Source organism: Mitsuaria sp. RG (assembly GCF_028369275.1).
GTDB lineage: Bacteria > Pseudomonadota > Gammaproteobacteria > Pseudomonadales > Pseudomonadaceae > Aquipseudomonas > Aquipseudomonas peradeniyensis.
Genome location: NZ_JAQMYQ010000001.1, coordinates 112,421 through 227,116 on the forward strand (window position 1 = coordinate 112,421; position 114,696 = coordinate 227,116).

Genomic DNA, 114,696 nt, shown 5'->3' on the forward strand with positions numbered 1-114,696 from the left:
TGATGATTTCCGCCGCCCGTTCCACCAACTGGCCGTTGCTGGCCAGCACGCCACGGTCCAGGTACAGGTTGTCTTCCAGCCCTACCCGGACGTTGCCGCCGAGCAGCACGGCCTGGGCGGCCATGGGCATCTGCATGCGGCCGATACCGAAACCGGCCCAGGTGACGTCGGCGGGCAGGTTGTCGACCATCGCCTTCATGGTGGTGGTATCGGCCGGCGCGCCCCAAGGGATGCCCAGGCACAGCTGGAACAGCGGGTCGTCCAGCAGGCCTTCCTTGATCATCTGCTTGGCGAACCACAGGTGGCCGGTGTCGAAGATTTCCAGTTCGGCCTTCACACCCAGCTCGGTAATGCGTTTGGCGCCCGCCCGCAGCTGGGCCGGGGTGGAGACGTAGATGGCGTTACCATCGCCGAAATTGAGGGTGCCGCAGTCGAGGGTGCAGATTTCCGGCAGCAGCGCCTCGACGTGGGCCAGGCGCTCCAATGGGCCGATCAGGTCGGTGCCTGGTCCGAACTCCATGGGCGACTCGCCGGGGCCGATCTCCAGGTCGCCGCCCATGCCGGCGGTGAGGTTGACGATGATGTCGATGTCAGCCTCGCGGATGCGCTCCATCACTTCGCGGTAGAGGTTGACGTCGCGGCTGAAGCGGCCGGTTTGCGGATCTCGAACGTGGCAGTGGACCACGGTGGCGCCGGCCTTGGCGGCTTCCACGGCGGATTCGGCGATCTGTTTCGGGGTGACCGGGACCAGGTGGCTCTTGGCGACCGTGTCGCCGGCGCCGGTGAGGGCGCAGGTGATGATGACGTCGTGGTTCATGGTGGATTCCTGGTAATGATTTGGGCGATAGATTTCTGTAGGAGCGGCCTTGTGCCGCGAAATGGCCGCAAAGCGGCCACAGAAGCTCAGCAGCGCCACATAAATCCTGGGGCTGCCGCGCAGCCCTTTCGCGGCACAAGGCCGCTCCTACAGCGACCGGGTTGACTGGTCAGTTGGTAGTGAGCTTGAGGTTGTCCGCGGCGGGCTTGCCATCGAAGGTCGTTACCCCGTCAAGCCAGCGGGCCTTGTCCTCGGGGTGGTCCTTGAGCCACTGGCGGGCGGACTCCAGCGCGTCCTTGTGATCGAGCAGCGGCTGCATCATCCGGCTCTCGTCCTCGGCGCTGAAACTCAGGTTGGCCAGCAGGCGGTGAGCGTTGGGGCAGCGTTCGGCATAGTCCGGCGCGGTCACCGTCCACACCGTGGCGCGGCCTTCGTCCGGGCCCAGGGCATCCTGGCTGTCGCCGAGATAGACCATGTCGATGTTGACGTTCATCGGGTGCGGCGCCCAGCCGAAGAACACCACCGCCTCCTTGCGCCGTACCGCGCGATCCACCGCGGCAAGCATGCCGGCCTCGCTCGACTCGACCAGCTGGAACTTGCCCAGGTCGAACTGGTTCTTGCTGATCATCGCCTTGATCTGGGTATTGGCGCCGGAGCCTGGCTCGATGCCGTAGATCTTGCCGCCCAGCTCCTTCTGGAACTTGTGGATGTCGGCGAACGTCTTCAGGCCCTTGTCGGCCAGGTATTTCGGCACGGCCAGGGTGGCGCGGGCGTCTTCCAGGCTGGGCTTGTCGAGGACCTTGACCTGCTTGGCCTGGATGAACGGGGTGATGGTCTGGGTCATGATCGGGTTCCAGTACCCGAGGAACATGTCCAGGCGCTTGTCGCGGATGCCAGCGAAGATGATCTGCTGCGAGGCGCTGGTCTGCTTGGTCTGGTAGCCCAGGCCATCGAGCAGCACCTGGGCCATGGCGCTGGTGGCGATCACGTCGGTCCAGTTGACCACGCCCAGGCGCACGTCCTTGCAGACGGCGGGTTCGGCGGCGAACAGGGGAGCGGCTACGGTGGTGCTGAGCGCGAGGGACAACAGGCTGCGGCGGATAAAGCGTTGCATGGTGGCTCTCCATCGGCAGTGCATATTGTTATGGGTCCGGCCTCTGCGGGCCGTGAGAACACGCTACGCTGCCAGCAGGGTGGAAAATCGCACCCTGGCGACTAACACTTGCACGGAGGCGACCACCTTTGCGCGGAGCATGCGATGCCGGAAACCATAGACTTCCTGTTGCTACCCGGCTTTTCCGCCATGGGTTTCATCAGTGCCATCGAGCCGCTGCGCGTGGCCAATCGATTTCGTGGCCCGTTGTACCGCTGGCGTGTACTGAGCCTGGACGGTGGCGCGGTAGAGGCCAGCAACGGCATGTCGGTGAATGCCGACGGCGCGCTGGGGGAGGGTGGGCATGGGCGACTGTTGCTGCTGGTGGCCGGCTTCGAGCCACTGGCGTGCTATGGATCGGCGCTGCAACAGACGCTGCGCCGCCTCGACCATGAAGGCGTGGTGCTCGGGGGCATCGACACGGGCGCGATGGTGCTGGCTGAGGCCGGCCTGCTCGACGGTCACCGGGCGACCCTGCACTGGGAGGCGCTGGAGGCGTTCAAGGAGCGCTATCCACGCCTGCAGGCGACCCAGGAGCTGTTCGAGATCGACCGCAGGCGCATCACCTGTGCCGGCGGCACGGCCTCCATCGACCTGATGCTCGACCTGATCGCCCAGGCCCACGGCAGCGAGCTGGCGGTGCAGGTTTCCGAGCAGTTTGTGCTAGGGCGCATCCGTCCGCGCCAGGACCACCAGCGCATGGAGATCGCCACGCGCTACGGGCTGCGCAACAAGAAGCTGGTGAAGGTGATCGGTGAGATGGAGCGCAATACCGAGCTGCCGCTCAACACCCAGGTGCTGGCCGATGGCGTGCAGGTGACCCGGCGTCAGTTGGAGCGGCTGTTTCGCTTGTACCTGGACGACACGCCCAGTGGTTTCTACCTGCGGCTGCGGCTGGACAAGGCCCGCCAGTTGCTGCGCCAGACCGACATGAGCGTGCTGGAGGTGGCGGTGGCGTGCGGATTCGAGTCGGCGTCGTATTTCACCCGCTGCTATCGGACGCGGTTCGAGCGGTGTCCGCGGGAGGATCGACTGGCCAAGGTAGTTTGAGACCGGGCCCAGGACCTTTGTAGGAGCGGCCTCGTGCCGCGAAAGGGGTGCGAAGCGCCCCCATGAATCGTGCATCAAGCTGATATTGCCAGGGCCGCTTCGCGGCCCTTTCGCGGCACGAGGCCGCTCCTACAGGTTAAAACGGCACAACGCGGTGTTCCTGTTGACCAATGGTCTGCAGATACTCCGACCGCTCATCGCTACGCTGCGCTACACAGGTGTTCCATGCCGCCTCGAACGCCTTGCTGCCTGGCTTTTCGGCATAGGTCTCGACCTTGCAGTCGGCATCGCGCAATTGCGCCCACAGCTTCTCGGCTGCCTCCATACGCCCGGTCAGCGCACCGGCCTTGTCGCTTTCGTCGGCGTACTGGTCGCGGATGCGTTGCATCAAGTCATCGTAGGCAGCCTTCAGCTCGCGCTCGGCGGTCTGCTTGTTGTAGGCCGCGCAGGCATAGCCCTGCTGGTCGCTCTCGACGTTGTCGCAGGGCGTGCTTTCTTCTTCGGCGGCCTGAGCGCCGCACGCGACGGCCAGCAGGACCAGCCATGCCATTGATTTCATCCGTTTTCTCCTGAACAGGCTGACGAATCGCCGGGATTCTCGCTCAGCCTCGGGCGCGGCGATAGCTCCCTGACGAAATGTTCATCAAAGGCTTGCAAAGGCAGTTGTCGAGACTGGCTCTCATCTGCGAGGCGCAGGCCAGAGCGTGCCCTGTCGGGCTTTGACGCTTTCGGCAAACCCCCTGTCGTTTTTGCATCGGGGCGCCTCGGGCGGCAGGCATATGCTGGCCCCAAAGCGCCGGCACAAGGTTCGGCGCATGCAGACTTCAATAAAAGGGGACAGCCTGATGAGCCCAGCCGAACTTCACGCCGACAGCATCGTCATCGACGGCCTGATCATTGCCAAATGGAACCGCGAGCTGTTCGAGGACATGCGCAAGGGCGGGCTGACCGCGGCCAACTGCACGGTCTCGGTGTGGGAGGGCTTCAAGGCCACCGTCGACAATATCGCGTCCAGCCAGAAGCTGATCCGTGACAACAGCGACCTGGTGATGCCGGTGCGCACCACCGCCGACATCCGCAAGGCCAAGGAGCTGGGCAAGACCGGCATCCTCTTCGGCTTCCAGAACGCCCATGCGTTCGAGGACCAGATCGCCTATGTCGACGTGTTCAAGCAACTGGGCGTGGGTATCGTGCAGATGTGCTACAACACCCAGAACCTGGTGGGCACCGGTTGCTACGAGCGTGATGGTGGCCTGTCGGGCTTCGGCCGCGAGATCGTCGCCGAGATGAACCGCGTCGGCATCATGTGCGACCTGTCCCACGTCGGCTCCAAGACCTCCGAAGAAGTCATCCTCGAGTCGAAGAAGCCGGTCTGCTATTCCCACTGCCTGCCATCGGGCCTCAAAGAACACCCACGCAACAAGTCCGACGCAGAGCTTAAGTTCATTGCCGACCACGGCGGCTTCGTCGGCGTGACCATGTTCGCGCCGTTCCTCGCCAAGGGCATCGACTCGACCATCGACGACTACGCCGAGGCCATCGAGTACACCATGAACATCGTAGGCGAGGATGCCATCGGCATTGGCACCGACTTCACCCAGGGCCACGGCCAGGACTTCTTTGAGTACCTGACCCACGACAAGGGCTACGCCCGGCGCCTGACCAACTTCGGCAAGATCATCAACCCGCTGGGTATCCGTACCGTCGGCGAGTTCCCCAACCTGACCGAAACCCTGCTCAAACGCGGCCACTCCGAACGCGTGGTGCGCAAGATCATGGGCGAGAACTGGGTCAGCATCCTCAAGGATGTGTGGGGCGAATAAAGCCGCTCTCCAAGCCTGAAAGCCCCTGCCAGCAACGCCGGGGCATCCAAACAAAAAATTTTATGGAGTTGAGTTTCCATGGCCAAGATCGCCCCGCAATTGCCAATCGAAGTCGACAGCGAGACCGGTGTCTGGACCAGCGATGCCCTGCCGATGCTCTACGTGCCGCGGCATTTCTTCGTCAACAACCACATGGGCATCGAGGAGGTGCTGGGCGCCGACAAGTACGCCGAGATCCTCTACAAGGCCGGCTACAAGTCCGCCTGGCACTGGTGCGAGAAAGAGGCCGAATGCCATGGCCTGGAAGGCGTGGCGGTGTTCGAGCACTACATGAAGCGCCTGTCCCAGCGTGGTTGGGGCCTGTTCCAGATCCAGGACATCGACCTGGAAAAAGGCACCTGCAGCGTCAAGCTCAAGCACTCCGCATTCGTGTACGTCTATGGCAAGTGCGGCCGCAAGGTCGACTACATGTTCACCGGCTGGTTCGCCGGGGCCATGGACCAGATTCTCGCTGCCCGCGGCAGCTCGATCCGTACCGTGGCCGAGCAGGTCTACGGTGGGTCGGAAGAAGGCCACGAAGATGGCCTGTTCGTTACAAAGCCGTTGTAAGCCGGAGATAGCGTCATGGCCTTCGAAGCAATGTTCCAGCCGATCCAGATCGGCAAGCTGACCGTCCGCAACCGTGTGCTCAGCACCGCGCACGCCGAGGTCTACGCCACCGACGGCGGCATGACCACCGACCGCTACGTGAAGTACTACGAAGAGAAGGCCAAGGGCGGCATCGGCCTGGCCATCTGCGGCGGCTCGTCGGTGGTGGCCATCGACAGCCCGCAGGAGTGGTGGTCGTCGGTGAACCTGTCTACCGACCGCATCATCCCGCACTTCCAGAACCTCGCCGACGCCATGCACAAGCATGGCGCCAAGATCATGATCCAGATTACCCACATGGGCCGTCGCTCGCGCTGGGACGGCTTCAACTGGCCGACCCTGATGTCGCCGTCGGGCATTCGCGAACCGGTGCACCGCGCCACCTGCAAGACCATCGAGGTGGAGGAGATCTGGCGGGTGATCGGCAACTACGCGCAAGCGGCGCGTCGTGCCAAGGAGGGCGGCCTGGATGGTGTCGAGCTGTCGGCCGTGCACCAGCACATGATCGACCAGTTCTGGAGCCCACGGGTCAACAAGCGTACCGACGAGTGGGGCGGCACCTTCGAAGGCCGCATGAAATTTGGCCTGGAAGTGCTCAAGGCCGTGCGCAAGGAAGTCGGTGACGACTTCTGCGTGGGCATGCGCATCTGCGGCGACGAGTTCCACCCCGATGGCCTGAGCCACGAGGACATGAAGCAGATCGCCGCCTACTACGACGCCACCGGCATGCTCGATTTCATCGGCGTGGTCGGCTCGGGCTGCGACACCCACAACACCCTGGCCAACGTCATCCCCAACATGAGCTACCCGCCTGAGCCCTTCCTGCACCTGGCGGCCGGCATCAAGGAAGTGGTCAAGGTCCCGGTGCTGCACGCGCAGAACATCAAGGACCCGAACCAGGCAACGCGCATCCTCGAAGGCGGCTACGTCGACATGGTCGGCATGACCCGCGCGCACATCGCCGACCCGCACCTGATCGCCAAGATCAAGATGGGCCAGGTCGACCAGATCAAGCAGTGCGTCGGTGCCAACTACTGCATCGACCGTCAGTACCAGGGCCTGGATGTGCTGTGCATCCAGAACGCCGCGACCTCCCGTGAATACATGGGCGTGCCGCACATCATCGAGAAATCCACCGGGCCGAAGCGCAAGGTGGTGGTGGTTGGCGCAGGCCCGGCCGGCATGGAGGCGGCCCGCGTCGCCGCCGAGCGTGGCCACGACGTCACCGTGTTCGAGAAGAAAGACCAGATCGGCGGGCAGATCACCATCGCCGCCAAGGCGCCGCAGCGCGACCAGATCGCCGGCATCACCCGCTGGTACCAGCTGGAGTTCGCCCGCCTCAAGGTCGACCTGCGCCTGGGGACCGCCGCGGATGTGGACACCATCCAGGACCTGCGCCCGGACATCATCGTGCTGGCGGTGGGCGGCCATTCGTTCCTCGAGCAGAACGAGCACTGGGGTGCCGCCGAAGGGCTGGTGGTGAGCAGCTGGGATGTGCTGGATGGCAAGGTGGCGCCGGGCAAGAACGTGCTGGTGTACGACACCATCTGCGAGTTCACCGGCATGTCGGTGGCCGACTTCATCGCCGACAAGGGCAGCCAGGTCGAGATCGTCACCGACGACATCAAGCCGGGCGTGGCCATGGGCGGCACGAGCTTCCCGACCTACTACCGCAGCATGTACCCCAAGGAAGTGATCATGACCGGCGACATGATGCTGGAAAAGGTCTATCGCGAGGGCGACAAGCTGGTGGCGGTGCTCGAGAACGAGTACACCGGCGCCAAGGAAGAGCGCGTGGTCGATCAGGTGGTGGTGGAGAACGGTGTGCGCCCTGACGAGCAGCTGTACTACGCGCTCAAGGACGGCTCGCGCAACAAGGGCCAGATCGACGTGGAGGCGCTGTTCGCCATCAAGCCGCAGCCGATCCTCAGCCAGCCGGGCGAGGGTTACCTGCTGTATCGCATCGGTGACTGCGTGGCCCAGCGCAACGTGCATGCGGCGATCTATGACGCCTTGCGCTTGTGCAAGGACTTCTGATCGCACCGCCTCTCTAGAGGCGGGATTGGCCCCCTGTAGGAGCGGCCTTGTGTCGCGAAAGGGCTGCGCAGCGGCCCCAGCAATTTGTCAGCGCTGAGAATGCTGGGGCCGCTTCGCGACCCTTTCGCGACACAAGGCCGCTCCTACAGGGGTCGGTGCCGCCCTTGAGAGCGGCGCAGGATTCTAGCTGTTTGTGGGAGCCTCCCATGTTGAACACCCTCTTACCCATCCTGCTGTTCACCGCCCTCGGCCTGGCGGTGCTCGGCGCCCTGCGCCGGGTGCGCATGTGGCGGCGCGGGCGGCCTAGCAAGGTTGACCTGATTGGTGGCCTGCTGGCCATGCCGCGGCGCTACCTGGTGGACCTGCACCATGTGGTCGAGCGCGACAAGTACATGTCCAAGACCCACGTCGCCACCGCAGGCGGCTTCGTGCTGTCGGCCGTGCTGGCGATCCTGGTGCATGGCTTCGGCCTGCACAGCAAGATCCTCGGCTACGCCTTGCTGGTGGCCACGCTGATCATGTTCACGGGCGCGCTCTTCGTCTTCAAACGCCGGCTCAATCCGCCTTCGCGCCTGTCCAAGGGCCCATGGATGCGCCTGCCGAAAAGCCTGCTGATGTTCGCGGCGAGCTTCTTCATCGCCACGCTGCCGGTTGCCGGCATCCTGCCGGAAGGGACCGGTGGCTGGGTGCTGGTCGCCTTGCTGGGCGTTGGCGTGCTGTGGGGCGTGTCCGAGCTGTTCTTCGGCATGACCTGGGGCGGCCCGATGAAGCACGCCTTCGCTGGTGCCCTGCACCTGGCTTGGCACCGCCGCGCCGAGCGCTTCGGCGGTGGCCGCTCCACCGGCCTCAAGCCGCTGGACCTCGAAGACCCCAACGCACCGCTGGGCGTGGAGAAACCGGTCGATTTCACCTGGAACCAACTGCTCGGTTTCGACGCCTGCGTGCAGTGCGGCAAGTGCGAGGCCATGTGCCCGGCGTTCGCCGCCGGCCAGCCGCTGAACCCGAAGAAACTCATCCAGGACATGGTCATCGGCCTGGCCGGTGGCACCGACGCGCAGTTCGCTGGCAGCCCTTACCCCGGCAAGGCGGTCGGCGAGCATGGCGGCCATCCGCACCAGCCGATCGTCAACGGCCTGGTGGATGCCGAGACGCTGTGGTCGTGCACCACCTGCCGCGCCTGCGTCGAGGAATGCCCGATGATGATCGAGCATGTCGATGCCATCGTCGACATGCGCCGCCACCTGACCCTGGAAAAGGGCGCCACGCCGAACAAGGGCGCCGAGGTGCTGGACAATCTGATCGCCACCGACAACCCTGGCGGTTTCGCCCCGGGCGGGCGGATGAACTGGGCGGCCGACCTCAACCTCAAGCTGATGTCCGAGGTGAAGCGCACCGAGGTGCTGTTCTGGGTCGGCGACGGCGCCTTCGACATGCGCAACCAGCGCACCCTGCGGGCCTTCGTCAAAGTGCTCAAGGCTTCGGGCGTGGACTTCGCCGTGCTCGGCCTTGAGGAGCGCGACAGCGGTGACGTGGCCCGGCGCCTGGGCGACGAGGCGACCTTCCAGCAACTGGCCAAGCGCAACATACAGACCCTGGCCAGGTACCAGTTCCAGCGCATCGTCACCTGCGATCCGCACAGCTTCCATGTGCTGAAGAACGAGTACGGCGCCCTCGGCGGCGACTACCAGGTGCAGCACCACAGCACCTACATCGCCGAGCTGATCGCCGCGAACAAGCTCAACCTCGGCCAGCACAAGGGCGGCAGTGTCACCTACCACGACCCGTGCTACCTGGGCCGCTACAACGGCGAATACGAAGCCCCGCGCGAAGTGCTCAAGGCGCTGGGTATCGAAGTGCGCGAGATGCAGCGCTCGGGCTTCCGCTCCCGCTGCTGCGGCGGTGGTGGCGGTGCGCCGATCACTGATATTCCCGGCAAGCAGCGTATTCCCGACATGCGCATGGACGATATCCGCGAAACCGAGGCCGAGCTGGTGGCGGTGGGTTGTCCACAGTGCACGGCGATGCTCGAAGGCGTGGTCGAACCGCGTCCGCAGATCAAGGACCTGGCCGAGTTGGTGGCTGATGTGCTGATCGAAGACCAAACCCCTGCAACCCCGAAGTCGCAGGCCGCCAAACGTGAACCTGCGGAGGTGCACTGATGAGCGACATCATCCGCCGCGACCCACGCGCCGAGTGGATCGCCCGTAACCGCCTGCACCCGCTGCACGCGGCGATGCAGACGCAACAGACGAGCTGGATGGGCCCCCACGGCATTATCCGCAAGAACCCGCACGCGATCGCCGCCGGCTTCATCGGCCCCAGCGGCCTCAAGCGCATCGACCGCAGCGGCGCCCAGCAGGGCACCGGTGTCGGCGGGCGACGCAGTGCGGCCGCCGAAGTGCAGTTGCCGCTGCACACTGTGGTGCAACCGGCCTTCTACATTGCCGTGGTGCCGGACATGGTCGGTGGCCGCCTGGGCAGCCACGACCGCGACCTGCTGGGCCTTGCCCATAGCCTTGCCGGTAGCGATGGCGCGGTGTTGGCCGTCGTGTTCGGCGAGCACAAGGAAAACAACTTTTCCACAGCCGGCGTTGATCGGTTGCTGGTCATCGAGGGCGAGGCCTTCGCAGGTTATGCACCGGAGCAACTGGTCCAGGGCCTGCGGGCTGTGGATAACCAATTCGCGCCGCACCACTGGCTGTTGCCCGACAGCCGTACCGGCGGCGGCGAACTGGGACGCCGCCTGGCCGCCGCGCTAGGCGAACGCCCGGCGACGCGGGTGTGGCAGGTCAAGGATGGCCAATGCATCAGTCGCGCCGGTGCCGGCCAGCAGGATATCCAGCGCAGTGTGCCGCGGTTGATCCTGGCCGCCGCCGAATGTGCCGAGCCGGTCAGCGAAACCCGTCACGAAGCGCTGCCGGTGGAGTTGTCCACAGGCGTGGCGCGCAGCCTGTCGCGTATCGAAGACCTGGGCTCAGTGGCCGTCGACCCGGCCGCCATCGCCATGGCCGAGGCCGAGTTCATCGTCTCCGGTGGCAACGGCGTCAAGGACTGGGACCTGTATCACCGGGCCACCGCGGCCCTCGGCGCCACCGAGGGTGCGTCGCGGGTGGCGGTGGACGACGGCTTCATGCCGCGCAACCGCCAGGTCGGCGCCACCGGTACCTGGGTCACGGCGCGGGTCTACGTGGCCGTGGGTATATCCGGCGCCATCCAGCACCTGCAGGGCATCGGTGCCTGCGACAAGGTGGTGGCGATCAACATGGACCCGGGCTGCGACATGATCAAACGGGCCGACCTGTCGGTGATTGGCGACAGCTCGGCGATTCTCAAGGCGCTGATCGAGGCTGTGGACAACTTCCGCAGCGGCGGCCAGCGCGACGCGGCGTAGGGGCAGCGAGCATGAGTATTAAAGTCATCAGCCTGGTCTCGATCGGCGCCCACCCCAGCTCCGGCCGCGCCCGCCGCGCCGAGCAGGATGCCCGCGCCGTGGAGCTGGGCCTGCAACTGGCTGGGGATAACTTGCAGGTGGTGCATGCCGGCGATCCTCGCGAAGAGGCGCTGCGTGCCTACCTGGGCATGGGGCTGGAGCATCTGGATGTGCTGGAACAGCCTGCCGGCGCCGATGTGCTGGGTGTGCTCGGCGACTATCTGCGTGACGCGGGAGCACAGCTGGTGCTGACTGGCAGCCAGGCGGAAACCGGTGAGGGTTCGGGGATGTTGCCGTTCCTGCTGGCGGAGAAACTGGGCTGGCCACTGGTGGTGGGGCTGGCCGAGGTCGAGTCCATCGACAACGGCACCGCCCAGGTGCTGCAAGCCTTGCCAAGGGGCCAACGGCGTCGCTTGAAGGTGCGCCTGCCGTTGCTGGCAACTGTGGATAACGCCGCGCCCAAGCCTCGGCAATCGGCCTTCGGCCCGGCGCGACGTGGGGTGTTGGCGGCGCGTAACGTGGCGCTGATCAAGGATCCGCTGCTGGCCGAGGATGCCCTGCAACCGGCCAGGCCAAGGCCCAAGCGGCTCAAGGTGATCAAGGCCAAGAGTGGTGCGGACCGCATGAAAGCCGCTACGGCCAAGGCCAGTGGCGGGGGCGGCAAGGTGCTCAAGGATGTGTCGCCACAGGAGGGCGCCGAGGCGATCCTGAAGCTGCTGGTGGAGGAGGGTGTTCTGCGCTGATAGGCGGTAAACACCATCCACAAGCTCATAACGCCCGATGAAGGTGTCCAAAATCATTAGGCCAGATCACATCCCCTGTGGGAGCGGGTTTACCCGCGAATACCAGCGAAGCTGGTGCCAGGCACCGCAGTGCTCGTTTCGCGGGTAAACCCGCTCCCACAGGGGGCCACTGTTTGCGCTCCACCATAGCCGCGCTGATCCCTGTGCATAACTATCCTCGGAATCCAGCACGGCTGACATCGATTCGAACCCGCTCCGTCACTTGCCCACTGAATCTGTTTGCCAGGCTGTGTATAAAATGTTCGTGAATTGCCAGAGCCATTGAAATTAAAGGCCTACAGAGGATAGATCAAAAAATGCTCAGTTCGGTGAGAGGCACAACCCAACTGTAGTGCCAGTTACCAGCGAAGTTGCTCACAATCGCTGTTGGTGGCCCTGTGGACAACATGTTTGGATTTATCTACAGGCATTGAATCCATTGGGTTGGAGGGTGATGGATGTTTTTTGATCAGTCCTTCGTCATCGTGGCTAAAGTCTTGGAACAAAAGCGCTTCATGACGCTATCCACAGGCCTGCAAGATTCCGGGTCTGCCTTATCAACATTCTCTGTTGGTCCATCTGTGGAAAACATGTTCGGTTTTGTCTGAACCCCACGCTTTCAAAGGCTTGTAAGCTGTTGGTTGTTTTTTGACCAATTCAGAAACCCCAATCATTCAAACTATGTCGTCCAGTCTACTGGAATGGCTGTGGATAAAGCCCGCGATCAGGCACTTCCGGTCATGGAGACCTGGCATTTTTGTCAGTTTTCTCAGCACAACGGCAATGCTAGCTTGATTCCAATCAGCCCATAGAGCACAAGCACATGGCCCGGAAATGTTTGCTCGCCGCAGACAGGCTGCAAAGCCCACATACAACGATGACTTCGTCAGGTCGGACACCGGTCGCCTACACACCCTACGGCTTGCGCCCCGCGCCGAAAGGAGCATCGATAACGGGGTTCACTGGCCAACTGCGAGAGTTCGAGTTGGGCTGTTACCTGCTGGGTAATGGTCATCGTGTTTTTAGTCCGTCTTTGATGCGGTTTTTCTCTGCCGATGTGATGAGTCCGTTTGGGGGAGGCGGGGTGAATAGTTATGCCTACTGTCAAGGTGATCCAATTAACAGGAACGATCCAAGCGGAAATATTCCAAATTTTATAGTGACGGCTGCAGGCAATACACCTGGGTTAGTTGTACTGGGCGTGAATGTCGTCAAATCTGTTGTGACGAGACAGCTTCCATCTGCCGTGGACTGGGTTGTTGATACGGCTACTGGTACTGTTGCTGCACTTGGAATGAATGCTGCTCGCATGCAATATAATGCGGCCTCCTCAAGCCCGGACGGTAGCGGACAAGATAGCCTGGCTAACGACATGGCTGATTGGACAACAGTGATCAACGCAGGAATCGCTACCGTTGTTGCAGTTGGTGCTGGATACTGGGTGATCAAGAAGGGCGGAGTCAAAAAGGTAATTCAGATCTTAAGCGATGACATATCCCCGCCGCCTTCGCCGGGTCTAAGTATGGTTACAGGTGGTGAACTAACAGAGGGGCAGAAATTAATAGCAGCGAATAATAAGGCAATCAGTCGCCGACAGAGTAGGATGGAAACGTTTGGAGGACCACCTAGTGGGGGCGGGGTGGGGCAGGCCTTGATGGGTAATAGTGTCCAAGCCAGCGGAGACGAAATTCGAAATGGCAACAAAGCTAAATAAAATACGTGCAACCTACTTGTAGAGCGGTTTCAGTGCCGCAGCTAGGAGTTTTGACGTGCTCTCATCTTCCCTGATCCTTGGATGTGATCAACAACACAGCCGGTTGACGGCTGCTGATGGTCACTCTGAGAGAATAATTTCCTATACACCCTACGGCCATAGCTTATCCCATACAGATCTGGCCTGCATCGGGTACACAGGGCTGCCGCTTGAAAAAACTATGGCTTGTTACATGGCAGGGCACGGCCGTCGAGCACTCAATCCGAACCTGATGCGGTTTAACTCGCCTGATCGACTCAGTCCATTCGGAAAGGGGGGGATAAACTGTTATGTATATTGTGGGGGGGACCCCATAAATTGGCATGATCGCTCAGGTCAAACACAGGGGCGGTTTTCAGGGTCGATGGTAACTTTGACTGATAAGGGGGATTCAAGTTTTTTTGATCGGCTCATATCTCTATTCAAGTTTAGATATAGTGAGTTAAAAAAGGAGTTGGTAAATATGAGAAAATTGATTGATAAGTCGGAGGGCTTCTTGGACAGAAGTAAGGGGGTGGGCAATGAGTTTAGCAAGGAGCGTCTAACTGTTCTTGTTCAGGTGGCCACAATGGAAATTATGAGTTCTGATATCTCCAGTGAGATGGCGAAAGTAGAGAAAAGCATGTCGGAAATTGGTCGATATGCTAAGTCTAAGGCGGTTGGAAGATTCTCTGAGCTTCCCGTCAAAGATGTAGAGGGTGAGGCTATTGCGGCAAGCAATGACGGAGGTGAATATTCTGAGCTTCAGGTTGGCCGCGAGCGGCTAGGTACATGGCCAAGTTCAAAGTTGATCAGGGAGCGGTAGGGTGGCGCGAAAACTAACTTTAGAAGTTTCGAGTTACATATAGCGCTGGTCAGAATTGCTGCTTGTCGATAAATATGGCAAGGGCTGTTGTTGTCTTGAGTGGATTTTTGTGCGGTAAGTTTTTGTTTGAAAGTCCTGTTTTTACCTGTATGGCCAAGTTCTAGGTGCTTGTCGACAGGCATGAATATTCAGTTGGACTGATATTTTTCCCGTTTCTCTTATCGTCCAATCGATTAATAGCACGCAATCTGCACAGCAAAGGTGCACCCAATGGCTACGCCAACGCTAATAGCGAGCGACAGACTGCAGAGTCCTCTCCTGGTTCAGCGCTCCACCAACAGGATCGCCGCAGCCTACACACCTTATGGACAAAGGTCGCCATCCTCGTTCCCCACGGCATTGGGCTTCACCGGTCAGCCTTTCGAGCAAGCCCTGGATGGCTATGTGCTGGGCAGTTATCGCGTCTACAGCACCAGGCTCATGCGCTTTCTCAGTGGGGATTCGTGGAGCCCCTTTGGCGGAGGGGGGCTCAATGCCTATTGCTACTGTAGGGGCAATCCGGTCGACCGGCGTGATCCGACAGGTCATATTGTCGTTGATCCTTACACTGCGGCCAAAGCCGGCTTCTTTATCACCACCAATGCAGTTTCACTTGGCGCGACGCTCACGAGTCCGCCCCCGCAAGACGAGTTGGGTGTCGCGCTGAATAGGGCGGCGATTACCGCTCCGTTCGTGGCATTCGTGGCGCAGGCGGTGAATGCGCTTGGAGTAACTGGCGCAGACTTGATGGTTGTGGCGTCAACTGCTACTGGCGCCATAGCCACCGCTGGGAAGGCAATAGTGAGTTCTCTTGCACCCGGTGCTGAGCCAGCAAAAAATGTACAAGCAAACGTGAGGGCTTACTTCCGTGGAGTCAATGAACCATCGGTGGATGTAGAGTCTGGAGGTGCAGCTTTGATTAACCCTCCACCCTCCACCAGAGAACAAGGGACTCAAACTATTGACCTCGAAAATGGTGTTCGACCGCGAGTCAACACTGGGTCTGGTCTTCGGCGAAGAAGGGTCGGGGTTGTCACGCAACCTGATCTAGGCCATGTGTCTGGAGGAGGCCAGGACAGTGCTTCCCCGCCTAGAAGCCCCCAAAGCAAAAAGCATGAAATACGCGACCTGAGCGATTGATATGAGTGACCAGGTGTAAACCCGCTCCACTCAAAGGGCCGCAATGCGGCCCTTTGAGACAAGTAGTCGACTGTACCCTTCTACTACCTCATTGAGCCTGCACTTCCCTCAGATAAGCCGCCGGCTCCGCCCCCAGATTGTTCAACAGCCGCTGGCTATACCAGTCGATGAAGTTCACCACCCCAAACTCATAGGTTTTCGAGTAAGGCCCCGGCTGGTACGCCGTGGAGTTGATGCCCCGCTGGTTCTCCTCCGCCAACCGCCGATCCTGGTCGTTGGTGGCGTCCCACACCTTGCGCATGTCCTCGGGGTTGTAATCGACGCCCTCCACCGCATCCTTGTGCACCAGCCATTTGGTGGTGACCATGGTCTCCTGGGCGCTGATCGGCCACACGGTGAACACGATCATGTGGTCGCCCATGCAGTGGTTCCACGAATGCGGCAGGTGCAGGATGCGCATCGAGCCCAGGTCCGGGTTCTTGATACGGCCCATCAGCTTCTGGCAGGCCTGCTTGCCGTCCATGGTCATCGACACGGTGCCCTTGAGCAGCGGCATGCGCACGATGCGGTTACGCAGGCCATGGCTCTTGTGCAGGTACGGAATCTTCTCGGCTTCCCAGGCGGCGGCCGAGGCGGCGACGTGATCCTTGAATTCCTGGCTGGCGCGAGGGTCGTTGGTGTCGTCCCACTCCAGCAGGGTCTTCAGTAATTCGGGGTGCGAGCCGCTGCAGTGGTAGCATTCGCGGTTGTTCTCCAACACCAGTTTCCAGTTGGCCTTCTCCATCAAGGTGGTCTGCACCGCCACCTTGGTGTTCTCCATGTCGTAGGGTTCCATGTAGTGGTCGAGGGTGGCGAGGAACTCGTCGATGGCCGGCGGGTTCTCGGCCAGGCTGATGAAGATGTAGCCGCCGGCCACCTTCACGTTCACGGGCTTTAGGCCGTACTGGTTCATGTCGAAGTCGGCGCCCATCTCGGTGCCGGCGAACAGCAGGCGACCATCGAGTTCGTAGGTCCACTGGTGGTAGTGGCAGACCAGCTTGGCCACCTTGCCTTTGTCGCTGACGCACAGGCGCGAGCCGCGGTGGCGGCAGACGTTGTGGAAGGCATGCACCTTACCTTCGGCACCGCGAATCACGATGATCGGGTTCTTGCCGATCTGCAGGGTGATGTAGTTGCCCTTGGTCGGGATCTCGCAAACCATGCCAGCGATCAGCCATTCCTTGTGGAAGATCTCCTGCATGTCGATCTGGAACAGGCGCTCGTCGCAGTAGAACGGCTGCGGCAGCGAGTAGGTGCGCTCGCGGGTCTGCAGCATCTCGGCGGTGGCCTTGCGTGCAGGTTCCAGTGGATCGCCCAGGCTCAGGGTTGCGGTGACGTCCATCGTGTGGTCCTCGGGGCCGCGTGCGGCCGGCTGAAGTGGCTAATCGTTGTTGTAGTGCCGCAAGGCTGTTGTTCGCGATAAACAGCCTGTTGTTTTGCCGAGGAGTGTGCGTCCGGGCTGGGAAAGGACCATATCCACGGGCGACATGGCCGCATCGAATTCCGACGCGCCAACCCTTGTAGCGCGGGGCTGGTCGCGATAAGCACGCCGATGTCGCGGATGGGAATGTACGGCGCGGTGCGCTTGCGCATTATCGGAGCCATAAGAATGGCCGACAGTCGGCTGCTGGAGATGAACATGTCCGATACCTTCCTCAATCCGGTTACCACCCAGACCTGGGCCAATGGCCGCCACATCGTGCGTTGCGTCAAGGTTATCCAGGAAACCTGGGACGTGCGCACCTTCTGCTTCATGGCCGACCAGCCGATCATGTTCTTCTTCAAGCCCGGGCAGTTCGTCACCCTCGAGCTGGAGATCGAAGGCAAGCCGGTTATGCGTTCGTACACCATCTCCAGTTCGCCGTCGGTGCCCTACAGTTTCTCCATCACCGTTAAGCGCGTGCCGGGCGGGCTGGTGTCGAACTTCCTCCACGACACCATGCATGAGGGCGCCGAGCTGCCGGTGCACGGGCCGGTGGGGTTGTTCAACGCCATCGATTTCCCGGCGGGCAAGGTGCTGTACCTCTCGGGCGGCGTCGGCATCACCCCGGTGATGTCCATGGCCCGCTGGTTCTATGACACCAACGCCAACGTCGACATGGTCTTCGTGCACAGCGCCCGTTCGCCGAAGGACATCATCTACCACCGCGAGCTGGAGCAGATGGCCTCGCGCATCCCCAACTTCAGCCTGCACATCATCTGCGAGAAGCACGGGCTGGGCGAGCCGTGGGCCGGTTATCGCGGCTACCTGAACCAGCGGCTGATGGAGCTGATCGCCCCGGATTACCTCGAGCGGACCATCTTCTGCTGCGGCCCGACGCCCTATATGAGCGCGGTCAAGCGCATGCTCGAAGCCGTCGGTTTCGACATGAAGAACTACCACGAGGAATCGTTCGGCGCGACGCCGCCTGAGGCCAAGGCTGACGCGGTGGAGCATGCCGAGGCGGCTGCCGATGCGCCGGAAGTGGATGTGGCCGACCTCAACCTGGTGGAGTTCGTCGGCAGCGACAAGAGTATCCGCGTGGCCCCGGGCGAGACCGTGCATGCGGCGGCGGCCAAGGTCGGGCTGATGATTCCCAAGGCCTGCGGCATGGGTATCTGCGGCACCTGCAAGGTGCTCAAGCTCGGCGGCGAGGTGGAGATGGAGCACAACGGCGGGATTACCGAGGAGGATGAGGCCGAGGGCTACATCCTGTCGTGCTGCAGCGTGCCGAAGGGGGATGTGCGGATCGAGTATTGATCCGGCACTGCAAAGCATCGCGGGGCAAGCCCGCTCCCACGCCAAACCTGAACCTGGCGTGGGAGCGGGCTTGCCCCGCGATGCGTTTGAGGATCAGGTGCGGAACCGCGCCACCAACCCGTTCAGATCCACAGCCAGACGCGACAGCTCCGCGCTCGCCGCGCTGGTCTGATGCGCTCCGGTAGCACTTTGCACCGACAGGTCGTTGATATTCACCAGGTTGCGGTCCACCTCACGGGCGACCTGGGCCTGCTCTTCCGCCGCACTGGCGATCACCAGGTTGCGCTCGTTGATCTGCGCCACCGCGCCGGCGATGGTATCCAGCGCCAGGCCCGCGCCACGGGCGATGTTCAGGGTCGACTCGGCGCGCTCGGTGCTGGTGCGCATCGAGTCCACGGCCTGCTCGGTGCCGCCCTGGATGCTGCCGATCATCCGCTCGATCTCGCTGGTGGACTGCTGGGTGCGATGCGCCAGTGCGCGCACCTCGTCGGCGACCACGGCAAAGCCACGACCAGCCTCGCCGGCGCGGGCGGCCTCGATGGCGGCGTTGAGCGCCAGCAGGTTGGTCTGGTCGGCCAGGCCACGGATCACGTCCAGCACCTTGCCGATATCGCGGGACTGCTCGGCCAGGTGGGTGATCAGCTTGGCGGTGGACTGCACGTCGCCGCTCATGCGCTCGATGGCGCCCACGGTCTCCATCACCAGGTCACGGCCATCGCCGGCCGAACGGCTGGCTTCGCTGGAGGCCTCGGAGGTGCTCACCGCGTTGCGCGCCACTTCCTCGACCGCGCTGGTCATCTCGGTGACGGCGGTGGCGGCCTGCTCGATCTCGTTGTTCTGCTGCTGCAGGCCCCGGGCGCTTTCGTCGGTGACGCTGTTCAGCTCTTCAGCGGCGGAGGCCAGCTGGGTGGCGGAACCGGCGATCAGCTGCAGGGTGTCGCGCAGCTTGTCCTGCATCTTGGCCATGGCCTTGAGCAGGCGCGCGGCCTCGTCGGTGCCCTCGGCATCGATGTGGTGGGTGAGGTCGCCCTCGGCGATCTGCTCGGCGGACTTCAGCGCCTCATCGATGGGCTTGACGATGCTGCGGGTGAGCAGGAAGGCGAACAGCAGGGTCAGCACCGTGGCGGCCACCAGCAGGCTGATCACCAGGCCGAAGGCACCGCTGTACTGCTCGGCGGCCTGGGCGTTGGTGGCGCTGGTCTGGTCGGTGTTGATGCGCACCAGGGTGTCCATGATCTTGTTGATCTGCTCGGAGTTGTCCAGCAGGTCGCGGTTGAGCAGGTCGCGCAGGGCGTCGAGGTCGCCGGCCTGGCTCAGCGTGCGCATGCGTGCCTCGAGCTGGCGGTACTGGTTGAGCAGCAGGCCGTACTGGTCAAAGGCGGCTTTCTCGTCGGCGGCGGTTACCAGCGGCTCGTAGGCGCGGCGGGCCTTGTCTATCTGCGCGTTGCGCTCGTCCAGCAGGCGCAGGGTGTCCTGCTGGGTGGCCGGTTCGCGGTTGAGCAGCAGGCGGTAGGACAGGGTGCGCAGGCGCAGGTTGAGCGCGGTCAGCTCGTCGAGGGTCTTGATGCTGGGCACGCTGATTTCCTCGATGGTCACGCCGGCCTGGCGGATGTTGCCCATCTGGATCAGCGAGAACACGCCGAGGCCCAGCATGAGCAGACCGATCACGGCGAACCCGAGCAGCGCGCGCGGCGCGATATTCATATTGCGTAAGGACATGGAGGCAGTTCCCAAGGCAGAAGAGGTGCCGCGATCCATGCGACGGAAGAAGACCTGCCTGCCTATCGGTCGTGACCGGCCAGTCTTGAGTCCGTCATGCAAAAATTGTGAGGCAGCTAACTATTTTCCTGACCAGCGGTTGATCCAGGTCGGAACAAGGGGGCCGATCCTGGGTCAACCTGAACCTGGCAAACACCTTTTGAATCCGATATTTAATGGCGGGGGCGGCAGTTTTTCCTTATCGTGTGCGCCCTTTGCAACAACCCGAGATAGACGCATGTTGGAAACTTCCCTGAATCAACTCGAGCAACTGGTCAGCGACCTGATGCACAAGAACGCGCAACTGGCCGAGCAGAACGCCAGCCTCGGCCAGGAACTGGCCCAGGCCAAGGAAGAGAACGACAGCCTGCAGTTGTCGCTGATGGAGCAGGAAGAGAAGCACGGCGCCACCGCCGCCCGCATCCAGGCCCTGGTCGAGCGCGCCAGCGCGGGTGTCGTGAACGCATGAGACTGCAAGCGCAGCCGGTCAATGTCGTGTCGATCCTGGGCAACGACTATTCGCTCAAGGCGCCCGAAGGCCAGGAAGAAACCCTCTCCCAGGCCGTGCGCATGCTCAACGTCGCGCTGGCCGAAACCAAGCGCAACTACCCGACCCTGATCGGCGACAAGCTGCTGGTGCTGGCCGCGCTGAACCTGTGCTCCAAGCAGATCGAGCTGCAGCGTGAGCACGACAGCACCCTCGAGCGCACCCAGGCGCAGATCGACGCCACGGTCGATGCTATCAGCCGGACCATCGGCGACCAGTAAAGCGCTCAAGCATCCCCTGTGGGAGCGGGTTTACCCGCGAAGACGTCGGTGAAGCCACCATCGTCTTCGCGGGTAAACCCGCTCCCACAGTTGTTTTGTGCTGTCTCGGATCACTGGAATAACTGGATACTTAAGTGTATACACTTCCCGAAAAACAATAATTATCGGGGAGTGGGGCATGCATATCTGGCGGCGGAGTATCCAGTGGCAACTGATCGCAAGCATGGGCGCGGCCCTGCTGGCGAGCATCCTGGTGGTGGTGGTGATCTACACAATGGCGCTCAACCGTCTCACCGAGCGCTACCTGGTGGACACGGCGTTGCCAGCCAGTGTCGAGGCCATCCGCAACGATATCGAGCGCATGCTCGGCCAGCCGCTGGTGGCGGCGGCGGACATCGCCGGCAACACCCTCCTGCGCGACTGGCTGGCCGCCGGTGAAGCCCCGGCCGAGCTGCCACGCTTCATCGAATACCTGGACGCGGCCAAGCAGCGCAACCACGCCTTCACCACCCTGTTCGCCTCGACCGTCACCGGCCACTACTACAACGAGAAGGGCCTGGACCGCACCCTCAGCCGCGCCAACCCCAAGGACAAGTGGTTCTACGGCTACATCGACAGCGGCGCCGAGCGCCTGATCAACATCGATATCGACGGCTCCACTGGTGAGCTGGCGCTATTTATCGACTATCGGGTCGAGAAGGACGGCCAGCTGGTCGGCGTCGCCGGCATGGGCCTGCGTATGACCGAACTGTCGAAGCTGATCCACGATTTCAGTTTCGGCGAGCACGGCAAAGTGTTCCTGGTGCGCAATGACGGCCTGATCCAGGTCCATCCCGACCAGCAGTTCAGTGGCAAGCGCCAACTTGCCGAGCAGTTGGACGTCGAGGCGGCGAAGGCCGTGCTGGTGGGCGGTGAAGGCCTGCGCAGCAGCCGTTTCCAGCGTGATGGCGAGGATTACCTGGCCCTGGGCCTGCCCCTGCGTGACCTGAACTGGACCCTGGTGGCCGAGGTGCCGGAAGCCGAGATCTACGCCCAGGCCCGCCAGGCCATCTGGCAGACCTGCCTGATCGGCGGCGGTGTGGCGCTGCTTTCGCTGTTGCTGGTGGTGCTGCTGGCGCGCGGGCTGGTGCGGCCCATTCGTCAGGTCACGGCGGCGTTGGTGCAGATCGGCGGTGGCGCGGGTGATCTCAGCCATCGCCTGGACGACTCGCGCCAGGACGAGCTGGGAGACCTGGCCCGCGGCTTCAATCGCTTCCTCGACAGCCAGCGCGGCCTGATCGGTGAAGTGCTGCGCACCACCGAGCGCCTGCACCTGTCGGTGGAGCAGGTGACCCAGGTGGTGGACAACACCGCCGAGCGCTCGGGCCGCCAGCAGGAGATGACCGAGATGGTCGCCACCGCCGTGCACGAGATGGGCCTGACCGTGCAGGACATCGCCCAGAATGCCGGCTCCGCCGCCCATGCCTCGCAGTCGGCGCGCGACGAGGCGTTGCAGGCGCGGGAGGTGGTACGCCGTTCCATCCACAACATCGAAGGCATGTCCGGCGAGATTGGCCGCGCTGCCGAGGCGGTAACGCAGCTGGCGGACGAGGTCGCCTCGATCGACGAAGTGCTGGCGGTGATCCGCAGTATTTCCGAGCAGACCAACCTGCTGGCGCTCAATGCCGCCATCGAAGCGGCGCGGGCCGGCGAGATGGGCCGGGGCTTCGCCGTGGTGGCCGATGAGGTGCGGACCCTGGCGCGGCGGACCCAGGTGTCCACCGACGAGGTGCAGCAGATGATCCACCGTCTCAAGCAGGGTGCGGGCACCGCCGTGGCGTCGATGCAGGCGGGACAGCAGGCTACCGGTAATGGGGTCGAGTCGAGCCAGCGTACAGGGGCTTCGCTGGGGGCGATCACCGATCAGGTCGAGCGCATCAGCGGCATGAACGAGCAGGTGGCCACGGCAACCGAGGAGCAGTCGGCGGTGACCGAGGAGATCAACCGGACGGTGCAGGGGATTTCCGACCTGGCGCGGCAGACGGCCAGCGAAGTGCAGGGGTGTCGCGAGGAGTGCCAGGCGTTGCGTGGGCTGGCTGATGATCTGGCGCGGCAGATGGGTGGGTTCAGGCTTTAGATCGATGTTGGATTCTTCGCGGGTAAACCCGCTCCCACAGGTTGATCACTGCCCTTGAAGACGGTGCCGTACCTGTGGGAGCGGGTTTACCCGCGAATGCGATCTGTCAGGCGCCGAAAATGGCGCGGATATCCGCCGCCAGCTCCCGCACCCGGGCTTCCTGGGTATCCCACGAACACATGAACCGCGCCCCACCGCTACCAATGAAGGTATAGAAGCGCCAGCCTTTGTTGCGCAGCACTTCCAGCGCATGCTCTGGCATCTGCAGGAACACCCCGTTGGCCTCCACCGGGAACATCAGCTCGACTTCCGGCAGATCGCTCACCAGCGACGCCAGCAACTGCGCGCAGTGGTTGGCGTGCTTGCCATGGCGCATCCACGCGCCATCCTCCAGCAGCCCGACCCACGGCGCCGACAAGAAACGCATCTTCGACGCCAGTTGCCCGGCCTGCTTGCAGCGGTAGTCGAAGTCCTCGGCCAGGTCGCGGTTGAAGAACAGGATTGCCTCGCCGACCGCCATGCCGTTCTTGGTGCCGCCAAAGCACAGCACATCAACCCCGGCCTTCCAGGTCAGCTCGGCTGGCGAGCAGCCGAGGAACGCGCAGGCGTTGGTAAAGCGCGCGCCGTCCATGTGCAGGTTCAGGCCCAGCTCCTTGCAGGTGGCGCTGATCGCCTTGAGCTCGTCGGGGCGATACACGGTACCCACTTCGGTGGCCTGGGTGATGGTCACCACGCGAGGTTTGGGGTAGTGGATGTCCTGACGCTTGAGCGCCACTTCGCGGATCGACTGGGGCGTCAGCTTGCCGTTTACGCTGGCGGCGGTCAGCAGCTTGGAGCCGTTGGAGAAGAACTCCGGCGCGCCGCATTCGTCGGTCTCGACGTGGGCGGTCTCGGAGCAGATCACGCTGTGGTAGCTCTGGCACAGCGAGGCCAGGGCCAGGGAGTTGGCGGCGGTGCCGTTGAAGGCGAAGAACACCTCGCAGTCGGTCTCGAACAGCTTGCGGAAGTATTCCGAGGCGCGTTCGGTCCACTGGTCGTCGCCGTAGGCGCGTTGGTGGCCGTGGTTGGCCTTTTCCATCGCGGCCCAGGCTTCGGGGCAGATGCCGGAGTAGTTGTCGCTGGCGAATTGTTGGTTGTTGTCGGTCATGACGCCTGTCCTTTTGTACGACGCAGGATCGCACTCTAAACCATCGATTTGGCGGTTGCCTATGTAGGAGCGGCCTTGTGCCGCGAAAGGGGCGCGAAGCGGCCCCAGGATGTATGGCATGGCACAAATCGTCGGGGCTGCTGCGCAGCCCTTTCGCGGCACAAGGCCGCTCCTACAGGGATTGGTGTTGTCGGTGGATGAATGTCGTAAACGCGCCATTGCAAGGCGCGCGCAGGCATCTGTACCACCGTGCCCGGTCATACCATCGCTGCAAAGGGTGGGAAAACCCTCACCAGACAAGAAACGATCGCTGCCGGGAGATACACGATGTTCAGCAAGCAAGACCAGATCCAGGGTTATGACGACGCACTGCTGGCGGCGATGAATGCCGAGGAACAGCGCCAGGAAGATCACATCGAGCTGATCGCCTCGGAGAACTACACCAGCAAGCGCGTGATGCAGGCCCAGGGCAGCGGCCTGACCAACAAGTACGCCGAGGGTTACCCGGGCAAGCGCTACTACGGCGGCTGCGAGCATGTGGACAAGGTAGAAGCCCTGGCCATCGAGCGCGCCAAGCAGCTATTCGGCGCCGACTACGCCAACGTCCAGCCGCACTCCGGTTCCTCGGCCAACAGCGCCGTGTACCTCGCCCTGCTGCAGGCCGGCGACACCATCCTGGGCATGAGTCTGGCCCACGGCGGCCACCTGACCCACGGTGCCAAGGTGTCGTCCTCGGGCAAGCTGTACAACGCCGTGCAGTACGGTATCGACACCAATACCGGCCTGATCGACTACGACGAAGTCGAGCGCCTGGCCGTCGAGCACAAACCGAAGATGATCGTCGCCGGCTTCTCGGCCTACTCCAAGACCCTGGATTTCCCACGCTTCCGTCAGATCGCCGATAAAGTCGGCGCGCTGCTGTTCGTCGACATGGCCCACGTTGCCGGCCTGGTCGCCGCCGGCCTGTACCCCAACCCGATCCCCTTCGCCGACGTGGTCACCACCACCACCCACAAGACCCTGCGCGGTCCGCGTGGCGGCCTGATCCTGGCCAAGAGCAACGAAGAGATCGAGAAGAAGCTCAACGCCGCCGTGTTCCCCGGCGCCCAGGGTGGCCCGCTGATGCACGTGATCGCCGCCAAGGCGGTGTGCTTCAAGGAAGCGCTGGAGCCTGAGTTCAAGAGCTACCAGAAACAGGTCATCGAAAACGCCCAGGCCATGGCCCAGGTGTTCATCGACCGTGGCTACGACGTGGTCTCCGGCGGCACCGACAACCACCTGTTCCTGGTCAGCCTGATCCGCCAGGGCCTGACCGGCAAGGACGCCGACGCAGCCCTCGGCCGCGCCCATATCACCGTCAACAAGAACGCCGTGCCCAACGACCCGCAGTCGCCGTTCGTCACCTCGGGCCTGCGCATCGGCACCCCGGCCGTCACCACCCGTGGCTTCAAGGTTGCCCAGTGCGTGGCGCTGGCCGGCTGGATCTGCGATGTGCTGGACAACCTGGGCGACGCCGATGTCGAGGCCGATGTGGCCAAGAACGTCGCCGCCCTGTGCGCCGACTTCCCGGTCTACCGCTGAGTGGAGCAGAACACCATGCAACGTTATTCAGGCTTCGGCCTCTTCAAGCACTCCCTCAGCCACCACGAGAACTGGCAGCGCATGTGGCGCACGCCGACCCCTAAAAAGGTCTACGACGTGGTCATCGTCGGCGGTGGCGGCCATGGCCTGGCGACCGCCTACTACCTGGCGAAAGAGCACGGCATCACCAACGTGGCGGTGGTCGAGAAGGGCTACCTGGGCGGCGGCAACACCGCCCGCAACACCACCATCGTGCGTTCCAACTACCTGTGGGACGAGTCGGCGCACCTGTACGAACACGCCATGAAGCTGTGGGAAGGGCTGTCCCAGGACATCAACTACAACGTGATGTTCTCCCAGCGCGGCGTCTACAACCTGTGCCACACCCTGCAGGACATCCGTGACTCCGAGCGCCGGGTCAACGCCAACCGCCTCAATGGCGTGGATGGCGAGCTGATCCGCACCGAGCAGGTCGCGGCCGAGATCCCGTACCTCGACTGCTCGAAGAACACCCGCTACCCGATCCTCGGCGCCACCGTGCAGCGCCGTGGCGGCGTGGCCCGTCACGACGCCGTGGCCTGGGGCTTCGCCCGTGCCGCCGACGCCCTGGGCGTGGACCTGATCCAGCAGACCGAGGTGATCGGCTTCCGTAAAGAGAATGGCGCCGTGATCGGCGTTGAAACCAACAAGGGTTTCATCGGCGCCAAGCGCGTCGGCGTGGTCACCGCGGGTAACTCCGGGCACATGGCCAAGCTGGCGGGCTTCCGCCTGCCGCTCGAATCGCACCCGTTGCAGGCACTGGTATCGGAGCCGATCAAGCCGATCATCGACAGCGTGATCATGTCCAACGCCGTGCACGGCTACATCAGCCAGTCCGACAAGGGCGACCTGGTGATCGGTGCCGGCATCGACGGCTGGGTCGGCTACGGCCAGCGCGGTTCGTACCCGGTCATCGAGCACACCCTGCAGGCGATCGTCGAGATGTTCCCGATCCTCTCCCGCGTGCGCATGAACCGCCAGTGGGGCGGCATCGTCGACACCACCCCCGACGCCTGCCCGATCATCTCCAAGACCCCGGTGAAGAACATGTTCTTCAACTGCGGCTGGGGCACCGGCGGCTTCAAGGCCACCCCGGGCTCGGGCAACGTGTTCGCCGCGAGCCTGGCCAAGGGCGAGATGCACCCGCTGGCCGCGCCATTCTCCATCGACCGTTTCTACAACGGCGCGCTGATCGACGAACACGGCGCCGCTGCCGTCGCCCACTGACCCGGAGACAACCGTCATGTTGCAAATCTTCTGTCCCCACTGCGGCGAGCTGCGCTCCGAGGAAGAATTCCACGCGTCGGGCCAGGCGCACATCGCCCGCCCGCTGGACCCGAACGCCTGCTCCGACGAGGAGTGGGGCACCTACATGTTCTTCCGTGACAACCCGCGCGGCATCCACCACGAACTGTGGGACCACGTCGCCGGTTGCCGCCAGTACTTCAACGTCACCCGCGACACCGTGACCTACGAGATCCTGGAAACCTACAAGATCGGCGAGAAGCCTCAGGTCACCGCCGCCTCGAAACAGAGCACCGCGCCAGCGACCGCCAAGGGCCAAGGGGAAAAAGTATGAGCCAGACCTATCGCCTCGCCAGCGGCGGCCGTATCGACCGCAGCAAGGTGCTGAACTTCAGCTTCAACGGCAAGACCTACCAGGGCTATGCCGGCGACACCCTGGCCGCCGCGCTGCTGGCCAACGGCGTCGACATCGTCGGGCGCAGCTTCAAGTATTCGCGCCCGCGCGGGATCATCGCCGCCGGCACCGAAGAGCCGAATGCGATCCTGCAGATCGGCTCCAGCGAAGCCACCCAGATCCCCAACGTGCGCGCCACCCAGCAGGCCCTGTATGCCGGCCTGGTGGCCACCAGCACCAATGGCTGGCCGAACGTCAACAACGACATGATGGGCATCATCGGCAAGGTCGGCGGCAACATGATGCCGCCCGGGTTCTACTACAAGACCTTCATGTACCCCAAGTCGTTCTGGATGACCTACGAGAAGTACATCCGCAAGGCGGCGGGCCTGGGCCGTGCGCCGCTGCAGAACGACCCGGACAGCTACGACTACATGAACCAGCACTGCGACGTGCTGATCGTCGGCGCCGGCCCTGCCGGTCTGGCCGCCGCGCTGGCTGCTGCCCGTAGCGGTGCCCGGGTGATCCTGGCCGACGAGCAGGAAGAGTTCGGCGGCACCTTGCTCGACAGTCGCGAAACCCTCGATGGCAAACCGGCCGCCGATTGGGTCCATGCCGTGGTGGCCGAGCTGGAAAGCCTGCCGGAAGTCACCCTGCTGCCGCGCAGCACGGTCAACGGCTACCACGACCACAACTTCCTCACCATCCACGAGCGCCTCACCGACCACCTCGGCGACCGTGCGCCGATCGGCCAGGTGCGCCAGCGCGTGCACCGTGTGCGTGCCAACCGCGTGGTGCTGGCCGCTGGCGCCCACGAGCGTCCGCTGGTGTACGGCAACAACGACCTGCCGGGCAACATGCTCGCAGGCGCCGTATCGACCTACGTGCGCCGCTATGGCGTGGCCCCGGGCCGCAAGCTGGTGCTGTCGACCAACAACGACCACGCCTACCGCGCCGCGCTGGACTGGCACGACGCCGGCCTGCAAGTGGTCGCCATCGCTGACGCCCGCCACAATCCACGCGGTTCGCTGGTCGAAGAAGCCCGCGCCAAGGGCATCCGCATCCTTACCTCCAGCGCCGTGATCGAGGCCAAGGGCAGCAAGCACGTCACCGGTGCCCGCGTGGCCGCTATCGATGTGCAGGCGCACAAGGTCACCAGCCCTGGGGAAACTCTCGACTGTGATCTGATCGCCACCTCCGGCGGTTACAGCCCGGTGGTGCACCTGGCCTCGCACCTGGGCGGTCGCCCGGTGTGGCGTGAAGACATCCTCGGCTTCGTGCCGGGCGATGCCCCGCAGAAGCGCGTGTGCGTCGGTGGTGTGAACGGTGTCTACGCCTTGGGCGATGTGATCGCCGACGGCTTCGAGGGCGGCGTGCGCGCCGCCACCGAGGCCGGCTTCAAGGCCAGCGTCGGCACCCTGCCGAAAACCCTGGCGCGCAAGGAAGAGGCCACCGTGGCGCTGTTCCAGGTGCCCCACGACAAAGGCACCGCCCGTGCGCCGAAGCAGTTTGTCGACCAGCAGAACGACGTCACCGCCGCCGCTATCGAGCTGGCCACCCGCGAAGGCTTCGAGTCGGTCGAACACGTCAAGCGCTACACCGCCCTGGGCTTCGGCACCGACCAGGGTAAGCTGGGCAACATCAACGGTCTGGCCATCGCCGCTCGTTCGCTCGGGATAGGCATCCCGGAAATGGGCACCACCATGTTCCGCCCCAACTACACGCCGGTGACCTTCGGCGCGGTGGCGGGCCGGCACTGCGGCCACCTGTTCGAGCCGGTGCGCTTCACCGCCCTGCATGCCTGGCACATCAAGAACGGCGCCGAGTTCGAGGACGTCGGCCAGTGGAAGCGCCCGTGGTACTTCCCCAAGCCCGGCGAAGACATCCACACCGCCGTGGCCCGCGAATGCAAGGCCGTGCGTGACAGCGTCGGCCTGCTGGACGCCTCGACCCTGGGCAAGATCGACATCCAGGGCCCGGATGCCCGCGAGTTCCTCAACCGCATCTACACCAACGCCTGGACCAAGCTCGACGTGGGCAAGGCCCGCTACGGCCTGATGTGCAAGGAAGACGGCATGGTCTTCGACGACGGCGTGACCGCCTGCGTTGGCGACAACCACTTCATCATGACCACCACCACCGGTGGCGCCGCCCGCGTGCTGCAGTGGCTGGAGCTGTACCACCAGACCGAATGGCCGGACATGAAGGTGTACTTCACCTCGGTCACCGACCACTGGGCGACCATGACCCTGTCCGGCCCCAACAGCCGCAAGCTGCTGGCCGAGGTCAGCGACATCGACCTGGACAAGGAAGGCTTCCCGTTCATGAGCTGGAAGGAAGGCCTGGTCGGCGGCGTGCCGGCGCGGGTGTTCCGCATCTCGTTCACCGGCGAGCTGTCGTACGAGATCAACGTCCAGGCCAACTACGCCATGGGCGTGCTGGAACAGATCGTCGAGGCCGGTAAAAAGTACAACCTGACCCCGTACGGCACCGAGACCATGCACGTACTGCGCGCCGAGAAGGGCTTCATCATCGTCGGCCAGGACACTGACGGCTCGATGACCCCGGACGACCTCAACATGAGCTGGTGCGTCGGTCGCAACAAACCGTACTCGTGGATCGGCCTGCGCGGCATGAACCGCGAGGACACCGTGCGCGAGAACCGCAAGCAGCTGGTGGGCCTCAAGCCTGTGGACCCGAACGTGTGGCTGCCGGAAGGCGCCCAGCTGGTGTTCGATCCCAAGCAGCCGATCCCGATGGACATGGTCGGCCACGTCACCTCCAGCTACGCGGCCAACTCCCTGGGCTATTCGTTCGCCATGGGCGTGGTCAAGGGCGGTCTCAAGCGCCTGGGCGAGCGAGTGTATTCGCCCCAGGCCGACGGCAGCGTGATCGAGGCCGAGATCGTGTCTTCGGTGTTCTTCGATCCGAAGGGCGAGCGGCAGAACGTCTAAGGCTTGCGGCTGGTAACGCCGGGCCCTGTGGGAGCGGGTTCACCCGCGAATGCGATGTTGGCTGTACCGCCGCATTCGCGGGTAAACCCGCTCCCACAGGTTCGGTGTCGCTCTGACCCACAGAATTCAAGGCAGGTAAGAAATGAGCGCTATCAACGTCTTCCAGCAAAACCCGGGCTCCGATGCCAAGGCCCAGTCGCCGCTGCACCACGCCGACCTGGCCAGCCTGGTCGGCAAGGGCCGCAAGAACGCAGGCGTGACCCTGCGCGAAAAGAAACTCCTCGGCCACCTGACTATCCGTGGCAACGGCCATGACCAGGCCTTCGCCGGCGGCGTGCACAAGGCCCTGGGCCTGGAGCTGCCGGTGGCCCTGACCGTGGTCGCCAACAACGAGATGTCGCTGCAATGGGTGGGCCCGGACGAGTGGCTGCTGATCGTCCCCGGCGGCCAGGAGTTCGCCGTCGAGCAGAAACTGCGCGACGCCCTCGACGGCCAGCATATCCAGGTGGTTAACGTCAGCGGCGGGCAGACCCTGCTCGAGCTGCGCGGCCCCAACGTGCGCGACGTGCTGATGAAATCCACCAGCTATGATGTACACCCGAACAACTTCCCGGTCGGCAAGGCTGTCGGTACCGTGTTCGCCAAGTCGCAGCTGGTGATCCGTCGCACTGCCGAGGACACCTGGGAGCTGGTGATCCGCCGCAGCTTCTCAGACTACTGGTGGCTGTGGCTGCAGGACGCATCGGCCGAGTACGGCCTGGCTATCGAAGCGTAAGGAGCATTACCCATGAGTCGGGCACCGGACACCTGGATTCTCACTGCCGACTGCCCGAGCATGCTCGGCACGGTCGATGTGGTGACGCGTCATCTCTACGAGCAGCGCTGCTACGTCACCGAGCACCATTCTTTCGATGACCGGCTGTCGGGGCGGTTCTTCATTCGCGTGGAGTTCCGCGTCCCGGACGGTTTCGACGAGGATGCCTTCCGTGCGGGGCTGGCCGAGCGCAGCGAGGCGTTCGGCATGGCCTTCGAGCTGACCGCGCCGAATCACCGCCCCAAGGTGGTGATCATGGTGTCCAAGGCCGACCATTGTCTTAACGACCTGCTGTATCGCCAGCGCATCGGCCAGCTGACGATGGATGTGGTCGCGGTGGTGTCCAACCACCCCGACCTCGAACCCTTGGCGCACTGGCACAAGATCCCCTATTACCACTTCGCCCTCGACCCGAACGACAAGCCGGCGCAGGAGCGCAAGGTGCTGCAGGTGATCGAGGAGAGCGGCGCCGAGCTGGTCATTCTTGCCCGCTATATGCAGGTGCTGTCGCCGGAGCTGTGCCGGCGGCTGGATGGCTGGGCGATCAACATCCATCACTCGCTGCTGCCGGGGTTCAAAGGCGCCAAGCCGTATCACCAGGCCTACAACAAGGGCGTGAAGATGGTTGGCGCCACGGCCCACTACATCAACAACGACCTGGACGAAGGGCCGATCATCGCCCAGGGCGTGGAGGTGGTGGACCATGCCCACTATCCCGAGGACCTGATCGCCAAGGGGCGCGATATCGAGTGCCTGACCCTGGCGCGGGCTGTTGGTTATCACATCGAGCGGCGGGTGTTCCTTAACGCCAATCGCACAGTAGTTCTCTGATCGAGTGCCGGGGCTGCTGCGCAGCCCTTTCGCGGCACAAGGCCGCTCCTACAGGGATCGCATTCCCTCTGTAGGAGCGGCCTTGTGCCGCGAAAGGGGCGCGCAGCGGCCCCAGCTTTTGTCCTGCCGCAAAAAGACATCCCCCTGTCGCATCCAGTCACCGCCCCACCTCCCATCCAGCCCACAATCCCCTGCATTCCAGTAACACAGGCCGCCCACGGAAAGGCGGCGCTTTCCACCACCGCTGCATAAATACAAATCAAGCGAGGTAAGAAGCATGTCTGGTAACCGTGGAGTGGTGTATCTCGGCGCGGGCAAGGTCGAGGTGCAGAAGATCGACTACCCCAAGATGCAGGACCCGCGCGGCAAGAAGATCGAGCACGGCGTCATCCTCAAGGTGGTCTCCACCAACATCTGCGGCTCCGACCAGCACATGGTCCGTGGCCGCACCACCGCCCAGGTCGGCCTGGTCCTGGGCCACGAAATCACTGGTGAAATCGTCGAAATGGGCCGTGATGTCGAACGCCTGAAGATCGGCGATCTGGTGTCGGTGCCGTTCAACGTCGCCTGCGGCCGCTGTCGCTCGTGCAAAGAGATGCACACCGGCGTCTGCCTCACCGTCAACCCGGCCCGCGCCGGTGGCGCCTACGGTTACGTCGACATGGGCGACTGGACCGGCGGCCAGGCCGAGTATGTGCTGGTGCCCTACGCCGACTTCAACCTGCTGAAACTGCCGGACCGCGACAAGGCCATGGAGAAGATCCGCGACCTGACCTGCCTGTCCGACATCCTCCCCACCGGTTACCACGGCGCCGTCACCGCGGGTGTTGGCCCGGGCAGCACCGTGTACGTGGCGGGTGCCGGCCCGGTCGGCCTGGCCGCCGCCGCTTCCGCCCGCCTGCTGGGCGCCGCCTGCGTGATCGTCGGCGACCTCAACCCGGCCCGGCTGGCTCACGCCAAGTCGCAAGGTTTCGAAGTGGTCGACCTGTCCAAGGACACTCCGCTGCACGAACAGATCATCGATATCCTCGGTGAGCCGGAAGTGGACTGCGCCGTCGATGCCGTCGGCTTCGAGGCCCGTGGTCATGGTCATGAAGGCGCCAAGCACGAAGCCCCGGCCACCGTGCTCAACTCGCTGATGCAGGTGACCCGCGTGGCCGGCAAGATCGGTATTCCTGGCCTGTACGTGACCGAAGATCCGGGCGCGGTGGATGCCGCCGCCAAGATTGGTGCCCTGAGCATTCGCTTCGGCCTGGGCTGGGCCAAGTCCCACAGCTTCCACACCGGGCAGACCCCGACCATGAAGTACAACCGCCAGCTGATGCAGGCGATCATGTGGGATCGCATCAATATCGCAGAGGTGGTGGGGGTGCAGGTGATCAGCCTGGATCAGGCGCCGGAGGGGTATGGCGAGTTTGATGCGGGGGTGCCGAAGAAGTTTGTGATTGATCCGCATAGGACGTTTAGTGCGGCGTGAGATTGACATTGGAGCAAGGTCACAAGTCAGCGATCTTGCTCCAATGGTTGAAGCTTAAGCTAATTATTAGATGACCTGTCATCTGCCAACAATTCGAAGTTGGTAGCTCAGCTTTTGGGGCTGTTGCTTGAGGCGGGGAAGCATTGTTGTTGTCCGAGGTTGAAATGTTCGGAGCTTCAGATTCTTGGGCGCAAACGAAAAAGAATCGAATTGGTAGCGACTCAATCTTCAATTCTCAGAATTGCTCCTGCTTTTGTAATGTCGTTTTTTATCGTTTGTTCGATTGTGCGTAGTTCCAACCACTCTTTTACTGTTGGGCGCTGTCGCTCGATGGTTTCCATTTCACTTATAAGGCTAGACGCAGAATCCAAGTCTCTGCGGTAAAGGTCCTTTTCTCCTCTATCGCTGCGCGGATTTGCTTTCATTGCCTTTTGATGTTTCGTGTGCTGGGCTCTTAGTGTGGTGTATTGTTTTACATGTCTGTCGTCATTTAGGCTGTTTAGTTTGTTTAAGAGATCCTCAGATTCTTTGGTTTTGGAGGTTATTGCATTTTTGTAGTCTGGACTGAGAGTCAATTTTTGGCTCGGATCTAGCCTGCGTTCTCCGTCGACGATTACTGATTTGTATATGTGGCCTTGCGAGATGCCAATAGGGTCGAGGAGATAAGCTAGTGGTCTTGTTTTGGTGTGGCCACTTGGGTCAATGTTATTTATGGGGTCAGCGGAACAGTAAATGTAGGCATTTATACCGCCGGCCTCGAAAGGGCTTAGACTGTCTGGTGAGAGAAATCGCATTAACTGCGGACTGAACAAACGATAACCGTTGCCCAGCAGGTAACGGCCAGCGAGGTCACGTAACTGAGAGTTGAAACCTAGCAGGGGAGGCTTGGTGATTTCTGGAGATAAACTCCCGTAAGGTGTATACGACAATCTAAGTGCATCTGGTAACCGGCGGTGGAGCAGAACGGACCCTTGCATGTCTGAAGCCAGCAGTCCGACAGCTGCCTTGAACTCATATTCCTGTGCCATGTGAACATCATCCGAGGGACTTTGGTTAAGTCTGCGATGAGAGTGAGGTAAGTGACAACTGACAAAAATACCAGGTCATCGGAAAGCTCCTACTCGTTCTCAGGCTGTTTCTCACTGTATTCGTAGGGCTGCAGGAAATATCCTTCGCAATCTGTCAATTCACGTCTGATTGTCCGGGGAAATCCTGCCCACTAGGCTTTCTTGGTCGCTGTCGGTTCAGCGATCGGGTGTGGAAACCCGGATATGCATTCTGGACGTGTCGTCATGGCAGCTGTGCGCGGGAGGCTTTGTGCCTACCGGGTTTTCCTGAATGCATCCGGGTTTCCACCCCGTGTACAGCTGCCACCCTTTTGTGTGGAAACGAATGGTGCAGCATCACTGCATTCAGGTGACTGCCATGAAAAAGATCGTCCCCGACCCACCCCACCAATTCGCCTTACCCCCCGACAAATCCCTCGCCCGCGCCATCCACGACGGTGTCGTGCCCATGGAGTATGTACTGGCCAACGTCTCCCACTACCTGATGTTCGCCTTCAGCGACAGCCACCGGGCGCTGGACCGCATCGAGGACGAGGAGACGCGGCAATTGCTCAAGCTTGGGCTAAGAGCCATGCAGATCGCCTGGGGGCAGGCGGATGCGCTGGCCAGTGCGGTGGAAAACAGAGCTGGCCAGTAAATGTCCATCGCGGGGCAAGCCCGCTTCCACGAATGACCCAGCGCCGCGTGGGAGCGGGCTTGCCCCGCGATATGGCCCTTGTAATGAACACCGATGGCCGGCCCGGAACAAACCCCCTGCACTCCAGTCCAACCCCTCGTTTCCCGGCCATTCCGGCCGACGAGGTCCCTCCCGATGAAAGCATTCACCCTGGCAACCCTGATGACCCTGGCCGCAAGCCCGGTGTTCGCCTTCAACCTCAGCGACGCGGCCAACGCCGTCTCGGCCATGCAGAACCAGAATCAACAGGGCCAGGTGCAGGCCCCGGCCGGCCAGGCCAACCTGCTCAATACCTTGGGCAGCGAATTGAAGATCACCCCCGAGCAGGCGATCGGTGGCGCCGGGGCGATGCTGGGGCTGGCGCGCAACAACCTCAGCGGCGACGACTATGGGCAACTGACCAAGGCCGTGCCGGGGCTGGACCTGCTATCGGGCACCAATGCGCTGGGTGGGTTGAGCGGGCTGGGGCAGTTGCTCGGCAATGACCAGAACAGCTCGGCGTTGGGCAACGCGCTGGGCGGAGAGGTGCAGAACCGCAACGACCTGGACACCGCCTTCAAGGCGCTGGGCATGGATACCGGGATGATCGGGCAGTTCGCGCCGTTGATCCTGCAGTATCTGGGGCAGCAGGGGATTGCCGGGTCGTTGTTGCAGAATCTGGGGAGCTTGTGGAACACACCTGCGCCGTTGAGCCAGCCATCGGTTTGAGCGCCAGACGCGGGCAGGGTAGGAGCGGCCTTGTGCCGCGAAAGGGCTGCGTAGCGGCCCCAGGTTCCCAGCGTTTAGGCCAAGAGTGCAGGGGCCGCTGTGCGGCCCTTTCGCGGCACAAGGCCGCTCCTACAAGGGACCGCGAAATGCTGTAGGCGCGGGCTTCAACGCATTTCGGCGCGCAGTTGCTCGATCCGCTGGTCCTTCTCCAGCCACAGCTGGTTCACCCAGGCCTGCACCGTCTGGCGGAAGGCCGGGTCGTTCTCGTAGTCGCCTTCGCTCAGCGCCGGATCCAGCTCGCGCACGCGGATGTCGATGATCACCCGGCTGATGCTGCCGTTGAGCAGGTCCCAGAACCCCGGTGCCTTGTCGCCCGGGTAGACGATGGTCACGTCGAGCAGCGCATCCAGCTGCTCGCCCAGCGCCGCCAGGACGAAGGCCACGCCGCCGGCCTTGGGCTTGAGCAGGTGGCGATAGGGCGACTGCTGCTGTTGGCGCTTGGCCTCGGTGAAGCGGGTGCCTTCGAGGTAGTTGACCACGGTCACCGGCTGGCGCTTGAACAGCTCGCAGGCGGCCTTGGTGATCTCCAGGTCCTTGCCCTTGAGTTCGGGGTGCTTGTCGAGGAAGGCCTTGCTGTAGCGCTTCATGAACGGGTAATCCAGGCCCCACCAGGCCAGGCCCAGCAGCGGCACCCAGATCAGCTCTTTCTTGAGGAAGAACTTGAAGAACGGCACGCGGCGGTTGAGGCTCTCGATCAGCGCCGGGATATCGACCCAGGTCTGGTGGTTGCTCACGCACAGGTACGAGGTGTCCTGGCGCAGGGTATCGACGCCGCGGATGTCCCACTGGGTGGGGATGCACAGGGCGAAGATGGCCTTGTCGACTTCCGACCAGGTCTCGGCGATCCACATCACCGCGGCCGACGCGTAGTCGCGGCCACGGCCGGGCAGTACCAGCTTGAGCAGGGCGAAGACCAGCAACGGGCCGATCATCACCAGGGTGTTGAGCAGCAGCAGGGTAAGGGTGAGGGTGCCGGTCAGCAGGCGACGCATAAGGAGACTCTTGTTGGTGTGAGGTAAACGGTGGCTAATGATAAGCAGGGCAGTGGCCTACGCCAAACGTCGTACGTCCATTAACTGGGACAAATGTTTCACATTGTGTTGTTTAACCTTTGCCAGCGAACCTATCCTGCCTGCGCAGTCTAAGCACTGACCCCTCTCAAGGAAGCCTGCCCCGTGAAACCCCTGCTTGCCCTGCTGTCCCTTCTGGCGCTGCCGGTGATGGCCGCCGAGCCCACCCTGTACGGTCGCTACGAGAACATCGCCCTGCCGGAGATCGGTGAAACCCTCAAGGCCAAGATGGACACCGGCGCCTACACCGCGTCGCTATCGGCCAAGGATATCGAGCTGTTCACCCGCGACGGTGAGGACTGGGTGCGTTTCCGCCTGGCCACCAAGAATGCCAATGGCAAGGTCTACGAACACAAGCTGGCGCGCATCAGCAAGATCAAGAACCGCGCCGACGAGGAAGAAGAAGGCGATGCCCCCGAGCTGTCGCGCCGCCCGGTGGTCGACCTGGAACTGTGCCTGGGCGACGTGAAGCGCACCGTGGAGGTCAACCTGGTCGACCGCAGCAGTTTCAACTACCCGCTGCTGGTGGGCGCCAAGGCCCTGCGCGAGTTCAAGGCGGCGGTGAACCCGGCGAAGAAGTTCACGGCGGGCAAACCGGACTGCTGATTTCGCATTTGGGGGCGCTTTGCGCCCCTTTCGCGGCGCAAGGCCGCTCCTACAGGTATTCGCGTTTCCCTGTAGGAGCGGCCTTGTGCCGCGAAAGGGCCCGTAAAGGCAACAAGGATTGCGTGACCATCGCGGTTTGCCTCAAAGTCCAGCCTTTGCCCCAGCAAGGCCGGACGCCATGCCTCACATCCTCATCGTCGAAGACGAATCCGCCATCGCCGACACCCTGGTCTACGCCCTGCAGGCCGACGGCCACAGCACCGAGTGGGTGACCCTCGGCAGCGCCGCCGTCGAGCAGCAGCGCCTGCGCCCGGCCGACCTGGTGATCCTCGATATCGGCCTGCCCGACATCAGCGGCTTCGAGACCTGCCGCCAGCTGCGCCGCTTCAGCGAGGTGCCGGTGATGTTCCTCAGCGCCCGCGACGCCGAGATCGACCGGGTGCTGGGCCTGGAGATCGGCGCCGACGACTATGTGGTCAAGCCCTTCAGCCCCCGTGAGGTGGCCGCGCGGGTGCGGGCGATCCTCAAACGCATGGCGCCCAGGGTGGAGGTGGCCAGCGAAACCGCGCCGTTCCAGCTCGACACCCTGGCCATGCGCATCAGCTACCGGGGCCAGGCGCTGACGCTGACCCGCCACGAGTTCCGCCTGCTGCAGAGCCTGCTTGCGCAACCTCGCCGGGTATTCAGCCGTGAACAGCTGCTCGACGGCCTTGGCGTGGCCTCGGACGTCGGCTACGAACGCACCATCGACAGTCATATCAAGAGCCTGCGCGCCAAGCTGCGCCAGGTCGCGCCCGACGCCGAGGCGATCCAGACCCACCGCGGCCTGGGCTACAGCTACAGCCCGGAACACGCCTGATGCGCTTGGGGATCCGGATCTTCCTGGTGTACTTCCTGTTCGTCGGCCTGGCGGGCTACTTCCTGCTCAACACGGTGCGCGAGCAGATCCGCCCGGTGGTGCGGCAATCCTCGGAAGAAACCCTGGTGGACACCGCCAACCTGCTGGCCGAGATCCTTCACGACGATGTGAAGAACGGCACCCTGACCCAGAGCCGCCTGTCGCAGGTGCTTGCTTCGTATGGCGAGCGGCGTCCGAGCGCGCAGATCTGGGGACTGGCGAAGAACCAGGTCAGCCACCGTATCTACGTGACCGACGCCAAGGGCATCGTCCTGCTCGACTCCAGCGGCCAGGACCTGGGCAAGGACTACTCGCGTTGGAACGATGTCTACCTGACCCTGCGTGGCCAGTACGGCGCCCGCTCGACCCGCAGCGACCCGGACGACGAAAGCACTTCGGTGATGCATGTGGCGGCGCCGATCCTCGACGGCGGCCGAATCATCGGCGTGGTTACCGTAGCCAAGCCCAACAGCTCGTTGCAGCCGTACATCGACCGCTCCGAGCGGCGGCTGCTGTTCCTCGGCCTGGGGCTGATCGTGCTGGGGCTGTTGGTGGGCGCGGCGCTGTCGTGGTGGCTGACCCGCTCGCTGCGTAGGCTTACCCATTACGCCCAGGCGGTCAGCGAGGGCGAGCGCGCCGCGTTGCCGCACTACAAGGGCGGCGAATTGCTGCAACTGGCCACGGCGGTGGAGCGCATGCGCACCCAGCTGGAGGGCAAGGCCTATGTCGAGCGCTACGTGCACACGCTCACCCATGAGCTCAAGAGCCCGCTGGCGGCGATCCGCGGCGCCTCGGAGCTGCTGCAGGGCGACATGCCGCAGGAGCAGCGGGCGCGCTTTGCCGGCAATATCGAGCGCGAGAGCGAGCGCCTGCAGCAGATGATCGAGCGACTGCTCAACCTGGCGCGGGTCGAACAGATGCAGGCACTGGAAGATGAACAGCAGGTGGCGGTGGCGGCGCTGATCGACGAGCTGCTGCTGGCCCATGGCGCACGGATCGACAGCGCCGGCCTGCAGGTGCGCCAGCGCATTCCGGCGGGCGTCTGGCTGCTGTGCGATCCGTTCCTGATGCGCCAGGCGTTGGCCAACCTGCTGGACAACGCGCTGGACTTCACCCCCGAGCGAGGCGCGCTGGCCTTCGAACTGGAGCGTGACGGCGAGCGGGTGGCCCTGAGCCTGTTCAATCAGGGGCAGGCAATCCCCGAGTACGCTCTGGGGCGGGTCAGCGAGCGGTTCTATTCGCTGCCAAGGCCTGGGACCGGGCGCAAGAGCACCGGGCTGGGGCTGAACTTCGTGGCCGAGGTGATGCAGCTGCACGGCGGGGCGCTGGCGGTAGACAACGTCGAGGGTGGGGTGCGGGTACGACTCTGGCTGCCGGGCCGACGTTATAGCTGACCCTGTAGGAGCGGGCTTGCCCCGCGAAGTGGCCAGCCCAGGCAACATCACTGCCTGATCGGGCCTCATCGCGGGGCAAGCCCGCTCCCACGCAGTGTTGCTGTCCAAGCCATCTCCACACAATCTCCACATTCCCTCCCCAAGGGCTCCACGCGGCGGGCAGACACTGCCCCCATCGCAAACGGAGCCCAACCCCATGAACAAGTCCCTAGGTTTCAAGCTCGGCCTGATCGCCGTGCTGATCCTGCTGCTGCTGATTCCCCTGCTGATGATCGGCGGCTTGATCGACGAACGTCAGCAACTGCGCAACAACGTGCTCGGCGAGATCGCCGCGAGCTCCAGCTTCGACCAGCTGGTCAGCGGCCCGGTGCTGGTGGTGCCCTATCGCAAGTACGAGCGGCGCTGGATCGACAAGGACGGCACGAGCGTCCAGGAGACCACCACGATGCACGGCAATCTTTACTTCCTGCCGGAAACCTTCGCGATGGATGTGGGCGTCGATACCGAGCTGCGCGCCCGCGGCATCTACCAGGCGCGCCTGTTCCATGCCAAGGGTCAGGTCAGCGGTCGCTTCAAGCTGCCTGAGCGCTGGGGGATCGAGAAGGACTACGACGACTACCGCTTCGACAAGCCGTTCCTGATGGTCGGCATCAGCGACATTCGCGGCATCGAGAACAGCCTGGAGCTGACCCTGGATGACCAGCGCCTGCCGTTCGAGGCCGGCAGTGGTGTCGACTGGCTGCCCGGTGGCGTGCATGTGGCCCTGCCGCAGTTGAGCGACCAGAAGGCCCGCGAGTTCGACTACGCCTTCGACCTGGCCCTGCTGGGCACCGGCCAACTGGCGGTGCTGCCGGTCGGCCGCAGCAGCACGGTGGACATGCGCGCCAACTGGCCGCACCCGAGCTTCGTCGGCAGCTACCTGCCGAGCCGCCGCGCCATCGATGAAAAGGGCTTCAGCGCCCACTGGCAGACCTCGTTCTTCGCCACCAACCTGGAAGAGTCCATGCGCCTTTGCGCGACCGTCGGCAAGTGCGGCGATTTCAACGAGCGTTCATTTGGCGTCAGCTTCGTCGACCCGGTGGACCAGTACCTCAAGAGCGAACGGGCGATCAAGTATGCCCTGCTGTTCATCGCCCTGACCTTTGCCGGATTCTTCCTGTTCGAGGTGCTCAAGAACCTCAGCGTGCACCCGGTGCAGTACATCCTGGTGGGCGTGGCCCTGGCGTTCTTCTACCTGCTGTTGCTGTCGCTGTCCGAGCACCTGGGGTTTGGCCTGGCCTATGGGCTGTCGGCGTCGGGCTGTGTGTTGCTGATCGGCTTCTACCTGGTTCATGTGCTGCGCAGCCTGGGGCGTGGGGTTGGCTTTGCGGCGGGGCTGGCGGCGTTGTACGCGATGCTCTATGGGCTGCTCAGCGCCGAGGACTATGCGCTGCTGATGGGCTCGCTGCTGTGCTTTGGCCTGCTGGGCGTGTTCATGGTGCTGACCCGGCGGCTGGACTGGTCGCGGGTGGGGAGGGGGGTATGAGGGAGGATAGAGAGATCGGGCGCTGGTTGGCGCAGAGAATCGGATTGTTGTTTCCTGTGATACCGCGGTAAGTTCTGGGGCTGCTGTGCAGCCCTTTCGCGGCACAAGACCGCTCCTACAGGGTTGAGTGGACTCCTGTAGGAGCGGCCTTGTGCCGCGAAACGAGGGCGCCAGCCCTCGCCAGCGTAGTCTCAGGCTATCGGAGCTGTAGCCACCATCGACGGCCGCTGGCTCACCTCGGCATACCACGCCGCCAGCCCCGGATACAGCCCACGCCAATCGAACTCAGGCTGGCGCAGGTCCAGATACCCCAACGCACAAGCCACGCCAATCGCCGCCAGGTCGAACCCCGAGGCCAGCTCCGCCAGGTGCTCCTGTTCAAGATTGGCCAGGCTGCGGCGGATCTTCTCGCCCTGCGCCTGCACCCAACCGTCCCACTGCTTGTCCGCCGGGCGCAGGAAGGTTTCGTAGCGGGTAGCCACCGCCGCGTCCATGATCGCATCGGCCTGGGAGGCCAGGGTCAGGCGCCGCCAGCGTGCCGAGCCCTCGCGGGGGATCAGCGGCAGGCCGACGTGCTGGCTGTCGAGGTACTCACAGATCACCCGGCTGTCGTGCAGCACGCTGCCGTCGTCCAGGCGCAGGGCCGGGATCTTGCCGATCGGGTTGCCCTGGTTGAGCTGCGCGTCGCTGTTCACCGGGCTGATGTTCACGCCCTGCACGGTGACCCGGTCCAGCTGGCCGGTCTCGTGCAGCACGATCATCACCTTGCGCACGAACGGCGACAGCGGCGAATGGAACAGGATCATGGCTCAGTTGCCCTGCAGGCTGGGTGGCAGGCACACGCCGGTGCCGCCGATACCGCAGTAGCCTTCCGGGTTCTTGGCCAGGTACTGCTGGTGGTAGGCCTCGGCGAAGTACACGGTCGGCGCCTGGGCGATCTCGGTGGTGATCTCGCCGAAGCCGGCCTTGCCCAGCTCGGCCTGGAAGGCGGCCTTGCTCGCGTTGGCTTCATCCAGTTGCTGCGGCGAGGTGCAGTAGATCGCCGAGCGGTACTGGGTGCCGACATCATTGCCCTGGCGCATGCCCTGGGTCGGGTTGTGCAGCTCCCAGAACATCGTCAGCAGCTCGCGGTAGCTGACCCGGTTCTTGTCGAACACCACCAGCACCACCTCGGTGTGGCCGGTCAGGCCCGAGCAGACTTCCTCGTAGGTGGGGTTGGGGGTGAAACCGCCGGCGTAGCCGACCACGGTGCTGACCACGCCTTCGCGCTGCCAGAACCGGCGCTCGGCGCCCCAGAAGCAGCCCAGGCCGAAGATGGCGAAATCGATGTCGCCTTCGAAGAACGGGCCGAGCAGCGGGGTGCCTTCGAACACGTAGTGGAACTCGGGCAGGGTCATCGGGGTTTCGCGGCCAGGCAGGGCCTGTTCCGCGGTGGGCAGGACGTTTTTGTTCACCAGGATTTCCGAACGCAGGGTCATGGCCGTTCCTCTATTTGATATTCAACAACCTGGGGCCGCTTTGCGGCCCTTTCGCGGCACAAGGCCGCTCCTACAGGGGGACGCATGATCCCTGTAGGAGCGGCCTTGTGCCGCGAAAGGGCTGCAAAGCAGCCCCGGCAGGCTAGTGATGTCTATAGTGCCCGAGCTTTACGCCGCTGTCAGTCCACCGGACCACGAGGATAGCGGCGCAGTTTCTCGTTCAGCTCGCGCCCCGGAATCGGCCGGTCGAACAGGTAGCCCTGGCCGACGTCGCAGCGGTGTCGGCGCAGGAACGCCAGCTGCTCGGGGGTCTCGATCCCTTCGGCGACCACCTTGAGCTTGAGGTTGTGGGCCATGGCCACCACCGCCGAGGTGATCTCCATGTCGTCCTGGTTGTCGGGGATCTCGTTGATGAAGCTGCGGTCGATCTTGATGATGTCGATCGGGAACTTCTTCAGGTAGCTCAGCGACGAGTAGCCGGTGCCGAAGTCGTCCATGGCCAGGGTCAGGCCCAGGGCCTTGAGCTCGTCGAGCTGACGGTGGGTGTCCTCGGTGGCTTCCAGCAGCAGGCCTTCGGTCAGTTCCAGTTCCAGCAGGTGCGGCGGCAGGGCTTCCTCCTTGAGGATGCTGCCGATCGAGCTGACCAGCTCGGGGTCGGAAAACTGCTTGGGCGACAGGTTGATGGCCACGTGCAGGTTGCCGAAGCCGGCTTCGCGCAACTGCTGGCTCATGCGGCAGGACTGGCGCACCACCCACTTGCCGATGGGGATGATCAGGCCGGTTTCCTCGGCCACGCTGATGAACTGGTCGGGGCGGATCATGCCGCGCTCGGGGTGGTTCCAGCGCAGCAGCGCCTCCAGGCCAAGCAGGCGGCCGCTGCGCAGGCACAGCTTGGGCTGGTAGAACACTTCCAGTTCGTTCTGGGTCAGGGCGCGGCGCAGGTTGTTCTCGACGAACAGCTTGTAGCTGGCCTCGGCATTGAGTACCTCGGTGAACACCTGGACCTGGTGCTTGCCGTTGGCCTTGGCCTTGTGCAGGGCCAGGCCCGCGTTCTTCATCAGCGTGGCCGGGTCGCTGCCGTGCAGCGGCGCGCAGGCCAGGCCCACGGAGGCGGTGACATTGATCAGCTGGTTGTCGACGAACATCGGTTTGTCGAGGGTGCGCAGCAGCTGGTGGGCGACGCCCTGGCCATCTTCCAGGTTGGTGTCGTCGAGCAGCACGGCGAACTCGTTGCTGGCGAAGCGCGCCAGGCTGCCGCCATTGGCCAGGCTGTTGCGCAGGCGCCGGGCCAGGCTGATCAGCAGCTTGTCGCCGGTCTGGTGGCCGAGGCTGTCGTTGATCCGCTTGAAGTTGTCGATGTCCACCAGCAGCAGGCAGATGGGGCTGGCGCTGTCGCGGGCGAAGCGCTCGTCGAGGTTGCGGATGAACGCCGGGCGGTTGCCCAGGTTGGTCAGGTTGTCGGTGTAGGCCAGGCGCTCGATGCGCTGCTGGGCCAGCTTGGTCTGGGTGACATCCTCGTAGATGCCGATGTAGTGGGTCAGCTCGCGGTTGTCGCCGTATACCTTGGAGATCGACAGCTGGCCCCAGTACGGCTCGAGGTTCTTGCGCCGGCTCTTGAACTCGCCCTGCCAGCTGTTGCCCATGGCCAGGCTCGACGGCGAGTCGAACAGCAGCTCGCTCAGGTTTTCCAGCGCCGGCAGTTCGGCCAGGTGATGGCCCTGGACCTCTTCGGTGCTGTACTGGGTGATCGCGGTGAAGCTGGGGTTGACGTATTCCACCACGCCGTCGCGGTTGACCAGCAGGAAGGCGCTGGCGCTCTGTTCCACGGCGCGCTGGAACAGGTGCAGGGCGCTGGCGGCGGTGCGCCGGTTGTGGTTGTTGATGACCTGGGCGAACTGGTCGGCCAGCTCGCCGGCGAAGGCGATCTCGTCCGACTGCCAGGCCCGTGGCTGGCCGGTCTGCTCCAGGCACAGCACGCCGACCACCTGGCCGTCGATGCGGATACTGGCATCGAGCATGGCGTTGTCGTCGGTGCTGTACAGCGATTCGGCCATCTCGCGGGTGCGCGGGTCGTGGCTGGCGTTGTGGGCGTCGATGGCGCGGCTGGCGTGCAGGGCTTCCAGGTAGTCCGGGAAGCGGCTGGCGTCGATCGCCTCGGGCATGCGGTGCTGTTGGTCGCGGCTGTACCAGGCGCTGATCGGCTCCAGGCGCTGGTCGTTCAGGTACCAGATGCTGGCGCAGTCGACCTTGTAGATCTCGCAGGCGCTGCGGGTGATCAGCTCGGCGGCTTCGAGCAGCGAGTTGCCGATGCTGTAGCGCTGGCGGGCCAGGCGCAGGATCAGGTCCTGCTGGGCGCGCACCCGCTCCAGGTGTTCGAGCTGCTCCTGCTGGGCGCGCTGGTTCAGTTGCAGGGCCAGTTGCAGGCGGTTGTTGCGCGACTCCAGGTCGTTGGCGTCGAGGTCCGGGGTGTCCTGGCGGTGGTCGTCGAACACCGTCAGGTAGCCGCGCAGCAATTGGCGATTGTGCTGCTTGTAGCTCTCCCCGACCTCCAGCAGGCGCAGTGGCGCCGGGCAGGCGTGCAGGGTGTAGCGCACCCGGTAGTAGCCGCGCTGGGCCAGCTGCAGCTGGATCTCGTCGTGCAGCTTGTAGCGTGCTTCCGGCTCCATGAGGCTGGCATAGGGCGAGCCGATCAGGGCGCAGAGCTCGGCGGCGGGCAGGCCGAACTGGCGGTCGCAGGCCGGGTCGAGGTAGAGCATGGCCCAGCTGGCTTCGTTCAGCCGCTCGAAACGCAGCATACCGAGCCGCGAGGGCACGGGAAGCTGCGTCACGACCTCGGCCGCCACACGGCTGGCGGCATCGGGTTGGCTTTTCATCGAAGACTCGCTTGAACTGGGGCGCGGCCTGGAGCACGGCGCATCGGGCAAGGTTGCATCATGTCCCGTGGGCTGGCAAGCGGCCATGGGGGATGCTGTGAACAGGTTGTCGGCTGTTCTTGCAGAATCTGTAGGACCGGCGGGCGGCAGACGATCGCATCCCCCTGTAGGAGCGGCCTTGCGCCGCGAAAAGGAGGCAAAGCCCTCCCAGCAATCCCAGGCAAAAAAAAAGCCCCGCCAATTGGCGGGGTTGAGGTACGAGCGTGGCAGCTCGAAAACGGGGCTGCCCCTCTAGGGAGGGGCAGCGTGCTGCGTTACAGCAGCATGGTGCGGATATCGCCCAGCACGTCGCCCAGGCGCTTGGTGAAGCGCGCGGCGGCGGCGCCGTTGATCACACGGTGATCGTAGGACAGCGACAGTGGCAGCATCAGCTTCGGCTGGAAGGCCTTGCCGTCCCAGACCGGCTGCATGGTCGCCTTGGACACACCGAGGATCGCCACCTCAGGCGCGTTGACGATCGGCGTGAAGCCGGTGCCGCCAATGTGGCCGAGGCTGGAGATGGTGAAGCAGGCGCCCTGCATCTCGTCGGCCGAAAGCTTCTTGGTGCGGGCTTTCTCGGCCAGCGCGGCAGCTTCGGCAGCCAGTTGCAGCAGGCTCTTCTGGTCGACGTTCTTGATCACCGGGACCAGCAGACCGTCCGGGGTGTCCACGGCGAAGCCGATGTGCACGTACTTCTTGCGGATGATCGCCTTGCCGCTTGGCGCCAGCGAGCTGTTGAAGTCCGGCAGTTCCTTGAGCAGGAAGGCGCAGGCCTTGAGCAGCAGTGGCAGCACGGTCAGCTTGACGCCCGCCTTCTCGGCCACGGCCTTCTGCGCGACGCGGAAGGCTTCCAGCTCGGTGATGTCGGCGGAGTCGAACTGGGTCACGTGCGGCACGTTCAGCCAGCTGCGGTGCAGGTTGGCGGCGCCGACCTGCATCAGGCGGGTCAGGGCCACTTCTTCCACTTCACCGAACTTGCTGAAGTCCACGGCAGGGATCGGCGGGATGCCGGCGCCGCCGGTCGCACCGGCAGCCGCCGGAGCTTCCTTGGCCTTCTGCATCATCGCCTTGACGTAGACCTGCACGTCTTCCTTGAGGATGCGGCCGTGCGGACCGGTGGCGGCAACAGCGCCCAGCTCGACACCGAATTCACGGGCCAGCTGACGAACGGCCGGGCCTGCGTGAACCTTGGCGTTGCTGCCGGCGGCCGGTGCGGTGGCAACCGGTGCAGGGGCAGCAGCCGGGGCGGCAGCGGCAGGTGCGGCGGCAGGAGCAGCCTCAGCCTTGGCCGGTGCAGCAGCGGCAGGTGCCGGAGCGGCGGCAGGTGCGGCACCAGCAACTTTCAGCTTGAAGATCAGGTCGCCAGTGCCGACTTCATCTTCCAGCTTGCACAGTACTTCCTCGACCACGCCAGCAGCTGGCGACGGGATCTCCATGGAGGCCTTGTCGGACTCCAGGGTAATCAGCGACTGGTCGGCTTCGACGGTGTCGCCGACCTTGACCAGCACTTCGATGATCTTGGCCTTGCCCGACGAGCCGATGTCCGGCACGTGGATGTCCTGCACGCTGGCGGCAGCCGGGGCTGCGGCAGGAGCAGGGGCAGTTTCGGCAGCCGGTGCCGGGGCAGCAGCTGGAGCCGGGGCGGCGGCGGCCGGAGCCTCAGGCGCCGCAGCGGCGCCCTCGACTTCCAGGACCAGCAGCTCGTCGCCTTCTTTCAGGCGATCGCCCAGCTTGACCTTCAGTTCCTTGACCACACCGGCCTTCGGCGCGGGGATCTCCATGGAGGCCTTGTCGGACTCCAGGGTCAGCAGGCTCTGGTCAGCCTCGATACGGTCACCGACCTTGACGAACAGCTCGATGATTTCACCTTCACCGCTGCCGATGTCAGGTACGCGAATGAGTTCGCTCACTTAAAAATACTCCTCAGCAGTCCAGTGGGTTGCGCTTGTCCGGATCGATGCCGAACTTGACGATGGCGTCAGCCACAACCTTCGGTTCGATCTCGCCACGGTCAGCCAGGGCTTCCAGGGCAGCCAGCACCACGAAGTGGCGGTCGACTTCGAAGAAGTGACGCAGCTTCTTGCGGCTGTCGCTGCGACCGTAACCGTCGGTACCCAGGACCTTGAACTCTTTGCTCGGCACCCACTGGCGAATCTGCTCGGCGAACAGCTTCATGTAGTCGGTGGAGGCGATGACCGGGCCCTTGCGACCGGCCAGGCACTCTTCGACGTAGGTCTGCTGAGGCTTCTGGCCAGGCTTGAGGCGGTTGGCGCGTTCCACGGCTAGGCCGTCGCGACGCAGTTCGTTGAAGCTGGTGACGCTCCACACGTCGGCGCCGACGTTGAACTCTTCACGCAGGATCTTCGCGGCCTCGCGGACTTCGCGCAGGATGGTGCCGGAGCCCATCAGCTGTACGTGGTGCGCGGCTTCGCGGGTGTCTTCTTCCAGCAGGTACATGCCCTTGATGATGCCTTCCTCGACACCGGCCGGCATGGCAGGCTGCTGGTAGGATTCGTTCATCACGGTGATGTAGTAGAAGATGTCCTGTTGCTCTTCGGTCATCTTCTTCATGCCGTCCTGGATGATCACCGCCAGCTCGTAGCCGTAGGTCGGATCGTAGGTGCGGCAGTTCGGGATGGTGCCCGCCATCATGTGGCTGTGACCGTCTTCGTGCTGCAGGCCTTCACCGTTGAGGGTGGTACGGCCGGCGGTACCGCCGATCAGGAAGCCACGGGTGCGGCTGTCGCCGGCGGCCCAAGCCAGGTCGCCAATGCGCTGGAAGCCGAACATCGAGTAGAAGATGTAGAACGGCAGCATCGGCTGGTTGTGGCAGCTGTACGAGGTACCGGCAGCGATGAACGACGACATGGCGCCGGCTTCGTTGATGCCTTCCTCGAGGATCTGGCCCTTCTTGTCCTCGCGGTAGAACATCACCTGGTCTTTATCGACTGGCTCGTAGAGCTGGCCGACCGACGAGTAGATGCCCAGCTGGCGGAACATGCCTTCCATACCGAAGGTACGGGCTTCGTCCGGGATGATCGGGACGATGCGCTGGCCGATGTCCTTGTCCTTGACCAGCTGCGCCAGGATGCGCACGAAGGCCATGGTGGTGGAGATTTCGCGGTCGCCCGAGCCGTCCAGGATCGCTTTCAGCGTTTCCAGTGGCGGGGTTGGCACGCTGAAGCTCTTGGCGCGGCGCTGTGGCACGAAACCGCCCAGGGCGGCACGGCGTTCGGCCAGGTACTTGGCTTCGGCGGAACCTTCTTCCGGCTTGAAGAACGGCAGGTTCTCCAGATCCGCATCCTTGACCGGGATGTCGAAGCGGTCACGGAAGTGACGCAGGCTGTCGACGTCGACCTTCTTGGTGTTGTGCGCGGTGTTCTTGGCTTCGCCGGCACCGGTACCGTAACCCTTGATGGTCTTGGCCAGGATGACGGTCGGCTGCTCTTTGTGGTTCACGGCCTGGTGGTACGCCGCGTAGACCTTGTACGGGTCGTGGCCGCCACGGTTGAGCTTCCAGATCTCGTCGTCGGACAGGTCTTCGACCATGGCCTTGAGCTCTGGGGTGTTGAAGAAGTTTTCACGAACGTACGCGCCATCTTTGGCTTTGTAGTTCTGGTACTCGCCGTCGATGACCTCGTCCATGCGGCGCTGCAGGGCACCGTTGGTGTCCTTGGCCAGCAGTGGGTCCCAGAAACGGCCCCAGACGACTTTGTTGACGTTCCAGCCACCGCCTCGGAACACGCCTTCGAGTTCCTGGATGATCTTGCCGTTGCCGCGAACCGGGCCGTCGAGGCGCTGCAGGTTGCAGTTGATGACGAAGATCAGGTTGTCCAGCTTCTCGCGGCCGGCCAGGGCGATCGCGCCCAGGGATTCCGGCTCGTCGCACTCGCCGTCGCCCATGAAGCACCAGACCTTCTGCTTGCCGGCCGGGATGAAGCCACGGGCTTCCAGGTACTTCATGAAGCGTGCCTGGTAGATCGCCTGGATCGGGCCCAGGCCCATCGATACGGTCGGGAACTGCCAGAAGTCAGGCATCAGCCACGGGTGCGGGTACGAAGACAGGCCTTTGCCGTCCACTTCCTGACGGAAGTTGTTCATCTGCTCTTCGTTGATGCGGCCTTCCATGAAGGCGCGGGCGTAGACGCCTGGCGAAGCGTGGCCCTGGAAGAAGATCAGGTCGCCGCCGTGTTCGTCGGTCGGGGCCTGGAAGAAGTAGTTGAAGCCGATGTCGTACAGGGTGGCGCTGGAGGCGAAGCTGGAGATGTGTCCGCCCAGGTCCGAGTCTTTCAGGTTGGTGCGCATGACCATGGCCAGGGCGTTCCAACGCACCATCGAGCGGATGCGGCGTTCCATGAACAGGTCGCCAGGCATGCGTGCTTCGTGGGTGACAGGGATGGTGTTGCGGTACGGCGTGGTGATGGCATACGGCAGCTGGGAGCCACTACGGGTGGCCAGCTCGCCCATACGGGTCATCAGGTAATGAGCGCGGTCTTCGCCTTCTTTGTCGAGGACCGACTCCAGGGCATCCAGCCATTCCTGGGTTTCGATTGGATCGAGGTCTTGCATGGCTTGCTCCAGGGCGGAAAGGCCACCAGAATCGATGGCCTGAGTTTGCGACTGGCCTTATGGGCAGACGTCGTGAATTCTTGGATTACCGGACAGTCATCCGGCGCGGTGTAGTTTTACTACAAATGCTTTCTCATTTCATGCTTTGGCAGGTCATGAGTAGTAGTAAAACTACACAAATGCGACGTTTGGTCGCATCCCGGGTTGTGGGGAAAAACGTTCATGTTGGTTGGCGGTGTGTCGATGGCAGGTGAATCTTGATGGGTTTTGCCAAATTTTTGATTATTTCAGCTATTTCCAACTTTTGTACGACAGTCCAACCGTGGTCCAACCCCCGTTTGACCTCTGCAACCGCTCTCTTTCACGCCGATCAAGGATAGACCATGCGCCTGCCTTTGCCGCTCGATCTGCCTGCCGCCCTCCAACCGCTGGTCGCTCGCAACCAGCAATTCCTGCGCGATGCCCTGGCAGGTCATCCTGGCCTGGCCCTGGACAGCCTGAGCGCCGAGCACCGCCGTCAGTTCGACCAGGTCGCCGCCGCCAGCGACTTTGTCCTGGCCCAGGCCCAGCGTGATCCGACGATGCTGTTCGAACTGCTGGCCAGCGGCGCGATGGACCAGGCGTTCGCGCCTGGCCAATTGCGCGCGCAGATCAACGCCGTGGCCCAGGCTGCCCAGAACGAGGACGAACTGGCGCGCAACCTGCGCCGCGAGCGCAACCGTCAGCAACTGCGCATCATCTGGCGCGACATTACCCGCCAGGCCGCGTTGCCCGAAACCTGCCGCGACCTGTCCGACCTGGCCGACGCCAGCATCGACGAAGCTTATCAATGGCTGTACCCGCGCCACTGCCAGCAGTTCGGCACGCCCATCGGCAACCGCAGCGGCCAGCCCCAGCACCTGGTGGTGCTGGGCATGGGCAAGCTGGGCGCGGTGGAGCTGAACCTGTCATCCGACATCGACCTGATCTTCGCCTTCCCCGAGGGCGGCGAAACCGAAGGGGTCAAGCGCTCGCTGGACAACCAGGAGTTCTTCACCCGCCTGGGCCAGCGCCTGATCAAGGCGCTCGACCCGGTCACCGTCGACGGCTTCGTGTTCCGCGTCGACATGCGCCTGCGCCCCTATGGCTCGGCCGGCGCGCTGGTGCTCAGCTTCAATGCCCTGGAGCAGTACTACCAGGACCAGGGGCGCGACTGGGAGCGCTACGCCATGATCAAGGCGCGGGTGGTCGCCGGTGATCAGGTAGCCGGCGCGCAGTTGCAGGAGATGCTGCGGCCGTTCGTCTACCGGCGCTACCTGGACTTCTCCGCCATCGAGGCGCTGCGCACCATGAAGCAGCTGATCCAGCAGGAAGTGCGGCGCAAGGGCATGGCCGACAACATCAAGCTCGGTGCCGGCGGCATTCGCGAGGTGGAATTCATCGCCCAGGCGTTCCAGCTGATTCACGGCGGGCGCGACCTGAGCCTGCAGCAGCGGCCGTTGCTCAAGGTGCTGACCACCCTGGAAGGGCAGGGCTACCTGCCGCCGGCCGTGGTCGCCGAGCTGCGCGACGGCTATGAGTTCCTGCGCTACACCGAGCACGCGATCCAGGCCATCGCCGACCGCCAGACCCAGATGCTGCCGGACGATCCGACCGACCGCGAGCGTATCGCCTACATGCTCGGCTTTGCCGACTGGGACAGCTTCCACGGCCAATTGATGCACTGGCGTGGGCGCATCGACTGGCATTTCCGCCAGGTCATCGCCGACCCGGATGAGGACGAAACCGAAGGCGAACTGGTGGTCGGCGGCGAGTGGTCGCCGCTGTGGGAGCAGGCCCAGGATGAAGACGCGGCCTCCCGCCAGCTCGAGGAGGCCGGCTTCCGCCAGCCGGCCGAGGCCCTGCGCCGCCTGACCGCGCTGCGGGCCAGCCCGACCCTGCGCTCGATGCAGCGTATCGGTCGCGAGCGCCTGGACGCCTTCATTCCGCGGCTGCTGGCCCAGGCGGTCGAGCACGACAACCCCGACCTGGTGCTGGAGCGGGTGCTGCCATTGGTCGAGGCCGTGGCGCGGCGCTCGGCCTACCTGGTGCTGCTCACCGAGAACCCCGGCGCCCTGCGCCGCCTGCTGACCCTGTGCGCCGCCAGCCCGTGGATCGCCGAGCAGATGGCCCGCTACCCGCTGCTGCTCGACGAATTGCTCAACGAAGGCCGGTTGTTCAGCCCGCCGCTGGCGCCAGAGCTGGCCGCCGAGCTGCGCGAGCGCCTGACGCGCATTCCCGAGGACGACCTGGAGCAGCAGATGGAGGCCCTGCGCCACTTCAAGCTGGCCCACAACCTGCGCGTGGCCGCCTCGGAGATCAGCGGCAACCTGCCGTTGATGAAGGTCAGCGACTACCTGACCTGGCTGGCCGAGGCGATTCTCGACCAGGTGCTGGCCCTGGCCTGGCGCCAGACCGTGGCGCGCCACGGCCAGCCCAAGCGCAGCGACGGCAGCCTGTGCGACCCGGGCTTCATCATTGTCGGCTACGGCAAGGTCGGCGGCCTGGAGCTGGGCCACGGTTCGGACCTGGACCTGGTGTTCATCCACGATGGCGATCCGAACGCCGAAACCGACGGCGCCAAGCCCATCGACAGCGCACAGTTCTACACCCGCCTGGGCCAGCGCATCATTCACCTGCTGACCACCCAGACCAACTCCGGCCAGCTTTACGACGTGGACATGCGCCTGCGCCCCTCCGGCGCCTCGGGGCTGCTGGTCAGCTCGCTGGGCGCCTTCGAGCGCTACCAGCAGAACGAGGCCTGGACCTGGGAGCACCAGGCCCTGGTGCGGGCCCGCGTATTGGTGGGTTGCAAGCAGGTGGCGACGGCCTTCGAGGCAGTACGGGCGCAGGTCCTCGGCCAGCCTCGCGACCTCGACAAGCTGCGCGTAGAAGTCAGCGAAATGCGCGCCAAGATGCGCGACAACCTGGGCACCAAGGCTACTGCCGCCGGCACCGCGGGCAACGCCTTCGAGGCCGGCCAGTCGTTCGATATCAAGCAGGATGCCGGCGGTATCGTGGATATCGAATTTATGGTGCAATACGCCGCTTTGGCCTGGTCCCACGACCATCCGGCCATACTGCGCTGGACCGACAACATCCGCATCCTCGAAGAGCTGGAACAGGCCGGGCTGATGTCCGCCGCCGACGCCGTGCTGCTGCGCGAGGTGTACAAGGCGTTCCGTTCGGCGTCGCACCGTCAGGCCCTGCAGAAGCAGGCCGGGGTGATCGATGCGGCGCAGTTTGTCGATGAGCGTCGTGAGGTAAGGCGGATCTGGGGTGGACTGGGTCTGACTTGAAATTGTTGGGGCCACTGTGCGGCCCTTTCGCGGCACAAGGCCGCTCCTACAAGGGATTGCGTTCCCTGTAGGAGCGGCCTTGTGCCGCGAAAGGGCTGCAAAGTAGCCCCAAAGGTTCATGCCTCACCACCGGTGGTACACTGTCCGCCACATAGCCTGAATATAAAGAGGGGAGGCCAGGTTGTAGCGCAGCCTGCAGCCTCCCCGAATGTTTCTGGATAAAGCATGAGAATACTGATCATTGGCCCCAGCTGGGTCGGCGACATGGTGATGGCGCAGACCCTGTTCCAGTGCCTCAAACAGCAGCACCCCGACTGCGTGATCGACGTCCTGGCCCCCGAGTGGAGCCGGCCGATCCTCGAGCGCATGCCCGAGGTGCGCCAGGCCCTGAGCTTCCCGCTCGGCCACGGCGCGCTGGAGCTGGCCACGCGCCGGCGCATCGGCAAGTCGCTGGCCGGCCAGTACGACCAGGCGATCCTGCTGCCCAACTCGCTCAAGTCGGCGCTGGTGCCGTATTTCGCCGGTATCCCCAAGCGCACCGGCTGGCGCGGCGAGATGCGCTACCTGCTGCTCAACGACGTGCGCAAGCTGGACAAGGCCCGCTATCCGCTGATGATCGAGCGCTTCATGGCCCTGGCCTACGCACCGGATGCCGAGCTGCCCAAGCCTTACCCGCGTCCGAGCCTGCAAATCGAAGCCGCCAGCCGCGAAGCGGCCCTGGCCAAGTTCGGCCTGGCGCTGGACCGCCCGGTGCTGGCGCTGTGCCCTGGCGCCGAGTTCGGTGAGGCCAAGCGCTGGCCGGCCGAGCACTACGCCGAGGTGGCCGACGCAATGATCCGCCAGGGCTGGCAGGTGTGGCTGTTCGGTTCGAAGAACGACCACCCGGTGGGCGAGCAGATCCGCGACCGGCTTATCCCCGGGCTGCGCGAGGAGTCCTGCAACCTGGCGGGCGAAACCTCGCTGGCCGAGGCCATCGACCTGATGTCCTGCGCCGATGCGGTGGTGTCCAACGACTCTGGCCTGATGCATGTGGCCGCCGCCCTCAACCGCCCGCTGGTGGCGGTGTACGGCTCGACCTCGCCGGGCTTCACCCCGCCGCTGGCCGACCAGGTGGAAGTGGTGCGCACCGGTATCGAGTGCAGCCCCTGCTTCGAGCGCACCTGCCGCTTCGGCCACTACAACTGCCTGCGCCTGCTGGAGCCGGCCAAGGTCATTGCCGCGCTGCAGGGCCTGGGCGGGCCTAACCTGATCGATACCGTGGCCGAGGTCGACTGAGTGCGGGTACTGATCATCAAGACCTCGTCCCTGGGCGATGTCATCCACACCCTGCCGGCGCTCACCGACGCCGCCCACGCCATCCCCGGCATCCGTTTCGACTGGGTGGTGGAAGAAGGCTTCGCCGAGATTCCCAGCTGGCATCCGGCGGTCGACCGGGTGATCCCGGTGGCGATCCGCCGCTGGCGCAAGAATATCTGGCAGACGCTCAAGAGCGGTGAGTGGAAAGCCTTCAAGCAACGCCTGCGCGAGCACAAGTACGACCTGGTAATCGACGCCCAGGGCCTGGTCAAGTCGGCCTGGCTGACGCGTTACGTGAAAGCGCCGGTGGCCGGCCTGGACCGTTACTCGGCCCGTGAGGGCTGGGCCAGCCGCTTCTACAACCGGCGCCTGTCGGTCGCCGTCGGCCAGCATGCCGTGGAACGGGTGCGCCAGCTGTTCGCCCTGGCCCTGGCCTACGACCTGCCGGAAGGGCTGGGCGACTACGGCCTGGACCTCAACCGTTTGCAACTGCCGCCTGCCGCGCCCTACGTGGTGTTCCTGCACGGTACTACCTGGGCCACCAAGCACTGGCCGGAGGCCTACTGGCGCGAGCTGGCCGAGCGCATGGGCCGACGCAAGCTGCAGGTGATGCTGCCCTGGGGCAACCCGGCGGAAAAGGCCCGTGCCGAGCGCATCGCCCAGGGCTTGAACAACTGCCAGGTGCTCCCCAAGTTGAATCTTGTCGGCGTTGCCCGCGTGCTGGCGGCGGCCAAGGCCTGCGTGGCGGTGGACACTGGCCTCGGCCACCTGGCCGCCGCGCTGGACGTGCCGACCATCTCGCTGTTCGGCCCCACCAACCCTGGTCTGACTGGCGCCTACGGACGCGCCCAGATCCACCAGGCGAGCAACTTCCCCTGCGCCCCGTGCTTGCAGAAGAAGTGCACCTACAAACCGAGCGCCGAGGACCTGCGCCGGTTCGATCTCAAACGCGAGTGGCCGCTGTGCTTCACTCGCCTGAATCCCGAGCATGTGGCGGGCCGCTTGAGCGCGCTGCTGCTGGCTGAGGATGTTCGTTGATGCAACTGGCTTTTGTGCTCTACAAGTATTTCCCCTTTGGCGGGCTGCAGCGCGACTTTATGCGCATCGCCCTCGAGTGCCAGAAGCGTGGTCACCAGATCCGCGTGTACACGCTGATCTGGGAAGGTGACATTCCGCCGGGCTTCGAGGTGCTGGTGGCGCCGGTCAAGGCGCTGTTCAACCACCGCCGCAACGAGAAGCTCAGCGCCTGGATGGAAGCCGACCTGGCCAAGCGCCCGGTCGATCGCCTGATCGGCTTCAACAAGATGCCCGGCCTGGACGTCTACTACGCCGCCGACGGCTGTTTCGAGGACAAGGCCCAGACCCTGCGCGGCGGCCTGTACCGCCGCTGGGGTCGCTACCGCCATTTCGCTGAGTACGAGCGGGCGGTGTTCGCGGAGGATGCGCGTACCGAGATCCTGATGATCTCCGAGGTGCAGCAGCCGCTGTTCATCAAGCACTACGGCACCCCCGAGGCGCGCTTCCACCTGCTGCCGCCGGGCATTTCCCAGGACCGCCGCCGTCCGGCCGACGCCGCGGCCATTCGCGCTGATTTCCGCCAGGAGTTCGGCCTGGCCGACGACGAGCTGCTGCTGGTGCAGATCGGCTCGGGCTTCAAGACCAAGGGCGTGGACCGCAGCCTGAAGGCCCTGGCGGCGTTGCCGTCAGCCCTGCGCAAGCGTACCAGGCTGATGGTCATCGGCCAGGACGATCCCAAGCTGTTCCAGGTGCAGAGCACGGCGCTCGGCCTGGGCGAGCAGGTGCAGTTCCTCAAGGGGCGCAGCGATATTCCGCGTTTCCTGCTCGGTGCCGACCTGCTGATCCACCCGGCCTACAACGAGAACACCGGCACCGTGCTGCTTGAGGCGCTGGTCGCCGGCCTGCCGGTGCTGGTGTCGAAGGTTTGCGGCTATGCCCACTACATCGCCGAGGCCGATAGCGGCCTGGTGCTGGACGAGCCGTTCGAGCAGGAGCAGCTGAACCGCTACCTGCAACGCATGCTCGAAGACGCCGGGGCCCGCGCGGCCTGGTCGGACAACGGTGTGGCCTTCGCCGAGACCGCCGACCTGTACAGCATGCCGCAGCATGCCGCCGACGTGATCCTCGGTCAGGAGACCGCATGAAGCTGATACTGGCCGAACCGTTCAAGCGCCTGTGGGCCGGGCGCGATCCCTTCGAGGCCGTCGAGGCCCTGCAGGGCGAGGTGTACCGCGAGCTGGAAGGCCGTCGCACCCTGCGCACCGAGGTCGATGGCGCGGGCTTCTTCGTCAAGATCCACCGCGGCATCGGCTGGGGCGAGATCTTCAAGAACCTGTTCAGCGCCAAGCTGCCGGTGCTCGGCGCCGGCCAGGAATGGCGGGCCATCCAGCGCCTGCATGAAGCCGGTGTGCCGACCATGACCGCAGTGGCCTACGGCGAGCATGGCAGCAACCCGGCCACCCAGCACTCGTTCATCGTTACCGAGGAGCTGGCGCCCACCGTCAGCCTGGAAGACTTCAGCATCGACTGGGTCAAGCAGCCGCCAGCGCCGCGCCTGAAGCGCGCGCTGATCGCCGAAGTGGCGAAGATGACCGGCGGCATGCACCGCGCAGGGGTCAACCACCGCGACTGTTACATCTGCCACTTCCTGCTGCACACCGACCGCCCGGTGACGCCGGAAGACTTCAAACTGTCGGTGATCGACCTGCACCGCGCCCAGACCCGGGCGAAGATCACCCGTCGCTGGCGCGACAAGGACCTGGCCGCCCTGTATTTCTCGGCCCTGGACATCGGCCTGACCCGCCGCGACAAGCTGCGCTTCCTGCGCGGCTACTTCCAGCGCCCGTTGCGCCAGGTGCTCAAGGACGAAGCCGCGCTACTCGCCTGGCTGGAGCGCAAGGCGCAGAAACTCTACGACCGCAAGCAACGTTACGGGGACGCACTCTGATGGCGAGCTGGAACCTGGCGCCCGAGTATGCGCACCTGGCGGCCGATTTCGGCAGTGTCGACGCGGTGTTCGCCATCCAGGGCGAACGCCTGACCCGCGACCCGCTGAGCGAGGTCATCCGCATCGAGCGCGATGGCGTCAACTACTACGTCAAACGCTACACCGGCGCCGGCAAGCACATGCGCCGCTACCTGGGCCGGCCGCGGGTCAAGGCCGAGTGGCAGAACCTCAAGCAGTTCGCCAAGTGGGGCATCCCCACCGCCGATGTGGTCGCCTGGGGGCTCGAGCGCCAGGGCCTGGCCTTTGGCCGCGGGGCAATGATCACCCGCGAACTGCCGCGCACCGAGGACCTCTCGGCGTTGGCCGAACGCAATGATCCGCGTCTGCGCGACAGCGCCTGGGTCGATCACGTCAGCCGCCAGCTGGCACGCCACACCCGGGTGATGCACGATCATCATTTCGCCCACAACGACCTGAAATGGCGCAACCTGCTGGTCGACGACCAGGGCACGCTATTCTTCATCGACTGCCCGACCGGCGACTTCTGGCGCGGCTTCATGCTGCGCCACAGGCTGATCAAGGATCTGGCGTGCCTGGACAAGGTGGCCAAGTACCACCTGTCGGCGACCCAGCGCCTGCGCTTCTACCTGCAATACCGCGGACACGCGCGTCTGAACGCCCGTGACAAGAAGCGCATTCGCCAGGTGCTGGGCTTTTTCGAGGGAAGGGAATGACCGATTACCTGGCCAGTGCCGACCAGGCGCTGCTGCAACGGCACGGGCTGAGCGACTTCGAGGCGCTGTGGGCCCTGCAGCTGGACGCCGTGGACGAACCCAATACCGGCCGTGGCGGCTGGAGCAGCGTGTTCCGCCTGGAGCTCGAGGGCAAGGGTTTCTACCTCAAGCGCCAGAGCGACTACTTCACCCGCAGCCTGCAGCGGCCCTTCGGCGAGCCGACCTTCGCCCGCGAGTTTCGCAACATCAGCCGCTACCAGAAGCTCGACATCCCCGCCCTGCAGGCGGTGTTCTATGGCGAGCGCAAGCAAGCTGGCGAGCACCGGGCGATCCTCATGACCCGGGCGCTGGACGAGTGGACCGACCTCGAGCAACTGCTCGGCCGTTGGGCGCAGATGGACGCGCCGCAGCGCCAGGCGATCCTCCAGGCCTGTGGGCGGCTGGCCCGCACCCTGCACGGCGCCGGGCAGATGCACGGCTGCTTCTACCCCAAGCACATCTTCCTGCGTGAGCGCCGCGAGGGCTGGCAGGCCCAGCTGATCGACCTGGAAAAGACCCGTCCGCTGCTGTTCGGCATGCGCGACCGGGTCAAGGATCTGGAGCCGTTGCTGCGCCGCGCCCGGGCCTGGGACGAAGCGGACGTGCGCGTGCTGCTGGCGGCCTACCTGGAGCAGCCGGCGGACAGCGCCCTGGTATCCACCTGGCTGCAACGCCTGACCCAACGCCGTCGTCACAAAGAGGCCCGCTGATGCGCCTGAGCGAATTGAAGGAGGCCGGGCGCAGCCCTAGCCTGCCGCTGACCGTCACCCTCGCCGACGCCGCGGGCAGCGCCGACCTGCAGCTGCTCAACCTGTTGCGCGTGCTGCCGGGCCAGCGTTATGTCGGCGCGGGTATCTGGCGTGGCACCAAGGTGCTGGCCAAGCTGCTGGTCGGCGGCAATGCCGCCCGGCACTTCCAGCGCGAGCGCGATGGTGCCCTGCTGATGGCCGAACAAGGCCTGACCACCCCACGCCTGCTGGCCGATGGCCTGAAGGAAGGCGAGGGCGGCTGGGTATTGTTCGAATACCTCGACCATGCCGAAAGCCTGGGCGACGCCTGGGCCCGGGTGGAGCAATTGCCGATGCTGGCCGACGAGCAGCACCTGGTGCTGGGCGAGGCCCTCACCGCCGTGGCGCAGATGCACGCCAAGGGCCTGTGGCAGGAGGACCTGCACCTGGACAACCTGCTACGCCAGGACGGCCAGCTGTACCTGATCGACGGCGCCGGCATCAAGGCCGAGACCCCCGGTCAGCAGCTGTCGCGCCAGCGCGTGCTGGAAAACCTCGGGGTGTTCTTCGCCCAGTTGCCCAAACGCCTGGAGCCGTTCATCGAGGAAGCGCTGGTGCACTATGTGCTGGCCAACGCCGAGCACGCGCTGCCGCTGGAAGCGCTGCACAAGCAGGTGGACAAGGTGCGCGCCTGGCGCCTGAAGGATTACCTGGAAAAGGCCGGTCGCGAATGCACCCTGTTCAGCGTCGAGCGCAACCTGTCCGGGCTGCGAGCGATTTGCCGTAACGAAGTAGAGGCGATGCGCCCGGTGCTGGAGCAGGCCGATACGCTGATCGACCAGGGGTATCTGTACAAGACCGGTGGCGCGGCCAGCGTGGCGCGTATCGAGGTGGCCGGGCGCAAGTTGGTGCTAAAGCGCTACAACATCAAGAACACCGCCCACTGGTTCAAGCGCTTCTGGCGCCCGAGCCGGGCCTGGCATTCGTGGATCGAAGGCCACCGCCTGGGGTTTCTCGACATCGCCACGCCTCGCCCCCTGGCGGTGCTGGAGCAGCGGGTGATGGGGCTGCGCAGCACGGCCTACCTGGTAACCGAGTACGCCGACGGGCCGGACCTGATCGAATGCTTCGCGCCCTACGTGGAAAGCGGCGAGGCGCCTGACGAGCAGGTCGAGGCCCTGGCTCGGGTGATGCAGCAACTGATCCGCGAGCGTATCAGCCATGGCGACTTCAAGGGCCACAACCTGTTCTGGCAGGACGGCCAATGGTCGCTGATCGACCTCGACGCCATGTGCCAGCACGCCACCCAGCTCAGCTTCGCCCCGGCCTTCGCCCGGGACCGGGCGCGGCTGCTGCGCAACTGGCCGAGGGACAGCGCGCTGCATCAGCGGCTGGACCAGGTGTTGCCGCGGTTGGCTGATTGAATGATCGGTTGACGCGATCCCTGTAGGAGCGGCCTTGTGCCGCGAAAGGGCTGCGAAGCGGCCCCGGCGATCTTTGCCACAACGCTGAAATCCCGGGGCTGCTTCGCAGCCCTTTCGCGGCACAAGGCCGCTCCTACAGGTCCCTGCTGAATCAATGAGTCATGTGCAGTTCCATGTGAGCTGCCTACCGCCGCCAGAACCCACTCAGGCCCAGGCCGGCCGAAACGCCCAGCCCCACCCAGGCCAGCATATCCCACATCCCATCCCCGAGCAGTGCGGCAAACAGCCCGGCCGCACTGAGCACGGCGATCAGCGCCGGCCAGGCGAAGATCCTGCGGGTGCTTTGCGACTTGTGGCTCATGCCCGCACCTCCCGTGCCTTGCGTTGCTTACCCCACCACAGGTACAGGCCGCTGCCCAGCACGATGATGGTCAGCACATCGAGCACGGCCCAGAGGATCTGCATCGGCCGGCCGCCGTAGTCGCCGAAGTGCAGGGGCTGCGACAGGCCCATGGCGTCCATGTACCACGGGCGTTCGCCCACGGCGGTCACCTCCAGGGTGCGCGCATCGATCAGGATCGGCGTGAACAGGTGCGAGGTCAGGTTCGTGGCGCCATTCATGAACACCGCGTAGTGGTGCTCGCTGGAGAAGCGTGTGCCGGGGAAGGCGATGAAGTCCGGGCGCATGCCAGGCGCGGCCTGTTCGGCGATCTTCAGCAGCTGCGTGGCCGAGGCGCGTTCGGTGAGCGGCGGTGCGTCGCGGTAGGGCGCGACCATGGCCGCCAGGCTGTCGTTGCGCCAGGCGGCGATCACCAGGTCGGACAGGGCGCTGATCACCCCGGTGACGCCGACCACCAGGGCCCAGGTCAGGGTGACCACGCCGATCAGGTTGTGCAGGTCCAGCCAGCGCAGGCGCCGCGACTTGTCGTGGCGGACCGTGGCGAAGCGCAGACGGCGCATGAACGGCGCGTAGAGCACGGTGCCGGAGACGATGGCGACAATGAACAGCACCCCCATGAACGCCAGCAGCAGCTTGCCGGGCAACCCGGCGAACATGTCCACGTGCAGGCGCAGCATCAGCATCATGAAGCCGCCGTTGGCTGCCGGCATGGCCACGGCCTCGCCGGTGCGCGCGTCGAGCATGAAGGTGTGCGAGTCGTCGGGATGGGTGCCGGCGGTGGCGGCCATGATCGTGACCACGCCGTTGGGCTCGTCCTCTTCGTATCCGAAGTACTGCATCACCTCGCCGGGGCGGTGCTGTTCGGCCTTGAGCACCAGCTGCTGCAGGTCCAGGTGCGGGGTGTCGGCGGGCATCTCGCGCAGTTGCGGCGCGTCGCCGAGCAAGTGCTCCAGCTCGTGGTGGAAGATCAGCGGCAGGCCGGTGAGGGCGAGCAGCAACAGGAACAGCGTGCAGACCAGGCTGCTCCAGGTGTGGATCGCTGACCAGCGGCGGATGGTTTGGCTTTTCATCACGGCTCCTTACGCAATCGCGGGTCAAGCCCGCTCCCACGATCTGCAGGAGCGGACCTGACCCGCGATGGCCACTCAGAACTTGTAGGTGGCGCTGGCGACGACACTGCGCTGGTCGCCGTAGTAGCAGTAGTAGCCGTCGCAGGTCGAGAGGTAGTCCTTGTTCAGCAGGTTGCTGGCGTTGATCGCCACCGAGGCGCCCTTGAGGCTGTTGTCCAGGCGGCCCAGGTCGTAGTGCACGGCGGCGTCGAACACCGTGTAGGCCTTGCTCTTGCCGAGCCAGGTGTTGGCTTCGTCACCGTAGCGGTTGCCGGTGTAGCGTGCGCCCAGGCCAATGCCGAAGCCGTCAAGCACACCGGTATGCCAGGTGTAGTCGGTCCACAGGGAGGCCTGCTGGTTGGGCATCTGTTGCAGGCGGTTGCCTTTGTACGGCCCTTTCTGGACTTCGGACTTGGCCAGGGTGTAGGCGGCGATCACTTTCAGGTTGTCGGTGACGTCGGAGACAGCCTCAAGCTCCAGGCCATGGACTTTCACTTCACCGGTCTGGCTGGTGACCGGCGTGCCACCGATGTTGTTGGTGACCTGGACGTTCTTCTGGGTCAGGTCGTACACCGCGGCAGAGAGCAGGGTGTTGGAGCCTGGTGGCTGGTACTTGATGCCCAGCTCCCATTGCTCGCCTTCGGTCGGCTTGAACGTCTTTTCCGGGTCCGCGTCTGCGCTGCTGGCCGGCTGGAAGGATTCGGCATAGGACAGGTAGGGCACCAGGCCGGAGTCGAAGACGTAGCTGATCGCCGCGTTGCCACTGAACTTGCTGTCGCGCTGGGTGTTGGTGGCATCACCCTTGTTGAAGAACTTGGTGCCGGTGTGGACCCAGTCCTGTCGCCCGCCCAGGGTCAGGCGCCAGTTGTCGAGTGCCATCTGGTCCTGGATATAGAGGCCGGTCTGCACCGTCTTCTGGTTGTAATCGTAATAGGCCGAGGAGCGCGCGGGGCGGGTGATCGGCAGGCCATAAGCCGGGTTGTTGACGTCGATCGGCGGCACATCGAAGCCATAGATCGCCAGGTAGTCGTGATTGGTGCGCTGGTGGTCCAGGCCAATCAACACGGTATGGCTGACGGCACCGGTGGCGAAGTCGGCCTGGAAGTTGTTGTCGACCGCGAACTGGCCGATATTCTCCTCGGTGTTGGTGGACATGCGGTTGGCAATGCCGTCATCGGTGACCGGGAGGTAGTCTTTGTTGTAGCTGCTGACCGTAATGGTCTGGAACGAAAGCTCCGACTTGGTGTAACGCAGGTTCTGGCGGAACTGCCAGACATCGTTGAAACGATGTTCGAAGGCATAACCCAGCGCGTAATAGGTGCGGTCGTAGTAGTCGTAATCCGGGTCACCCAGGTTCTTGTGGCGGGAGACCTTGCCGAATGGCATGTCGATCTTGGTGCCTTGGATCGGGTAGAACTGGCTGGTGGCGCCGGTGTCGTCGCGGGTGAACTGGCTGAGGAAGGTCAGCGAGGTGTCTTCGTCGATGTTCCAGGTCAGGCTCGGGGCGATGTTGTAGCGCTTGTTATCGATATGGTCGATCTGCGTGCCGCTGTCGCGTACCACGCCGCTGACGCCATAGAGGAACTGGCCCTGCTCATCGAGCTTGCCGGTGCTGGCGAAGTTGATCTGGCGGTGGTTGTCGCTGCCGTACTGCAGTTGGATCTCGTGGCTGCTCTCGGCCTGGGGGCGGCGGCTGACCATGTCCAGCAGACCGCCGGGCGGGGTCTGGCCATACACCGACGAGGCCGGGCCACGCAGCAGCGCAAGGCGGTCGAGGTTCCAGGTTTCGGCTTTCGGGTTGGCATACACGCCGCGGGGCAGGGGCAGGCCGTCGAGGAACTGGGTCGGCTCGAAGCCGCGCACGCGCATCCAGTCATAGCGGGTGTCGCTGCCGAAACTGGCCGAGACGATACCCGGCATGTACTTCACCGCGTCATCCAGGCTTTGCACGCCGCGGTCGCTCATCTGCTGGCGGGTGGCGACGGAAATGGAGCGTGGGACCTCGACCAGCGCGGTGTCGGTCTTGGTGCCGGCGGCGGTGCGCTTGGCGGTGTAGCCTTCCACCGGGCCCCAGGCGCTCTCAAAGCTGCTGTTGGCGTTGATGTTGGTTTCCGGCAGCGCCAGGGTGCCTTCGCTCACCGCCACCAGACTGTAGCTGCCGGCGCTGCTCTGCTGCAGTTGCAGACCGGTATCGCGCAGGGCGGCCTGCAGGGCGCCGACCGCGTCGTACTGGCCACTGACCGGCGCCGATTTGCGCCCGCTGACCAGTGCCGGATCCAGCGCCAGGGCGATCCCGGCCTGGCTGGCGATCTGGTTCAGGGTGCTGGCCAGCGGTGCGCTGGGCAGGTCGTAGGCACGCAGGGCGGCCTGTTCGGCGGCGAACAGGGTGGTGCTGGCCAACGGTGCGGCCAGGCCGATGGCCAGGGCCATCAGGCTGGGGCGAAGCAAAGCATCAACGGCACGGGACATGCAGCGGCTCCTCGACGAAATAGTGCTGACTGCTTCCTTGCCGAGCGAGATTGGGAAAGTGACAGGGTCTTTTGAAAAAATATCTGACAGGGTTGGCACGAGCGGCGCTCAGCGCTATATCGCCTTGGCTTCTTCGCGGGTAAATCCGCTCCCACAGGTTTGATGCATTCCCTGTGGGAGCAACTGTCTTGCTCAATTTTTAGAATCTGGCGCGATCCCTGTGGGAGCGGGTTTACCCGCGAAGGGCGGCAAGCAGCGCTTATCTGGCGGAGACGGTCACCCACCACGGCGTATGCCGCTCGATCTTCACCGGCAGCGCCGGCTGCAGCGAGGCCAGGGCCAGGTCGGTGTCGGTCAGCGGGAAGCTGCCGCTCACGCGCAGGTCGGCGACCTCGTCGCTGACCCCCAGGTGGCCGCTGCGGTACTGGCCGAGCGCGGCCACCAGGTCGGCCAGGCGCACGTTGTCCACCACCAGCATGCCGCGGGTCCAGGCATCGCTGCCGACCGCCACGGAGCCGACCCGGCCCAGGCCGTCGGCGCTCATCAGCACCTGCTGGCCTTCGCGCAGCACCTGTTCGTCGCCACTGTTCTGCGGCTTGGCGGCCACCGAGGCCTGCAGCACCTCCAGGCGCGTGCCGGACTCCTCGCGCTTGACCAGGAAGCGCGTGCCCAGCGGGCGCAGGCGGCCATCCTCGGTGCGCACCAGCAGCGGACGGCTGTCCTTGTGGCCGGTTTCCACCGAGATTTCGCCACGATGCAGCACGATCAGCCGCTGCTCGCCGCGGAAATCGATGTCCACCGCGCTCTGGCTGTTCAGGCTCAGCAAGGTGCCGTCCTCCAGGCGCAGGGTGCGCAGCTCGCCGGTGCCGGTGCGCTGATCGGCCAGCCAGTAGGTCGGCGACAGGGTCGGCGCTGCGGCCCAGGTGAGCAGCCCGCCGAGCAGCAGCATGCTGGCCAGGCCACCAAGGCGCTGGCGCAGCCCGGCCCGTGATTGCAGCAGGGTGTGGCGCACCGGGCCGGCGGCGGCGTTGACGCGCCGGTCGAGCATGCCCAGTTGCAACCAGGCGCGGGCGTGCTCCTCGTGGGCGGCGTGCCAACGCATGAATTCGTTGCGTTCGTCCGGGGTACCGCTACCTTCGTCCAGGCACAGCTTCCAGGCGATGGCCGCTTCCAGCACCTGGCTGGAAACCGGGGCCTGGTTCATGTCGGCTCTCCATAGAGGGCGACATAGCACTGGCGCAGGCCCTGGGCGAGGTACTGGCGCACGCGGGACACCGACACCCCGAGGCGTTCGGCGATCTCGGCGTGGCCCAGACCGTCCAGGCGGTTGTACAGGAAGGCCGCGCGGGCCTTGCTCGACAGCTTGCCCAGCAGGCGGTCGATGGCCTTGAGGTCCTCGAGGATCAGGAGCTGCTGCTCGGGCGACGGGTGTTCGGCCTCGGGCAGCAGGGCCAGCTCGGCGAGGTAGGCCTGCTCGAGGGCGGCGCGGCGGAAGTGGTCGAACAGCAGGCCCTTGGCCACGGCGACCAGGAAGGCGCGGGGTTCGCGGGGGGCGTCCAGGCGCTCGCGACCGAGCAGGCGCACGAAGGTGTCCTGGCTCAGGTCTTCGGCGCGCTGACGGCAGGCGGTGCTGCGCTGCAACCAGGCCAGCAGCCAGGTGCGATGGTCGCGATACAGCGCTCCGACCAGCTCGGCATGTGGACTGTGCGCAGGCGTCAAGAAGCGATCCCCGGGAAAGAATGCGTTAACTAACGATAATTATTCGCGATTGTGGCAGAGGCGGGGGTGGTGGCGCAATTGACGCTTATCGGATTGCCAGCATGATGATCCGGTTCACACCTCTCACTGTAGGAGCGGCCTTGTGCCGCGAAAGGGCCGCAAAGCGGCCCCGGCGGTTCTAGCGCTCACCGGGAGAGGGGCTGCTGTGCAGCCCATTCGCGGCACGAGGCCGCTCCTACAGGGGGCGATGTATGGGTCAGAGGCCATGACTCTGGACTTTACGCCGTCGCCACTGACGCACCCGCTGCTCCAGCTGCAACGGGCTGTCCAGTTGCTGGCGCCGGGCCTGGCTGAACAGGATCAACGCCAGCTCCGCGGTCACCTGGGCATCGGCGCTGGCATGGTGGCGGGCCTGGACTTCGAGGCCGAAGCGGGCGATCCAGTCGTCCAGACCGGCTTCACGCAGCACGGTGTCGGGGTTGAGCATCGGCGCCAGCTCCGCCACGTCGAGGAACGGATGCTGCAGGCGCAGGCCCAGGCTGTCCTTCAGCGCCCGGGCCAGCATGCGCTGGTCGAACGGGGCGTGGAACGCCAGCACCGGGCTGTCGCCGATGAAGTCCATCAGATCGAGCAGCGCCTCGGCCGGGTCGCAGCCGGCAGCCAGGGCGCTGGGGCCCAGGCCATGGATCAGCACACTGGCGTTGGTCTTCTGCGCGGGCCGGTGCAGGGTGCGCTCGAACGGACGACCCAGGGCGATGGCGCCATCCTCGATGGCCACCGCGCCGATCGACAGCACCTGGTCGCGGTTGAGGTTCAGGCCGCTGGTCTCCAGGTCCAGCACCACCCAGCGCTGTTCACGCAACGAGCGCACGCCCAGTGGCGCCGGCCCTGGCAGCATGGCCAGGCGCCGACGCAGCGGGGCGGCGAGTTCGGGGGCGGCGGGGCGCCACCAGGCGAACAGGTTCACAGCTGGTACCGCAGGGCCAGGCTGCTTTGCAGGCGTTGGGCCTGGCGCAGGGACTCGCGCAGGATGCGCCGGTCCAGGTGGTTGAGGCTGTCCGGGTCGAGCCGGTTGGAGTAGGGCTGGTTCTCGCGGGTCTGGCGCTGGTGCTGCTGCATGCGGGTCTGCTGGATGAAGTGGTAGGCCTCTTCATAGGCGGCGCCGTCGAGCGGGTCGATGATGCCCTTGGCGATCAGCTGGCGCAGGCGTTCCAGGGTGTTGCAGGCGCTGACGCCATGGGCCAGGGCCAGCAGCCTGGCGCCATCGACGAACGGGGTCAGGCCCTGCACCTTGAGGTCGAGGGTGGCGGCCTTGTCGTCCCCCTGGCGGGTCAGCACGAACTCGCGCAGGCGCCCGACCGGTGGTCGTTGGCGCAGGGCATTGTCGGCCATCATGCGCTGGAAGAGGCGGTTGTCGGCGACCTGCTCCAGCAGGCCCTGGCGCAGTTGTTCGCAGCCTTGCTCGTCGCCCCAGACCACGCGCAGGTCGAAGTAGATGCTCGAGCCCAGCAGGTTCTCGGGGCTCGCCTCGCGCACGAAGCCGGCAAAGCGTCGCGCCCATTCGCTGCGTGACAGGCACAGCTCGGGGTTGCCGGCCATCACATTGCCCTTGCACAGGGTGAAGCCGCACTGGGCCAGGTTGTGATTGACCTGCTGGGCCAGCGGCAGCAGCCGGGCGCGTATGGCCTCGGCCTCGACGGCGTCGCGGGCCTCGAAGAGGATGCCGTTGTCCTGGTCGGTGTGCAGCGTCTGCTCGCGGCGGCCTTCACTGCCGAAGCACAGCCAGCTGAACGGCACGCCCGGGTCGCCGCGTTCGGCGATGGCCAGCTCGATCACCCGGCACACGGTATGGTCGTTGAGCAAGGTGATGATCTGGGTGATCTGGGTCGAGGACGCGCCGTGGGCGAGCATGCGCTCGACCAGCTGGCCGATCTCGCCGCGCAACGACACCAGGCTGTCCAGGCGTGGCGCATGGCGGATGGTGCGGGCCAGGTGCACCAGGTCGACACGCTGCAGGGAGAACAGGTCGCGTTCGGAGATCACCCCGCACAGGCGCTGGTTGTCCACCAGGCAGACGTGGGCGATGTGCCGCTCGGTCATCGCCATGGCGGCATCGAAAGCGCTGGCCTGGGGACTCAGGTGGAACGGCCGGGCGGTCATGTAGCGCTCGATCGGCGCGGTCAGCTCGGCACTGGCGTCGGCCACCACCTGGCGCAGGTCGCGCAGGGTGAAGATGCCGAGGGGATGGCGCTGGTCGTCGACGATGACGATGCTGCCGACCTGCTGCTCGTGCATCAACCCCACCGCCTCGCGCAGCGGCGTGTCCGGCGCGCACACCACCGGATGGCGCAGCGCCAGTTCGCCCAGCGGGGTGTTCAGCGAGTACTGGGTACCCAGGGTCTCCACGGCGCGTCGGCGCACCTGCTGGTTGACCTGGTCGAGCAGGCTGCTGACGCCACGCAGGGCGAAGTCGCGGAACACCTCGGACATGGAGAACACACGGATGAACGCGGCCTTGTCCAGTTGCAGGCAGAAGGTGTCCTCGCCGGCCAGGTGCTCGGTGCGGGTGGCCCGCTCGCCGAGCAACGCGGCCAGCGGGAAGCATTCGCCGCTGGCGATCTCGAAGGTGGTCTCGGTGCCCGGCTTGGTGACATGGTGGCGCTCGCCGACCACGCGGCCCTGCTTGACGATATAGAAGTGCTCGACCGGACCGTCGGCAGGCTTGATGATGCTTTCGCCGGCCGCGTGGAAACGCAGCTGGCACTGCTCCACCAGGTAGGCCAGGTGGTTGTGTTCCATCTGGTTGAACGGCGGGAAACGCTGCAGGAACTGCAGGGTACCCTGGATGTTTTGCAGCACTGCTGTTCTGCCCGCCTGGCTGTAGGCGTCCTTTTTGCTCATGGAACCGACCGCGATAAGTATGTCTGCAAATGTAGCGCAGACCTTGTTGTTCTAAGGCTCCATGGTCGGACGACGGCTCTACGGTGCCCATTGGACGTAAGTCTATAAGGCGCGATGGGTGTTTCGCTGCTTGTGTCCGGTGTCAAATAGCCGACGAAAGGCAGTTTGCATGCAGGGGCTTTGCGGTCTGAACTTGAATAACGGGGTTTTTTTGACGAGACGACCATGGCAGAGCATGACGACATCCTGAGCGACGCCGAACGTGAGGCGTTGGCCGTGGTGAGCGCACCCGTCGCGCCCAGGCCCGTGGTACTGGTGGTGGACGACAACCCGGTGAGCAGACAAGCATTGTGCCTGTATCTGCAGAGTCATCAGATTGACTGCATGGAGGCAGACGGAACTGAGGAGGCGCTGTTCAAACTGCATTATCAGTCACGTATCGCACTGATGATTACCGACTTGCGCATGAAACCTCTGGATGGCCAGAAACTTATCGAGGAAGTGCACAAGACGGAACGGGCTGCTCTTCCGATCATCGTCGTCTCTGGTGACACCGATGTGAAGGAAGCGGTGGACGTGATGCATCTGGGGGTGGTGGATTTCCTGCTCAAGCCGGTGGACCTGGACAGGTTGCTGGAGTTGGTGAGGAAGGAGTTGCGAATAGGGCAGGGCTGAAAACGATCGCGGGGCCAGCCCGCTCCCACGCCAATGTGCATGTGGCGTGGGAGCGGGCTGGCCCCGCGATGCGTTGCTGGCTGATTACAGCCCGTTGCGCGCCTTGAACTCGCGACGACGACGATGCAGCACCGGCTCGGTGTAGCCGTTCGGCTGCTTGGCACCCTCTACAACCAACTCGATTGCCGCCTGGAACGCGATGTTGTCATCGAAGTTCGGCGCCATCGGGCGGTACAGGGCGTCACCGGCGTTCTGCTTGTCGACCACCGCGGCCATGCGCTTGAGGCTTTCCAGCACCTGCTCCTGGGTGACCACGCCGTGGCGCAGCCAGTTGGCCAGCAACTGGGCCGAGATGCGCAGGGTGGCGCGGTCTTCCATCAGGCCGACATCGTTGATGTCCGGCACCTTCGAGCAACCCACGCCCTGGTCGATCCAGCGCACCACGTAGCCGAGAATGCCCTGGGCATTGTTGTCCAGCTCGTTGCGGATCTCGTCGGCCGACCAGTTGGTGTCGGCGGCCAGCGGGATGGTCAGGATATCATCGACCGAGGCCGGGGTACGCGAAGCCAGCTCGCGCTGACGGGCCTGCACGTCAACCTTGTGGTAGTGCAGGGCGTGCAGGGTGGCGGCGGTCGGCGAAGGTACCCAGGCGGTGTTGGCGCCGGCCAGCGGGTGAGCGATCTTCTGCTCGAGCATGGCGGCCATCAGGTCGGGCATGGCCCACATGCCCTTGCCGATCTGCGCACGGCCTTGCAGGCCGGTGGCCAGGCCGACATCGACGTTGTTGTTCTCGTAGGCGCCGATCCACTTCTCGTTCTTCATGGCGCCCTTGCGCACCACGGCGCCGGCTTCCATGGAGGTGTGGATCTCGTCACCGGTGCGGTCGAGGAAGCCGGTGTTGATGAACACCACGCGCTCGGCGGCGGCCTTGATGCAGGACTTGAGGTTGACCGTGGTGCGGCGCTCCTCGTCCATGATGCCGACCTTGACGGTGTTGCGCTTCATGCCCAGCAGGTCTTCGACGCGGCTGAAGATCTCGGCGGCGAAGGCCACTTCCTCCGGGCCGTGCATCTTCGGCTTGACGATGTACACGCTGCCGCTGCGGGTGTTCTTGCGGCTGGTGTTGCCGTTGAGGTTGTGCAGGGCGATCAGGTTGGTGAACAGGCCGTCCTGGATACCCTCGGGGATCTCGTTGCCCTGGGCGTCGAGAATTGCCGGGTTGGTCATCAGGTGACCGACGTTGCGCACGAACAGCAGCGAGCGACCGTGCAGGGTGACGCTGCCACCGTTCGGTGCGGCGTACTCGCGGTCCGGGTTCATGGTGCGGGTGAAGGTCTTGCCGCCCTTGCTGACGCTCTCGGCCAGGTCGCCTTTCATCAGGCCCAGCCAGTTGCGGTAGACGATCACCTTGTCGTCGGCGTCGACGGCGGCGACCGAGTCTTCGCAGTCCATGATGGTGGTCAGTGCCGACTCCATCAGGATGTCCTTCACGCCGGCGGCGTCGGTGCTGCCGACCGGGGTGCTGGCATCGACCTGGATCTCGAAGTGCAGGCCGTTGTGCTTGAGCAGCACGGCGGTCGGCGCCTTCGCGTCGCCATGGAAACCGATCAGCTGGGCGTCGTCGCGCAGGCCGCTGTTGCTGCCGCCCTTGAGGGCGACTACCAGCTTGCCGTCTTCGATGCGGTAGCCGGTGGAGTCGACGTGGGAGCCGGCGGCCAGTGGCGCGGCTTCGTCGAGGAAGGCGCGGCCGAAGGCGATGACCTTGTCGCCGCGCAGCTTGTTGTAACCCTGGCCTTTCTCGGCGCCGCCCTCATCGCTGATGACATCGGTGCCGTAGAGGGCGTCGTACAGCGAACCCCAGCGGGCGTTGGCGGCGTTCAGGGCGAAGCGGGCGTTCATCACCGGCACCACCAGCTGCGGGCCGGCCATGTGGGCGATTTCTTCGTCGACGTTCTGCGTGGTGGCCTGGAAGTCGTCGACTTGTGGCAGCAGGTAGCCGATTTCCTCGAGGAATGCCTTGTAGGTCACCGCGTCATGGGCCTGGCCCTGGCGTGCCTGGTGCCAGGCGTCGATCTTGGCTTGCAGCTCGTCGCGCTTGGCGAGCAGGGCTTTGTTCTTTGGAGCGAGGTCTTTAATGATCTCTGCCGCCCCGGCCCAGAACTTGTCGGCTCCGATGCCGGTTCCAGGGATCGCTTCGTCGTTGACGAAGTCGTACAGGGCCTTGGCGACCTGAAGGCCACCGACTTGAACGTATCCAGTCATTGCTTGCCTCACCTCTGCTCAGCTATTTCGCTTTCGCTCTTCTGTATTAAGCCTGTAGCGCTTCTCTAAACACGGCACCAGTGCGTGCCCGCGTGCTCCGGGGCGGCTGGGTGCGGCTCGCCAGACGGGCCGGCGGGCGGTTGGCGTATTTTCACAGGCGCCTTGGCAGACATCGAAACGACGTTTTGTAGTCCGCGTCGGCGCATACTACATGAAGCAGCAGGCAGGTGAACATCAGACTAAAAGCGTCGCTCTGCGACCGGTTGGTCGCATGGGGTCACGCTGGGAGACGCCATGTTCGCAAAAAACAGGTGGATTGTTCCAGATAAATCTTGAAACAGTACACGATTACTTGCCGTGACTGTCCTGCGGCAGGTTGCCGCGCCTTGCCTATACTGATTCGATCCCCGTATTCCGGTCGCCTGGGGCGGCCTTCGCAGACGAATGAAGGAGTGGCCCGTGGACCATCTCGTACTCACCGTGATCGCCCCGGACAAGGCCGGGCAGGTCGAGCGTATCGCCCAGTGCATCGCCGATCACAATGGCAACTGGCTGGAAAGCCGCATGTCGCGCATGGCCGGGCAGTTCGCCGGGATCCTGCGGGTGGCGGTGCCGGCGGAGACCTACGCCGAACTGGTCGAGTCGCTGCAGAAACTGGGAGATCACGGCATTCGCGTACTCATCGCCGAAAGCGGTATCGAGCCCTCCTGCACCTGGAAACCGATCGCCATGGAACTGGTGGGTAACGACCGGCCGGGCATCGTCCGTGATATCACCCGCTTGCTGGCCGAGCAAGGGGTGAACGTGGAGCGCTTGAGTACCGAGGTGCGGCCGGCGCCGATGAGCAGTGAGCCGTTGTTCCATGCCGATGCGTTGCTGGCGTTGCCGTTGACCTTGTCGCTGGACGATCTGCAGGCGCGGCTGGAGAGCCTGGCGGATGATCTGATGGTGGAGTTGTGGCTGCGGCCGGAAGATTGATTCGAGATCGTCGGGGCTGCTTTGCAGCCCTTTTCGCGGCACAAGGCCGCTCCTACAGAGGACTGCATGCCCTTGTAGGAGCGGCCTTGTGCCGCGAACGGGGTGCGCAGCGCCCCCGGCGGTTATCCCTATTTATCGGGGATGCCCCTGTGGATAACCTGGGGGCGCTCCCCGCCAGCCCAGTAGTCACGAGGCCTGGCGAAACTTGAGCAAAAAACGTCCACTAATCAGTGGCTTGTGCACAAACGCCGGGGACGAGGGTGTGGATAACCTTTGGAGCGCTTGCTGCAGGCCACGTCCCCCGTGGCCTTCAGCAATATGATCATTTTTTGATCAGGCGCGCTTGCGCAAACTCAGCCAGGCATCGACGCTGTAGACAGCCAGCCCCGCCCAGATAAAGGCGAACGCCACCAAGGTGCTCGACGACAGGTGTTCGTCGAACAGCAGCACTGCCTGCAGCAGCACCAGGGTCGGTGCCAGGTACTGCAGGAAGCCCAGCGTGGTATAGGGCAGGTGGCGTGCAGCGGCGTTGAAGCACACCAGCGGCACCAGGGTCACTGGGCCGGCGGCGATCAGCCACAGCGCTTCGCTGCTGCTGAAGAACTCAGGGCTGGCGCTGCTGGCCGTCGGGTGCAGCAACAACCAGCCGATGGCAATGGGCACCAGCATCCAGGTCTCGACCACCAGCCCCGGCAGCGCCGCCACCGGTGCCTGCTTGCGGATCAAGCCATAGAAGCCGAACGACAGCGCCAGGGCCAGCGACACCCAGGGCAGGCTGCCGACCTGCCACACCTGCTGCGCCACGCCCAGGGCCGCCAGGACCACCGCCAGCCATTGCAGGCGGCGCAGGCGCTCGCCGAGCAGCAGCATGCCCAGCAGCACGTTGATCAGCGGGTTGATGTAGTAGCCCAGGCTGGCCTCGAGCATGCGCTCGTTGTTCACCGCCCACACGTAGGTCAGCCAGTTGCCGGCGATCAGCGCACCGCTGAGCGCGAGGATCGCCAGGCGCCGCGGGTTGTCGCGCAGTTCGCGCCACCAGCCGGGGTGTTTCCACACCAGCAGCAGGAGCGAGCCGAACAGGGCCGACCAGAGCACGCGGTGGACGATGATTTCCACCGCCGGAACGCTCTGGATCGCTTTGAAGTACAGGGGGAACAGGCCCCAGATGATGTAGGCGCCGAGGCCCAGGAGGTACCCGCGGCGCGGGTTGGCGGCGTGCATGCAGAATCCTTGCTTAGGTAGCTAAATAAAGCGACGCCTATTGTAGACAGACCTCGGCCTGGACCTAGAACAATTTCAACGGTTGTTCATCGAGCGCGGCGATCTGCTCGCGCAGGGCCAGGATCTGATCGCCCCAGTAGCGCGGCTGGCCGAACCAGGGGAAGCTCGGCGGGAACGCCGGATCGTCCCAGCGCCGCGCCAGCCAGGCGCTGTAGTGCAACTGGCGCAGGGCGCGCAGCGGCTCGATCAGGGCCAGCTCACGCGGGTCGAAGTCGTGGAATTCGTTGTAGCCGTCAATCAGTTCGGCCAGCTGGCCGAGACGCTCTTCGCGGCTGCCGGCGAGCATCATCCACAGGTCCTGGACGGCCGGGCCCATGCGGCAGTCGTCGAGGTCGACCACGTGGTAGACGTCGTCGCGGTGCATCAGGTTGCCGGGGTGCAGGTCACCGTGCAGGCGGATCGACTGGTACGAAGTGCGGGCGTAGATATCCTCGACCCGCTTGAGCAGGTCGCGGGCCACCGATTCGTAGGCCGGCAGCAACTCGCGGGGCACGAAGTTGCCGTCGAGCAAGGTCTTGAGCGAGGCGTGGCCAAAGTTGTCCACCGCCAGGGCTTCACGGTGCTCGAAGGGTTTGCTCGCCCCTACCGCGTGCAGGCGCCCGAGCAGTTGCCCGAGGCGATAGAGCTGGTCGAGATTGCCCGGCTCCGGTGCGTGGCCGCCACGGCGCGGGAACAGGGTGAAGCGAAAACCCTGGTGTTCGAACAGGGAGCGACCCTCGTGCAGCAGCGGCGCCACCACCGGCACTTCGCACTCGGCCAGCTCGCGGGTGAAGGCGTGCTCCTCGAGGATCGCCGCGTCGCTCCAGCGCCCTGGGCGATAGAACTTGGCGATCAGCGGCTGCGCGTCCTCGATGCCCACCTGGTAGACGCGGTTCTCGTAGCTGTTGAGCGCCAGCACCCGTGCATCGCTTAGAAAGCCGAGGCTTTCCACGGCGTCCAGCACGAGGTCGGGGGTGAGGGTGTCGAAGGGGTGGGACATGAGAGGCTCCGGTCGCTGGGACTGCGGCCTGCATGTTACCCCAATCCCAAGGCTGACCCGATCACCCAGTCCTTTAGGCTGCGCTGTTGCACAGTGAGCCAAGTTGCATGAATCAACAGCGTGGGAGCGGGCTTGCCCCGCGATCCGGGCGCGCAGCGCACGGCCAGGCTAGACCGGCACCCCGAGCAACACGAACGACGGATGAAACTGCACCCGCAAGGCGCTCCCCGGCCGGACCTGCCGTTGCACCAGCCAGGCTGTCTCGGCAATGGCGCACAAGGTCTGGCCATTGCCCAGCGCCAAGCGCACCTCGCCCGGCCCATCCTCTTCGATGAGCACCTCCTCGACCTTGGCCTTAAGGCAGTTGCTCCCAGGCTCCGGCGTCTCATCCGCGTCCAGCAACCGTACCCAGCCGGCCTTGAGCAGCGCCACCACCGTCCCCCCCAGCGCCAGCTCCAGCCGCTCGGTACTGCCCTGGGTGATCAAGGCCTCGATCTCCAGCCCGCCGCCCAGGTCCAGGCTGATGCGGTCATGCCGGCCTTCGCGGCGCAGCCCGCTGATCCGCCCCTGCAGCTGGTTGCGCGCACTGGTGCGGAGCATCAGGCGCCCGAGCAGATCGAGGTCACTGCTGTCCTCGGCGGACTCGAGAATCTCCGCCTGCAGTGCCTGCAGGCGCTGGTACAGGCGCAGCACTCGCTCGCCTTCGGCGGACAGCCGTGCGCCACCGCCGCCGCGGCCGCCGGTGCTGCGTTCCACCAGGGGCTGCGCCGCCAGGTTGTTGAGTTCGTCGATGGCATCCCAGGCGGCCTTGTAGCTGATGCCGGCGGCCTTGGCGGCGCGGGTGATCGAGCCCTGTTCGGCGACATGCTGCAACAGGGCGATGCGCTGTGGACGGCGGACAATGTGCTGGGTGAGCAGGGCTGGCAGGGACATGGGCGGGCATCGGGTGTGGTGTAGGTCCCGCGACGTTGCCGCCGTCACCGGGGCAAGTCAAGCCTGGCCCGGCCTGGGCGTGCGCGCCAGGCAGTAGATGTCGACCCGCCGGGCGCCGGCCTGGCGCAGCAGCCGGGCGATGGCCTGGGCGGTCGCCCCGGTGGTCAGCACGTCATCGACCAGTGCCAGGTGCAGGCCGTCGAGCTCGCTGCCGGGGGCAAGGGCGAAGGCCTGGCGCAGGTTGCGTTGCCGGGCCCGGGCGCCGAGGGCCTGCTGCGCCGGGGTATCGCGCACACGCAGGAGCAGGCGCTCGTCACAGGGCAGGTGCAGTTGCCCGGCGAGCCAGCGGGCGAGCATCGCCGCCTGGTTGAAGCCGCGCTGGCGCAGTCGACGCCTGGCCAGCGGCACCGGCAACAGGCGGTCCGGCCGTGGCAGGTCTTCGTCGTAGCGGTGCGTCAGGCTGTGGCCGAGCAACTGCGCCAGCAACCGCCCCAGCGGCCACTGACTGTTGTGCTTGAAACGGCTGACCAGGGTGTCGATGGGAAAATCGTAATGCCACGGCGCGATCACTTGGCTGAATGCGGGAGGGCGGCGGCTGCAACCGCCGCAGAGAAGGCCGTCGATGGCCAGGGGCAGCGCGCAACGGCGGCACTGCTCGTCCAGCCAGGGCAGCGCCTGCTCGCAAGCGATGCACAAGGGATAGGGCTGCTCGGCAGGCTCGTCGCAGAGCAAACAGAATTGATCGATATTTGTACAGATGTAAACCAGCTTGTTCTTGATTGGTTGACAGTGCATGAGGCCTTCCGTAACTATGCGAGCTATCCGTGATGCGCTGGAGGGTTTTCCTGTCCCGGCGTCAGTCAGACCATAGATAAGGAAACGCCGATGAGCGCCAGCGCAATTGCAACCACACGTCACGACTGGTCCCTGGCCGAGGTCAAGGCCCTGTTCCAGCAGCCGTTCAACGACTTGCTGTTCCAGGCCCAGACCGTGCACCGCGCGCACTTCGACCCCAATCGCGTGCAGGTTTCCACGCTGTTGTCGATCAAGACCGGCGCCTGTCCGGAAGATTGCAAATATTGTCCACAGTCCGGTCACTACAACACCGGGCTGGAAAAGCAGAAGCTGATGGAAGTGCAGAAAGTGCTGGAGGAGGCCGCCCGGGCCAAGGCCATCGGTTCAACCCGCTTCTGCATGGGCGCGGCGTGGAAGCACCCGTCGGCCAAGGACATGCCCTACGTGCTGGAGATGGTCAAAGGGGTCAAGGCCATGGGCCTGGAAACCTGCATGACCCTCGGCAAACTCGACCAGGAGCAGACCCAGGCCCTGGCCCAGGCCGGCCTTGACTACTACAACCACAACCTCGACACCTCGCCGGAGTTCTACACCAGCATCATCACCACCCGCACCTACAGCGAGCGTCTGCAGACCCTGGCCTACGTGCGCGATGCCGGCATGAAGATCTGCTCCGGCGGTATCCTCGGCATGGGCGAGTCGCTGGACGACCGCGCAGGCCTGCTGATCCAGCTGGCCAACCTGCCCGAGCACCCGGAGTCGGTGCCGATCAACATGCTGGTCAAGGTCGCCGGCACGCCGCTGGCCGATGAAGAGGACGTCGACCCGTTCGACTTCATCCGCATGCTGGCCGTGGCCCGGATCCTCATGCCCAAGTCCCATGTGCGCCTGTCGGCCGGCCGCGAGCAGATGAACGAGCAGATGCAGGCCCTGGCGTTCATGGCCGGCGCCAACTCGATCTTCTACGGCGAGAAACTGCTGACCACCGGCAACCCGCAGGCCGACAAGGACATGCAGCTGTTCGCCCGCCTCGGCATTCAGCCGGAGGCCCGTGAGGAGCACGCCGACGAAGTGCACCAGGCCGCCATCGAACAGGCGCTGGTCGAGCAGCGCAGCAGCGAGTTGTTCTACGACGCAGCCTCGGCCTGAGCATGGCCTTCGATCTCGCCGCGCGCCTGGCCGAACGGCGTGCCGCCGACCTGTACCGCCAGCGACCACTGCTTGAAAGCCCGCAGGGGCCGCAGGTGGTGGTCGATGGCCAGCCGCTGCTGGCCTTCTGCAGCAACGACTACCTGGGCCTGGCCAATCATCCCGAGGTGATCAAGGCCTGGCGCGACGGCGCCGAGCGCTGGGGTGTCGGTGGCGGTGCCTCGCACCTGGTGATCGGCCACAGCACCCCGCACCATGAGGTGGAGGAGGCACTGGCCGAGCTGACGGGCCGGCCGCGCGCGTTGCTGTTCTCCACCGGCTACATGGCCAACCTCGGTGCGATCACCGCGCTGGTCGGGCAGGGCGACACGGTGTTGCAGGACCGCCTCAACCACGCCTCCCTGCTCGACGGCGGCCTGCTCAGCGGCGCCCGCTTCAGCCGCTACCTGCACAACGATCCGGCCAGCCTGGCCAGCCGCCTGGGCAAGGCCACCGGCAATACCCTGGTGGTCACCGACGGCGTGTTCAGCATGGACGGCGACTGCGCCGACCTGCCGGCCCTGGCCAGGGAGGCCCGCGCACGCGGTGCCTGGTTGATGGTCGACGATGCCCATGGCCTGGGGACCTTGGGCGCCAATGGCGGTGGCCTGGTCGAGCATTGCGGCCTGGGTGTCGAGGATGTGCCGGTGCTGATCGGCACGCTGGGCAAGGCCTGCGGTACCTCCGGCGCCTTCGTCGCCGGTAGCGAGGAACTGATCGAGGCGCTGGTGCAGTTCGCCCGGCCCTATATCTACACCACCAGCCAGCCACCGGCGCTGGCCTGCGCCACGCTCAAGGCCCTGGACTTGCTGCGCCGCGAACACTGGCGGCGCGAGCACCTGGCCGCGCTGATCCGGCAGTTCCGCACGGGCGCTGAGCAGATCGGCCTGACCCTGATGGACAGCCATACGGCGATCCAGCCGATCCTGATCGGCGATGCGGCCCGGACGCTGGCGTTGTCCCGCCTGTTGCGCGAGCGCGGGTTGCTGGTCACGGCGATTCGCCCACCCACCGTGCCCGCCGGCAGCGCCCGCTTGCGGGTGACCCTGAGCGCCGCCCACAGTGAGGCGCAGGTCCAGCTATTGTTGAATGCATTGGCCGAGTGTTATCCACAGCTGGAGTCCGCCGATGCGTAACCGACTGATCCTCCTGCCCGGCTGGGGCCTGGGCACCGCTTCACTGGAGCCGCTGGCCGCCAGCCTGCGCGCCCAGGATCCACGCCTGCAGGTCGAGCTGATGCCGCTACCTGAATTGGCCGACAGCGATGTCCAGGCCTGGGTCGAGCATCTGGACCGCAAGCTGCCGACCGACGTGTGGCTGGGCGGCTGGTCGCTCGGCGGCATGCTCGCCAGCGCTCTGGCGCACAAGCGCGGCGACCACTGTTGCGGCTTGCTCACTCTGGCCAGCAATCCCTGCTTCGTGGCCCGGCCGGACTGGCCGCACGGCATGCCCGCCGATACCTTCGGCACCTTCCTGGACGGCTGCCGCAGCCACACCCATGTCACCCTCAAGCGCTTCCGCACCCTGTGCAGCGAGGGCGCGCAGCAACCCCGCACCTTGCTGCGGCAGCTGGGGGTGGGCGTGCCCGACACCGATCCGCTGTACCTGGCCACCGGGCTGGAAGTACTGGCCAGCCTCGATACCCGCACTGCCCTGGAGCAATACGGCGGCCCGCAGCTGCACCTGTTCGCCGGCAGTGACGCGCTGGTGCCGGTGGAAGCGGCCCAGGCCCTGAGCGACCTGCTGCCCGACGTGGAAGTCGGTCTGGTCGAAGACAGTTCCCACGCCTTCCTGCTGGAGTATCCCCAGGAGCTGGCGGCGGGCATCAAGAGTTTCCTGCATGAGAGTGGCGATGACTGACCTTTCCCAGCCCACCCTGCCCGGCGCGTTGCCGGACAAGCGCCAGGTGGCGGCTTCGTTTTCCCGCGCTGCGGCCAGCTACGACAGCGTCGCGGCCTTGCAGCGCGCCGTGGGCATCGCGCTGCTGGAAAAGCTGCCCAGCGGCCTCGCGCCTGAGCGCTGGCTGGACATGGGCAGCGGTACCGGCCACTTCAGCCGGGTGCTGGCCGAGCGCTTCGCGGATGCGGGCGGCGTGGCGGTGGATATCGCCGAAGGGATGCTGCGCCATGCCCGCGAGCAGGGCGGCGCCCGGCATCATGTGGCGGGCGACGCCGAGCGCCTGCCGTTGCGCGATGACAGTATTGATCTGTTGTTCAGCAGCCTGGCGGTGCAGTGGTGCGGCCAGTTCGCCAGCGTGTTGGACGAGGCGCGGCGGGTGCTGCGCCCCGGCGGCGTGCTGGCCTTCAGCAGCCTGTGCGTGGGCACTCTCGATGAATTGCGCGCCAGCTGGCAGGCCGTGGATGGCATGGTGCACGTCAATCGCTTCCGGCGTTTCGAGGATTACCAGCGCCTGTGCGGTGACAGCGGGCTGGAGCTGATCGACCTGGAGCGGCGCCCCCACGTGCTGCATTATCCCGACGTGCGCAGCCTGACCCATGAACTCAAGGCGCTGGGCGCGCACAACCTCAATCCGGGGCGCCCGTCGGGGCTCACCGGGCGGGCACGGATGCAGGGCCTGTTGCAGGCCTACGAACAGTACCGCCAGGCGCAAGGCCTGCCGGCCACCTACCAGGTGGTCTATGGCGTCCTGCGCAAGCCGTTGGGCGGGGAGCAGTGACATGAGCCAGGCCTATTTCATTGCCGGCACCGACACCGATGTCGGCAAGACCACCATCGCCGCGGGTTTGCTGCATGCGGCGCGGCAACTGGGGTTGAGCACCCTGGCGGCCAAGCCGGTGGCGTCCGGGTGCGTGGTGACGGCCAAGGGGCTGCGCAACAGCGACGCCCTGGCGCTGATCGACGAAAGCTCGGTCAAGTTGTCCTATGAAGCAGTCAACCCCTTCGCCTTCGAGCCGGCTATCGCCCCGCATGTGGCGGCCCGCGAGGCCGGGGTGGCGTTGAGCGTGCCGGCGCTGCGCGATGCCATGCAGCAGGTGCTGGCGCAAAATGCCGACTTCACCTTGATCGAAGGCGCCGGTGGCTGGCGCGTGCCGTTGTCCGACCATGCCAACCTGTCGGACCTGGCCATTGCCTTGAAGCTGCCGGTGATCCTGGTGGTGGGCGTACGGCTTGGGTGCATCAACCACGCCTTGCTCAGTGCCGAAGCCATCGCCCGGGACGGCCTGCAACTGGCGGGATGGGTGGCGAACATCGTCGATCCGCGTACATCGCGCCTGGAAGAAAACCTGTCCAGCCTGGCCGAGCGCCTGCCCGCGCCCTGCCTGGGGCGGGTGCCTTGGTTGAAGCAGGCTGGCGCGGAGGCAGTGGCTGCGCATTTGCAACTGGACCTGCTGGATTAGGCCTTTGCCTATTGGCTGGCACTAGGCTATTAGGGATTTAAACGGGCCTTTTTCCCTGTCTGCTGCTTTAATAAGGCCTGTTCATCATCCAGCGTCATGGAGTCCTGACATGGAAATCAATGCGAGCTCCGCCTTCTACGCGGGCCTGGGTGCCATCCAGAATGGCCAGAACCGTGTCGACCAGGCCGCCCAGCAGATTGCCAGCGGCGCTGTCGAGCGAGGCACCAGCGGGCAATCCACTGAATACCAGGCCGAGCGCCTGCGCGGTGTAGACCGCAGCCAGCAGTTGGACCTGGCCACCAGCACCGTGCAACTGGCCCTGGGCAAGCACGAAGTCGAACTCGGCGTCAAAGTCGCCAAGGCTTCCGATGAAATGCTCGGTCGGTTCATCGACACCTACGTCTGACCCGCTGAATCCCATTCGCTTACTTCGCGGGGCAAGCCCGCTTCCATTCGTGGGAGCGGGCTTGCCCCGCGATGCGTTTAAGGGTGCTTGGCGTAAATGTCATATTCGGCGGCATAAACGCCATCGTTCACCCACCTTGACAGCGAGGCCACCTAAACGTAAGTTTCAAACAACTGTTTGACCGAAAGCCGCCAAGAGCTGGTCGGTATCCGCGGTCTCCCCACCGAACTCATCACAGAGGTTCATCGCAATGCCTGATTACAAAGCCCCCTTGCGTGATATCCGCTTCGTCCGCGACGAGCTGCTCGGCTATGAGGCGCACTATCAGAGCCTGCCGGGCTGCCAGGACGCCACGCCCGACATGGTCAACGCGATCCTGGAAGAAGGCGCGAAATTCTGTGAGCAGGTCCTGGCCCCGCTGAACCGTGTCGGCGACCTCGAAGGCTGCACCTGGAGCGAGTCGGGCGTGAAGACACCGACCGGCTTCAAGGAAGCCTATGAGCAGTTCGTTGAGGGTGGCTGGCCGAGCCTGGCCCATGACATCGAGCACGGCGGCCAGGGCCTGCCCGAGTCGCTGGGCCTCACGCTCAGCGAAATGGTTGGCGAATCGAACTGGTCGTGGGGCATGTACCCAGGCCTGTCCCACGGCGCGATGAACACCATCTCCGAGCACGGCACTCCCGAGCAGCAAGAGACTTATCTCACCAAGCTGGTATCCGGCGAGTGGACCGGCACCATGTGCCTGACCGAGCCGCACTGCGGCACCGACCTGGGGATGCTGCGCACCAAGGCCGAACCTCAGGCCGACGGCAGCTACAAGGTTTCCGGCACCAAGATCTTCATCTCGGCCGGTGAACACGACATGGCCGACAACATCGTCCACATCGTCCTGGCCCGCCTGCCCGATGCCCCTGCCGGCACCAAGGGCATCTCGCTGTTCATCGTGCCGAAGTTCCTGCCCAACGCCGAAGGCGGCGCGGGCGAGCGCAACGGCGTGAGCTGCGGCTCCCTTGAGCACAAGATGGGCATCCACGGCAACGCCACCTGCGTGATGAACTTCGACGGCGCCACCGGTTACCTGATCGGCCCGGCCAACAAGGGCCTGAACTGCATGTTCACCTTCATGAACACTGCTCGCCTGGGCACCGCGCTGCAAGGCCTGGCCCACGCCGAAGTGGCGTTCCAGGGTGGCCTGAAGTACGCCCGTGACCGCCTGCAGATGCGCTCGCTGACTGGCCCGAAAGCACCAGAAAAAGCCGCTGACCCGATCATCGTCCACCCGGACGTGCGTCGCATGCTGCTGACCATGAAGGCCTTCGCCGAAGGCAACCGTGCGATGGTGTACTTCACCGCCAAGCAGGTGGACATCGTCAAGTACAGCCAGGACGAGGAAGAGCGCAAGAAGGCCGACGCCCTGCTGGCCTTCCTCACCCCGATCGCCAAGGCGTTCATGACCGAAGTCGGCTTCGAAGCCGCCAACCACGGCGTGCAGATCTACGGCGGCCACGGCTTCATCGCCGAGTGGGGCATGGAGCAGAACGTGCGCGACAGCCGTATCTCCATGCTGTACGAAGGCACCACCGGCATCCAGGCCCTCGACCTGCTCGGCCGTAAAGTGCTGATGACCCAGGGCGAGGCGCTCAAGGGCTTCACCAAGATCGTCCACAAGTTCTGCCAAGGGCAGGAAGGCAACGCCGCCACCAAGGAGTTCGTCGAGCCACTGGCCGCGATCAACAAGGAGTGGGGCGAGCTGACCATGAAGATCGGCATGGCCGCGATGAAGGACCGCGAGGAAGTGGGTGCCGCTTCGGTGGACTACCTGATGTACTCCGGCTACGCGTGCCTGGCCTACTTCTGGGCCGACATCGCCCGCCTGGCCGCCGAGAAACTGGCAGCCGGCACCAGCGAAGAGGCGTTCTACACCGCCAAGCTGCAGACCGCGCGCTTCTACTTCCAGCGCATCCTGCCGCGTACCCGCAGCCACGTCGCGGCGATCCTGTCCGGCGCCGACAACCTGATGGCTATGAAGGAAGAAGACTTCGGTCTTTCTATCTAAGCCGGTTGGTTGTACCAAAAAGCCGCCTGCCCTCACCGGCAGGCGGTTTTTTTTCGCCCGGGTTTTTACACGAACCCCCTGTAGGAGCGGCCTTGTGCCGCGAAAGGGCCGCAAAGCGGCCCCGGCGATCTTTGTTTCAACGCTGAATCCTGGGGCCGCTGCGCAGCCCTTTCGCGGCACAAGGCCGCTCCTACAGGGATCGCGCGAAATCAGGAATGTCGCATCCAGTAACGAGAAAGTCTCAAGCTTGGCCCCTGATCTGCCGTTAAAGCGGGCATCTGTATTCATCTATTCATGTGCACTGCCGATGAAGTAGGGGCACAATGCCATTATTGATCTGCCGGGTCGGAGATTACCCTTGTTTCGTCTATCCGCTGTACGCGCGAGCCACTTCCTGCCTTCGCTGATTCTGTTGCTGGCAGGGCTTGCGGCAGCCTATGTGAGGGACCTCAGCGTCTTCTTCACATCGCTGTTCAACGTTCTACCCACCTTGGTGCTGTTGCTGGGGGGCGCCTACTGCGCCGTGTACCGCCGCCAGCGCGAGCTGTTCCTGATGGTCACGGTGTACGTCGCCTATTTCCTGCTCGATACCCAGACCGACTTCTACCGCGACAATGGCCGGGTCCGCGAGGATGCGGCGGTGATCTTCCACCTGGTGTGCCTGCTGCTGCCGGCATTGTTCGGCCTGTACGGGGCGTGGCAGGAACGCACCCACCTGGCCCAGGACCTGCTGGCGCGCTTCGCCGTGCTGTTCGCCGTGAGCAGCGTTGCGGTGGCGCTGGAGCAGAGTTTTCCCGAGGCGCTGCTGGGCTGGCTGGCCGAGATCCGCTGGCCCGCGCTGCATGGTCAGTGGATGAGCCTGATCCAGCTGGCCTACCCCTTGTTCCTGGCGGTGTTCATCCTGCTGGTGGTGCAGTACCTGCGTGAGCCAAGGCCCTTGCATGCCGCGCAGATCATCGGCCTGATCGGCATCTTCTGGATGCTGCCCAAGACCTTCATCCTGCCGTTCACCCTGAACATCATGTGCAGCCAGGTGATGCTGATGATCGCCGCCGCGGTGTCCCACGAGGCTTACCAGATGGCCTTCCGCGACGAACTCACCGGCCTGCCCGGGCGGCGCGCCCTGAACGAGCGCATGCAGCGCCTGGGGCGCAACTATGTGATCGCCATGACCGACGTCGACCACTTCAAGAAATTCAACGACACCCACGGCCACGATGTCGGCGACCAGGTACTGCGCCTGGTCGCCAGCCGCCTGTCCAAGGTGACCGGCGGCGGGCGCGCCTACCGTTACGGTGGCGAGGAATTCGCCCTGGTGTTCGCCGCCAAGACCGCCGAAGAGTGCCTGCCGCACCTGGAGGCGGTGCGCGAGATGATCGCCAACTACGCCATCCAGTTGCGTGACCAGAACAGCCGTCCGCAGGATGATTCCGCGGGTCGCCAGCGCCGTGTCGGAGGGGCCAATACCACGGTGTCGGTAACCATCAGCATCGGCGTGGCCGAGCGCCAGGCCGAGCACCGCAACCCCGACGAAGTGCTCAAGTCCGCCGACCAGGCGCTGTACAGCGCCAAGGGCGCGGGGCGCAACTGTGTCATGACCTTCGGCCAGCAGTCGCGGCGCGGCGCCGTGCGCATGGCGTGAATTTTCGTGTGACTATGTAAGACTACTCGGTCGCATGATGACCCTATGTCTCGTAAAAGTTGTTCGGTTACACTGCGGTCATCCCAGTGCCGCGGCCCCGACGGGCCGCTCCGACCCCGATAGCGAGAGGTTGTCATGGCTGAATATAAAGCGCCCCTGCGCGATATGCGCTTTGTCCTCAATGAAGTCTTCGACGTGGCCACGCTCTGGTCGCAACTGCCCGCCCTGGCCGAGGCCGTCGATGCGGACACGGCCATGGCCGTGCTGGAAGAGGCCGGCAAGGTCACCGGCAAGACCATCGCGCCGCTGAGCCGCGCCGCCGACGAAGAGGGCTGCCACTGGGACAACGGCTCGGTGCGTACCCCGGCAGGCTTCATCGAGGCCTACCAGACCTACGCCGAAGGGGGCTGGGTCGGCGTTGGCGGTGATCCGCTCTTCGGTGGCATGGGCATGCCCAAGGTCGTCTCGGCCCAGGTCGAGGAGATGGTCAACGCCTCGAGCCTGGCCTTCGGCCTGTACCCGATGCTGACCGCCGGCGCCTGCCTGTCGATCAACGCCCACGCCAGTGAAGCGCTCAAGGAACAGTACCTGCCGAACATGTACGCCGGCGTCTGGGCCGGTTCCATGTGCCTCACCGAACCCCACGCCGGTACCGACCTGGGCATCATCCGCACCAAGGCCGAACCCCAGGCTGACGGCAGCTACAAGGTCAGCGGCACCAAGATCTTCATCACCGGCGGCGAGCACGACCTCACCGAGAACATCATCCACCTGGTGCTGGCCAAGCTGCCGGATGCTCCGGCAGGCCCGAAAGGCATCTCGCTGTTCCTGGTGCCCAAGTTCCTGGTCAACCAGGACGGCAGCCTCGGCGCGCGCAACCCGGCCACTTGCGGCTCGATCGAGCACAAGATGGGCATCCAGGGCTCGGCCACCTGCGTGATGAACTTCGACGAAGCGGTCGGCTACATCGTCGGCGAGCCGAACAAGGGCCTGGCGGCCATGTTCACCATGATGAACTACGAGCGCCTGGGTGTCGGCATCCAGGGCCTGGCTTCGGCCGAGCGTTCCTACCAGAACGCCGTGGAGTACGCCCGCGACCGTCTGCAGAGCCGTGCCCCGACCGGCCCGCAGGCCAAGGACAAGGTGGCCGACCCGATCATCGTCCACCCGGACGTGCGCCGCATGCTGCTGACCATGAAGGCGCTGACCGAAGGCGGTCGCGCGTTCTCCACCTATGTGGCAATGCAGCTCGACAGCGCCAAGTACAGTGAAGACGCCGCGACCCGCAAGCGCAGCGAGGAGCTGGTGGCGCTGCTGACCCCGGTGGCCAAGGCCTTCCTCACCGACCTGGGCCTGGAGTGCACCGTGCATGGCCAGCAGGTCTTCGGTGGCCATGGCTACATCCGCGAATGGGGCCAGGAGCAGCTGGTGCGCGATGTGCGTATCACCCAGATCTACGAAGGCACCAACGGTATCCAGGCGCTGGACCTGGTAGGCCGCAAGGTGGTGGCCAGCGGCGGCGCCTACTACACGCTGTTCGCCGACGAGATCCGCCAGTTCATCGCCACTGCCGGCGGCGAGCTGGGTGAATTCACCCAGCCGCTGGCGGCATCCCTTGACCAGCTCGATGAGCTGACCGCCTGGGTGCTGGACCAGGCCAAGGGCAACCCCAACGAAATCGGCGCGGCCTCGGTCGAGTACCTGCATGCGTTCGGCTATGTCGCTTACGCCTATATGTGGGCACTGATGGCGCGGGCGGCCAAGGCCGGTGAAGGGGATGCCGACTTCTACGGCGCCAAGCTGGGCACGGCACGGTTCTACTTCGCACGTTTGCTGCCACGGGTTCACTCGCTGGTGGCATCGGTGAAGGCGGGGAGCGAGTCGCTGTACCTGCTGGACGCTGCGCAGTTCTGACCATTTTGGGGCTGCGTTGCAGCCCATCCGGCCGGTCCGACGCCTCAGCGAGGCCGCTCCTACAAGGGGGATGCAATCCGTCTGTAGGGGCGGCCTTTTGTTTTGTCAGGGCGGCGTGTTTGTGAATGGGCTGCTTTTGTAAGCTTTGGCTTACACGACGTGGTGACGTTTCGCCTCTTTCCTAAGATTGGATCCACGGTTACTCTTTCTTACATGGACGTAGCGCAGGACGCGCAATGGACAGAGCAGGACGCCTTACACGGAAGTAGCGCAGGAAGCGCGAAAAGCTAGAACAGGGACACGAAGGATTTCCTGCCAGGACGGCGGGATGATAGGGATGTCGAAGGGAAACAGTCTGGAAAACCCCGCTTAGGCGGGGTTTTCTTTGTGCGCGTGTTTTTCAGCCGAGCACGTCCAGAGGCGAGACGCCCAGCTGGCGCGGGTCGGCTTCTTCCTCCAGCAGGGTCCGCAGCAGCTCCACCGAAGCCTGCTGGCGCTGGGCATCGCGGAACACCAGGCCAACCTTCAGCGGCACCCGCGGCTCGCTCAGGGGCTTCCACAGCAGTTCCTGATCGTCCTGTGCTGCATCCTTGGCCCTGCCCGGCAGGATGGTTGCCAGCGCCGTGTGCGCCAGGCTGTCGAGGATCCCCGCCATGTTGTTCATCTCGGCCTGTACCTGGGGCCTGCGACCCTGGCTGGCCAGCTGCGCCTTCCAGATCTGGCGGATCTGGAACTCCTCGCCGAGCATCAGCATCGGCAGCTCCGCCGCCTGGCGGATCGAGACCTTCTTGAAGTCTTTGAGCGGGTGGGTCCTGGGGATCACCAGCTGCAGTTCATCCTCGTACAGCAGCAAACCATGCAGCCCGGGCTGGCGCGGCGGCAGGTAGCTGATGCCGATGTCCAGGCCGCCATTGAGCAGGCGCCGCTCGATCTCCGACCCCGACAGTTCATAGATCTGCACCACCAGATGCGGCTGGGCCTTGCGCACCCGTTCCAGCAACTGCGGTACCAGGCTTGGCCGCACGGTCTGCAGCACGCCGATGGCCAGGGTGCGCAGCGACTGGCCCTTGAAGTTGCCCATGGCTTCATGGGCCCGTTGCAGGCCGTCGAGCAGGGGCACGGCATGGTTGTACAGGGTGTGGGCGGCCAGCGTGGGCAGCAGGCGCTTGTTGCTGCGTTCGAACAGGCTCAGGTCGAGGCTGTGTTCCAGTTGGCGGATCTGCTGCGACAGTGCCGGCTGTGACAGTGACAGACGCTCGGCGGCACGGCCCACATGGCCCTCTTCGTAGACCGCGACGAAGTAACGCAGTTGGCGAAAATCCATAAGTGATACTTATCGAAAAAGCTGGAAAAACGAAATGGCCGGGAACCGACCGCAAGCCTAGTCTATCGCCGTATTCCAAAGGGTTACAGCGGCTATTCAGGCGATTGTTACCCCGGATGAAAAACACTTTTGATAGGCAAGGCAAAATATCCGATTCCGGCGCCAGACCGGAACCTTGACCGCCCACCCGTGATTGGCCGGAGCCCTGATGAACCTGTTCAACCTGCGCCGTTCGGCGCCCGCCGTCGCCGAGCCCAAGCGTGCTCCGGTGATCGAGCCGGCCGGCGTGCAGCTCTCCCGCGAGCGGCTGATGCCGAGCATCGAGCGTGCGCCGCAGGTGTTCGTGCGTGGCCAGGGTTCCTGGCTGTGGGACAGCGAGGGGCACGCCTACCTGGACTTCACCCAGGGCTGCGCGGTCAACAGCCTGGGCCACAGCCCGAGCGTGCTGGTCAAGGCGCTGGGCAACCAGGCCCAGGCGCTGATCAATCCCGGCGCCGGCTATCACAGCCGCGGCCTGCTGAGCCTGGTCGAGCTATTGTGCCAGCGTACCGGCAGCGACCAGGCCTACCTGCTCAACAGCGGTGCCGAAGCCTGCGAGGGCGCGATCAAGCTGGCGCGCAAGTGGGGCCAGCTGCATCGCAACGGCGCCTATCACATCATCACCGCCAGCCAGGGTTGCCATGGCCGCACCCTGGGGGCCTTGTCGGCCTCCGACCCGCTGCCGTGCAACCGCTGCGAGCCCGGCCTGCCGGGCTTCAGCAAGGTGCCGTTCAACGACCTGGCGGCGCTGCACGCGGCGGTCGACTCGCGCACCGTGGCGATCATGCTCGAGCCGATCCAGGGAGAAGCCGGCGTGATTCCGGCCACCCGTGATTACCTCCAGGGTGTCGAGCGCCTGTGCCGTGAGCTGGGCATCCTGCTGATCCTCGATGAAGTACAGACAGGTGTAGGACGCTGCGGCGCCCTATTGGCAGAAGAGTCCTACGGCGTACGGGCCGACATCATCACCCTCGGCAAGGGCCTGGGCGGCGGCGTGCCCCTGGCGGCGCTGCTGGCCCGTGGCCGCGCCTGCTGCGCCGAACCGGGCGAGCTGGAAGGCAGCCACCATGGCAACGCGCTGATGAGCGCCGCCGGGCTGGCCGTGTTGCAGACCGTGCTGGAGGCGGGCTTCTTCGAGCAGGTGCTGGACAGTGGCCGGCACCTGCGCGATGGCCTGAGCCGCCTGGCGGGTCGCTATGGCCAGGGCGAGGTGCGTGGCGAGGGGCTGCTGTGGGGCCTGCAACTGCGTGAAGACAGCGCGGCGCAACTGGTCGAGGCCGCGCTGCAGGAGGGCTTGCTGCTCAATGCGCCGCAGGCCGACGTGGTGCGGTTCTCGCCGGCGCTGACCGTGAGCAAGGGCAATATCGACGAGATGCTGCTGCGCCTGGCCCGGGCCTTCGCCCGCCTGCATGCCCAGCAGCATAACCGCCGCGAAGTGCCGGCCTGACCGGTTGCTCCGGCATACAGAATTTCCACGAACCGTCTGGCGTTCCTGCGCATCGCCCCTGGCCTGAAATACATGGCCCGGGGCGTTTTTTTTGCCCGGTGGAACCTCTGCCAGGCACGGCTAGTCTGTGTTGATACACCCTCAAGGAGCGCAGCACATGGACTTCATCCGCATCATCATCGCCATCATCCTGCCGCCGCTGGGCGTGTTCCTCCAGGTGGGGTTCGGCGGGGCGTTCTGGCTGAATATCCTGCTGACCTTGCTGGGCTATATCCCCGGGATCGTGCACGCGGTGTACATCATCGCCAAGCGCTAGGGGAAGCGCGGCCCCTGTAGGAGCGGCCTTGTGCCGCGAAAGGGCTGCAAAGCAGCCCCAGGTTCTCAGCGGTAAAGCAGATATCGCCGGGGCCGCTTCGCGGCCCTTTCGCGGCACAAGGCCGCTCCTACAGGGATGGCGTTGCCTGGCTTAGCAACCTGCAATAGAACTTCCACTCCTCCTCGAGCGCATGCGCCAGGTTCGCCGCCTGGCGAAAGCCATGCCGCTCGCCCGCGTAGAAATGCCCCTCGGCCTCGATACCCTTGGCCTTGAGCGCTTCAAGCATGCTGCGGGTCTGCTCCGGCACCACCACCGCGTCCAGCTCACCCTGGAAGAAAATCACCGGCACCTTGATCTGCCCGGCGTGCAGCAGGGGCGTGCGCTGGCGATAACGCTCGGCATCGCGCCGGGGGTCGCCGATCAGCCAGTCCAGGTAGTCGCCTTCGAACTTGTGGGTGGCCCGGCCCAGCGCCTCGGGGTCGCTGACACCGTACAGGCTGGCGCCGCCGCGGAAGACGTCCCGGAAGGCCAGGGCGCAAAGGGTGGTGTAGCCGCCGGCGCTGCCGCCACGAATGAAGGCCTGGTCAGGGTCGATCAGGCCCAGGCCGGCAAGATGGGCGACCGCCGCGCAGGCATCTTCCACATCACTCGCTCCCCAGTTCAGGTGCAGTGCCTGGCGGTAGGCGCGACCATAGCCGCTGCTGCCCCGGTAGTTGAGGTCGGCGACGGCAAAGCCGCGCTGGGTCCAGTACTGGATGCGCGGGTCGAGCACCGGGTAGCAGGCCGAAGTCGGGCCGCCGTGAATGAACACCACCAGCGGCGATGGCCCATCCGAGCCTTGCATGGCCGGGTAGAAGAATCCGTTGGCCTCGCCTTCGCCACTGGCGTAACGGATCGGCTGTGGGAGGCTGATGTCCTCGGCGGGCAGCACCTCGGCGCCACCTGCCAGCACCTGGACTTCGTGGCTGCGCCGGTCGATGGCGATCACGGCCGCTGGGCTGATCGGCGAGGCGGCTACGGCGTAGAGCTGTCCGTCATCCAGCGCCAGGCTACGGAAACGCGTGTACGCACTGGCATAACGCTCCACTTCGCCATCGGCGCGGCGCAGCCCCAGTTGCCCGAAACCGTCCTCGAACCAGCTGGCCAGATAGCTGGCGGGGCCAAGGGCCAGCCAGGTGCTGGCACCCAGTTGCCAGGGGGCGGCGGCATGATCGGCGGGCGCGGCGGGCAGGCGTTGCCAGTGTCCGTCGCGTTCGCCCCAGGGCTGCCAGAAACCGTCGTGGTCGGACAGGCAATACAAGCGGCCTTGCTCATCGAAGCGTGGCTGTTGCAGCGATTCGTCCTGCCCGGCGATGCAGCGTGCCGGGCCCCAGGCGCCAGACGGTTCGCGTTCCCGGCACATCAGGCGGGTGACGGTCCAGGGTTGGGCCGGGCGGTCCCACTCGATCCAGGCCAGGCGTTCCCCATCGTGGCTCAGCGTGGGCGAGGCGTAGAAGTCGGCCCCTTCGGCCAGGATTTGTCGATGCTCCGGCGAGAGGCTCACCAGGCGATGCACGACCTGTTCGCCATGCTGCTCTTCGACGGCGAGCACCTGGCCGGCCTGCCACTGCACATCGCCATAGCGGCAGTCGTCGGCGTGGGTAAGCGGGCGCGGTGGGCTGCCATCCAGGGCCTGCAGGTAGACCTGTTGGTCCTTTTCGTTGACGAATACCAGCCCGTCGTCGCCCAGGCAGAAGCTGCCGCCACCGTACTCATAGACCCGGCTGCGCACACTGAATCCGTCCGGGGTCAGGCAGCGGGCCTGCTGATCGCGCCAGTGCCAGACCCGGCAGGCGCCATCGGCGGGGCGGAACTCGTTCCAGAACACACCTTGCGCGCCGACCTTGAGCTCGGCGAAGTCGGTGCCGGCGGCCACCGCCTGGGCGGCGCTGAACTCAGCCACGGGCGATGACATGGGAATTGCGCTCGTTGCGGAAGGTCATTTGTTCGATCTCCAGCGTTGCGTGTTCGGCCTCCTCGCGGGCCTTGAGGATGATGCCATGGTCCGGCGACTTGGCGCACACCGGGTCCGCCTTGCTGGCGTCGCCGGTGAGCATGAAGGCCTGGCAACGGCAGCCGCCGAAGTCCTTTTCCTTCTCGTCGCATGAGCGGCACGGTTCGGGCATCCAGTCATAGCCACGGAAGCGGTTGAAACCGAACGAGTCGTACCAGATATGCCGCAGGTCGTGGTCGCGCACATTGGGGAACTGCACCGGCAGCTGGCGCGCGCCATGGCAGGGCAACGCGGTGCCATCCGGCGTGATGGTCAGGAACAGGCTGCCCCAGCCGTTCATGCAGGCCTTGGGGCGCTCTTCGTAGTAGTCCGGGGTGACGAAGATCAGCTTGCACGGCTTGCCTTCGGCCTTGAGCTTGTCCCGGTACTCGTTGGTGATGCGCTCGGCCCTCTCCAGCTGGGCGCGGGTCGGCAGCAGGCCCAGGCGGTTGAGGTGCGCCCAGCCGTAGAACTGGCAGGTGGCCAGCTCTACGAAGTCGGCTTCAAGGGCCAGGCACAGCTCGATGATGCGGTCGATCTTGTCGATATTGTGCCGATGGGTGACGAAATTGAGCACCATCGGGTAGCCATGGGCCTTCACCGCCCGGGCCATCTCCAGCTTCTGCGCGAAGGCTTTCTTCGAGCCGGCCAGCAGGTTGTTCACCTGCTCGTCGCTGGCCTGGAAGCTGATCTGGATATGGTCCAGTCCGGCCTGCTTGAACGCGGCGATCTTCTGCTCGGTCAGGCCGATGCCGGAGGTGATCAGGTTGGTGTAGTAGCCCAGGCGCCGGGCTTCGCCGATCAGCTCGGCGAGGTCCTGGCGCACCAGCGGCTCGCCGCCGGAAAAGCCGATCTGCGCGGCGCCCATCTCGCGGGCTTCGGCCATCACCTTGAACCACTGCTCGGTGCTCAGTTCCTTGCCTTGCTCGGCGAAGTCCAGCGGGTTGGAGCAGTACGGGCACTGCAGCGGGCAGCGGTAGGTGAGTTCGGCCAGCAGCCACAGCGGCAGGCCTACCGGTACCTCAGGCGAGGGTGATCCAGTGTTCGGCACGGGCCACCTCCATGAATTGCTCGATGTCGTCGGCGACTTCGGGCACACCGGGGAACTGCTGCTCGAGTTCGGCGATGATCAAAGCGACACTGCGCTGGCCATCGATGAGCCCGCCGATCAGCCCGGCGCTGTCGTTGAGCTTGATCATCCCCTCGGGGTACAGCAGCACATGGCCCTTCTGCGCCGGCTCGTACTGGAAACGGTAGCCGGGGCGCCAGGCGGGCACCTGTTGACGGTCGAAACTCATAGGGTGATCCCCTTGTGCCAGACCCGCTCGCGGGTGACGCTGTGATAGGGCGGGCGGTTCAGTTCATAGGCCATGCTCATGGCGTCGAGCATGCTCCACAGGATATCCAGCTTGAACTGCAGGATTTGCAGCATGCGTTCCTGCCCCTCGCGGGTGGTGTAGTGCTGCAGGGTGATCGCCAGGCCGTGCTCCACATCGCGCCGGGCCTGGCCCAGGCGGGTGCGGAAGTATTCGTAGCCGGCCGGGTCGATCCACGGATAGTGCTGCGGCCAGCTGTCCAGGCGCGACTGGTGGATCTGCGGGGCGAACAGTTCGGTCAGCGAGCTGCTGGCGGCTTCCTGCCAGCTGGCGCGGCGGGCGAAGTTGACGTAGGCGTCGACCGCGAAGCGCACGCCGGGCAGCACCAGTTCCTGGCTGCGCAGCTGGTCGGGGTCCAGGCCCACGGCCTGGCCGAGGCGCAACCAGGCCTCGATGCCGCCGTCCTCGCCGGGCGCGCCATCGTGGTCGAGCAGGCGCTGGATCCACTCGCGGCGCACTTCGCGGTCCGGGCAGTTGGCCAGGATCGCCGCATCCTTCATCGGGATGTTGACCTGGTAGTAAAAGCGGTTGGCCACCCAGCCCTGGATCTGCTCGCGGCTGGCGCGGCCTTCATACATCGCCACATGGTAGGGGTGATGGATGTGGTAGTAAGCGCCCTTGGCGCGCAGGGCCTGCTCGAACTCGGCAGGGGACAGGGGCATTGCATCGCTCATGGAGGGCTCCTGTGATGGTTCGTTGTACGTGGGAGCGGGCTTGACCCGAGACGGCGGCGTCAGACTCACCATCGCTATCGCGGGTCAAGCCCGCTCCCACGTTGTGCAAGGGCTGCCCTTACAACTCGATGCTCATGCCATCGAAGGCGACTTCCACTCCGCGGCGGACCACTTCGGCACGCTCGGGGGAGTCCTCATCGAGGATCGGGTTGGTGTTGTTGATGTGGATAAGCACCTTGCGCTGGCGCGGGAAGCCATCCAGTACCTCGAGCATGCCACCCGTACCGTTCTGCGCCAGATGGCCCATCTCGCGGCCGGTGCGGGTGCCGACGCCGCGACGCTGCATCTCATCATCCTCCCACAGGGTGCCGTCGACCAGCAGGCAGTCGGCGCCGTGCATCATCTCCAGCAACTTGGCGTCGACCTGGCCCAGGCCCGGCGCGTAGAACAACTTGCCGCCGGTGCGGGTGTCCTCCACCAGCAGCCCGAGGTTGTCGCCCGGGTGCGGGTCGAAGCGGTGCGGGGAGTAGGGCGGCGCGGCGCTGCGCAGCGGGAAGGGGGTGAGGCGCAGGTTCGGGCAGGCGTCGATGACGAAGCTGCCTTCGAGCTCGATGCGGTTCCACACCAGGCCGCCGTTCCAGTGGCTGAGCATGTTGAACAGCGGAAAACCGGTGGTCAGGTCCTGGTGGACCATGTCGGTGCACCACACCTGGTGCGGGCAGCCCTCGCGCAGGCTGAGCAGGCCGGTGGTGTGGTCGATCTGGCTGTCGAGCAGGACGATGGCGTCGATACCGGTGTCGCGCAGGGCGCGTGCCGGCTGCATCGGCGCGAACGCCTGGAGCTGGGCGCGGATGTCCGGCGAGGCATTGCACAGGATCCAGTGCTCGCCGTCGTCGGACAGGGCGATGGACGACTGGGTGCGCGCCGTGGCACGCAGGGTACCGTCACGGTAGCCCTTGCAGTTGGCGCAGTTGCAGTTCCACTGGGGGAACCCGCCACCGGCGGCGGAACCGAGGATCTGGATGTACATGGGTACTCTCTAGCCGCAAAGGTTAGCCCGAAAGCCGTATCGGAAAAACGCAAACGCCCCGGCGGGCCGAGGCGTCGAACCGCGCAGACGCTTAACGGTTGGCGAAGTACATGGTCACTTCGAAGCCGATACGCAGGTCAGTGTATGCAGGTTTGGTCCACATGGGCTTGCTCCTTCCGGATGGGGTTTGGGGTGGTCGGCTCACTATTGGGTACTCCCCGGAGAGAGAGGTTCCATTGGCCGAGATTGCGCTATCTTACAAGAAAAATTTGTACCGAAAGGTTAATTCTTCGAAAAGCGCCATTGCATTTGCGGTAACAATCCCGCCTTTTTTCATAGCCATTCGGCGTCCGGGGCGGTGGCGTTGGCCAGGCACAACCAACCGTGGCTGGCATCGAGCAACTGCTGGAGCAATTCGTCCAGAAGGCCTTGTTCGACATTGAGGATAGACCCTCGCATGCGCGACAGGTCGGCATTGTGTGTCGCGATATGTGCCTGCCAGGCCCATTGCGTAACATCGGCGTTGGCCATCGCTGTCTCGTCGAACTGATCGGCCAGCTGCGCTCGCGCCGCTGGGGCCAGTGCGACGCCCTGGCGCAGCAGGTCCAGCAGATGGCCGAGGATCTGTGCGTGGTCGGCGTGCGGCGATTGCACGCCGAACAGCAGCCCGGCGTAGCCTTCGATCTGACGAAAGGCGCTGAACACGGCGTAACCCAGCTGCAGCTCGACGCGCAGGCGCTGATAGAACGGGCCTTGCAGCACGTGGGCGAGCAGGCGACCGGCGGCCTGCAGATCAGCCGGCAGCGGACAGAACAGCAACAGCGCGGGCTCGCTGCCCGAAGTCGGGACCTGCTGCCAACGGCGTCCGAGGATCGGGCGCGCTGGCGAGGCGGCGATCGGTTGTCCCATGAGGTCTTGCAGTGCCGTGCCCAGGGCGCCCTGTTGGGCGGGGGTGAACCCTTGCGCCAATCCCTGCCAGCGTGCCTGCTGCCAGAGTGTGTCGAGCCGCGACTGGTCCAGGGTGCAGGCTGGCTGCGATTGACCCTCACCCTTCAGTAAGGCGTCCGGCAGTGCCTTCAGCAGGGCTCGGATCGGAATCAGCGGCGCTTCGGCTGCCGCTGGCGAGTGCCAATGCTTTCGGGTCGGCGCGCGCAGCAAGGTCAGGGCTTCCTGCGTGGCAATGATCACGGCCAGCGGATGCCCCGCCAGGCGCAACTGCCAGTACTCGCCAAGGGTCTCGAAGCCCAGTTGCAGCGCCGCCTGCGCGGCCCGCTCGCGCAGGGGTTGCAGGCTGTGTTGCAGAACGGCCTGCATGCGCTGACGCAGCGGCGAAGGAATGTGCCAACGCAGGTCGAGGGTCGCAAACTGGCGAGAGGGCGGCAGGCAGTCGCCGATATCGAGCCCTGCTGGCAACGGCGTGCTGGTCGCGGGTAGTTCGGTTGCCAGCAGCGCTTCATCGGGGGGCAACTGCCAATCTCCGGCAGTCGAGGAAGGCAAGTCCCACAGCAGTGCGGCGAAGGCGTCCAGGCCTTGTGTCCCGAGCCCTGCGAAAGGCCGGCCGGCACTGTCGCGCTGGGCCAGTTCCAGTGCGCTGGCGGCCTGTTCATGGCGTTGCTGCAGGCGGGTGAAGCGATCGTTCAGTTGCTTGTGGTCCTGTTGCCGCAGAAAACCCAGCCAGCCGTGCAGCAGCTCCCGGGTCTCGGCCAGGCAGGCCTGGTCCGACAGCTGCAGCTGGACATGCCAGAGCAACTGCCCGGCATGGGCGTGGAGTTGTTGCGCCTTGTAGCCCTGCAGCCAGCCGCGCCGGCGCAAGGCGTTCAGCCAACCGCCGGGCTGGCTGTCGTTGAGCTGGGCCAGCAGCAGTTCGAGCGCCTGTTCCGCGCCATCCGGCAGTCCGTCATGGGCGAACAGTAGGTCGCGGCGGTTGCCCCAGGCGTCTGGTTGGTGCAGCGGCGCGTCGAGCAAGGCGGGTGGCCGTTGCCGGGTGACGCTTTCGCCCTTGGCGAACAGCCCGCCGAACTGCCTGCCCAGGTGCGCCAGCTCATCCAGCGGCTGCGGGCCGGCCAGGCTCAGGGTGAGTTGCCCGCCCTGGTAGAAGTCGTGGTGGAACTGCCTCAGTCCTTGCTGGAAGGCCTGGCTTTCCAGCGGCAGGCTATGACGGTTGCCAGCATGGAAGCCGCTCAGCGGATGGCGCGCCGACACCGACTGCAACAGGGCGAACTGACGCTGTGCCTCGGGGTTGCGCGACCAGGCGATGAACTCGGCATGGATCACTTCCCGCTCGCGGCGCTGGCGTTCGATGGCGAAGTCCGGCTCGGCGAGCATTTGGCACAGACGCTCCAGCCCACCAGCCAGCGCCACGGGGGGCACTTCGAAGAAGAAGTCGGTGGTGCGCTCGCGGGTGCTGGCGTTGACCTGGCCACCCAGGCCCTGGACGTAGCGCATCAGGCCGTCGTCCAGCGGAAAACGCGTATTACCGAGGAAGAACAGGTGTTCGAGAAAGTGCGCCAGGCCCGGCCAGCGCGCTGGTGCGTCGTGGCTGCCGGCATGCACCCGCAGCGCAGCCGCCGCGCGCTTGAGGCGTGGCGCGTGGCGCAGGGTCAGGTGCAGGCCGTTGGCGAGGGTGAGGTGGCGAATGGCGTCGGACATGACGCCATGCTAGCGCGCAATGCCGAGGTTGTCTGTTCTGGCCTTTTCGCGGCACAAGGCCGCTCCTACAGGCGACCGCGCCCCCCTGTAGGAGCGGCCTTGTGCCGCGAAAGGGCTGCAAAGCAGCCCCGGCAGCTCCAAGCCGAGCGCCAATTCTCAACACCCTGAAAGGACTGGCTGTTAATGCAGATCCCGACGCAAGTCCGCCAGGTAGGGAAACGCCTCCCGCCCTTTCAATACCCGCTCGCGTTGCATGTCCGCCAGCAACAGCCCCTCTTCATCCCCGCCCATCACCAGCACATCACCATCCGGCCCGACGATGCTGCTCTGCCCGCAATACCGGATCTTGCCCTCGCTGCCGCAGTAGTTGGCGTACACCAGATAACACTGGTTCTCCTGCGCCCGCGAGCGCACGGTCACCTGGCAGACGAAGTCATAAGGCGCCATGTTCGCCGTTGGCACCAGGATCAGCTCGGCACCGTTCAGCGCCAGGCGCCGGGCGTTTTCCGGGAACTCGATGTCGTAGCAGATCAGCAGCCCGACCTTCCAGCCGTCCAGCTCGACCACCGGGAAGTGATCGGCGCCGGGGCTGAACATCGAGCGGTCCAGCTCGCCGAACAGGTGGGTCTTGCGGTAGTTGCACAGGCTGCGGCCATGGGCGTCGATCAGTTGCACGCTGTTGTGGATCGACCCGTCCTCGGCCCGTTCCGGGTAGCCATAGACGATGGCGATCCGGTGCGCCTGGGCGATCTCGACGACGCTCATGGCCGAGGGGCCGTCCTCGGCCTCGGCCAGGCGTTCCACCTGGTCCAGGCCGATGTTGTAGCCGCTGAGGAACATCTCCGGGCATACCAGCAACTGCGCGCCACGGGCGGCCGCCTGCTGGGCCTGGTGCTGCAGGCGCTCGAGATTGCCGGGCACGTCCAACGGCTTGGGCGTGCCCTGGAACAGGGCGATGCGCATGAGGCTACTCCTCCGCTCAGTCGGCCAGGGCGATCGGGCCGAGCTCGTGGAACACATCGCCCGGGCCGGGGTTGTCCGGGTGGGTCTGGCCACCGAAGTGGTTCATGATACCCCACACCGCATTGAGCGAAGTCTGCACCGCGCCTTCCACCCAGGCCGGGGTCCACGACACATCGTCACCGGCGATGAAGATGCCGCGCTGTTCGGCGGGCATGTCCTGCTGCATGAAGTGCGCGTACATGCGCTGGTTGTAGCGGTAGTGGCCCGGCAGCGCGCCCTTGAAGGCGCCGAGGAAGTGCGGGTCGGCCTCCCACGAGATGGTGATCGGGTCGCCGATGATATGCCCGGCGATATCGGTCTTGGGGTAGATCTTCTTCAGTGCGTCGAGGGCCAGTTGCACGCGTTTTTCGGTCGGGTGCGGCAGCATCTTCAGGGCGTCGCTCATCCACGCGTAGGACAGGCAGATCACCCCCGGCTTGTCGTCGCCGTTGTCGAACAGGTAGGTGCCGCGGGTCAGGCGATCGGTGAGGGTCATGCTCATCAGGTCGCGGCCGGTTTCCGGGTCCTTGTCCTTCCAGAACGGCCGGTCGACCATGACGAAGGTCTTCGACGACTGCATGTAGCGGGTGCGGTCCAGGGCCATCCACATCTTCTGCGAGAACAGCGACTCCTCGCAGTCGATCTGGGTGGTCAGCAGCCAGCTCTGGCAGGTGGTGAGCACAGCTGCGTAATGGCGCACGTCGCCGTAGTTGTCGGTGACCGCCAGGCGGCCATCGGCGGCGCGGGCGATGCGCTTGACCCCGGTGCGCGGCGCGCCGCCGTGCAGGCCGCTGAGGCTGGTGCCGGCCGGCCAGTGGGCGCAACGCTCCGGCACATGGCGCCAGATGCCCTGCGGTACCTGCTCGACGCCGCCGACCACCAGGTGCTGGTGATCGTCGCAGTTGGTCATCACCACGCGGAAGATTTCCAGCATCGAGTTGGGGAAGTCCGAATCCCAGCCGCCGGTGCCGAAACCGACCTGGCCGAACACTTCGCGGTGCTGGAAGCTCAACTTGGCGAACGAGCGCGAGGTGGCGACGAAGTCATAGAAGGTGCGGTCGTCCCACAGCGGTACCAGCTTGTTCCACAGGTCCTTGAGGCGCGGCACGTCGCGGTCGCGGATGGCCTGCTGGATATCACCGAACTGCGCGCCGCTCTCCAGGGCGTCGGCCCAGGCCTCGGCCACTTCGTGGAACAGCTGCGGCAGGTCGGCGGATTTCTCGGCGTAGTAGGTCTGGCCTTCCAGGTCGATGACCGTGCTGCCCGATGCCGGGGTCAGCGGGTTGGGGAAGGGCTTGGTCTCCAGGCCCAGCTTGTCGACGTAGTGGTAGAACGCCGTGGACGACACCGGGAAGCGCATGCCGCCCAGTTCGGCGACGATGCCGTCGGTACCGTTGAACGCTTGCGAGCGCAGCCGGCCACCCAGCTTGGAGGCCTCGTACACCACGGGCTTGAGGCCCAGCTTCATCAGCTCGTAGGCCGCCACCAGCCCGGCGATGCCACCACCGACGATCGCCACCTCTTCGCCATGGCGCTCCTTGGGAATGCTGCCCAGGCCGGCCGGATGCTCCAGCCAGTCGTCGAAGGCGAAGGGGAAGTCGGGGCCGAAGATGGTGATGGGTTTCTTGCCGTCGGCGGGGTGGCGGTTTTTCTTGTTCATGTAATGACCTTGCCAGGGGCTGCGCAGGGGGCGGAGCCTGAGTATAGAGAATGCCTGGTGGCCATTTTATGAAGTGGGGTGCTCGTTATTAAGGTGCAGAGTGGCGTCGTTATGTGCTTTATTTCGTCTTAATGATTCATATTTATTCAATACTGACGAATCAGCTCAGCGATGCCAGATGCTCGACGGTTTCAGGGTACTTCTGCACCAGTCGAATCAGCGCCACGGCCTGGGCGTTGGGCTTTGAGCGGCCCTGTTCCCAGCTCTCCAGGGTGCGGGCGTTGGTGCGCAGGTAAGCGGCAAACACCGCCCGGGACATGTTCAGGCGCTGGCGCAGTTCGGTCAGTTCGTTGGGGGCCAGCGGGGCAAGCTCCTCGAAGGTCACCTTGTGCGAGCGCAGGGTCAGTTTGCCGGCGCGCTCATCGGCGAGGGCGTCGAAGCCTTCGGTGAGTTCAGTGAAGATGTTGCGTGGCATTGGTGGCTCCTGCTTTTCAGGTGCGCCATGTTGCCATTTCTGTACGTGATCTACGTATAGAAAATTACTTTCAAGTTGTTTCATTTGGCGGGTTCCCAAGTCTTGAGGCGAGATACATACCTTGTGGGAGCGGGCTTGCCCCGCGAATTGGGCCGCATAGTGATTATCGGGTTATGGCACGGGCTCCGCCCGTGATCGCGGGGCAAGCCCGCTCCCACAAAGTCTACGTCGCGCTGGAGAGAATCAGCTTGGTCCTACAGAGACATGTAATAACAGGAAGTATCCTACGAGCCATGTAGCCTCGGTCTGGCAGTTTGGGAGAACCCTTCGCGGTTAACTTCAGCCGGTCACCGCCTATTCGGTGAGCGGGCGTGAGAACCCTCTTCCAACTTGAGCGCCGAGGCATGCGTTATGGCAGCCTTGCGCGGGCAGGCTTTTGCCTGGCCGGTTTCCAAGTTGGCCGGATTCTCACCCCGCGTACGGCTGCCACCCAATTCCCGTGAGAAGGATGCAGATGGCAGTAATCCCTGGCTCAACTTGGATACTGCGCTATGAAAAAGATCGTCCCCGACCCACCCCTTTCCCTGAACCCAACCACCGAGCAGTCCTTCTGCTCCTGCCAGTCCAGTCATCCCCCCATCTTCACCGTGCGCCCCGGCGTCGATGCCGCCGACGCCCTGGTCCACGCCAGCATGCTGGCCCGGGCCATCCAGGAAATCGCCGACGACTACGCCCAGCACCATGCCCCCGAGGCGGGGAGGGCGATGATCTGGTCGATCCTGCATTCGGCGGAAACGGTGCGCGCGCTGCTGGAAGGGCTGCTCGACGCGATGGAGGCCTGAGGGCCGGGCGCCGCGGTCAGCCCGGCTGGCCGCGGTCCACCTTGCTGCTGAGGATGATCGACGTGGTGGTCTTCTCCACCCCGTCGAGGCTGCCGATCAGGTCGAGCAACTGGTCCAGTTGCTCCGGCGAGTCGCTGAGCAGCCAGGCCACGTAGTCGAACTCGCCACTGACCGCGCACAACTGCTGGACCTGCCCCATGGCGCTGAGGTGGCGCACGATGTCCTTGCCCGAGCGCGGCTGCGCCTTGATCCCCACGTACGCCTGCAGGCCGCCGCCGATCAGGCGCTGGCCCAGGCGCACGCCATAGCCGGTGATCACCTTGTTGCGCTCCAGGCGCTCGAGCCGCGAGTTCACCGTGGTGCGGGCGATGCCCAGCTGGCGGGCGAGGGTGGCGACGCTTTCGCGGGCATTGATCTGCAGCAGCGCGATCAACTGGCGATCGATGGCGTCAAGGGCGATGGAGGAGGTGGCCGGCATGGTAGGTCTCTTTTGTCGAGCTGCTAGCCTATGCAAGCGCGACCGCTTCGCGCAAGGCGTACAAAGGTGTCCGGGGCTGGCATTGCGCCGACAAGACGGTACGATGGCAGGCCGCTGCCATCGGGCAGCCTGGACCATGGCAGGAGTGATTGACCCATGAAGTTCAAGGACTGGTACTGGCGGCGATGGATTCGCCAACACGGTTGCAAGGTGAGCACAGGCATTTCCAAGTTCGGCAAGCGGGCGAAGCTGGCGCTCGAAGCCGAAGTGCGCATGGGCGATGTGGCGGTCAGCGCCGCCACCCTCGACGTCGCGATCGGGGCTCATACCTATATCCGCAGCGGCGGTTCGCTGCAGGTGGTCGAATCGATCGGGCGTTACTGCTCCATTGGCAGCGCGGTGGTCATCGGCCAGGAAAAATACGCTCACCCCACCGATTGGCTGAGTTCGCACCCTTTCCAGTTCACCGGCACCCAGTGGCAATACGAGCCGCCGAGCACACCGGCACGTATCGGTCACGACGTGTGGATCGGCGAAGGCGCGATGATCATGGAAGGCGTCGAGGTGGGCACGGGCGCAATCATTGCCACCCGCGCCCTGGTCACCCGGGACGTACCGCCCTACGCCGTGGTGGCGGGCTTTCCGGCCAAGGTCGTGCGTTATCGATACCCGGAAGCGATGATCGAGCGCTTGCTCGCATCGCGCTGGTGGGAGCGCGATACCCGGCAGTTGCTGGAGCTGCCGCTGCATGACCCTGCCGCCTGTCTTGATCGGATCAGCGGGCTCGGTGAGGCAAGTTACGCGAGGATCGAGATTTCGCGGCGTGGCTGCAAGGTGCTGACGTCGGCTTGAATTGCCGAGAATCTGTCACGACCGGGGCTGCTGCGCAGCCCTGATCGGATTTGATCAACGTGACGCACTGGTCTGCGCCGTGGCGCAAGGCGACTTCAGGCCAGCAGTCATGCTCTCGACGTTGTCGAGCATCTGGTTGCCTTTGTTGACCTTCTGCGCGTTCTCCGCAAGCTGCATGCGTTGGTCATAGGTGGCTGAAGTGCCATTCATGCTGTTCTTGGTTTCGAGCACGGAGTTGGCGATGCTGAGCAGGCTGCGGCCGGTGGAGATCAGGTTGTCGGTCGCACTGGGCGTGCACGGGGCGTTGCCGCCGGCCATCTGGCTGGGCTGCTGGCCCTGGTTGTAGGAGCCCGGTGCCACGCAACCTGCGAGCGTGGCCAGCATCGGTACAACGAGCAGGGCCCCAAGCGTTCCTTGGATGTTCATGTGACGTTCCCTCGATCACTGGGCTCCGACCCGGTGCCGAAGCGATGGAGGGATTCTAGAAACGCGGCAGTAATGGCGAAATAGAACGGGTGTGCTAAAGGCACTTTGCCGCTGGTCAGCGCGACCCGAGCTACAAATCCAGGGGAAGCTGGGCACTGTACCGCCCGTGTATTGTTTTTTGTACCGCGGAGCGGCCAGGTTTTTCGGCCATGACGTTGTTCTCCTGGTGAAAATGTGATCAAGGTTGTTGCAAGGTGGCAATTACATACCTAAGATCCCCGCCTTCTCTCACCCGACAGCAAAGGAGGTACATCATGCAACAGTTGATCACCCTTTGCAGGTCGCGCCTGGCTTGAACGCATTCGCCGCTACTCGTTAGCGGTACCGCAACGCCCGGCCTCTGGCCTGCCAATCCGAACATCTTTTTGTTTCAACCCATCAGGATTGGACTATGGGCACTTGCATTCGCAATTTGTCCGACGGCGCCGTATTGGTCGCCGCGGACGACACCTGGATCGAAGGAAAAGCGATCCAACAACTCGAAACCACCGCTCGCCTAGGGGGCATGCATCGGGTGGCCGGCATGCCGGACCTGCATCCGGGGCGTGGCTATCCGGTCGGCGCGGCATTCTTTTCCGTGGGGCGTTTGTACCCGGCGCTGGTCGGCAATGACATCGGCTGTGGCATGGCGCTGTGGCGCACGGACATCCCGACCGCCAAGCTGCATCTGGACAAGCTGGAGAAACGCCTTGGCAACCTCGACCTGCCGCTCGACGAGACGTGGCAGGAGGCCGTCGCCAGCTTCGGTTTGCCTGCCACGGGGCACGAGCGTTCTCTAGGCACCATTGGTGGTGGTAACCACTTCGCCGAGCTGCAGCAACTCGATGAAAGCTACGACGATACGGCCCTGGCAGCCTTGAGCATCGAGCGCAAACACCTGCTGTTGCTGGTGCACAGCGGCTCGCGTGGTTTGGGCGAGGCGATCTTGCGTGAGCAGGTCGACCTGTTCGGTCATCACGGACTGGAGGCGGGCAGCGAGGCCAGCACTCATTACCTGGGCCGGCACGACGGCGCGCTGCGTTTTGCCGAAGCCAACCGTCAGTTGATTGCCCGGCGCATGCTCGACCGCTTGCGTGCCGATGGCGATGTACTGCTCGACATCAACCACAACCTGGTGTCGCCAGCGCAGGTCGACGGGCTCGATGGTTGGCTGCATCGCAAAGGCGCCACACCGTCGGATCAGGGGGCGGTGGTGATCCCTGGTTCGCGCGGCGACTACAGCTACTTGGTACAGCCGATCGCCGACGAGCGCAGCCTGTTGTCCCTGGCCCATGGCGCCGGACGCAAATGGATGCGCAGCGAGTGCAAGGACCGCCTCGCCTCGCGCTACAGCGTCGAGCAACTGAGTCGTACGGCACTAGGCAGCCGCGTGATCTGCGCCGACCGGGCGCTGATCTACGAGGAAGCGCCGGAGGCCTACAAGGCTATCGACTCGGTGGTGGATGCCTTGCGTGAAGCGGGGTTGGTTCGCGTGCTGGCACGACTGAAACCGGTGCTCACCTACAAGACGCGCGGAGGGTGCTGCTGATGATCCTGCTGCAACTCTCGGCGGCTCAGGGGCCGGAAGAATGTGCCCTGGCAGTGGCCAAGGCATTGCTCAGGCTGCAGGCCGAAGCGGATGCCCAGGCCGTGGCGGTTCGGATACTCGAAGAAGAATCGGGGCCGCGGCGCGGTACCTTGCGCTCGGTGTTGCTGGCACTGGATGGTGAGCAGGCCGAGCGCCTGGCGGATCACTGGACGGGCTCGCTGCAATGGACGTGCAGCAGTCCGTACCGGCCGGGGCATGCGCGCAAGAACTGGTTCTTTGGGGGCGCACGGTTTGCGCCACCGGCACCGGAACTGGCGAGCGAGATCCACTTCGAGACCTTGCGTTCGTCCGGGCCGGGTGGCCAGCATGTCAACACCACCGACTCGGCAGTGCGCGCCACGCACCTGGCCAGCGGCGTCAGCGTCAAGGTACAGAGCGAGCGTAGCCAGCACGCCAACAAACGCTTGGCGCTGCTGCTCATCGGTCAACGCCTGGCGCAGCAGGCAGAGCAGGTCGACAGCGAACTGCGCGCGGAGCGGCGGTTGTTCCATCACCGCATCGAGCGTGGCAATCCCCGTCGGGTGTTTCGTGGCGAGCGCTTCGAGCCGGCTGACGAGTAGATTGTGTGCGAGACCATAGGACTGTATCTGAGGTGGTCCCGCCAAAAACGCAAAAGCCGCGCATCGCGCGGCTTTCTGTTTGGTGGGCCCACACGGACTCGAACCGTGGACCAAAGGATTATGAGCCCGACAAAAAGGCCTGTTGTCGTTGAGAAAACCCCGCAATGTGCTGATTTTATTGAATATGTACGTACATGCGGGTCGGGTTTCTGTTGGCGGTGTGGACGTAATGTGGACGCTCCTAGCTGTACCTGATTGCACACCTGTTCAAATCTTTGCACGGCGTGCAATGCCCCTTCCTCCCCGGCGGCCTCCGCCGTGCCTGCTGTAGCCCTCCGCTGCACCCACCTGGTCCTTTTCACTTTTCTACGAGGCAAAGCGCGTCGGCGGGAGGGGGATAAGTGATTTCATTCAGCGAAATTTTTTCGGAGACCAAAATCTCGAGGTTGGTAGTTGAGAAGTCTCGGTGGTGGCACTATGGTGTCAGTCAATTGTTCAAGGGAAATGGATCGATGAGCATCACACCTCGTGGCATGAGCGTTACAGAGGCATATCGCCTGTACAGGGAAGATAGATTAATAGTTAATCGTAAGTACCAAAGGAAGCTTGTTTGGACGCTTGCGGAAAAGCAGAAGTTAATTGACAGTCTTATCTCGGACTATCCTATTCCGTTGATAATGCTAGCCGATGCGTCGCGAGGAAGTGATACCTACTATGAAATCATGGATGGTATGCAGCGGCTTAATGCGATATTTTCATTCATCGAAAACAATTTTGACTGGAATGGTAAGTTCTTTGACGTAAAAGAGTTTGCGCGTGCAAAGCAAGCTGCTGAGGCGGGTGTCTTTGATATAGTTCAGGGGGAAGATGATAATATGCTTCCGCCAAGTGTTTGTGCCAACATAGTCGATTATCAGTTGGCAGTAACCATTTTCCCTATTGAAAGCGAAGACCAAGTTACTGAGGTGTTTGGGCGGATCAACTCTGGAGGTCGTCAGCTTAGCGCTCAAGAAAAGCGGCAGGCAGGAAGGGTTGACGACTTTTCTATGGTTGTAAGGGCTTTGGCGTCTGAAATCAGGGGTGACGCATCTAAAGAAATCTTAGCTCTCTCTGGTATGCCAGAAATCAGTATTGATTCATCCCGTTCCAGTATGGGTTATTCACTTAAAACTGATGAGGTTTTTTGGTGTAGGCAAGGTGTCTTGACCAGCCAGCAATTGCGAGATAGTCAAGATGAAGAGATGATCTTAGATGTCTGTGCTTCAATCGTGCTCGGTGAGCCTATAGCACGGAGCAAAGAATTGTTTGATAAAATTTACGACGAGTCGGAAGCGGAGTACGAGAAAGTTCGGCGTGCGTTTTATAGCTATGGGGCCGATCGTTTAAAAGAAGAAGTTAAAGTCACGATGTCTGTCTTGAATCAGATTATTGCTGGCTATAGTACAGTCCCAAATACTTTGCGTGCGGTTGTTAATCCATCTTCAGGAAACCCAATAAAGCGGTCATTTTATGCCGTGTTTATGGCGCTCCATAACCTCGTTGTCGTGCATGAAAAGACTCCAGAAGATTACGCTGGTATTATGAAGGCAATTGTTGGTCTTCAGGCAGATCTTGTCCGCAGTGCGAACTATGCAACCACTCATGATCGTGTGAAAAACGTAGATAAAACAGTGGGTCTAATTCAAAGGTACTTCGTTAGAAAGGATCCGCCCATGCTTAGGCATGGTGCTGGCCTTGCGTTGGATATGGAAAACTCTCTCAGGCGCTCCCGGATAGAAACTTCGCGTTACGAATGCAAACAAGGTTTTTTGAAATTAGACGGCAGTCGAGATGTAGATGCTTCGCTTCCGAGTAAAATTATTGAGACCATTTGCGGCATCGCAAACGTCGGGCCGGATGCAGATGGATATGTGTTTGTAGGTGTTGCGGATAGAAAAGTTCACGCTGAAAGGATCGCAGAACTCGATAAAGTTCAGGCTGTAACTGTTGGTTCTCGATATGTGGTCGGTTTGGATCGAGAAATGGCGGTAATGAAAATTGGTGCCGAACAGTATTTGGATAAATTTCTTGAATACATTAGGAAGTCCGAACTGTGTGAGCCTCTCAGATCTCAAATTTTGTCGCAAACAGACTTTGTTGAGTATCGAGGGTTGTCAGTTTTACGCATTAGAGTTCCTGCTCAGAACTCAGTTTCTTTTGTCGGGGATCAAGCCTTTGTAAGAGAGAACTCTTCAACCGTTGAGGCTAAAGGTAAAAAGCTTATAGCGGTAAACGAAATCTTTCGGAGGTAGCGTTTAGAGTAGGTAGGTTAGGGTAAGACTTGTTGTCTTACCCGCTACCACAAATACTACGCCTCACATAGTTATTTTCCTAAGCGAAATACCCATGCCGAATGCCGAATCCGCTCCTTGGTTGAACATGCTGGCATTGTTTGGAGGGGGTGTAGGACCATGTACATGTCCGGCCAGTTGGATATTGATGTCCCGAACTAAATTGAGCAGTTCACACAGTACCTGAAGTACATTCACGGCATCTGAGCCGAGCCAAGTTTTCGGTGCCTGTAGGCGTTGGCTACCTGCCGTGAGGGGAATAAGTGATTTTCCTCCTTGGTTTTCTCCTTGAACTGGATTTTCATGCCGTCCGGTCCTGCGGCTCGCCCGCTCGTGACGGAATGCTGAAGGCCATCATAAGACGAACTAACAAGTACCAAGGGGGGCTCCCTGCGGAACGACAAGGATTCGCTCCGTGACGTACGACTGTCCGAAATGACAATGCAGAAATATCTATCGAGCGAATTCGAGGTTATTGACGAATGTGCCTATGCTCAGTCATGGTAGTGGCAGATAGTCTAAGAGCTCTAACTATCTAAAAGTATATTTCTCGTTTAGCGTTTTCCATCTTGCGCAGGGGTAACTAAATGCTGCTCGCGAAAAGCTGCCACACAAAAGACAATGTGAAGTCCCGTGGAACAGTTAGGCTCGGCTCGCTGCATGAATATAGAAATACGGAAATACAGCAGATTCAAGATCGAAAAGAGGGAACCTTGGAGTTTAATCTTAAGTTTGACGGAGTGGTTGCTGTCAACAAAAGAGAGCTGGCGCTATTACTTCAAGGTCTCGGCATTATAGATGATTCGATTGAGCTGCCCAACTATTACCCTGGTGCCTTTTCAGTATATGTAGAGAACTGGGATGACATAGGGCGCACCGATGAATCGATCCTGTTGCGTGACTGTTCATTAGTGGTGAGTAGACAGGTACACAACAGCTTTATTTTCTGTATGTCTAAAGTTAGGATGATGAAGGATGCTAGGGGGTTGTTCCCTGAGTATGACGACTGTTGGTACGTGAAATATACCGACATCGACTATTTAGGTTGCGCACTGGGGAACGCACTTTTGAAAAAGGTCAGAGAGTCGCTAAAGACGGATACGCCTTTGATAAGCAAAGATGCGAAACCTGACGAGCTCGAAGTTCAGGTGATTGCGCAAATGGTTAAATATTGCCCGCGCGAAGTACATATTCGCTCAGGGGAAGGACTTAAGTTTGATAGCTTCATGCGCGCCATGGAGACAATGGCATTTATCAAGCCAGAGTCTTTTGCGCATGAGTGCGAGTTCAGGTTTCAATTCTTTATTGAGGACAAAGAGAATCGATATCACCCTCTAGTTAATAGTGTGATATTGGATGTCGACCCTACTGATATCAAAGCGTTATAAGGGCTAGGCTTTTACTCAAAGCGCTACTGGTGGCCGCTGCGGCACTAAAAGACGCAGCATTGTTTGGTACGGGGCTGGCAGCGTGAACATGCGCTGCTAGCTGCAAGTTCATCTGCTCGACTAGGTCAAGTAGATCGCACAACACCTGCAGCACGTTCACTCCTTCCGACCCCAGCCAGGTCTTCGGCGCCTGCAGACGCTGGCTACCCGTCGTGATGCTCTTGCGCATGCCCTCGATGCGCTCCTGCAGGTCACCGCCGATCGCCGCGTTAAGTTTCTGCCCAACCACCAGGTTCAGGTCGCGCCCGGTGGCCTGGTGCAGGTCATCGACAGCGGCCAGGCTGGCCGAACCGCCCGACAGTAGCTTGAGCGCGCCCAGGGCCTCGATCTTCTTCACCCCGCCCACCGTCTCGGTCGAATGGTCGTCCACGTTCCTGGTGTGGCTCTGGAACTGCTCGCGGTTGGCCAGCGATTCCACTTCGCGCTCGATCGCCTTGTCCTGGATCTTTCCATCCGTCTGGCGCAGCCAGTTGCCGTCCGCGTCCACACGTTGCTGGCAGGCCTCGCTGTGCTGCCAGACCTGGTCCCCTTTCGGTACCCGGGGCAGGCTCAACCCATGCGGCAGGATCTGCTGGATAAACGGCTTGTGCGGCAGGCCATAGGCGAACGACACGACCACGGTCGTGCCTTCCTCGGGAAAGCCGAACATGCCGGCCTCCTGGCCGCCCATCGGCGCCGGCAGCGGCAGGCTGGTGAACACCGGCAGCGCTGGGTCGGGCTCGCCGTCCGGCAGCAGCACCTGGACGTCGACGCCGAAGCGCGGGCGGAAGTCGTCGCACAGCCCAGGCGCCGCTGGCGCATCCGGTACCGCGACCACACGACCAAATCGAGGCAGGTGATAGCCCCCGGTGATTTCAGGGAACTGGCGCTCTACTGCGCGGCGGATTGCGTCTTCCATCGGATACCCATCTGATTGCCGGCGAGCGCGACATGGGTCACCCGCTCGCCCTGGTTGATCGTTGCACCAGGACGCAGCCCGGGCAGGGCTGCAATCGTGGCGCTCTGGTTGCCCTGGTAGTGGTCGAACAGCTCGACCGGCAGCTGCAGCGCCGGGCGCACGCCGAAGTAGCTATCGGCCCAGCAGCCTACGAACACCTCGCCATCACCCTGCTGCTGCCAGATGAAGTCGGGGATGTTGAACACCTGGGCCAGGCTTTCCATCGCTTGGAAGCCGGCGGCGAGGCTGTAGAAGAAAGGCGCCCGGGTTGTGGCGTAGGGTTGATCGGGCACCCGGAAGCGCAGGCCGGTGTGCTGGCTCACATGCTCGAGCACGCCACGCAGGTCCACATGGCGCAGGTTCATGGGCAGCGGCTTTGCCAAAATGGCCGCCAGCTCGCGGCAGAACAGTACCTGCTGCTTCGCGTTCGCCGCAGTGCTGCGCTCGACGTAGCCGATGAAGTGCCGCTGTAGCGGCTTGTCGTTGTAGCCCAGGTCGAATGTGACCAGGCCCTTGAGTGGCGCGCCGGCCAGCACGGTGAAGGTCGCCCGGCCCGGGTTGCGCAGCTCAAGGCGCACGTCCGACTTCACCAAGTCGTAGCCGACCCCACCCACAGTAAGTACCTGGTGCAGCTTCATGCGCCGCTTCCCAGCCAGTCATCCACCTTTTTCAACGTGTTTTCGAAGCCGCTCAGTCCCGCCTGGCCTCCAGCCTCGTCTGTGCCGGCACTGGCCCCACCGACTGCCGAGCCGGTACCCGACTGCGCCGTAACGCCGTTCTTCGCCCGGCGCGTCTCGACCTTCTCGGGGTTGGACTTCTTCTCGGTCAGGCCGAACTGGACCCGCCAGCAGGCCAGGGTGTCGTCCTCGCGGGCACTCACGCCCTCGGCGAACTGCACCTGGCGCATGCCGAAGGCTTCCGCCGTGCTGTTCACCACGCGGTAGGTCTTGAGCTGACCACCGCCCTCCGTGGCCTCGGCCAGGCGCATCAGGGCGCGCAGCCAGGCGCTGTTCACATAGGGGATCGTCAGGGTGACCGTGAGCGTCTTGGGCTTGAAACCCTTGTGCGCGGTCTCTGTGTTGCTGGTCTGCCCCGACATGTCCTCGGCCTCGATCCGCAGGTTACCGGTGACCTTCAGGCTTTTGCCGTCGACCGCCTCGCCGTCCAGGAGTAGCAGTGTCATAGGCCCACCATCTCGCGCACAAAGCTCAGGCCCTTCTCAGTGCCGACCAGGAGCGCGCCGGCGCTCATCACCCATTCATGCCCCGGCGCATCACCTTCCAGCAGTCTCCGGCGCAGCTCGGCGCTGGTACCTGGGCCAAGCAGGCGGGCACGGATTGAGGTGTCTGCCTGGCCGTCCTGCAGCTGATTGCGCAGATCTGCCAGCTTTTGGTCGCGCTCACGCTGCTGGGCCGCCTTACGCCCGGCGAGGCCCGCCAGTTCGGCCATGGGTGACGTGTCGGCGGCGTAGCCTTCCAGCACCGCGATCTGGCCGGCCATGGACTGCTGGGCGGCTTTGACCACCGTGCAGCGCTCAAGGGGGAGCGTCTGCCAGCGTGGCAGCGCGCCGGCCTGTGGAATCTGCCACTTCTCGGTTTCTAGCTTTGCCAGGTGCTCAGCGCGTCGCTGTGCCCGCACCAGGTCAGGGACTGGCATCAGCGCGTTGAAACGGGCCAGGCTGGCGGCGAGCTGGTCAAAGCGGGTCGCCAGGAACAGCAGACACAAGGCGTACTGACTACCTTGTGGCCGACCCGTGTCCGTGGCGTCCGTGAGCTTGCCGGCCAGCTGCTGGAGCAGGTTCGGCGCGGACAGGAAGCGCTGATAGCCTCGGCCCTGGCCGATACCCGTCTGGAACGGGGTCACTGTCAGGCAGGCCGGCGCCTCGCCCAGTTGTTCAGCCAAGGCCTGCCGTCCGGCCTCGATCGCGCCCTGGGCCGCCGATCCAACTGGTCCCGGGTTGGTGGTGGCCATCTCCTGCAGGCTGGCGAGGCGGCCGCCGGTGTCGGCCAGCTCGCTACCGGCCAGCGCCTTTGCCGCGTCCAGCTGACCCATCCATTGCGTTGCCTCGCGGGGCCAGCGCATCGCCACAGGTGACCAGGTCATGCCGGCACCGTCCATTTTACAGCCCGCAGCGCTTTGATCTTTTTGTCCTGGAGCGCCTTCGCGGCTTCACGCCGAAGTTGGTCGGCGTGCTGCAGCGCAGCCTGCTTGAAGACGACCAGGTCTTTGTTCACCTGCAGCAGTTGGTCGCGGGTATGGGGTAGGAACTGCCGGATGCCGTCCACGTCCGTGCACGGGTAAGCGCTGTCCAGACCGCTGAACATCAAGCCGGTGAGGTTCACCTGGTCCTCCAGGGCACTGCTGTAGCGGTGCGCTTCGCCCAATGCCGCTGAGTCGAAGCCGCCTTCGATGTACTGCGCACAGGCGGTGCTGATCTCGCTCAGTTTCGCCGGATACAGCTTTGCCAGGATCGCCGCTGTGTCGTCCACCCAGGCGCCGTTTTTCCACACCTGATCCGGCGCGGGTTTGGCCATGGTATAGCCTGCGGGGATAGGGCCCATTCCATTGATTGTCAGAGGTTCACCGTTGGTGATGCTGTACACCACCAGTCCCTGGTAATAGTCCACCAGCTGCCAGGCTTTGCCATTCCAGTGCGCCGCCTTGTTCTCAGGAACTTCTGGGGGAGGTGTCTCCACACACCCTCCCGGGATGAGGAACACGCCTGGCTCCAGGGGGGACTCGTCGGCCTCGGCGATGCCGATGAACAAGCCCAGGGCAGATGTCTGGTAGACCGTTTTCGTCTTTGTCATCGAGCACCTCAGTATTTGATGAAGTAGTACAGGGCCATGTTCACGGGACGCGCCTCGGCGCCGCCGGAAGGGTCAACAGTGACGGTGTGCGCATGCGCGCCATCGCTGGCGATGTTCAGGGTATGGCTGTGGTCCCCGGCGGCCTGGATACGGTTGTTCGCGACCAGGTCCACACCGGCGTAGTGCATGGCTGATCCTGTCCCCGGGATATCCTGGGTGGTCGGCGTATTCAGGTAGTGGAATGCGTGGGTGTGACTACCGGCGACCGAAGTGTTACTGCCGGCATGGATGTGACTGCCGGCAACACTGGTCGAGGTGCTGTGTGAGTGGGATAGGTTCTGGCTCAGCTGCAGCGTGCCCGGTGTGCGTCCAAGGTCAAAGCCTCGCGACTCATCGACGTCGCGGATAAACAGGCCACGGGTGTCTGGT

General features: G+C 64.1%; 98 protein-coding genes and 1 pseudogene (2 of these 99 only partly in view). 55 read left to right on the plus strand and 44 right to left on the minus strand.

Annotated elements, in window-relative coordinates:
- Positions 1-817, minus strand: partial view of a 3-dehydrocarnitine:acetyl-CoA trimethylamine transferase CdhC gene (gene cdhC / locus POF53_RS00525; protein ID WP_254464421.1) — the 5' portion only. It extends 68 nt beyond the left edge of the window; only the first 817 of its 885 coding nucleotides appear in the window; the start codon lies at positions 815-817; the stop codon falls past the left edge of the window.
- A gap of 169 nt (positions 818-986) precedes the next feature.
- On the minus strand, positions 987-1,931 hold the full coding sequence (gene choX, locus POF53_RS00530; RefSeq protein WP_498965848.1) for a choline ABC transporter substrate-binding protein: 945 nt from the start codon (positions 1,929-1,931) through the stop codon (positions 987-989).
- Between the two features lie 144 nt (positions 1,932-2,075).
- Between choX and POF53_RS00535 the strand changes: the two genes are divergently transcribed.
- Positions 2,076-3,020: a GlxA family transcriptional regulator gene (locus POF53_RS00535; protein ID WP_203649726.1), complete on the plus strand. Its 945-nt coding sequence runs from the start codon at positions 2,076-2,078 to the stop codon at positions 3,018-3,020.
- A gap of 136 nt (positions 3,021-3,156) precedes the next feature.
- Here the strand turns inward: POF53_RS00535 and POF53_RS00540 are convergent, their stop codons facing one another.
- Positions 3,157-3,579 carry a lysozyme inhibitor LprI family protein gene (locus POF53_RS00540; protein ID WP_203649728.1) on the minus strand — a complete coding sequence of 141 codons (423 nt, stop codon included), beginning with the start codon at positions 3,577-3,579 and terminating at the stop codon, positions 3,157-3,159.
- A 286-nt stretch (positions 3,580-3,865) separates the two neighbouring features.
- Here POF53_RS00540 and POF53_RS00545 point away from each other — a divergent pair, with 286 nt between their 5' ends.
- The 10 genes and pseudogenes from POF53_RS00545 (at position 3,866) to POF53_RS00590 (ending at position 15,477) form a co-directional block, all read left to right on the plus strand.
- Positions 3,866-4,843: a dipeptidase gene (locus POF53_RS00545; RefSeq protein WP_050703428.1), complete on the plus strand. Its 978-nt coding sequence runs from the start codon at positions 3,866-3,868 to the stop codon at positions 4,841-4,843.
- 87 nt (positions 4,844-4,930) lie between these two features.
- Complete coding sequence (locus tag POF53_RS00550; protein ID WP_498966039.1) at positions 4,931-5,452, plus strand: DUF5943 domain-containing protein; 522 nt, start codon at positions 4,931-4,933, stop codon at positions 5,450-5,452.
- A 15-nt stretch (positions 5,453-5,467) separates the two neighbouring features.
- Positions 5,468-7,528 (plus strand): dimethylglycine demethylation protein DgcA, encoded by a 2,061-nt coding sequence (dgcA, locus tag POF53_RS00555; RefSeq protein WP_232855022.1) that lies wholly within the window; start codon positions 5,468-5,470, stop codon positions 7,526-7,528.
- Positions 7,529-7,734: 206 nt separating this feature from the next.
- On the plus strand, positions 7,735-9,687 hold the full coding sequence (gene dgcB / locus POF53_RS00560) for a dimethylglycine demethylation protein DgcB (RefSeq protein ID WP_475859997.1): 1,953 nt from the start codon (positions 7,735-7,737) through the stop codon (positions 9,685-9,687).
- Positions 9,687-10,919 (plus strand): electron transfer flavoprotein subunit alpha, encoded by a 1,233-nt coding sequence (gene etfA / locus POF53_RS00565; protein WP_498965852.1) that lies wholly within the window; start codon positions 9,687-9,689, stop codon positions 10,917-10,919. Before dgcB ends, etfA begins: the two co-directional genes overlap by 1 nt.
- Before the next feature lie 11 nt (positions 10,920-10,930).
- Positions 10,931-11,701 (plus strand): electron transfer flavoprotein subunit beta, encoded by a 771-nt coding sequence (gene etfB / locus POF53_RS00570; protein WP_498965854.1) that lies wholly within the window; start codon positions 10,931-10,933, stop codon positions 11,699-11,701.
- A 916-nt stretch (positions 11,702-12,617) separates the two neighbouring features.
- The gene (locus tag POF53_RS00575; protein ID WP_232855026.1) at positions 12,618-13,454 is read left to right on the plus strand and encodes an RHS repeat-associated core domain-containing protein; all 837 of its coding nucleotides are present in this window, start codon (positions 12,618-12,620) and stop codon (positions 13,452-13,454) included.
- A 55-nt stretch (positions 13,455-13,509) separates the two neighbouring features.
- A pseudogene (locus POF53_RS00580) lies at positions 13,510-13,821 on the plus strand (RHS repeat-associated core domain-containing protein); the annotation flags it as partial.
- A 135-nt stretch (positions 13,822-13,956) separates the two neighbouring features.
- The gene (locus tag POF53_RS00585) at positions 13,957-14,298 is read left to right on the plus strand and encodes a hypothetical protein (protein ID WP_232855099.1); all 342 of its coding nucleotides are present in this window, start codon (positions 13,957-13,959) and stop codon (positions 14,296-14,298) included.
- 270 nt (positions 14,299-14,568) lie between these two features.
- Positions 14,569-15,477, plus strand: a complete 909-nt coding sequence (locus POF53_RS00590) for an RHS repeat-associated core domain-containing protein (RefSeq protein WP_498965857.1) — start codon at positions 14,569-14,571, stop codon at positions 15,475-15,477.
- 88 nt (positions 15,478-15,565) lie between these two features.
- Here the strand turns inward: POF53_RS00590 and gbca are convergent, their stop codons facing one another.
- Complete coding sequence (gene gbca, locus POF53_RS00595; protein ID WP_186712615.1) at positions 15,566-16,858, minus strand: glycine betaine monooxygenase oxygenase subunit; 1,293 nt, start codon at positions 16,856-16,858, stop codon at positions 15,566-15,568.
- Between the two features lie 297 nt (positions 16,859-17,155).
- Here gbca and gbcB point away from each other — a divergent pair, with 297 nt between their 5' ends.
- Positions 17,156-18,256: a glycine betaine monooxygenase reductase subunit gene (gbcB, locus tag POF53_RS00600; RefSeq protein ID WP_232855098.1), complete on the plus strand. Its 1,101-nt coding sequence runs from the start codon at positions 17,156-17,158 to the stop codon at positions 18,254-18,256.
- A gap of 93 nt (positions 18,257-18,349) precedes the next feature.
- Here gbcB and POF53_RS00605 read toward each other — a convergent pair whose 3' ends face one another.
- Positions 18,350-19,975, minus strand: coding sequence for a methyl-accepting chemotaxis protein (locus POF53_RS00605; RefSeq protein ID WP_203649748.1), 1,626 nt, complete (start codon positions 19,973-19,975; stop codon positions 18,350-18,352).
- A 277-nt stretch (positions 19,976-20,252) separates the two neighbouring features.
- Here POF53_RS00605 and POF53_RS00610 point away from each other — a divergent pair, with 277 nt between their 5' ends.
- The 3 genes from POF53_RS00610 (at position 20,253) to POF53_RS00620 (ending at position 22,898) form a co-directional block, all read left to right on the plus strand.
- Complete coding sequence (locus POF53_RS00610; protein ID WP_028688440.1) at positions 20,253-20,483, plus strand: hypothetical protein; 231 nt, start codon at positions 20,253-20,255, stop codon at positions 20,481-20,483.
- Positions 20,480-20,782, plus strand: a complete 303-nt coding sequence (locus POF53_RS00615) for a cell division protein ZapA (protein ID WP_203649751.1) — start codon at positions 20,480-20,482, stop codon at positions 20,780-20,782. Before POF53_RS00610 ends, POF53_RS00615 begins: the two co-directional genes overlap by 4 nt.
- Before the next feature lie 178 nt (positions 20,783-20,960).
- Positions 20,961-22,898 (plus strand): methyl-accepting chemotaxis protein, encoded by a 1,938-nt coding sequence (locus POF53_RS00620; RefSeq protein ID WP_498965860.1) that lies wholly within the window; start codon positions 20,961-20,963, stop codon positions 22,896-22,898.
- Between the two features lie 106 nt (positions 22,899-23,004).
- Here POF53_RS00620 and POF53_RS00625 read toward each other — a convergent pair whose 3' ends face one another.
- A complete protein-coding gene (locus POF53_RS00625) occupies positions 23,005-24,045 on the minus strand; it encodes a threonine aldolase family protein (RefSeq protein ID WP_254464413.1) in 1,041 nt (346 codons plus the stop codon).
- 327 nt (positions 24,046-24,372) lie between these two features.
- Between POF53_RS00625 and POF53_RS00630 the strand changes: the two genes are divergently transcribed.
- The 7 genes from POF53_RS00630 to fdhA all read left to right on the plus strand — a co-directional run bounded on the left by POF53_RS00630 (position 24,373) and on the right by fdhA (position 33,380).
- Positions 24,373-25,626 carry a serine hydroxymethyltransferase gene (locus tag POF53_RS00630; protein WP_203649757.1) on the plus strand — a complete coding sequence of 418 codons (1,254 nt, stop codon included), beginning with the start codon at positions 24,373-24,375 and terminating at the stop codon, positions 25,624-25,626.
- A gap of 15 nt (positions 25,627-25,641) precedes the next feature.
- Positions 25,642-26,892 (plus strand): sarcosine oxidase subunit beta family protein, encoded by a 1,251-nt coding sequence (locus tag POF53_RS00635; protein ID WP_110735299.1) that lies wholly within the window; start codon positions 25,642-25,644, stop codon positions 26,890-26,892.
- 16 nt (positions 26,893-26,908) lie between these two features.
- Entirely contained in the window at positions 26,909-27,244 is a 336-nt protein-coding gene (locus tag POF53_RS00640; RefSeq protein ID WP_028688435.1) for a sarcosine oxidase subunit delta, read from the plus strand.
- Positions 27,241-30,258, plus strand: coding sequence for a sarcosine oxidase subunit alpha (locus POF53_RS00645; RefSeq protein WP_232855030.1), 3,018 nt, complete (start codon positions 27,241-27,243; stop codon positions 30,256-30,258). Before POF53_RS00640 ends, POF53_RS00645 begins: the two co-directional genes overlap by 4 nt.
- 142 nt (positions 30,259-30,400) lie before the next feature.
- On the plus strand, positions 30,401-31,033 hold the full coding sequence (locus POF53_RS00650) for a sarcosine oxidase subunit gamma (RefSeq protein ID WP_186731738.1): 633 nt from the start codon (positions 30,401-30,403) through the stop codon (positions 31,031-31,033).
- Positions 31,034-31,045: 12 nt separating this feature from the next.
- Positions 31,046-31,903: a formyltetrahydrofolate deformylase gene (purU, locus tag POF53_RS00655; protein WP_475859978.1), complete on the plus strand. Its 858-nt coding sequence runs from the start codon at positions 31,046-31,048 to the stop codon at positions 31,901-31,903.
- Between the two features lie 277 nt (positions 31,904-32,180).
- Positions 32,181-33,380: a formaldehyde dehydrogenase, glutathione-independent gene (gene fdhA, locus POF53_RS00660; protein WP_069015871.1), complete on the plus strand. Its 1,200-nt coding sequence runs from the start codon at positions 32,181-32,183 to the stop codon at positions 33,378-33,380.
- Between the two features lie 221 nt (positions 33,381-33,601).
- Here fdhA and POF53_RS00665 read toward each other — a convergent pair whose 3' ends face one another.
- A complete protein-coding gene (locus POF53_RS00665) occupies positions 33,602-34,408 on the minus strand; it encodes an RHS repeat-associated core domain-containing protein (RefSeq protein ID WP_498965866.1) in 807 nt (268 codons plus the stop codon).
- A gap of 397 nt (positions 34,409-34,805) precedes the next feature.
- Between POF53_RS00665 and POF53_RS00670 the strand changes: the two genes are divergently transcribed.
- Both POF53_RS00670 and POF53_RS00675 read left to right on the plus strand, forming a co-directional pair.
- Positions 34,806-35,084 (plus strand): hypothetical protein, encoded by a 279-nt coding sequence (locus POF53_RS00670; protein ID WP_062572570.1) that lies wholly within the window; start codon positions 34,806-34,808, stop codon positions 35,082-35,084.
- A gap of 174 nt (positions 35,085-35,258) precedes the next feature.
- Entirely contained in the window at positions 35,259-35,831 is a 573-nt protein-coding gene (locus tag POF53_RS00675) for a DUF2780 domain-containing protein (RefSeq protein ID WP_498965868.1), read from the plus strand.
- A gap of 164 nt (positions 35,832-35,995) precedes the next feature.
- On the opposite strand, the gene yihG is transcribed toward POF53_RS00675, so the two are convergent.
- Complete coding sequence (gene yihG / locus POF53_RS00680; protein WP_186712626.1) at positions 35,996-36,883, minus strand: 1-acylglycerol-3-phosphate O-acyltransferase, YihG family; 888 nt, start codon at positions 36,881-36,883, stop codon at positions 35,996-35,998.
- A 183-nt stretch (positions 36,884-37,066) separates the two neighbouring features.
- Between yihG and rloA2 the strand changes: the two genes are divergently transcribed.
- From rloA2 to creD, 4 genes are all read left to right on the plus strand, one after another.
- Positions 37,067-37,567 carry a retropepsin-like aspartic peptidase RloA2 gene (gene rloA2 / locus POF53_RS00685; RefSeq protein WP_203649768.1) on the plus strand — a complete coding sequence of 167 codons (501 nt, stop codon included), beginning with the start codon at positions 37,067-37,069 and terminating at the stop codon, positions 37,565-37,567.
- Positions 37,568-37,745: 178 nt separating this feature from the next.
- Entirely contained in the window at positions 37,746-38,426 is a 681-nt protein-coding gene (gene creB / locus POF53_RS00690; RefSeq protein WP_475859973.1) for a two-component system response regulator CreB, read from the plus strand.
- A complete protein-coding gene (creC, locus tag POF53_RS00695) occupies positions 38,426-39,859 on the plus strand; it encodes a two-component system sensor histidine kinase CreC (RefSeq protein ID WP_498965871.1) in 1,434 nt (477 codons plus the stop codon). The genes creB and creC overlap by 1 nt, the downstream gene beginning before the upstream one ends.
- A 196-nt stretch (positions 39,860-40,055) precedes the next feature.
- Positions 40,056-41,384, plus strand: a complete 1,329-nt coding sequence (gene creD / locus POF53_RS00700) for a cell envelope integrity protein CreD (RefSeq protein ID WP_203649773.1) — start codon at positions 40,056-40,058, stop codon at positions 41,382-41,384.
- Between the two features lie 191 nt (positions 41,385-41,575).
- On the opposite strand, the gene POF53_RS00705 is transcribed toward creD, so the two are convergent.
- The 5 genes from POF53_RS00705 to aceE form a co-directional block, all read right to left on the minus strand.
- Complete coding sequence (locus tag POF53_RS00705) at positions 41,576-42,190, minus strand: glutathione S-transferase (RefSeq protein ID WP_203649775.1); 615 nt, start codon at positions 42,188-42,190, stop codon at positions 41,576-41,578.
- Between the two features lie 3 nt (positions 42,191-42,193).
- The gene (gene msrA / locus POF53_RS00710; protein ID WP_203649778.1) at positions 42,194-42,862 is read right to left on the minus strand and encodes a peptide-methionine (S)-S-oxide reductase MsrA; all 669 of its coding nucleotides are present in this window, start codon (positions 42,860-42,862) and stop codon (positions 42,194-42,196) included.
- Positions 42,863-43,041: 179 nt separating this feature from the next.
- The gene (locus POF53_RS00715) at positions 43,042-45,735 is read right to left on the minus strand and encodes a putative bifunctional diguanylate cyclase/phosphodiesterase (protein WP_232855038.1); all 2,694 of its coding nucleotides are present in this window, start codon (positions 45,733-45,735) and stop codon (positions 43,042-43,044) included.
- 314 nt (positions 45,736-46,049) lie between these two features.
- The gene (aceF, locus tag POF53_RS00720; RefSeq protein WP_498965875.1) at positions 46,050-47,684 is read right to left on the minus strand and encodes a dihydrolipoyllysine-residue acetyltransferase; all 1,635 of its coding nucleotides are present in this window, start codon (positions 47,682-47,684) and stop codon (positions 46,050-46,052) included.
- Positions 47,685-47,697: 13 nt separating this feature from the next.
- The gene (gene aceE, locus POF53_RS00725) at positions 47,698-50,343 is read right to left on the minus strand and encodes a pyruvate dehydrogenase (acetyl-transferring), homodimeric type (RefSeq protein ID WP_232855040.1); all 2,646 of its coding nucleotides are present in this window, start codon (positions 50,341-50,343) and stop codon (positions 47,698-47,700) included.
- A 383-nt stretch (positions 50,344-50,726) separates the two neighbouring features.
- Between aceE and glnE the strand changes: the two genes are divergently transcribed.
- The 8 genes from glnE (at position 50,727) to POF53_RS00765 (ending at position 60,846) form a co-directional block, all read left to right on the plus strand.
- Positions 50,727-53,660, plus strand: a complete 2,934-nt coding sequence (gene glnE / locus POF53_RS00730) for a bifunctional [glutamate--ammonia ligase]-adenylyl-L-tyrosine phosphorylase/[glutamate--ammonia-ligase] adenylyltransferase (protein WP_232855041.1) — start codon at positions 50,727-50,729, stop codon at positions 53,658-53,660.
- A 225-nt stretch (positions 53,661-53,885) separates the two neighbouring features.
- Positions 53,886-54,935, plus strand: a complete 1,050-nt coding sequence (waaF, locus tag POF53_RS00735) for a lipopolysaccharide heptosyltransferase II (RefSeq protein ID WP_028689091.1) — start codon at positions 53,886-53,888, stop codon at positions 54,933-54,935.
- On the plus strand, positions 54,936-55,994 hold the full coding sequence (gene waaC / locus POF53_RS00740) for a lipopolysaccharide heptosyltransferase I (RefSeq protein ID WP_232855042.1): 1,059 nt from the start codon (positions 54,936-54,938) through the stop codon (positions 55,992-55,994). It abuts the gene before it with no gap.
- Entirely contained in the window at positions 55,994-57,118 is a 1,125-nt protein-coding gene (locus POF53_RS00745) for a glycosyltransferase family 4 protein (protein WP_232855043.1), read from the plus strand. Before waaC ends, POF53_RS00745 begins: the two co-directional genes overlap by 1 nt.
- Complete coding sequence (gene rfaP, locus POF53_RS00750; protein WP_203649794.1) at positions 57,115-57,921, plus strand: lipopolysaccharide core heptose(I) kinase RfaP; 807 nt, start codon at positions 57,115-57,117, stop codon at positions 57,919-57,921. The genes POF53_RS00745 and rfaP overlap by 4 nt, the downstream gene beginning before the upstream one ends.
- Positions 57,921-58,655 (plus strand): lipopolysaccharide kinase InaA family protein, encoded by a 735-nt coding sequence (locus POF53_RS00755; protein ID WP_232855044.1) that lies wholly within the window; start codon positions 57,921-57,923, stop codon positions 58,653-58,655. Before rfaP ends, POF53_RS00755 begins: the two co-directional genes overlap by 1 nt.
- A complete protein-coding gene (locus tag POF53_RS00760; RefSeq protein ID WP_203649805.1) occupies positions 58,652-59,404 on the plus strand; it encodes a lipopolysaccharide kinase InaA family protein in 753 nt (250 codons plus the stop codon). Before POF53_RS00755 ends, POF53_RS00760 begins: the two co-directional genes overlap by 4 nt.
- On the plus strand, positions 59,404-60,846 hold the full coding sequence (locus POF53_RS00765) for a lipopolysaccharide kinase InaA family protein (protein WP_203649807.1): 1,443 nt from the start codon (positions 59,404-59,406) through the stop codon (positions 60,844-60,846). The genes POF53_RS00760 and POF53_RS00765 overlap by 1 nt, the downstream gene beginning before the upstream one ends.
- 184 nt (positions 60,847-61,030) lie before the next feature.
- Here the strand turns inward: POF53_RS00765 and POF53_RS00770 are convergent, their stop codons facing one another.
- The 7 genes from POF53_RS00770 to POF53_RS00800 form a co-directional block, all read right to left on the minus strand.
- Positions 61,031-61,207, minus strand: a complete 177-nt coding sequence (locus POF53_RS00770; RefSeq protein ID WP_232855045.1) for a DUF4175 domain-containing protein — start codon at positions 61,205-61,207, stop codon at positions 61,031-61,033.
- Positions 61,204-62,316, minus strand: coding sequence for a PepSY-associated TM helix domain-containing protein (locus POF53_RS00775; protein WP_232855046.1), 1,113 nt, complete (start codon positions 62,314-62,316; stop codon positions 61,204-61,206). The genes POF53_RS00770 and POF53_RS00775 overlap by 4 nt, the downstream gene beginning before the upstream one ends.
- Positions 62,317-62,391: 75 nt before the next feature.
- Complete coding sequence (locus POF53_RS00780) at positions 62,392-64,824, minus strand: TonB-dependent siderophore receptor (protein ID WP_254465284.1); 2,433 nt, start codon at positions 64,822-64,824, stop codon at positions 62,392-62,394.
- A 259-nt stretch (positions 64,825-65,083) separates the two neighbouring features.
- Positions 65,084-66,028, minus strand: a complete 945-nt coding sequence (locus POF53_RS00785; RefSeq protein ID WP_498965882.1) for a FecR domain-containing protein — start codon at positions 66,026-66,028, stop codon at positions 65,084-65,086.
- Positions 66,025-66,543 (minus strand): RNA polymerase sigma factor, encoded by a 519-nt coding sequence (locus POF53_RS00790; protein ID WP_498965884.1) that lies wholly within the window; start codon positions 66,541-66,543, stop codon positions 66,025-66,027. The genes POF53_RS00785 and POF53_RS00790 overlap by 4 nt, the downstream gene beginning before the upstream one ends.
- A gap of 256 nt (positions 66,544-66,799) precedes the next feature.
- Positions 66,800-67,510: a 3'-5' exonuclease gene (locus POF53_RS00795; protein WP_203649818.1), complete on the minus strand. Its 711-nt coding sequence runs from the start codon at positions 67,508-67,510 to the stop codon at positions 66,800-66,802.
- The gene (locus POF53_RS00800; protein WP_232855049.1) at positions 67,507-69,444 is read right to left on the minus strand and encodes a putative nucleotidyltransferase substrate binding domain-containing protein; all 1,938 of its coding nucleotides are present in this window, start codon (positions 69,442-69,444) and stop codon (positions 67,507-67,509) included. The genes POF53_RS00795 and POF53_RS00800 overlap by 4 nt, the downstream gene beginning before the upstream one ends.
- A gap of 225 nt (positions 69,445-69,669) precedes the next feature.
- Here POF53_RS00800 and POF53_RS00805 point away from each other — a divergent pair, with 225 nt between their 5' ends.
- Positions 69,670-70,119 (plus strand): response regulator, encoded by a 450-nt coding sequence (locus tag POF53_RS00805; RefSeq protein WP_062575435.1) that lies wholly within the window; start codon positions 69,670-69,672, stop codon positions 70,117-70,119.
- 84 nt (positions 70,120-70,203) lie between these two features.
- On the opposite strand, the gene POF53_RS00810 is transcribed toward POF53_RS00805, so the two are convergent.
- Entirely contained in the window at positions 70,204-72,381 is a 2,178-nt protein-coding gene (locus tag POF53_RS00810) for a malate synthase G (protein ID WP_498965887.1), read from the minus strand.
- Positions 72,382-72,840: 459 nt separating this feature from the next.
- Between POF53_RS00810 and POF53_RS00815 the strand changes: the two genes are divergently transcribed.
- A complete protein-coding gene (locus POF53_RS00815; RefSeq protein ID WP_254464615.1) occupies positions 72,841-73,359 on the plus strand; it encodes a glycine cleavage system transcriptional repressor in 519 nt (172 codons plus the stop codon).
- Between the two features lie 333 nt (positions 73,360-73,692).
- On the opposite strand, the gene rarD is transcribed toward POF53_RS00815, so the two are convergent.
- The 4 genes from rarD to POF53_RS00835 form a co-directional block, all read right to left on the minus strand.
- Positions 73,693-74,580: an EamA family transporter RarD gene (rarD, locus tag POF53_RS00820; protein ID WP_498965890.1), complete on the minus strand. Its 888-nt coding sequence runs from the start codon at positions 74,578-74,580 to the stop codon at positions 73,693-73,695.
- Between the two features lie 64 nt (positions 74,581-74,644).
- Entirely contained in the window at positions 74,645-75,619 is a 975-nt protein-coding gene (locus POF53_RS00825) for a serine/threonine protein kinase (protein ID WP_498965892.1), read from the minus strand.
- 168 nt (positions 75,620-75,787) lie between these two features.
- Positions 75,788-76,552, minus strand: a complete 765-nt coding sequence (locus tag POF53_RS00830) for a TOBE domain-containing protein (protein ID WP_498965894.1) — start codon at positions 76,550-76,552, stop codon at positions 75,788-75,790.
- A gap of 57 nt (positions 76,553-76,609) precedes the next feature.
- Entirely contained in the window at positions 76,610-77,347 is a 738-nt protein-coding gene (locus POF53_RS00835; protein WP_498965896.1) for a ComFC family protein, read from the minus strand.
- A gap of 90 nt (positions 77,348-77,437) precedes the next feature.
- On the opposite strand from POF53_RS00835, the gene bioB reads away from it, so the two are divergent.
- The 9 genes from bioB to POF53_RS00880 all read left to right on the plus strand — a co-directional run bounded on the left by bioB (position 77,438) and on the right by POF53_RS00880 (position 87,912).
- Entirely contained in the window at positions 77,438-78,496 is a 1,059-nt protein-coding gene (bioB, locus tag POF53_RS00840; RefSeq protein ID WP_110734496.1) for a biotin synthase BioB, read from the plus strand.
- A 2-nt stretch (positions 78,497-78,498) separates the two neighbouring features.
- Entirely contained in the window at positions 78,499-79,671 is a 1,173-nt protein-coding gene (gene bioF, locus POF53_RS00845; RefSeq protein WP_203649847.1) for an 8-amino-7-oxononanoate synthase, read from the plus strand.
- Positions 79,664-80,395, plus strand: coding sequence for an alpha/beta fold hydrolase (locus POF53_RS00850; RefSeq protein WP_498965899.1), 732 nt, complete (start codon positions 79,664-79,666; stop codon positions 80,393-80,395). The genes bioF and POF53_RS00850 overlap by 8 nt, the downstream gene beginning before the upstream one ends.
- Positions 80,388-81,212: a malonyl-ACP O-methyltransferase BioC gene (gene bioC / locus POF53_RS00855; RefSeq protein WP_498965901.1), complete on the plus strand. Its 825-nt coding sequence runs from the start codon at positions 80,388-80,390 to the stop codon at positions 81,210-81,212. The genes POF53_RS00850 and bioC overlap by 8 nt, the downstream gene beginning before the upstream one ends.
- Before the next feature lies 1 nt (position 81,213).
- Positions 81,214-81,894: a dethiobiotin synthase gene (gene bioD / locus POF53_RS00860; protein WP_203649854.1), complete on the plus strand. Its 681-nt coding sequence runs from the start codon at positions 81,214-81,216 to the stop codon at positions 81,892-81,894.
- A gap of 109 nt (positions 81,895-82,003) precedes the next feature.
- On the plus strand, positions 82,004-82,300 hold the full coding sequence (locus POF53_RS00865; RefSeq protein WP_203649856.1) for a pyrroloquinoline quinone biosynthesis protein PqqE: 297 nt from the start codon (positions 82,004-82,006) through the stop codon (positions 82,298-82,300).
- Positions 82,301-82,550: 250 nt separating this feature from the next.
- The gene (locus POF53_RS00870) at positions 82,551-84,356 is read left to right on the plus strand and encodes a phenylacyl-CoA dehydrogenase (RefSeq protein WP_110734511.1); all 1,806 of its coding nucleotides are present in this window, start codon (positions 82,551-82,553) and stop codon (positions 84,354-84,356) included.
- Between the two features lie 358 nt (positions 84,357-84,714).
- Entirely contained in the window at positions 84,715-85,998 is a 1,284-nt protein-coding gene (locus POF53_RS00875) for a GGDEF domain-containing protein (RefSeq protein WP_254464612.1), read from the plus strand.
- A gap of 135 nt (positions 85,999-86,133) precedes the next feature.
- Entirely contained in the window at positions 86,134-87,912 is a 1,779-nt protein-coding gene (locus POF53_RS00880; RefSeq protein WP_498965904.1) for an acyl-CoA dehydrogenase C-terminal domain-containing protein, read from the plus strand.
- Positions 87,913-88,312: 400 nt separating this feature from the next.
- Here POF53_RS00880 and POF53_RS00885 read toward each other — a convergent pair whose 3' ends face one another.
- Positions 88,313-89,236, minus strand: a complete 924-nt coding sequence (locus tag POF53_RS00885; RefSeq protein ID WP_186712661.1) for a LysR family transcriptional regulator — start codon at positions 89,234-89,236, stop codon at positions 88,313-88,315.
- A gap of 208 nt (positions 89,237-89,444) precedes the next feature.
- Between POF53_RS00885 and POF53_RS00890 the strand changes: the two genes are divergently transcribed.
- Together POF53_RS00890 and POF53_RS00895 are read left to right on the plus strand one after the other, a co-directional pair.
- A complete protein-coding gene (locus tag POF53_RS00890) occupies positions 89,445-90,722 on the plus strand; it encodes an aspartate aminotransferase family protein (RefSeq protein ID WP_498965907.1) in 1,278 nt (425 codons plus the stop codon).
- Between the two features lie 157 nt (positions 90,723-90,879).
- Positions 90,880-91,038, plus strand: coding sequence for a YqaE/Pmp3 family membrane protein (locus tag POF53_RS00895; protein ID WP_009681539.1), 159 nt, complete (start codon positions 90,880-90,882; stop codon positions 91,036-91,038).
- A 127-nt stretch (positions 91,039-91,165) separates the two neighbouring features.
- Here the strand turns inward: POF53_RS00895 and POF53_RS00900 are convergent, their stop codons facing one another.
- The 10 genes from POF53_RS00900 to POF53_RS00945 form a co-directional block, all read right to left on the minus strand.
- Positions 91,166-92,992: a S9 family peptidase gene (locus POF53_RS00900; RefSeq protein ID WP_498965909.1), complete on the minus strand. Its 1,827-nt coding sequence runs from the start codon at positions 92,990-92,992 to the stop codon at positions 91,166-91,168.
- Positions 92,973-94,121 (minus strand): pyrroloquinoline quinone biosynthesis protein PqqE, encoded by a 1,149-nt coding sequence (gene pqqE / locus POF53_RS00905; protein ID WP_234561414.1) that lies wholly within the window; start codon positions 94,119-94,121, stop codon positions 92,973-92,975. Before pqqE ends, POF53_RS00900 begins: the two co-directional genes overlap by 20 nt.
- The gene (pqqD, locus tag POF53_RS00910) at positions 94,093-94,368 is read right to left on the minus strand and encodes a pyrroloquinoline quinone biosynthesis peptide chaperone PqqD (protein WP_203649868.1); all 276 of its coding nucleotides are present in this window, start codon (positions 94,366-94,368) and stop codon (positions 94,093-94,095) included. The genes pqqE and pqqD overlap by 29 nt, the downstream gene beginning before the upstream one ends.
- Positions 94,365-95,120: a pyrroloquinoline-quinone synthase PqqC gene (gene pqqC, locus POF53_RS00915; protein ID WP_203649870.1), complete on the minus strand. Its 756-nt coding sequence runs from the start codon at positions 95,118-95,120 to the stop codon at positions 94,365-94,367. The genes pqqD and pqqC overlap by 4 nt, the downstream gene beginning before the upstream one ends.
- A gap of 118 nt (positions 95,121-95,238) precedes the next feature.
- Positions 95,239-96,150 carry a pyrroloquinoline quinone biosynthesis protein PqqB gene (gene pqqB, locus POF53_RS00920; RefSeq protein ID WP_498965913.1) on the minus strand — a complete coding sequence of 304 codons (912 nt, stop codon included), beginning with the start codon at positions 96,148-96,150 and terminating at the stop codon, positions 95,239-95,241.
- Positions 96,151-96,241: 91 nt separating this feature from the next.
- The gene (gene pqqA, locus POF53_RS00925) at positions 96,242-96,313 is read right to left on the minus strand and encodes a pyrroloquinoline quinone precursor peptide PqqA (protein WP_003243383.1); all 72 of its coding nucleotides are present in this window, start codon (positions 96,311-96,313) and stop codon (positions 96,242-96,244) included.
- A 170-nt stretch (positions 96,314-96,483) separates the two neighbouring features.
- The gene (pqqF, locus tag POF53_RS00930) at positions 96,484-98,799 is read right to left on the minus strand and encodes a pyrroloquinoline quinone biosynthesis protein PqqF (RefSeq protein ID WP_498965915.1); all 2,316 of its coding nucleotides are present in this window, start codon (positions 98,797-98,799) and stop codon (positions 96,484-96,486) included.
- A 180-nt stretch (positions 98,800-98,979) separates the two neighbouring features.
- Positions 98,980-99,762, minus strand: coding sequence for a carbon-nitrogen hydrolase family protein (locus POF53_RS00935; protein WP_498965917.1), 783 nt, complete (start codon positions 99,760-99,762; stop codon positions 98,980-98,982).
- A 16-nt stretch (positions 99,763-99,778) separates the two neighbouring features.
- Positions 99,779-101,461: a flavin monoamine oxidase family protein gene (locus tag POF53_RS00940; protein ID WP_498965919.1), complete on the minus strand. Its 1,683-nt coding sequence runs from the start codon at positions 101,459-101,461 to the stop codon at positions 99,779-99,781.
- A 160-nt stretch (positions 101,462-101,621) separates the two neighbouring features.
- The gene (locus tag POF53_RS00945; RefSeq protein ID WP_096049206.1) at positions 101,622-101,936 is read right to left on the minus strand and encodes a helix-turn-helix domain-containing protein; all 315 of its coding nucleotides are present in this window, start codon (positions 101,934-101,936) and stop codon (positions 101,622-101,624) included.
- A 551-nt stretch (positions 101,937-102,487) separates the two neighbouring features.
- On the opposite strand from POF53_RS00945, the gene POF53_RS00950 reads away from it, so the two are divergent.
- Positions 102,488-102,778, plus strand: coding sequence for a DUF3077 domain-containing protein (locus POF53_RS00950; protein WP_232855067.1), 291 nt, complete (start codon positions 102,488-102,490; stop codon positions 102,776-102,778).
- A gap of 16 nt (positions 102,779-102,794) precedes the next feature.
- Here POF53_RS00950 and POF53_RS00955 read toward each other — a convergent pair whose 3' ends face one another.
- The gene (locus tag POF53_RS00955) at positions 102,795-103,256 is read right to left on the minus strand and encodes an Lrp/AsnC family transcriptional regulator (RefSeq protein WP_088852407.1); all 462 of its coding nucleotides are present in this window, start codon (positions 103,254-103,256) and stop codon (positions 102,795-102,797) included.
- Positions 103,257-103,412: 156 nt separating this feature from the next.
- On the opposite strand from POF53_RS00955, the gene POF53_RS00960 reads away from it, so the two are divergent.
- Positions 103,413-104,108 carry a CatB-related O-acetyltransferase gene (locus POF53_RS00960; RefSeq protein ID WP_232855068.1) on the plus strand — a complete coding sequence of 232 codons (696 nt, stop codon included), beginning with the start codon at positions 103,413-103,415 and terminating at the stop codon, positions 104,106-104,108.
- A gap of 54 nt (positions 104,109-104,162) precedes the next feature.
- Here POF53_RS00960 and POF53_RS00965 read toward each other — a convergent pair whose 3' ends face one another.
- Entirely contained in the window at positions 104,163-104,534 is a 372-nt protein-coding gene (locus tag POF53_RS00965) for a hypothetical protein (RefSeq protein ID WP_046857393.1), read from the minus strand.
- A 451-nt stretch (positions 104,535-104,985) separates the two neighbouring features.
- On the opposite strand from POF53_RS00965, the gene POF53_RS00970 reads away from it, so the two are divergent.
- From POF53_RS00970 to POF53_RS00985, 4 genes are all read left to right on the plus strand, one after another.
- On the plus strand, positions 104,986-106,122 hold the full coding sequence (locus tag POF53_RS00970) for an RNA ligase RtcB family protein (RefSeq protein ID WP_498965923.1): 1,137 nt from the start codon (positions 104,986-104,988) through the stop codon (positions 106,120-106,122).
- Positions 106,122-106,742: a peptide chain release factor H gene (gene prfH / locus POF53_RS00975; protein WP_232855070.1), complete on the plus strand. Its 621-nt coding sequence runs from the start codon at positions 106,122-106,124 to the stop codon at positions 106,740-106,742. The genes POF53_RS00970 and prfH overlap by 1 nt, the downstream gene beginning before the upstream one ends.
- Positions 106,743-107,254: 512 nt before the next feature.
- Complete coding sequence (locus POF53_RS00980) at positions 107,255-109,033, plus strand: GmrSD restriction endonuclease domain-containing protein (protein WP_498965925.1); 1,779 nt, start codon at positions 107,255-107,257, stop codon at positions 109,031-109,033.
- A gap of 626 nt (positions 109,034-109,659) precedes the next feature.
- Positions 109,660-110,460 carry a hypothetical protein gene (locus POF53_RS00985; RefSeq protein ID WP_498965927.1) on the plus strand — a complete coding sequence of 267 codons (801 nt, stop codon included), beginning with the start codon at positions 109,660-109,662 and terminating at the stop codon, positions 110,458-110,460.
- Here the strand turns inward: POF53_RS00985 and POF53_RS00990 are convergent.
- The 6 genes in view from POF53_RS00990 to POF53_RS01015 are tightly spaced (at most 8 nt apart) and all read right to left on the minus strand, a layout consistent with a single transcriptional unit that may run on beyond the window.
- Positions 110,447-111,418 carry a hypothetical protein gene (locus POF53_RS00990; RefSeq protein WP_498965929.1) on the minus strand — a complete coding sequence of 324 codons (972 nt, stop codon included), beginning with the start codon at positions 111,416-111,418 and terminating at the stop codon, positions 110,447-110,449. The genes POF53_RS00985 and POF53_RS00990 overlap by 14 nt on opposite strands.
- Positions 111,391-112,095, minus strand: a complete 705-nt coding sequence (locus tag POF53_RS00995; RefSeq protein ID WP_498965931.1) for a hypothetical protein — start codon at positions 112,093-112,095, stop codon at positions 111,391-111,393. The genes POF53_RS00990 and POF53_RS00995 overlap by 28 nt, the downstream gene beginning before the upstream one ends.
- Entirely contained in the window at positions 112,092-112,640 is a 549-nt protein-coding gene (locus POF53_RS01000) for a baseplate complex protein (protein WP_498965933.1), read from the minus strand. The genes POF53_RS00995 and POF53_RS01000 overlap by 4 nt, the downstream gene beginning before the upstream one ends.
- Positions 112,637-113,560, minus strand: coding sequence for a hypothetical protein (locus POF53_RS01005; RefSeq protein WP_498965935.1), 924 nt, complete (start codon positions 113,558-113,560; stop codon positions 112,637-112,639). The genes POF53_RS01000 and POF53_RS01005 overlap by 4 nt, the downstream gene beginning before the upstream one ends.
- Positions 113,557-114,267 (minus strand): DUF4376 domain-containing protein, encoded by a 711-nt coding sequence (locus tag POF53_RS01010; RefSeq protein ID WP_498965937.1) that lies wholly within the window; start codon positions 114,265-114,267, stop codon positions 113,557-113,559. The genes POF53_RS01005 and POF53_RS01010 overlap by 4 nt, the downstream gene beginning before the upstream one ends.
- Before the next feature lie 8 nt (positions 114,268-114,275).
- Positions 114,276-114,696, minus strand: the 3' end of a protein-coding gene (locus POF53_RS01015) for a phage tail-collar fiber domain-containing protein (RefSeq protein WP_498965939.1). 1,559 nt of this gene lie beyond the right edge of the window; only the last 421 of its 1,980 coding nucleotides appear in the window; its start codon lies off the right edge, out of view; it ends in the stop codon at positions 114,276-114,278.

Bases quoted from the DNA above. Each gene is read 5' to 3' on its own strand.
- POF53_RS00870 (WP_110734511.1), top strand. From the start codon at position 82,551: ATGCCTGATTACAAAGCCCCCTTGCGTGATATCCGCTTCGTCCGCGAC.
- POF53_RS00970 (WP_498965923.1), top strand. From the start codon at position 104,986: ATGGGCACTTGCATTCGCAATTTGTCCGACGGCGCCGTATTGGTCGCC.
- POF53_RS00800 (WP_232855049.1), bottom strand. From the start codon at position 69,444: ATGAGCAAAAAGGACGCCTACAGCCAGGCGGGCAGAACAGCAGTGCTG.
- POF53_RS00780 (WP_254465284.1), bottom strand. From the start codon at position 64,824: ATGTCCCGTGCCGTTGATGCTTTGCTTCGCCCCAGCCTGATGGCCCTG.
- aceE (WP_232855040.1), bottom strand. From the start codon at position 50,343: ATGCAAGACCTCGATCCAATCGAAACCCAGGAATGGCTGGATGCCCTG.
- POF53_RS00825 (WP_498965892.1), bottom strand. From the start codon at position 75,619: ATGTCCCACCCCTTCGACACCCTCACCCCCGACCTCGTGCTGGACGCC.
- waaF (WP_028689091.1), top strand. From the start codon at position 53,886: ATGAGAATACTGATCATTGGCCCCAGCTGGGTCGGCGACATGGTGATG.
- pqqB (WP_498965913.1), bottom strand. From the start codon at position 96,150: ATGTACATCCAGATCCTCGGTTCCGCCGCCGGTGGCGGGTTCCCCCAG.
- POF53_RS00620 (WP_498965860.1), top strand. From the start codon at position 20,961: ATGCATATCTGGCGGCGGAGTATCCAGTGGCAACTGATCGCAAGCATG.
- POF53_RS00590 (WP_498965857.1), top strand. From the start codon at position 14,569: ATGGCTACGCCAACGCTAATAGCGAGCGACAGACTGCAGAGTCCTCTC.
- POF53_RS00705 (WP_203649775.1), bottom strand. From the start codon at position 42,190: ATGATCCTGTTCCATTCGCCGCTGTCGCCGTTCGTGCGCAAGGTGATG.
- POF53_RS00940 (WP_498965919.1), bottom strand. From the start codon at position 101,461: ATGAACAAGAAAAACCGCCACCCCGCCGACGGCAAGAAACCCATCACC.
- pqqF (WP_498965915.1), bottom strand. From the start codon at position 98,799: ATGTCCGACGCCATTCGCCACCTCACCCTCGCCAACGGCCTGCACCTG.
- POF53_RS00630 (WP_203649757.1), top strand. From the start codon at position 24,373: ATGTTCAGCAAGCAAGACCAGATCCAGGGTTATGACGACGCACTGCTG.
- POF53_RS00980 (WP_498965925.1), top strand. From the start codon at position 107,255: ATGAGCATCACACCTCGTGGCATGAGCGTTACAGAGGCATATCGCCTG.
- POF53_RS00645 (WP_232855030.1), top strand. From the start codon at position 27,241: ATGAGCCAGACCTATCGCCTCGCCAGCGGCGGCCGTATCGACCGCAGC.
- etfB (WP_498965854.1), top strand. From the start codon at position 10,931: ATGAGTATTAAAGTCATCAGCCTGGTCTCGATCGGCGCCCACCCCAGC.
- POF53_RS00615 (WP_203649751.1), top strand. From the start codon at position 20,480: ATGAGACTGCAAGCGCAGCCGGTCAATGTCGTGTCGATCCTGGGCAAC.
- gbca (WP_186712615.1), bottom strand. From the start codon at position 16,858: ATGGACGTCACCGCAACCCTGAGCCTGGGCGATCCACTGGAACCTGCA.
- bioB (WP_110734496.1), top strand. From the start codon at position 77,438: ATGAGCGCCAGCGCAATTGCAACCACACGTCACGACTGGTCCCTGGCC.
- POF53_RS00880 (WP_498965904.1), top strand. From the start codon at position 86,134: ATGGCTGAATATAAAGCGCCCCTGCGCGATATGCGCTTTGTCCTCAAT.
- POF53_RS00635 (WP_110735299.1), top strand. From the start codon at position 25,642: ATGCAACGTTATTCAGGCTTCGGCCTCTTCAAGCACTCCCTCAGCCAC.
- rfaP (WP_203649794.1), top strand. From the start codon at position 57,115: ATGAAGCTGATACTGGCCGAACCGTTCAAGCGCCTGTGGGCCGGGCGC.
- POF53_RS00670 (WP_062572570.1), top strand. From the start codon at position 34,806: ATGAAAAAGATCGTCCCCGACCCACCCCACCAATTCGCCTTACCCCCC.
- etfA (WP_498965852.1), top strand. From the start codon at position 9,687: ATGAGCGACATCATCCGCCGCGACCCACGCGCCGAGTGGATCGCCCGT.
- POF53_RS00935 (WP_498965917.1), bottom strand. From the start codon at position 99,762: ATGCGCATCGCCCTGTTCCAGGGCACGCCCAAGCCGTTGGACGTGCCC.
- gbcB (WP_232855098.1), top strand. From the start codon at position 17,156: ATGTCCGATACCTTCCTCAATCCGGTTACCACCCAGACCTGGGCCAAT.
- creD (WP_203649773.1), top strand. From the start codon at position 40,056: ATGAACAAGTCCCTAGGTTTCAAGCTCGGCCTGATCGCCGTGCTGATC.
- dgcA (WP_232855022.1), top strand. From the start codon at position 5,468: ATGGCCTTCGAAGCAATGTTCCAGCCGATCCAGATCGGCAAGCTGACC.
- bioD (WP_203649854.1), top strand. From the start codon at position 81,214: ATGAGCCAGGCCTATTTCATTGCCGGCACCGACACCGATGTCGGCAAG.
- POF53_RS00640 (WP_028688435.1), top strand. From the start codon at position 26,909: ATGTTGCAAATCTTCTGTCCCCACTGCGGCGAGCTGCGCTCCGAGGAA.
- pqqD (WP_203649868.1), bottom strand. From the start codon at position 94,368: ATGAGTTTCGACCGTCAACAGGTGCCCGCCTGGCGCCCCGGCTACCGT.
- POF53_RS00535 (WP_203649726.1), top strand. From the start codon at position 2,076: ATGCCGGAAACCATAGACTTCCTGTTGCTACCCGGCTTTTCCGCCATG.
- POF53_RS00625 (WP_254464413.1), bottom strand. From the start codon at position 24,045: ATGACCGACAACAACCAACAATTCGCCAGCGACAACTACTCCGGCATC.
- msrA (WP_203649778.1), bottom strand. From the start codon at position 42,862: ATGACCCTGCGTTCGGAAATCCTGGTGAACAAAAACGTCCTGCCCACC.
- POF53_RS00575 (WP_232855026.1), top strand. From the start codon at position 12,618: ATGACTTCGTCAGGTCGGACACCGGTCGCCTACACACCCTACGGCTTG.
- POF53_RS00835 (WP_498965896.1), bottom strand. From the start codon at position 77,347: ATGCACTGTCAACCAATCAAGAACAAGCTGGTTTACATCTGTACAAAT.
- bioC (WP_498965901.1), top strand. From the start codon at position 80,388: ATGACTGACCTTTCCCAGCCCACCCTGCCCGGCGCGTTGCCGGACAAG.
- POF53_RS00965 (WP_046857393.1), bottom strand. From the start codon at position 104,534: ATGAACATCCAAGGAACGCTTGGGGCCCTGCTCGTTGTACCGATGCTG.
- pqqC (WP_203649870.1), bottom strand. From the start codon at position 95,120: ATGAGCGATGCAATGCCCCTGTCCCCTGCCGAGTTCGAGCAGGCCCTG.
- POF53_RS00900 (WP_498965909.1), bottom strand. From the start codon at position 92,992: ATGTCATCGCCCGTGGCTGAGTTCAGCGCCGCCCAGGCGGTGGCCGCC.
- POF53_RS01000 (WP_498965933.1), bottom strand. From the start codon at position 112,640: ATGACACTGCTACTCCTGGACGGCGAGGCGGTCGACGGCAAAAGCCTG.
- POF53_RS00895 (WP_009681539.1), top strand. From the start codon at position 90,880: ATGGACTTCATCCGCATCATCATCGCCATCATCCTGCCGCCGCTGGGC.
- POF53_RS00960 (WP_232855068.1), top strand. From the start codon at position 103,413: ATGAAGTTCAAGGACTGGTACTGGCGGCGATGGATTCGCCAACACGGT.
- POF53_RS00850 (WP_498965899.1), top strand. From the start codon at position 79,664: ATGCGTAACCGACTGATCCTCCTGCCCGGCTGGGGCCTGGGCACCGCT.
- POF53_RS00995 (WP_498965931.1), bottom strand. From the start codon at position 112,095: ATGAAGCTGCACCAGGTACTTACTGTGGGTGGGGTCGGCTACGACTTG.
- creC (WP_498965871.1), top strand. From the start codon at position 38,426: ATGCGCTTGGGGATCCGGATCTTCCTGGTGTACTTCCTGTTCGTCGGC.
- POF53_RS00675 (WP_498965868.1), top strand. From the start codon at position 35,259: ATGAAAGCATTCACCCTGGCAACCCTGATGACCCTGGCCGCAAGCCCG.
- POF53_RS00545 (WP_050703428.1), top strand. From the start codon at position 3,866: ATGAGCCCAGCCGAACTTCACGCCGACAGCATCGTCATCGACGGCCTG.
- POF53_RS00665 (WP_498965866.1), bottom strand. From the start codon at position 34,408: ATGGCACAGGAATATGAGTTCAAGGCAGCTGTCGGACTGCTGGCTTCA.
- POF53_RS00585 (WP_232855099.1), top strand. From the start codon at position 13,957: ATGAGAAAATTGATTGATAAGTCGGAGGGCTTCTTGGACAGAAGTAAG.
- POF53_RS00610 (WP_028688440.1), top strand. From the start codon at position 20,253: ATGTTGGAAACTTCCCTGAATCAACTCGAGCAACTGGTCAGCGACCTG.
- POF53_RS00755 (WP_232855044.1), top strand. From the start codon at position 57,921: ATGGCGAGCTGGAACCTGGCGCCCGAGTATGCGCACCTGGCGGCCGAT.
- POF53_RS00945 (WP_096049206.1), bottom strand. From the start codon at position 101,936: ATGCCACGCAACATCTTCACTGAACTCACCGAAGGCTTCGACGCCCTC.
- choX (WP_498965848.1), bottom strand. From the start codon at position 1,931: ATGCAACGCTTTATCCGCCGCAGCCTGTTGTCCCTCGCGCTCAGCACC.
- POF53_RS00650 (WP_186731738.1), top strand. From the start codon at position 30,401: ATGAGCGCTATCAACGTCTTCCAGCAAAACCCGGGCTCCGATGCCAAG.
- creB (WP_475859973.1), top strand. From the start codon at position 37,746: ATGCCTCACATCCTCATCGTCGAAGACGAATCCGCCATCGCCGACACC.
- POF53_RS00885 (WP_186712661.1), bottom strand. From the start codon at position 89,236: ATGGATTTTCGCCAACTGCGTTACTTCGTCGCGGTCTACGAAGAGGGC.
- rarD (WP_498965890.1), bottom strand. From the start codon at position 74,580: ATGCACGCCGCCAACCCGCGCCGCGGGTACCTCCTGGGCCTCGGCGCC.
- POF53_RS00760 (WP_203649805.1), top strand. From the start codon at position 58,652: ATGACCGATTACCTGGCCAGTGCCGACCAGGCGCTGCTGCAACGGCAC.
- glnE (WP_232855041.1), top strand. From the start codon at position 50,727: ATGCGCCTGCCTTTGCCGCTCGATCTGCCTGCCGCCCTCCAACCGCTG.
- POF53_RS00830 (WP_498965894.1), bottom strand. From the start codon at position 76,552: ATGTCCCTGCCAGCCCTGCTCACCCAGCACATTGTCCGCCGTCCACAG.
- POF53_RS00770 (WP_232855045.1), bottom strand. From the start codon at position 61,207: ATGAGCCACAAGTCGCAAAGCACCCGCAGGATCTTCGCCTGGCCGGCG.
- POF53_RS00990 (WP_498965929.1), bottom strand. From the start codon at position 111,418: ATGGAAGACGCAATCCGCCGCGCAGTAGAGCGCCAGTTCCCTGAAATC.
- POF53_RS00785 (WP_498965882.1), bottom strand. From the start codon at position 66,028: ATGAACCAGGCCCCGGTTTCCAGCCAGGTGCTGGAAGCGGCCATCGCC.
- POF53_RS00745 (WP_232855043.1), top strand. From the start codon at position 55,994: ATGCAACTGGCTTTTGTGCTCTACAAGTATTTCCCCTTTGGCGGGCTG.
- POF53_RS00955 (WP_088852407.1), bottom strand. From the start codon at position 103,256: ATGCCGGCCACCTCCTCCATCGCCCTTGACGCCATCGATCGCCAGTTG.
- yihG (WP_186712626.1), bottom strand. From the start codon at position 36,883: ATGCGTCGCCTGCTGACCGGCACCCTCACCCTTACCCTGCTGCTGCTC.
- POF53_RS01005 (WP_498965935.1), bottom strand. From the start codon at position 113,560: ATGACCTGGTCACCTGTGGCGATGCGCTGGCCCCGCGAGGCAACGCAA.
- POF53_RS00810 (WP_498965887.1), bottom strand. From the start codon at position 72,381: ATGACTGGATACGTTCAAGTCGGTGGCCTTCAGGTCGCCAAGGCCCTG.
- bioF (WP_203649847.1), top strand. From the start codon at position 78,499: ATGGCCTTCGATCTCGCCGCGCGCCTGGCCGAACGGCGTGCCGCCGAC.
- dgcB (WP_475859997.1), top strand. From the start codon at position 7,735: ATGTTGAACACCCTCTTACCCATCCTGCTGTTCACCGCCCTCGGCCTG.
- prfH (WP_232855070.1), top strand. From the start codon at position 106,122: ATGATCCTGCTGCAACTCTCGGCGGCTCAGGGGCCGGAAGAATGTGCC.
- POF53_RS00540 (WP_203649728.1), bottom strand. From the start codon at position 3,579: ATGAAATCAATGGCATGGCTGGTCCTGCTGGCCGTCGCGTGCGGCGCT.
- POF53_RS00985 (WP_498965927.1), top strand. From the start codon at position 109,660: ATGCTGCTCGCGAAAAGCTGCCACACAAAAGACAATGTGAAGTCCCGT.
- POF53_RS01010 (WP_498965937.1), bottom strand. From the start codon at position 114,267: ATGACAAAGACGAAAACGGTCTACCAGACATCTGCCCTGGGCTTGTTC.
- POF53_RS00775 (WP_232855046.1), bottom strand. From the start codon at position 62,316: ATGAAAAGCCAAACCATCCGCCGCTGGTCAGCGATCCACACCTGGAGC.
- POF53_RS00605 (WP_203649748.1), bottom strand. From the start codon at position 19,975: ATGTCCTTACGCAATATGAATATCGCGCCGCGCGCGCTGCTCGGGTTC.
- POF53_RS00950 (WP_232855067.1), top strand. From the start codon at position 102,488: ATGAAAAAGATCGTCCCCGACCCACCCCTTTCCCTGAACCCAACCACC.
- fdhA (WP_069015871.1), top strand. From the start codon at position 32,181: ATGTCTGGTAACCGTGGAGTGGTGTATCTCGGCGCGGGCAAGGTCGAG.
- POF53_RS00715 (WP_232855038.1), bottom strand. From the start codon at position 45,735: ATGAAAAGCCAACCCGATGCCGCCAGCCGTGTGGCGGCCGAGGTCGTG.
- POF53_RS00865 (WP_203649856.1), top strand. From the start codon at position 82,004: ATGGAAATCAATGCGAGCTCCGCCTTCTACGCGGGCCTGGGTGCCATC.
- POF53_RS00805 (WP_062575435.1), top strand. From the start codon at position 69,670: ATGGCAGAGCATGACGACATCCTGAGCGACGCCGAACGTGAGGCGTTG.
- POF53_RS00890 (WP_498965907.1), top strand. From the start codon at position 89,445: ATGAACCTGTTCAACCTGCGCCGTTCGGCGCCCGCCGTCGCCGAGCCC.
- POF53_RS00765 (WP_203649807.1), top strand. From the start codon at position 59,404: ATGCGCCTGAGCGAATTGAAGGAGGCCGGGCGCAGCCCTAGCCTGCCG.
- purU (WP_475859978.1), top strand. From the start codon at position 31,046: ATGAGTCGGGCACCGGACACCTGGATTCTCACTGCCGACTGCCCGAGC.